105 protein-coding genes, 1 tRNA gene and 1 pseudogene (2 of these 107 only partly in view) are annotated in these 115,343 nt (G+C 65.2%); 61 read left to right on the top strand and 46 right to left on the bottom strand.

Annotated features, from left to right (window positions below; translation table 11 throughout):
- From H9638_RS07780 to H9638_RS07765, 4 genes are all read left to right on the top strand, one after another.
- Positions 1-85: the final stretch of a hypothetical protein gene (locus H9638_RS07780; RefSeq protein WP_191746628.1), read on the top strand. Its footprint begins 764 nt before the window's first position; the window shows 85 of its 849 coding nt (coding positions 765-849); the start codon falls outside the window, past its left edge; it ends in the stop codon at positions 83-85.
- Positions 86-209: 124 nt separating this feature from the next.
- Positions 210-467 (top strand): type B 50S ribosomal protein L31, encoded by a 258-nt coding sequence (locus H9638_RS07775; RefSeq protein ID WP_066297878.1) that lies wholly within the window; start codon positions 210-212, stop codon positions 465-467.
- 124 nt (positions 468-591) lie between these two features.
- A complete protein-coding gene (locus H9638_RS07770; RefSeq protein WP_191746627.1) occupies positions 592-1,662 on the top strand; it encodes a lipoate--protein ligase family protein in 1,071 nt (356 codons plus the stop codon).
- 43 nt (positions 1,663-1,705) lie between these two features.
- Positions 1,706-2,038 (top strand): cupin domain-containing protein, encoded by a 333-nt coding sequence (locus H9638_RS07765; RefSeq protein WP_191746626.1) that lies wholly within the window; start codon positions 1,706-1,708, stop codon positions 2,036-2,038.
- A gap of 3 nt (positions 2,039-2,041) precedes the next feature.
- On the opposite strand, the gene pepN is transcribed toward H9638_RS07765, so the two are convergent.
- The 3 genes from pepN to H9638_RS07750 all read right to left on the bottom strand — a co-directional run bounded on the left by pepN (position 2,042) and on the right by H9638_RS07750 (position 7,406).
- On the bottom strand, positions 2,042-4,654 hold the full coding sequence (pepN, locus tag H9638_RS07760; protein WP_191746625.1) for an aminopeptidase N: 2,613 nt from the start codon (positions 4,652-4,654) through the stop codon (positions 2,042-2,044).
- Between the two features lie 4 nt (positions 4,655-4,658).
- Positions 4,659-6,314 (bottom strand): hypothetical protein, encoded by a 1,656-nt coding sequence (locus H9638_RS07755; RefSeq protein WP_191746624.1) that lies wholly within the window; start codon positions 6,312-6,314, stop codon positions 4,659-4,661.
- 87 nt (positions 6,315-6,401) lie between these two features.
- Positions 6,402-7,406 (bottom strand): YeiH family protein, encoded by a 1,005-nt coding sequence (locus H9638_RS07750; protein ID WP_191746623.1) that lies wholly within the window; start codon positions 7,404-7,406, stop codon positions 6,402-6,404.
- A gap of 220 nt (positions 7,407-7,626) precedes the next feature.
- Here H9638_RS07750 and H9638_RS07745 point away from each other — a divergent pair, with 220 nt between their 5' ends.
- Entirely contained in the window at positions 7,627-10,332 is a 2,706-nt protein-coding gene (locus H9638_RS07745; protein WP_404799652.1) for a cation-translocating P-type ATPase, read from the top strand.
- On the opposite strand, the gene H9638_RS07740 is transcribed toward H9638_RS07745, so the two are convergent.
- A complete protein-coding gene (locus H9638_RS07740; RefSeq protein WP_191746621.1) occupies positions 10,304-11,743 on the bottom strand; it encodes an SDR family oxidoreductase in 1,440 nt (479 codons plus the stop codon). The two genes, H9638_RS07745 and H9638_RS07740, sit on opposite strands and share 29 nt — an antisense overlap.
- Positions 11,744-11,861: 118 nt before the next feature.
- Positions 11,862-13,106 carry a glucose-1-phosphate adenylyltransferase gene (glgC, locus tag H9638_RS07735; protein WP_191746620.1) on the bottom strand — a complete coding sequence of 415 codons (1,245 nt, stop codon included), beginning with the start codon at positions 13,104-13,106 and terminating at the stop codon, positions 11,862-11,864.
- A gap of 112 nt (positions 13,107-13,218) precedes the next feature.
- Here glgC and glgA point away from each other — a divergent pair, with 112 nt between their 5' ends.
- On the top strand, positions 13,219-14,415 hold the full coding sequence (glgA, locus tag H9638_RS07730) for a glycogen synthase (protein ID WP_191746619.1): 1,197 nt from the start codon (positions 13,219-13,221) through the stop codon (positions 14,413-14,415).
- Positions 14,416-14,521: 106 nt separating this feature from the next.
- Here the strand turns inward: glgA and H9638_RS07725 are convergent, their stop codons facing one another.
- Both H9638_RS07725 and H9638_RS07720 read right to left on the bottom strand, forming a co-directional pair.
- Positions 14,522-16,618: an acyl-CoA dehydrogenase family protein gene (locus H9638_RS07725; RefSeq protein ID WP_191746618.1), complete on the bottom strand. Its 2,097-nt coding sequence runs from the start codon at positions 16,616-16,618 to the stop codon at positions 14,522-14,524.
- Between the two features lie 9 nt (positions 16,619-16,627).
- On the bottom strand, positions 16,628-17,386 hold the full coding sequence (locus tag H9638_RS07720) for a TetR/AcrR family transcriptional regulator (RefSeq protein WP_191746617.1): 759 nt from the start codon (positions 17,384-17,386) through the stop codon (positions 16,628-16,630).
- Between the two features lie 72 nt (positions 17,387-17,458).
- On the opposite strand from H9638_RS07720, the gene H9638_RS07715 reads away from it, so the two are divergent.
- From H9638_RS07715 to H9638_RS07700, 4 genes are read left to right on the top strand one after another with little or no spacing between them, the layout of a single operon-like run.
- Positions 17,459-18,790 (top strand): acetyl-CoA C-acetyltransferase, encoded by a 1,332-nt coding sequence (locus H9638_RS07715; RefSeq protein WP_191746616.1) that lies wholly within the window; start codon positions 17,459-17,461, stop codon positions 18,788-18,790.
- A gap of 2 nt (positions 18,791-18,792) precedes the next feature.
- Entirely contained in the window at positions 18,793-20,133 is a 1,341-nt protein-coding gene (locus tag H9638_RS07710; protein ID WP_191746615.1) for a 3-oxoacyl-ACP reductase, read from the top strand.
- The gene (locus H9638_RS07705; RefSeq protein ID WP_191746614.1) at positions 20,130-21,050 is read left to right on the top strand and encodes a MaoC family dehydratase; all 921 of its coding nucleotides are present in this window, start codon (positions 20,130-20,132) and stop codon (positions 21,048-21,050) included. The genes H9638_RS07710 and H9638_RS07705 overlap by 4 nt, the downstream gene beginning before the upstream one ends.
- Positions 21,051-21,068: 18 nt before the next feature.
- Complete coding sequence (locus tag H9638_RS07700) at positions 21,069-22,301, top strand: kynureninase (protein ID WP_191746613.1); 1,233 nt, start codon at positions 21,069-21,071, stop codon at positions 22,299-22,301.
- 10 nt (positions 22,302-22,311) lie between these two features.
- Here the strand turns inward: H9638_RS07700 and H9638_RS07695 are convergent, their stop codons facing one another.
- The 4 genes from H9638_RS07695 to H9638_RS07680 all read right to left on the bottom strand — a co-directional run bounded on the left by H9638_RS07695 (position 22,312) and on the right by H9638_RS07680 (position 25,835).
- Positions 22,312-22,722 carry a universal stress protein gene (locus H9638_RS07695; protein ID WP_191746612.1) on the bottom strand — a complete coding sequence of 137 codons (411 nt, stop codon included), beginning with the start codon at positions 22,720-22,722 and terminating at the stop codon, positions 22,312-22,314.
- Entirely contained in the window at positions 22,715-24,190 is a 1,476-nt protein-coding gene (locus tag H9638_RS07690; protein ID WP_225217144.1) for an APC family permease, read from the bottom strand. Before H9638_RS07690 ends, H9638_RS07695 begins: the two co-directional genes overlap by 8 nt.
- Before the next feature lie 73 nt (positions 24,191-24,263).
- On the bottom strand, positions 24,264-25,592 hold the full coding sequence (locus H9638_RS07685) for a hemolysin family protein (protein ID WP_191746611.1): 1,329 nt from the start codon (positions 25,590-25,592) through the stop codon (positions 24,264-24,266).
- A 159-nt stretch (positions 25,593-25,751) separates the two neighbouring features.
- Positions 25,752-25,835: transfer RNA gene (locus H9638_RS07680), tRNA-Leu, on the bottom strand.
- A gap of 196 nt (positions 25,836-26,031) precedes the next feature.
- Between H9638_RS07680 and H9638_RS07675 the strand changes: the two genes are divergently transcribed.
- Both H9638_RS07675 and H9638_RS07670 read left to right on the top strand, forming a co-directional pair.
- The gene (locus H9638_RS07675; RefSeq protein ID WP_191746610.1) at positions 26,032-27,333 is read left to right on the top strand and encodes a M20/M25/M40 family metallo-hydrolase; all 1,302 of its coding nucleotides are present in this window, start codon (positions 26,032-26,034) and stop codon (positions 27,331-27,333) included.
- A 68-nt stretch (positions 27,334-27,401) separates the two neighbouring features.
- Positions 27,402-28,550: an acyl-CoA dehydrogenase family protein gene (locus H9638_RS07670; RefSeq protein WP_191746609.1), complete on the top strand. Its 1,149-nt coding sequence runs from the start codon at positions 27,402-27,404 to the stop codon at positions 28,548-28,550.
- 77 nt (positions 28,551-28,627) lie between these two features.
- Here the strand turns inward: H9638_RS07670 and H9638_RS07665 are convergent, their stop codons facing one another.
- On the bottom strand, positions 28,628-28,861 hold the full coding sequence (locus tag H9638_RS07665) for a DUF5703 family protein (RefSeq protein WP_191746608.1): 234 nt from the start codon (positions 28,859-28,861) through the stop codon (positions 28,628-28,630).
- Between the two features lie 41 nt (positions 28,862-28,902).
- On the opposite strand from H9638_RS07665, the pseudogene H9638_RS07660 reads away from it, so the two are divergent.
- The 3 genes and pseudogenes from H9638_RS07660 to mshC all read left to right on the top strand — a co-directional run.
- Positions 28,903-29,145 (top strand): annotated as a pseudogene (locus H9638_RS07660) (hypothetical protein); the annotation flags it as partial.
- 172 nt (positions 29,146-29,317) lie between these two features.
- Positions 29,318-30,142 (top strand): undecaprenyl-diphosphate phosphatase, encoded by an 825-nt coding sequence (locus tag H9638_RS07655; protein WP_191746607.1) that lies wholly within the window; start codon positions 29,318-29,320, stop codon positions 30,140-30,142.
- A 59-nt stretch (positions 30,143-30,201) separates the two neighbouring features.
- Entirely contained in the window at positions 30,202-31,494 is a 1,293-nt protein-coding gene (gene mshC / locus H9638_RS07650; RefSeq protein WP_191746606.1) for a cysteine--1-D-myo-inosityl 2-amino-2-deoxy-alpha-D-glucopyranoside ligase, read from the top strand.
- Positions 31,495-31,554: 60 nt separating this feature from the next.
- Here mshC and H9638_RS07645 read toward each other — a convergent pair whose 3' ends face one another.
- Positions 31,555-32,436: a PAC2 family protein gene (locus H9638_RS07645; RefSeq protein ID WP_318241816.1), complete on the bottom strand. Its 882-nt coding sequence runs from the start codon at positions 32,434-32,436 to the stop codon at positions 31,555-31,557.
- Between the two features lie 103 nt (positions 32,437-32,539).
- On the opposite strand from H9638_RS07645, the gene H9638_RS07640 reads away from it, so the two are divergent.
- From H9638_RS07640 to H9638_RS07555, 18 genes are all read left to right on the top strand, one after another.
- Positions 32,540-33,292 (top strand): HAD family hydrolase, encoded by a 753-nt coding sequence (locus tag H9638_RS07640; RefSeq protein WP_191746605.1) that lies wholly within the window; start codon positions 32,540-32,542, stop codon positions 33,290-33,292.
- The gene (locus H9638_RS07635; protein WP_191746604.1) at positions 33,289-34,455 is read left to right on the top strand and encodes a site-2 protease family protein; all 1,167 of its coding nucleotides are present in this window, start codon (positions 33,289-33,291) and stop codon (positions 34,453-34,455) included. The genes H9638_RS07640 and H9638_RS07635 overlap by 4 nt, the downstream gene beginning before the upstream one ends.
- Positions 34,456-34,533: 78 nt before the next feature.
- Entirely contained in the window at positions 34,534-35,583 is a 1,050-nt protein-coding gene (locus tag H9638_RS07630; protein WP_191746603.1) for a tRNA (adenine-N1)-methyltransferase, read from the top strand.
- A 113-nt stretch (positions 35,584-35,696) separates the two neighbouring features.
- Positions 35,697-37,460 carry a proteasome ATPase gene (gene arc / locus H9638_RS07625; protein WP_191746602.1) on the top strand — a complete coding sequence of 588 codons (1,764 nt, stop codon included), beginning with the start codon at positions 35,697-35,699 and terminating at the stop codon, positions 37,458-37,460.
- Between the two features lie 14 nt (positions 37,461-37,474).
- The gene (gene dop / locus H9638_RS07620; protein ID WP_191746839.1) at positions 37,475-39,067 is read left to right on the top strand and encodes a depupylase/deamidase Dop; all 1,593 of its coding nucleotides are present in this window, start codon (positions 37,475-37,477) and stop codon (positions 39,065-39,067) included.
- Positions 39,068-39,106: 39 nt separating this feature from the next.
- On the top strand, positions 39,107-39,316 hold the full coding sequence (locus H9638_RS07615) for a ubiquitin-like protein Pup (RefSeq protein WP_066297801.1): 210 nt from the start codon (positions 39,107-39,109) through the stop codon (positions 39,314-39,316).
- Between the two features lie 3 nt (positions 39,317-39,319).
- Complete coding sequence (gene prcB, locus H9638_RS07610) at positions 39,320-40,144, top strand: proteasome subunit beta (protein ID WP_191746601.1); 825 nt, start codon at positions 39,320-39,322, stop codon at positions 40,142-40,144.
- A 3-nt stretch (positions 40,145-40,147) separates the two neighbouring features.
- Positions 40,148-40,909 (top strand): proteasome subunit alpha, encoded by a 762-nt coding sequence (prcA, locus tag H9638_RS07605; RefSeq protein ID WP_191746600.1) that lies wholly within the window; start codon positions 40,148-40,150, stop codon positions 40,907-40,909.
- On the top strand, positions 40,909-42,270 hold the full coding sequence (gene pafA / locus H9638_RS07600) for a Pup--protein ligase (protein WP_191746599.1): 1,362 nt from the start codon (positions 40,909-40,911) through the stop codon (positions 42,268-42,270). The genes prcA and pafA overlap by 1 nt, the downstream gene beginning before the upstream one ends.
- 135 nt (positions 42,271-42,405) lie before the next feature.
- Positions 42,406-43,287, top strand: coding sequence for an FKBP-type peptidyl-prolyl cis-trans isomerase (locus tag H9638_RS07595; protein WP_191746598.1), 882 nt, complete (start codon positions 42,406-42,408; stop codon positions 43,285-43,287).
- A 65-nt stretch (positions 43,288-43,352) separates the two neighbouring features.
- Positions 43,353-43,748 (top strand): FKBP-type peptidyl-prolyl cis-trans isomerase, encoded by a 396-nt coding sequence (locus tag H9638_RS07590; RefSeq protein ID WP_191746597.1) that lies wholly within the window; start codon positions 43,353-43,355, stop codon positions 43,746-43,748.
- Between the two features lie 98 nt (positions 43,749-43,846).
- Positions 43,847-45,844 (top strand): helix-turn-helix transcriptional regulator, encoded by a 1,998-nt coding sequence (locus H9638_RS07585; RefSeq protein WP_191746596.1) that lies wholly within the window; start codon positions 43,847-43,849, stop codon positions 45,842-45,844.
- 74 nt (positions 45,845-45,918) lie between these two features.
- Positions 45,919-46,257: a hypothetical protein gene (locus H9638_RS07580; RefSeq protein WP_191746595.1), complete on the top strand. Its 339-nt coding sequence runs from the start codon at positions 45,919-45,921 to the stop codon at positions 46,255-46,257.
- 32 nt (positions 46,258-46,289) lie between these two features.
- Entirely contained in the window at positions 46,290-46,589 is a 300-nt protein-coding gene (gene tatA / locus H9638_RS07575) for a Sec-independent protein translocase subunit TatA (protein ID WP_191746594.1), read from the top strand.
- A 47-nt stretch (positions 46,590-46,636) separates the two neighbouring features.
- Positions 46,637-47,422 carry a twin-arginine translocase subunit TatC gene (tatC, locus tag H9638_RS07570; protein ID WP_191746593.1) on the top strand — a complete coding sequence of 262 codons (786 nt, stop codon included), beginning with the start codon at positions 46,637-46,639 and terminating at the stop codon, positions 47,420-47,422.
- Positions 47,423-47,510: 88 nt separating this feature from the next.
- Positions 47,511-50,360 (top strand): DEAD/DEAH box helicase, encoded by a 2,850-nt coding sequence (locus H9638_RS07565; RefSeq protein ID WP_191746592.1) that lies wholly within the window; start codon positions 47,511-47,513, stop codon positions 50,358-50,360.
- Between the two features lie 115 nt (positions 50,361-50,475).
- Positions 50,476-52,116 (top strand): amidohydrolase, encoded by a 1,641-nt coding sequence (locus H9638_RS07560; protein WP_225217143.1) that lies wholly within the window; start codon positions 50,476-50,478, stop codon positions 52,114-52,116.
- Positions 52,117-52,568: 452 nt separating this feature from the next.
- Positions 52,569-53,297 (top strand): polyprenol monophosphomannose synthase, encoded by a 729-nt coding sequence (locus H9638_RS07555; protein WP_191746591.1) that lies wholly within the window; start codon positions 52,569-52,571, stop codon positions 53,295-53,297.
- 108 nt (positions 53,298-53,405) lie between these two features.
- On the opposite strand, the gene H9638_RS07550 is transcribed toward H9638_RS07555, so the two are convergent.
- From H9638_RS07550 to H9638_RS07535, 4 genes are all read right to left on the bottom strand, one after another.
- Positions 53,406-53,753 (bottom strand): RNA polymerase-binding protein RbpA, encoded by a 348-nt coding sequence (locus H9638_RS07550; protein ID WP_191746590.1) that lies wholly within the window; start codon positions 53,751-53,753, stop codon positions 53,406-53,408.
- A 231-nt stretch (positions 53,754-53,984) separates the two neighbouring features.
- Positions 53,985-54,995: an SPFH domain-containing protein gene (locus H9638_RS07545; protein WP_191746589.1), complete on the bottom strand. Its 1,011-nt coding sequence runs from the start codon at positions 54,993-54,995 to the stop codon at positions 53,985-53,987.
- Between the two features lie 112 nt (positions 54,996-55,107).
- On the bottom strand, positions 55,108-55,626 hold the full coding sequence (locus tag H9638_RS07540) for an NfeD family protein (RefSeq protein WP_225217142.1): 519 nt from the start codon (positions 55,624-55,626) through the stop codon (positions 55,108-55,110).
- A gap of 138 nt (positions 55,627-55,764) precedes the next feature.
- Entirely contained in the window at positions 55,765-56,652 is an 888-nt protein-coding gene (locus tag H9638_RS07535) for a putative RNA methyltransferase (RefSeq protein WP_191746588.1), read from the bottom strand.
- Positions 56,653-56,737: 85 nt separating this feature from the next.
- Between H9638_RS07535 and H9638_RS07530 the strand changes: the two genes are divergently transcribed.
- Positions 56,738-58,819, top strand: a complete 2,082-nt coding sequence (locus H9638_RS07530) for a S9 family peptidase (RefSeq protein ID WP_191746587.1) — start codon at positions 56,738-56,740, stop codon at positions 58,817-58,819.
- Positions 58,820-58,863: 44 nt separating this feature from the next.
- Here H9638_RS07530 and H9638_RS07525 read toward each other — a convergent pair whose 3' ends face one another.
- Both H9638_RS07525 and H9638_RS07520 read right to left on the bottom strand, forming a co-directional pair.
- Entirely contained in the window at positions 58,864-59,505 is a 642-nt protein-coding gene (locus H9638_RS07525; RefSeq protein WP_404799644.1) for a peptide deformylase, read from the bottom strand.
- Between the two features lie 150 nt (positions 59,506-59,655).
- The gene (locus H9638_RS07520) at positions 59,656-59,958 is read right to left on the bottom strand and encodes a DUF4193 domain-containing protein (protein ID WP_191746586.1); all 303 of its coding nucleotides are present in this window, start codon (positions 59,956-59,958) and stop codon (positions 59,656-59,658) included.
- A gap of 739 nt (positions 59,959-60,697) precedes the next feature.
- On the opposite strand from H9638_RS07520, the gene H9638_RS07515 reads away from it, so the two are divergent.
- From H9638_RS07515 to H9638_RS07475, 9 genes are all read left to right on the top strand, one after another.
- Entirely contained in the window at positions 60,698-61,345 is a 648-nt protein-coding gene (locus H9638_RS07515) for a SatD family protein (RefSeq protein WP_191746585.1), read from the top strand.
- Positions 61,342-62,196, top strand: coding sequence for a hypothetical protein (locus tag H9638_RS07510; protein WP_191746584.1), 855 nt, complete (start codon positions 61,342-61,344; stop codon positions 62,194-62,196). Before H9638_RS07515 ends, H9638_RS07510 begins: the two co-directional genes overlap by 4 nt.
- A gap of 191 nt (positions 62,197-62,387) precedes the next feature.
- The gene (locus tag H9638_RS07505; RefSeq protein ID WP_191746583.1) at positions 62,388-63,563 is read left to right on the top strand and encodes an ROK family transcriptional regulator; all 1,176 of its coding nucleotides are present in this window, start codon (positions 62,388-62,390) and stop codon (positions 63,561-63,563) included.
- 57 nt (positions 63,564-63,620) lie between these two features.
- Complete coding sequence (locus H9638_RS07500) at positions 63,621-64,976, top strand: extracellular solute-binding protein (protein ID WP_191746582.1); 1,356 nt, start codon at positions 63,621-63,623, stop codon at positions 64,974-64,976.
- Positions 64,977-65,206: 230 nt separating this feature from the next.
- On the top strand, positions 65,207-66,043 hold the full coding sequence (locus H9638_RS07495; protein ID WP_225217141.1) for a carbohydrate ABC transporter permease: 837 nt from the start codon (positions 65,207-65,209) through the stop codon (positions 66,041-66,043).
- Positions 66,040-66,906: a carbohydrate ABC transporter permease gene (locus tag H9638_RS07490; protein WP_191746581.1), complete on the top strand. Its 867-nt coding sequence runs from the start codon at positions 66,040-66,042 to the stop codon at positions 66,904-66,906. The genes H9638_RS07495 and H9638_RS07490 overlap by 4 nt, the downstream gene beginning before the upstream one ends.
- A complete protein-coding gene (locus tag H9638_RS07485) occupies positions 66,903-68,417 on the top strand; it encodes a glycoside hydrolase family 3 protein (protein WP_191746580.1) in 1,515 nt (504 codons plus the stop codon). Before H9638_RS07490 ends, H9638_RS07485 begins: the two co-directional genes overlap by 4 nt.
- On the top strand, positions 68,414-69,355 hold the full coding sequence (locus H9638_RS07480) for an ROK family protein (RefSeq protein ID WP_191746579.1): 942 nt from the start codon (positions 68,414-68,416) through the stop codon (positions 69,353-69,355). Before H9638_RS07485 ends, H9638_RS07480 begins: the two co-directional genes overlap by 4 nt.
- Before the next feature lie 82 nt (positions 69,356-69,437).
- Entirely contained in the window at positions 69,438-70,226 is a 789-nt protein-coding gene (locus H9638_RS07475) for an SDR family oxidoreductase (protein ID WP_191746578.1), read from the top strand.
- Between the two features lie 111 nt (positions 70,227-70,337).
- Here H9638_RS07475 and H9638_RS07470 read toward each other — a convergent pair whose 3' ends face one another.
- On the bottom strand, positions 70,338-71,393 hold the full coding sequence (locus tag H9638_RS07470; protein WP_191746577.1) for an alpha/beta hydrolase: 1,056 nt from the start codon (positions 71,391-71,393) through the stop codon (positions 70,338-70,340).
- Positions 71,394-71,646: 253 nt separating this feature from the next.
- On the opposite strand from H9638_RS07470, the gene H9638_RS07465 reads away from it, so the two are divergent.
- Positions 71,647-71,994, top strand: coding sequence for a UBP-type zinc finger domain-containing protein (locus H9638_RS07465; protein ID WP_191746576.1), 348 nt, complete (start codon positions 71,647-71,649; stop codon positions 71,992-71,994).
- Here H9638_RS07465 and H9638_RS07460 read toward each other — a convergent pair.
- Positions 71,969-73,096: a lysylphosphatidylglycerol synthase transmembrane domain-containing protein gene (locus tag H9638_RS07460; protein WP_191746575.1), complete on the bottom strand. Its 1,128-nt coding sequence runs from the start codon at positions 73,094-73,096 to the stop codon at positions 71,969-71,971. The two genes, H9638_RS07465 and H9638_RS07460, sit on opposite strands and share 26 nt — an antisense overlap.
- Before the next feature lie 185 nt (positions 73,097-73,281).
- On the opposite strand from H9638_RS07460, the gene H9638_RS07455 reads away from it, so the two are divergent.
- Genes H9638_RS07455 through H9638_RS07445 form a run of 3 tightly spaced genes read left to right on the top strand, consistent with a single transcriptional unit; the run spans position 73,282 to position 74,628 of the window.
- Complete coding sequence (locus H9638_RS07455; RefSeq protein ID WP_191746574.1) at positions 73,282-73,875, top strand: TetR/AcrR family transcriptional regulator; 594 nt, start codon at positions 73,282-73,284, stop codon at positions 73,873-73,875.
- Between the two features lie 27 nt (positions 73,876-73,902).
- Entirely contained in the window at positions 73,903-74,310 is a 408-nt protein-coding gene (locus H9638_RS07450; protein ID WP_191746573.1) for a DUF3054 domain-containing protein, read from the top strand.
- Between the two features lie 36 nt (positions 74,311-74,346).
- Positions 74,347-74,628 carry an Lrp/AsnC family transcriptional regulator gene (locus H9638_RS07445; protein ID WP_191746572.1) on the top strand — a complete coding sequence of 94 codons (282 nt, stop codon included), beginning with the start codon at positions 74,347-74,349 and terminating at the stop codon, positions 74,626-74,628.
- Between the two features lie 162 nt (positions 74,629-74,790).
- Here H9638_RS07445 and trpD read toward each other — a convergent pair whose 3' ends face one another.
- Positions 74,791-75,837, bottom strand: a complete 1,047-nt coding sequence (trpD, locus tag H9638_RS07440; RefSeq protein WP_191746571.1) for an anthranilate phosphoribosyltransferase — start codon at positions 75,835-75,837, stop codon at positions 74,791-74,793.
- Between the two features lie 159 nt (positions 75,838-75,996).
- On the opposite strand from trpD, the gene ctaE reads away from it, so the two are divergent.
- The 4 genes from ctaE (at position 75,997) to qcrB (ending at position 80,308) form a co-directional block, all read left to right on the top strand.
- On the top strand, positions 75,997-76,635 hold the full coding sequence (gene ctaE / locus H9638_RS07435) for an aa3-type cytochrome oxidase subunit III (protein ID WP_191746570.1): 639 nt from the start codon (positions 75,997-75,999) through the stop codon (positions 76,633-76,635).
- Between the two features lie 79 nt (positions 76,636-76,714).
- Positions 76,715-77,500: a cytochrome bc1 complex diheme cytochrome c subunit gene (gene qcrC / locus H9638_RS07430; RefSeq protein WP_191746569.1), complete on the top strand. Its 786-nt coding sequence runs from the start codon at positions 76,715-76,717 to the stop codon at positions 77,498-77,500.
- Between the two features lie 85 nt (positions 77,501-77,585).
- Positions 77,586-78,611 (top strand): cytochrome bc1 complex Rieske iron-sulfur subunit, encoded by a 1,026-nt coding sequence (gene qcrA, locus H9638_RS07425; RefSeq protein WP_066297703.1) that lies wholly within the window; start codon positions 77,586-77,588, stop codon positions 78,609-78,611.
- A 2-nt stretch (positions 78,612-78,613) separates the two neighbouring features.
- Complete coding sequence (gene qcrB / locus H9638_RS07420) at positions 78,614-80,308, top strand: cytochrome bc1 complex cytochrome b subunit (RefSeq protein ID WP_191746568.1); 1,695 nt, start codon at positions 78,614-78,616, stop codon at positions 80,306-80,308.
- 93 nt (positions 80,309-80,401) lie between these two features.
- On the opposite strand, the gene H9638_RS07415 is transcribed toward qcrB, so the two are convergent.
- From H9638_RS07415 to H9638_RS07385, 7 genes are all read right to left on the bottom strand, one after another.
- On the bottom strand, positions 80,402-80,959 hold the full coding sequence (locus H9638_RS07415; RefSeq protein WP_191746567.1) for a hypothetical protein: 558 nt from the start codon (positions 80,957-80,959) through the stop codon (positions 80,402-80,404).
- Between the two features lie 22 nt (positions 80,960-80,981).
- Positions 80,982-81,776 carry a GntR family transcriptional regulator gene (locus tag H9638_RS07410; protein WP_318241828.1) on the bottom strand — a complete coding sequence of 265 codons (795 nt, stop codon included), beginning with the start codon at positions 81,774-81,776 and terminating at the stop codon, positions 80,982-80,984.
- A gap of 208 nt (positions 81,777-81,984) precedes the next feature.
- Complete coding sequence (locus tag H9638_RS07405) at positions 81,985-82,386, bottom strand: cytochrome c oxidase subunit 4 (RefSeq protein ID WP_191746566.1); 402 nt, start codon at positions 82,384-82,386, stop codon at positions 81,985-81,987.
- Entirely contained in the window at positions 82,383-84,110 is a 1,728-nt protein-coding gene (gene ctaD / locus H9638_RS07400; protein ID WP_191746565.1) for an aa3-type cytochrome oxidase subunit I, read from the bottom strand. Before ctaD ends, H9638_RS07405 begins: the two co-directional genes overlap by 4 nt.
- 18 nt (positions 84,111-84,128) lie before the next feature.
- Positions 84,129-84,974, bottom strand: coding sequence for an aa3-type cytochrome oxidase subunit II (ctaC, locus tag H9638_RS07395; RefSeq protein WP_191746564.1), 846 nt, complete (start codon positions 84,972-84,974; stop codon positions 84,129-84,131).
- Positions 84,975-85,157: 183 nt separating this feature from the next.
- A complete protein-coding gene (locus H9638_RS07390) occupies positions 85,158-85,550 on the bottom strand; it encodes a HesB/IscA family protein (RefSeq protein ID WP_191746563.1) in 393 nt (130 codons plus the stop codon).
- 145 nt (positions 85,551-85,695) lie between these two features.
- On the bottom strand, positions 85,696-87,102 hold the full coding sequence (locus H9638_RS07385) for a dipeptidase (protein WP_191746562.1): 1,407 nt from the start codon (positions 87,100-87,102) through the stop codon (positions 85,696-85,698).
- Positions 87,103-87,236: 134 nt separating this feature from the next.
- Here H9638_RS07385 and H9638_RS07380 point away from each other — a divergent pair, with 134 nt between their 5' ends.
- A complete protein-coding gene (locus tag H9638_RS07380) occupies positions 87,237-87,845 on the top strand; it encodes a DUF3043 domain-containing protein (RefSeq protein ID WP_191746561.1) in 609 nt (202 codons plus the stop codon).
- Between the two features lie 133 nt (positions 87,846-87,978).
- Here the strand turns inward: H9638_RS07380 and H9638_RS07375 are convergent, their stop codons facing one another.
- Positions 87,979-89,055, bottom strand: a complete 1,077-nt coding sequence (locus H9638_RS07375; protein ID WP_191746560.1) for a quinone-dependent dihydroorotate dehydrogenase — start codon at positions 89,053-89,055, stop codon at positions 87,979-87,981.
- A 91-nt stretch (positions 89,056-89,146) separates the two neighbouring features.
- Here H9638_RS07375 and H9638_RS07370 point away from each other — a divergent pair, with 91 nt between their 5' ends.
- Complete coding sequence (locus H9638_RS07370) at positions 89,147-90,190, top strand: alpha/beta hydrolase (protein ID WP_191746559.1); 1,044 nt, start codon at positions 89,147-89,149, stop codon at positions 90,188-90,190.
- A gap of 27 nt (positions 90,191-90,217) precedes the next feature.
- On the opposite strand, the gene H9638_RS07365 is transcribed toward H9638_RS07370, so the two are convergent.
- From H9638_RS07365 to H9638_RS07330, 8 genes are all read right to left on the bottom strand, one after another.
- Complete coding sequence (locus H9638_RS07365; RefSeq protein ID WP_225217138.1) at positions 90,218-91,018, bottom strand: isoprenyl transferase; 801 nt, start codon at positions 91,016-91,018, stop codon at positions 90,218-90,220.
- 2 nt (positions 91,019-91,020) lie between these two features.
- Complete coding sequence (gene recO / locus H9638_RS07360) at positions 91,021-91,773, bottom strand: DNA repair protein RecO (protein ID WP_191746558.1); 753 nt, start codon at positions 91,771-91,773, stop codon at positions 91,021-91,023.
- A 72-nt stretch (positions 91,774-91,845) separates the two neighbouring features.
- Positions 91,846-93,603: a 2-isopropylmalate synthase gene (gene leuA, locus H9638_RS07355; protein ID WP_191746557.1), complete on the bottom strand. Its 1,758-nt coding sequence runs from the start codon at positions 93,601-93,603 to the stop codon at positions 91,846-91,848.
- A gap of 178 nt (positions 93,604-93,781) precedes the next feature.
- The gene (locus tag H9638_RS07350) at positions 93,782-95,302 is read right to left on the bottom strand and encodes an LCP family protein (protein ID WP_191746556.1); all 1,521 of its coding nucleotides are present in this window, start codon (positions 95,300-95,302) and stop codon (positions 93,782-93,784) included.
- A gap of 111 nt (positions 95,303-95,413) precedes the next feature.
- Positions 95,414-96,343 (bottom strand): GTPase Era, encoded by a 930-nt coding sequence (gene era, locus H9638_RS07345; protein WP_191746555.1) that lies wholly within the window; start codon positions 96,341-96,343, stop codon positions 95,414-95,416.
- Positions 96,336-97,646, bottom strand: coding sequence for a hemolysin family protein (locus H9638_RS07340; protein ID WP_404799651.1), 1,311 nt, complete (start codon positions 97,644-97,646; stop codon positions 96,336-96,338). Before H9638_RS07340 ends, era begins: the two co-directional genes overlap by 8 nt.
- A gap of 20 nt (positions 97,647-97,666) precedes the next feature.
- Complete coding sequence (ybeY, locus tag H9638_RS07335; protein WP_191746553.1) at positions 97,667-98,140, bottom strand: rRNA maturation RNase YbeY; 474 nt, start codon at positions 98,138-98,140, stop codon at positions 97,667-97,669.
- Positions 98,137-99,174: a PhoH family protein gene (locus tag H9638_RS07330; RefSeq protein ID WP_225217137.1), complete on the bottom strand. Its 1,038-nt coding sequence runs from the start codon at positions 99,172-99,174 to the stop codon at positions 98,137-98,139. The genes ybeY and H9638_RS07330 overlap by 4 nt, the downstream gene beginning before the upstream one ends.
- A 421-nt stretch (positions 99,175-99,595) precedes the next feature.
- On the opposite strand from H9638_RS07330, the gene H9638_RS07325 reads away from it, so the two are divergent.
- On the top strand, positions 99,596-100,483 hold the full coding sequence (locus tag H9638_RS07325) for a GerMN domain-containing protein (protein WP_191746551.1): 888 nt from the start codon (positions 99,596-99,598) through the stop codon (positions 100,481-100,483).
- A 61-nt stretch (positions 100,484-100,544) separates the two neighbouring features.
- On the opposite strand, the gene H9638_RS07320 is transcribed toward H9638_RS07325, so the two are convergent.
- The 3 genes from H9638_RS07320 to hrcA all read right to left on the bottom strand — a co-directional run bounded on the left by H9638_RS07320 (position 100,545) and on the right by hrcA (position 103,594).
- Positions 100,545-101,330 (bottom strand): 16S rRNA (uracil(1498)-N(3))-methyltransferase, encoded by a 786-nt coding sequence (locus H9638_RS07320; RefSeq protein ID WP_191746550.1) that lies wholly within the window; start codon positions 101,328-101,330, stop codon positions 100,545-100,547.
- 16 nt (positions 101,331-101,346) lie between these two features.
- Positions 101,347-102,480 carry a molecular chaperone DnaJ gene (gene dnaJ, locus H9638_RS07315; RefSeq protein WP_191746549.1) on the bottom strand — a complete coding sequence of 378 codons (1,134 nt, stop codon included), beginning with the start codon at positions 102,478-102,480 and terminating at the stop codon, positions 101,347-101,349.
- Positions 102,481-102,580: 100 nt separating this feature from the next.
- Positions 102,581-103,594 carry a heat-inducible transcriptional repressor HrcA gene (hrcA, locus tag H9638_RS07310; RefSeq protein ID WP_191746548.1) on the bottom strand — a complete coding sequence of 338 codons (1,014 nt, stop codon included), beginning with the start codon at positions 103,592-103,594 and terminating at the stop codon, positions 102,581-102,583.
- Between the two features lie 200 nt (positions 103,595-103,794).
- Here hrcA and H9638_RS07305 point away from each other — a divergent pair, with 200 nt between their 5' ends.
- Positions 103,795-104,637 carry a DUF3097 domain-containing protein gene (locus H9638_RS07305; RefSeq protein ID WP_191746547.1) on the top strand — a complete coding sequence of 281 codons (843 nt, stop codon included), beginning with the start codon at positions 103,795-103,797 and terminating at the stop codon, positions 104,635-104,637.
- Between the two features lie 164 nt (positions 104,638-104,801).
- A complete protein-coding gene (locus H9638_RS07300; RefSeq protein WP_066297640.1) occupies positions 104,802-105,230 on the top strand; it encodes a DUF4870 domain-containing protein in 429 nt (142 codons plus the stop codon).
- 66 nt (positions 105,231-105,296) lie between these two features.
- Here H9638_RS07300 and hemW read toward each other — a convergent pair whose 3' ends face one another.
- Both hemW and lepA read right to left on the bottom strand, forming a co-directional pair.
- On the bottom strand, positions 105,297-106,526 hold the full coding sequence (gene hemW / locus H9638_RS07295) for a radical SAM family heme chaperone HemW (protein ID WP_191746546.1): 1,230 nt from the start codon (positions 106,524-106,526) through the stop codon (positions 105,297-105,299).
- A complete protein-coding gene (gene lepA / locus H9638_RS07290; protein WP_066297636.1) occupies positions 106,523-108,376 on the bottom strand; it encodes a translation elongation factor 4 in 1,854 nt (617 codons plus the stop codon). Before lepA ends, hemW begins: the two co-directional genes overlap by 4 nt.
- 220 nt (positions 108,377-108,596) lie before the next feature.
- On the opposite strand from lepA, the gene H9638_RS07285 reads away from it, so the two are divergent.
- The 4 genes from H9638_RS07285 to H9638_RS07270 all read left to right on the top strand — a co-directional run bounded on the left by H9638_RS07285 (position 108,597) and on the right by H9638_RS07270 (position 111,320).
- Positions 108,597-109,169 carry a type II toxin-antitoxin system PemK/MazF family toxin gene (locus H9638_RS07285; protein ID WP_191746545.1) on the top strand — a complete coding sequence of 191 codons (573 nt, stop codon included), beginning with the start codon at positions 108,597-108,599 and terminating at the stop codon, positions 109,167-109,169.
- 192 nt (positions 109,170-109,361) lie between these two features.
- Positions 109,362-109,622, top strand: a complete 261-nt coding sequence (gene rpsT / locus H9638_RS07280) for a 30S ribosomal protein S20 (RefSeq protein ID WP_066297624.1) — start codon at positions 109,362-109,364, stop codon at positions 109,620-109,622.
- A 117-nt stretch (positions 109,623-109,739) separates the two neighbouring features.
- Positions 109,740-110,723: a Rossmann-fold NAD(P)-binding domain-containing protein gene (locus tag H9638_RS07275; protein ID WP_191746544.1), complete on the top strand. Its 984-nt coding sequence runs from the start codon at positions 109,740-109,742 to the stop codon at positions 110,721-110,723.
- 207 nt (positions 110,724-110,930) lie between these two features.
- Positions 110,931-111,320, top strand: coding sequence for a hypothetical protein (locus tag H9638_RS07270; RefSeq protein WP_191746543.1), 390 nt, complete (start codon positions 110,931-110,933; stop codon positions 111,318-111,320).
- 40 nt (positions 111,321-111,360) lie between these two features.
- Here the strand turns inward: H9638_RS07270 and H9638_RS07265 are convergent, their stop codons facing one another.
- Together H9638_RS07265 and holA are read right to left on the bottom strand one after the other, a co-directional pair.
- Complete coding sequence (locus tag H9638_RS07265; RefSeq protein WP_191746542.1) at positions 111,361-112,020, bottom strand: pentapeptide repeat-containing protein; 660 nt, start codon at positions 112,018-112,020, stop codon at positions 111,361-111,363.
- Between the two features lie 39 nt (positions 112,021-112,059).
- Positions 112,060-113,079 carry a DNA polymerase III subunit delta gene (gene holA, locus H9638_RS07260; protein ID WP_318241815.1) on the bottom strand — a complete coding sequence of 340 codons (1,020 nt, stop codon included), beginning with the start codon at positions 113,077-113,079 and terminating at the stop codon, positions 112,060-112,062.
- A 181-nt stretch (positions 113,080-113,260) separates the two neighbouring features.
- Between holA and H9638_RS07255 the strand changes: the two genes are divergently transcribed.
- A complete protein-coding gene (locus H9638_RS07255; protein WP_225217135.1) occupies positions 113,261-114,217 on the top strand; it encodes a DMT family transporter in 957 nt (318 codons plus the stop codon).
- Positions 114,218-114,268: 51 nt separating this feature from the next.
- Here H9638_RS07255 and H9638_RS07250 read toward each other — a convergent pair whose 3' ends face one another.
- A protein-coding gene (locus tag H9638_RS07250) for a ComEC/Rec2 family competence protein (protein WP_191746540.1) crosses the window boundary here: on the bottom strand, positions 114,269-115,343 show its 3' end. The gene runs 1,355 nt beyond the window's last position; only the last 1,075 of its 2,430 coding nucleotides appear in the window; its start codon lies off the right edge, out of view — the gene reads right to left on this strand; its stop codon occupies positions 114,269-114,271.

Here is a 115,343-nt window from a genome sequence, read left to right as displayed (position 1 = left end):
CCCGCTGCTCATCGAATACACCGGCACGACCCGCGGAATCCACTCCTCGGTCCGGGCATCCGTAACCGGCTGGCGGAGTGGTTAACAGCCGCAGGCCCGTTTACGGTAGGATTGAGTGTTGGCCAACAGGCCATCAGAGCTTGTGAAGTCTTAAGTTTTTGACACCCATCGTGCCTGGCAAAATCCAGTCACCTAAAGAAGGTATTACTGTGAAGTCTGATATCCACCCCAAGTACGCCCCGGTAGTCTTCCGCGACCTCGCGTCTGACACCGCTTTCCTGACCAACTCCACGGCCTCCTCCTCCAAGACCATCGAGTGGGAAGACGGCAACACCTACCCGCTCATCGAGGTGGAAATCTCCTCCGCATCGCACCCGTTCTACACGGGCAAGCAGCGCATCATGGACTCCGCAGGCCGCGTCGAGCGCTTCAACGCACGCTTCAAGGGCTTCGGCGGCAAGAAGTAGCAGTTCACTTCTAAGGCATCAGCCTAAAATTGAAAGGTCCGTCCGGCATATTCCGGACGGGCCTTTCGTTTTCGTCAGCATCTTCCGCGAACCAGTCCGGATTGCATGTCCAAGAGGGGTCAGAATGAACGAAGAAAACGGCAGCCGCCACGGGGAATACAAGGTACCGGGCGGGAAACTCGTCGTCGTGGACCTTGAGGTACGCGATGGGGTCCTGGACTCCGTCTCCCTCAGCGGAGACTTCTTCCTGGAACCGGACGACGCCCTCGAAGAGATCAATGCAGCCCTCAACGGCCTGCCGGCGGACAGTACTGCTGAGCAGATCAGCACTGCCGTCCGCGCACGGCTGAGCCCGGATGCCGTCCTGTTCGGGTTCTCGCCGGAGGCAGTGGCAATCACCGTCCGCCGGGCACTGGCGAAGGCCACCAGCTGGGGTGACCATGAGTGGGAAATCATCCCTCCCACAGCGCTCCCCACTCACATGCACGTCGCCATGGACGAGGTCCTTGCCGAAGAGGTTGGAGCCGGACGGCGGAACCCGACCCTTCGTTTCTGGGAATGGGAAGCACCGTCCGTAGTGATCGGCTCCTTCCAGTCGCTGCGCAATGAAGTGGATCCCGACGGCGCGGAGCGCCACGGCGTGACCGTCGTCCGGCGCATCAGCGGCGGGGGCGCCATGTTCATGGAACACGGCAACGCCATCACCTACTCCCTCTACATCCCGCAGTCCCTCGTGGACGGACTCAGCTTCGCTGACTCGTACCCGTTCCTGGACGCCTGGGTGATGGAATCCCTTGAACGCCTCGGCATCAAGGCCTGGTATCAGCCGCTCAATGACATTGCCACCGACCAGGGGAAGATCGGCGGGGCAGCACAGAAACGGCTCAGCTCCGGGGGCATGCTGCACCACGTCACCATGTCCTATGACATCGATGCCGACAAAATGGTTGACGTCCTGCGCATCGGCAAGGAGAAGCTTTCCGACAAGGGCACCCGGAGCGCCAAGAAGCGCGTCGATCCGCTGCGCCGGCAGACGGGCCTCAGCCGCGAAGAGATCATCGCGACGATGATGCAGACGTTCGCCGAACGCTACGGCGCCAAGCAGACGGAGATCACGGATTCGGAGATGGAATTGGCGCGGCGGAAAGTCGCCGATAAGTTCGGCACTTCGGAGTGGATCAACCGCGTGCCGTAGGCACGTCTACCGCCTGCCGGAACCGGCCCATAGACTTCGCTGCATGGAAAAGAAGTCGCTGACGGCGCTGGTCAGGAACCATTTGGAAACGGCCCGGCAAGCTTCCTCCGGGCGTAGCTCCGTCACGGTGTACGGGGGACACGAACACATCCTGCGCCAGACGGTCATCGCTTTGGCGTCGGGTTTTGTCCTGGATGAACATGACAATCCGGGCGAGGCCACCGTGATGGTCCTCAAGGGCCGCGTGAGCCTCAGCTCGGAGGGAACCTCCTGGGAGGGATCTGCCGGCGACCTGCTGATCGTGCCGCAGGCCCGGCACTCCGTCACCGCACTGGAGGACTCCGCGTTCCTGCTCAGTGTCGCAAAACGGCCGTAACCCCTAGCGCGCGGCCGCCTGCGCGCGAAGCGACCTCAACAGGTGGTCCTGCTGTTCAAGGACAATCCTGCGCAGTGCCGCAGGCGCCTGGGGATTCGTCTCGAGCCATTGCTGGCCCAGTTCCACCACGGGGTGGTCGGCCGGGACCATATGCGGGGGAAGGTCCTGTGCCGCCGGATAGAGGCCGGCCACCACCCGTGAGGCCAGTTCAATGCTGCGGCTGCTCCACACCCCGGTCAGCGATGCGAAGTAATCACCAATGTAGGGATCCAAAAGGTCGTGTCCGCCAATGCAGAATCCTTCGATGGTGGCCGACAGGAGTTCGTTGGACAGCTCGTTCGAATGAACTGCTGCCTCCCAGGCAGCTGCCTTGACGGCGGGGTCGGGCACCGCCGCGGCCGCCACCGTGTAACCCACCCGTCCGGCTGCCGTGTTGTCCTTGGCGAGTTCGGCCTTGAGTTCCTCCGCCCCGGCTGCCCCTGTCCCGGCCAGGGCCTGCCAGAGCTTCCAGCGCAGATCGGCGTCAACAGCGAGGCCGGGGAAGGCAACCCCGCCGGAAAGCAGGCCGCGGAGCATTTTGTCATGACTGGAGCTGCGCCGGCCGAGCGCCGCAGCAGCCCGTGCCCAGATGAGCTGCAGGTCGCTTCCTCCGGCTGCCTCCGCAAGCTGGGCGGCAACGGCCGTGAACAGTTGTTCGCGCAGCTGAGCACGGATTTCCTGCGGCGCATACCGTTCCACTGCGAAGCGTGCGTTTTCCAGGAGTGCCTGCAGGACCCCTGCTCCGGTTTCCGTGGGAGCGGTGCGGACGACCAGCCGGACGTAATCGTGGGCAGAGAGCACGCCGTCGCGCACGTTGTTCCATAGCGCTGAAAGGCAGATGGCGCGGGCCAGGGGATCACGGAGCCGGGGCAGGTTATCCAGCAGGTTCGCAAGGGACACCGGGTCAAACCTGATCTTGGCATAGGTGAGGTCACCGTCGTTCGGCAGCAGGAGGGCAGGACGCTTCCGCCCCACCAGTTCGGGGACCGGTGTTCGCCGGCCCTCGACATCAACCTCAACGCAGCCGGAACGTTCCAGCCATCCCTCGGCGGTGAGGTCGTACAGGCCCAGCTGCAGGCGGTGAGGGCGCGGAACCTGTTCGCCGCTGACCGGATCAGGAGCGTCCTGGCGAATCGTGACAGCCCTGAACGTGCCGTCCCCGGCGGTCTCGGCGTCCACTTCCAATACCGGAACACCGGCCGTCTGGAGCCACAGCTGCGCCCAGTGCCCCATGTCCCTCCCTGATGCCTCGGCCAGGACGTCCAGCAGGTCGGTGAGCGTCGTGTTGCCGTAGGCATGCCGGGCAAAGTAGGCCCGCGAGGCTTCGATAAACGGCTCAAATCCTACGTAGGCGACCAGCTGCTTCAGGACGGAGGCGCCCTTGGCGTAGGTGATGCCGTCAAAGTTCTGCTTGGCAGCTTCGAGATCCGGAATGTCCGCCACGATCGGGTGGGTGGTGGGCAGCTGGTCCTGGACGTAGGCCCAGGCCTTCCGCCGGTTGGCGAAACTGACCCAGGAGTTCGTCCAGTCCGTTGCCTCGTCGACCGCCAGGGCACCCATGTAATCGGCGAATGACTCCTTCAGCCACAGGTCATCCCACCAGCGCATCGTTACCAGGTCGCCGAACCACATGTGTGCCATCTCGTGCAGGATGGTGTTGGCCCGGGCCTCGTACTGTGCCTCGGTTGCCTTGGTCCGGAAGACATAGGCCTCCGTGAAGGTCACCAGGCCCGGGTTTTCCATGGCGCCCAGGTTGTATTCGGGCACAAACGCCTGGTCGTACTTGCCGAAGGGATAGGGGTAGTTGAAGAGCCGGTGGAAGTAGTCCAGGCCCCGCTTGGTCGTGTCGAAAATACTGTCCGGATCGAAGAATTCAGCCAGTGACGCCCTGCAGTAGGCTCCCAGCGGGATTACCAGTTCAGTTCCGTTCGCCAGCTGTGTCGACCAGCTGTCAGCAGCCTTGAAGTACGGGCCGGCCAGCACGGTGGTGATGTAGGTGGAGATCCGTTGGGTGGGGGAGAAATCCCAGCGGCTGAGCGTTCCGTCCTCCAGCGGTGTGCGGGCGGCTTCCACGCCGTTGGAGGCAACCTCCCAGCCCGACGGCGCGCTCACGTGGAAGGTAAAGGAAGCCTTCAGGTCCGGCTGCTCGAAGTTCGCGAAAACCCGGCGGGCGTCCGCCGGCTCGTACTGCGTGTACAGGTAAGTCTGCCCGTCTGCCGGGTCGGTGAAACGGTGCAGCCCTTCACCGCTGCGGCTGTACAGGGCTGTGCCCTGAATCGTCACAGTGTTCGCCCCGGCCAGGAGGTTATGCAGTTCAATCCGGGAACCGTCTACTGTCTCCGCCGGATCGAAGGCCATTCCATTCACGACGACGGCGTCCACCCCACCGTGGATGAAGTCCAGGAACGTGGAGGCACCGGCCTCGCTGCAGGAGAAGTGGATGGTGGTGCGGGACCGGAACCCGGCCGCGGCTGGATCGGCGGCGTTGCCCAGGTCCAGGTCGACGTCATAGGAATCAACGCTCAGCAGGCGGGAACGTGCAGCGGCTTCTTCGCGGCTCAGGTTTTGGTTCGACACCCGTTCATTCAACCACCTTGGCCCCATCTTCCACAGGTTGCCTCCCACGGCGTGTGGCGCCCCACCTTCCGGTCAGCACCGGCAGGCACTGCAGCGAGACCGCTCCCAGCACGATGAAATAGGGGACGTAGAGGTACAGGAACCGTGCCCTGCCCTCCGAGAACATCAGGAACAGCAGCAGACCCAGCAGGCTGATGCGGGCCATGACCGGGCCCAGCGCGGCCAGGCGGGGATCCCGCAGGAACACTGCACCGCCGCACAGAGCCAGGAGCAGGAACCAGGTTCCTTGCCAGAGGGAGAGTGAGAATCCGAAACCCGGCCGGCCCGGACCGTAAAAATCCTGGATGCTCCGGCTTAGCCCGTCATCGGCGAGAAACTGGTCCGCCGTCATCCCTCCTTCGCCCCAGCCAAAGAAGGAACCGTCGCCAGTGATCCACCGCAGTTTCGCGTTCAGGAACCCCGCGTAGCCCGCAGGGCCCATGGCCTCCACACGTTCCCGGTACGCCTGGAGGCCCGCGTCAAAACGCTCCTGCGGATCCTCAATCGAGAGCGTCCCGAGGCGGTCCGGTTCATTGTAGGCGCCGTAGTAGTCTCCGTTCGGGCCCGGATACTGCTGGGCTCCCACCTTCAGGAAGTGTGTCGGCGGAATGGCAGGCTCCCGGGAGGCAGGATCCCCGTTGACCACGCTGGACCGCTCCCACGCCTGGACCGCGCCATGCATCCCTGCGAAAGAGCCCCCTGCCACGGCCATGGCGAGCAGCACGGAGAGCGCATCCTGCCGCCACCGGCCCCGGCGGATCGAAAAAAGCCCCACCAGCGCGGCGGCCGCCAGGCAGATCAGGACCGTGGGTTTAATGCCGTACCCCACGGCCGCTGCGGCCCCGGCGGCCGCCCAGAGGAGCATCCGCGCCGGCCAGCGGCACCGTCCAGCAGCGGCCAGCAGGCAGAAAATGAGAATCGGGAACAGCAGCCCCACCGTATCGGAGTAAAAAACCGGCAGCCACGGCGAAAAGAGAATCAGGATGATCGAGGGCACCAGCGTCAGCCGGGCAGTCTGCCGGCCGCCCAGCAGGGCGGCCGCGGCGTACGTCAGCAGCATGCCGCAGAAGAGGACTGCCGCGTTGAGGTAGGCCACCGACTGGCGCAGGTCCGTGACACCCAAAGCCTGCGCCGTCTCCATGAATTTGCTCAGCAGGAGCATCAGCAGCAGGTTGTTGGGGTTGATCTGGAAGTAGCTGACGTCCACGTTGCCCGGCGCCCCGTCCGCCAGTGCCAGCGCAGAGTAGAACACCGGAGCGGCATCCCAGTCAGGTGGCAGCCGGACAGCATCCGCTGCCCTGGCCTGGCAGGAGAAAAGAACGGACCAGCCCAGAACCGACAGCAGCACCCGCAGCCACCGCAGTCCTGCAAGCCCGGCGTCCATCCTGGCCAGCAGCCAGGGGAATGCCACGGTGAGTCCCAGCACCCCCGCGCCGCCAAGCACGGCTGCCCACGTCTCATACCGGGAGATGCCGAAGGATGGCAGGACCAGGTTTGAGCACAGCAGCCACAGGATCACGGCACACCAGGCCAGCCCGGCGATCCTGGGCAGCAGACCGGCTTTCCTGGGAACCGTTTCAGGACCGGCAGGGAGGGGCGTTCGAGCGTGGACCGCCGTCATACTGTCCCCTTGCCGCCGTTGGGCGCTGATCACCCGGCTCACCGTGAGCCAGATCGTAGCTGCGGCGGAAACCGGCAGACAAGGGTGTCAGCCCGCCGGAACCAGCAGGAGAGCCAGCAGGAGCGCTGCACCGACGATGATCAGCCAGGACACCAGTGAGGCCGCAACGGCTGGTCCACCGGTCCGCAGAAGGCTGCGGACATTCACTGACGCCCCGAGTCCGAAGAGCGCGGCCGCAAACAGGAGGTCCTGCACGGCGGCTGCCGCTCCGAGGACGTCCGCCGGGAGGATCCCAGTGGTCCGCAGCAGCACAGCGGCCAGGAAACCCGCCACAAACAGCGGGATGAGCGGGGGAAGCTTCCCCTCATGGCCGGAGCGGCGGCGGTGGTGGAGTCCGGCCAGAGCACTGACCGGCGCCAGCATGAGCACCCGGACCAGTTTTACGACGACGGCCAGGGCCAGGGCCGCCGTTCCGGCGGTCTGCGCGGTTGCCACCACCTGCCCCACATCGTGGACGGCGGCGCCTGCCAGGAACCCGAATACTTCGGGTGCAAGACCAAGCAGGGAGGACAGCAGCGGAAGTACTCCGATAGCAAGGGTTCCGAACATGGTGACCACGGCCACCGGAACCGCCGTCTGCGCCTGGCGGACCTGCCGGGCAGCGGCCACGGCACCGATTGCGGAGACTCCGCAGATAGAGAAACCTGCGGCTATCAGCACGGGCTCCTCGCCCGGCAGCCGGAATGCCCGGCACACCAGGTAGGTCATCCCGAAGGAAAAGCCCACGAGCGCGGCGAGCAGCAGCACGGTGAGCCAGCCCAGTCCGGCGATGTCCACCAGGGAAACCTTCAGGCCCAGCAGCACGATCCCCAGGCGCAGGAACTTTTTCGCGGCCAGGGCCAGTCCGGGTTTCCAGGCGCCGGTGACCTGAGCCGCCGTTCCGGGCAGGTTCCCCGCCAGCAGGCCCAGGACAACGGCTGCAGTGAGGACCGGGAAGCCGGGCAGCAGCCGGTGCAGTGCAAGACAGGCCAGCACGGCAACTGCTGAGGCGGCCAGCCCGGGAAGGGTCCTGGCGGCGGAGAGTGAGGGCATTGCTCCACAATCCCTGACCCGGGGCCGGGCAACCAACTCTGCGTCCGCCCATTACCGGCCCGATGACCCGTTGCTAGACTGGCCGGACCATCCGACAAGGCCAGCACAGGGGCAGCCCATGCAGCATGGCAGTAACCCGGATTCCGGGCGGTCCGGCGCGGACGCCGGGTCACCCAAAACATCCCCAGCGCTACAGGAACAGATCCCGCCGCCCTGGACCGTGTCCGGTCCGGCTGCCGCCGCGGCCCTGGGAACCAGCCCGGAAACCGGGTTGAGTGAACAACAGGTCACCGAACGCCTGTCCCGGTACGGCCCGAACCAGCTCGCCGGTGCGCCTGCCGTACCGGCCTGGCGGAAGATCCTGGCCCTGCTGTCCGACAGGTTGATCCTGGTTCTCCTGGCCGCGGCGGTCCTGAGCGCCGTCGTTTCCCGCGACCTCGAGACGCCGATTGTGATCCTGGCTGTCGTCATCCTCAACACCATCCTCAACTATGTCCAGGAACGCCGGGCGGAGAACAGCCTTGAAGCGCTGCGCCGCACCGATGTCGGATCGGCGCGGGTCCGCCGCGGCGGCACAGCCGTCACGGTCCCGCGCACCAGCCTCGTGCCCGGCGACATCGTCCTGCTGGAAGCCGGGGATGCCGTACCGGCAGACGGCCGGTTGCTTGATGCGGTGCGGCTGCAGGCCGCTGAAGCCGCCCTCACCGGTGAATCCCAGCCGGTGAATAAGGACGCGGCCGCCATCGCGCCGGAGGACGTTCCCGTCGCCGACAGGCACGGCATGCTGTACATGGGCACCGACATCAGCCGGGGGCGGGCCGTTATGGTGGTGACCGGCACGGGCATGGACACCCAGATGGGCCGGATCGCCCACCTCCTTGGCAGTACGGCTGAAGAGAAGACCTCCCTCCAGCGCAGCATCGACCAGCTGGCGGCCCTGCTGACCTGGATCGCCCTGGGCGTCGTGGCGGTGGTCTTCCTCCTCGGTCTGCTCCGCGGTGAGGACCTGAATACCCTGCTGCTGACTTCGGTCTCGCTGGCCGTCGCCACGATCCCGGAGGGCCTCACCGCCGTCGTCGCCTTCACTCTGGCGATGGGTGCCTCCCGGCTGGCGGCCCGCGGTGCCATCATCAAACAGCTTTCCGCAGTGGAAACACTCGGCGGAACGTCTCAAATCTGCACGGATAAAACCGGCACGCTGACGCTGAATGAAATGACCGCACGGCAGATCATCACCGCCAACGGGCGGCAGTTCCGGGTCACCGGGACCGGCTACGGGATCGAGGGCAGGATCCTGAGCCCGGATGGCCTTCCGGTTCCCGCGCTTACCGAGGCCTACCTGGTGATGGTCCTGTGCAACGATGCCTCGGTGACGGACGGAGTGCTCACCGGAGATCCTACGGAGGGCGCCCTGGTGGTGCTGGCGGAAAAGGGCGGCATCGATCCCTCCGGCGCTCGTGCCGAGCATCCGCGGGTTGCGGAAATACCGTTTGACTCCGAATACAAGTACATGGCCACGTTCAACGACAACGTCAACAGCCCCGGTGCCGTTTACTGCAACGTGAAAGGCGCGCCGGGCGTTGTGCTGGATCTGTGCTCATCGATGTCAGTTCCCGATGGCGTGCAGCCAATGTCCGCCGAAGACCGCGAACGGCTGCTGGCCGGTGTCACAGCCCTGGCGGATCAGGGCCTGCGCACCCTTGCCGTCGCTGGGCGCCCGCTGAACGCACCGCTTCCCGGCACTCAGGACGGCCTGAAGGAAGCTGCCACAGACCTGGTGCTGTTCGCCGTCGTCGGCATCATGGACCCGCCCCGGGCCGAGGCCCGCGACGCCATCGCCGTGGCCCACGCCGCAGGCATCAACGTGCACATGATCACCGGCGATCACCTCGTGACCGCTTCGGCGATCGCCAAGGACCTGGGTATCCGGGGGAGGGCAGTGGCCGGAGCCGATCTGGACCGGTTCAGTGAGCAGGAACTCCGGGAGCGGGCACCGGAGTACGGGGTGCTGGCACGGGTCTCACCGGAGCATAAACTCCGGGTCGTCGAGGCCCTGCAGGCCAACGGTGACGTGGTAGCCATGACGGGCGACGGCGTGAACGACGCGCCCGCCCTCAAGCGCGCGGACATTGGCATCGCCATGGGCATCACCGGGACCGATGTGTCCAAGGGTGCTGCACGGATGATCCTGACAGATGACAACTTCGCCACGATCGTCGCCGCAGTCGAAGAGGGACGCGGAATTTACGCGAACATCCTCAAGTTCGTCCGCTTCCAGCTCACGACTGCGTGGGGTTTCGTACTGATTTTCCTGGCCGCTGCCACCTTTGGCTTCGCCGGGGGAGCACCGTTTACGGCGATCCAGATCCTGTGGGTCAACATCATCATGGACGGGCCGCCGGCCCTGGCGCTCGGGGTGGACTCCACGGACCCGAAGGTGATGCAGCAGCCGCCGAGGAAACCCCGGGAGCCGCTGCTGACCGGCCAGCGGCTGGCCAGCCTCCTGGTCTCGGGCCTGGTGATGGCCGCGGGGACCTGCTGGGTGCTGCTGAGCGCACCGGCGCTTTTCCCGGACAGTGCGGCGGCGAGCACCAACTTCGCCACCACCATGGCGTTCACCACCTTCGTTTTCTACCAGGTTTTCAACCTGCTCAACGTCCGCAGTGAAACGTCCTCACTCTTCTCCCTGCAGACGTTTACGAACCGCACCATCTGGCTGGCCTTGGGCGCCGTCGTCGTTCTGCAGTTCCTGGTGGTCCAGCTCGGCGTGTTCGAGTCGCTTTTCGATACGGTTCCGCTCACAGCCGACCAGTGGCTGCTCTGCATCGGCGTGGCAGCGACCATCGTGCTGGTCTCCGAGCTCAGCAAAGCCATCGCCGCGGTGCGCCGGCGGCGGTCTACCAGGGAGAGGGCCGGTAATCCTTGAGGAAGACCCCGTGCAGGTCCTCTCCGGCTTCGCCCATGACGATCGGATCGTAAACGCGGGCCGCTCCGTCCACCAGGTCCAGCGGCGCATGGAAACCTTCCTCGGCGAGCCGCACCTTGGTCGGGTGGGGACGTTCATCCGTGATCCAGCCGGTGTCGACGGCGGTCATGAGGATCCCGTCGGTCTCGAGCATCTCGCCGGCACTGGTGCGGGTGAGCATGTTCAGCGAGGCTTTCGCCATGTTGGTGTGCGGGTGGCCGGGGCCTTTGTAGCGGCGGGCGAACTGGCCCTCCATCGCGGAGACGTTCACAATGTACTTCCGCCGTGCCGGTGAAGCTGCCATGGACGGACGCAGCCGGTTCACCAGCAGGAACGGCGCCGTGACGTTGCACAGCTGCACCTCCAGCATTTCCAGCGGTTCCACCTGGTCCACCACCTGGGTCCAGCTGTTGATGGGTGCCGTGTCCGGAACCAGGCCGCCGCCGTCGATCGCGGTTCCCGCCTCGAGCCTGGCCAGGGAGGATGATCCGGCGGTCAAAGCGAGTGAGGTCACGGCGTCCCCTGCCAGCACCGGGTGCTCGGCCACGGATCCGGCCAGCGCCGTGGGGTGGGCGTTGTACGTGTTGCCGAAGGTGACGAGTTCCGGCATCGGCCGGCCGGCCGGCAGCTCTTCGAGCTCGGCATCCATCAGCGGCTGATAGGCGTTGGAAGTGCGGCGGACGGTCTGCGCGGCGTTATTGATCAGGATGTCGAGCGGACCCTCAGCCGCCACGGCGTCGGCCAGCGAAATCACCTGGGCCGGATCACGCAGGTCGATTCCCACGATTTTGAGCCGGTGCAGCCACTCCGCGGAATCCTCCATGGCCGCGAAGCGGCGGGCAGCGTCCTTGGGGAACCGTGTGGTGACGGTGGTGTGCGCACCGTCACGCAGCAGCCGCAGGGCGATGTACATGCCGATTTTGGCGCGCCCGCCGGTTAGCAGTGCCCGCTTGCCCGTCAGGTCCGTGCGTGCATCCCGTTTGCTGTGGCTGAAGGCGGCGCACTCCGGGCAAAGCTGGTGATAGAACGCGTCGACAAGGGTGTAGGGCTGCTTGCAGATGTAGCAGTTGCGCGGCTTGAGCAGGGTACCGGCGGAGGGACCGTGGGCGGCGCTGGTGAGCTGGGCACCGCGGGTCTCATCATCGATCCGGTCCGGCGCGCCGGTGGCCGTGCGGGCGACGACGGCGCGGTCTGCTTCCGCGACCGCTTCCCGTTTGGTGACCTTGCGGTGTTTCTTGACGGCTTTGAACATCTTCGCCGTGGCCCGGCGGACGGCCACATGGTCCGGGTGCTCTTCATCAAGGACGTGGATCTGGGACAGGACCCGAAGACAGGCGTCGAGGTCTTCAGGGCTCAGGTCAGTGCTGCTCATGGAGTCGTTTCTGCGGTGTGGGTCCGCCGGCGGTGTACACGGCGGAGGCAATCTGGTGCCCTTTGACTCTACCGCGAACCCGGGCAGGGCCCGGTATCGGCCAACCCAGCTGCCGGTGCTAGCCGGTCCGCACCGACTGCCCTTTACTCACCACCGTAAGTCCCGACGCCGTGACCGTGAACCCGCGGGCAAGGTCCAGTTCCCGGTCGACGCCGATAGTGGCCCCCGGCGGCACCTGGACGAACTTGTCGATGATGGCCCGGCGGACAATGGACCGTTCGCCCACGTGTACGCCGTCCATGATGACGCTGTCGCTGACCGTGGACAGGGCGTCGACGTAGACGTCGTGGGCCAGCACCGAACCGCTGACGCTGCCGCCGGAGATCACTGCGCCGTTGGACACAATCGAGTCCATGGCAGTACCCGGCTCGTCATCGGCCCCGCGGACAAACTTCGCGGGTGGGGAAATGCTCTGGCGGGTATAGATGGGCCACTGCAGGTTGTAGAGGTTGAAGGCCGGCAACGGGGAGATCAGGTCCATGTGGGCGTCGTAGTAGGAATCCAGTGTCCCGACGTCCCGCCAGTACCGGTGGTCGCGGCCGGTGGCGCCCGGGATGACGTTCTCGGTGAAGTCGTACACCGCCGCTTCGCCGCGCTCCACGAAGTAGGGAATGATGTCCCCGCCCATGTCGTGCTTGGTGATCAGCCGCTCTGCGTCGACGCGCAGGGCTTCAACCAGCGCGTCAGTGGTAAACACGTAGTTGCCCATCGAGGCGAGGAAGCTGTCCGGGTCATCCGGCAGGCCGGGGGTGGTGGACGGCTTTTCCACAAAGGCGGCAATCCGTCCCGGAACCGCTGGACTGGTCTCGATGACACCGAACTGATCGGCCATCGACAGCGGCTGCCGCACCGCCGCGACGCTGCACGGCGCCCCGGATTCAATGTGGGCCTCCACCATCTGGGAGAAGTCCATCCGGTAGACGTGGTCTGCACCGATGACGACGACGATGTCCGGCCGCGCGTCGTCGATCAGGTTCATCGACTGGTAGAGCGCATTCGCGCTGCCCAGGAACCAGCTCTTGCCCACCCGCTGCTGGGCGGGGACGGACGCGACGTAGTTCTGCAGCTGGGTCGACAGCCGCCAGGTTTCGGAAATATGCCGGTCCAGGCTGTGGGACTTGTACTGGGTCAGCACCACGATCTGCAGGTAACCGGAATTAACCAGGTTGGACAGGGCGAAATCGATCAGCCGGTACTTGCCGGCAAACGGCACCGCGGGTTTGGCCCGGTCGGCAGTGAGCGGCATCAGCCGCTTCCCCTCGCCGCCGGCGAGGACGACGGCCAGGACTTTCTTGGGTGCCATTGTGCATACTCCTGACTTTTCCCGCAGGGAAAATGTTGAGCGATGACCGGACAGATAAGCGTGCTGCCCATCACACTAGATCAAGGAAGGGGCGTGCACTACGTTGGTCAGGGTGCGAATAGATATCGTTTCCAAGGAATTCCCGCCCGAGATCTACGGCGGTGCCGGTGTGCATGTCGCAGAGTTGAGCCGGGTACTGGCCAGCCGGGTTGACCTGCGCGTTCACTGCTTCGGAGCGCCCCGGGAGGCTGATTTCCACGGCGCGCAGGTGCAGGCCTACGGCGTGCCGGGTGAACTGTCCCGGGCCAATCCGGCGGTTCAGACCCTCGGCACCGACCTGGACATGCTTCAGGGCCTTGCCGGTGCCGACCTGATTCATTCGCACACGTGGTACGCGAACCTGGCCGGACACCTGGGATCCCTGCTTTACGGCGTGCCCCACGTGCTGAGCGCCCACAGCCTGGAACCGCTCCGGCCCTGGAAAGCCGAGCAGCTGGGCGGTGGCTACGCCCTTTCCTCCTGGGTCGAAAAAACGGCGTACGACGCCGCCTCCGCCATCATCGCCGTCTCCGAGGGAATGCGCAGGGACATCCTGCGCGCCTACCCCGAAGTCACCCCCGGCAAGGTCCGGGTGGTCCACAACGGCATCGACACCGTCGCCTGGCATCCTGACGAAGACCCGGACGCCGTCCGGGCGCTTGGCATCAGTCCGGATGCGCCGAGCGTGGTGTTCGTGGGCCGGAACACCCGCCAGAAGGGTGTTCCGTTCCTGCTGCGCGCAGCTGCGCTCCTGCCTCCCGAGGTCCAGGTGGTCCTGTGTCTGGGGGCGGCAGACACTCCTGAGCTGGCCGCAGAGACAGCGGTCCTGATCGAGGAACTGGCACAAACGCGGAGCGGAGTGGTCGTTATCGAACGAATGCTCCCGCGGGCAGAGCTTCTCAAGGTCCTCAGCACCGCCACCGTTTTCGCCTGCCCCTCAATTTACGAGCCGCTCGGCATCGTGAACCTGGAGGCGATGGCCTGCGGCACCGCCGTGGTGGCCAGCGCCACCGGCGGCATCCCGGAGGTTGTCGACGACGGCGTGACCGGACTTCTGGTCCCGCTGGAACAGATGGGTGACGGCACCGGCACGCCGCTGCACCCCGAAGTATTCGTGCGGGACTTCGCTGCGGCCCTGACCGCCGTCGTCACCGATCCGCTGCGTGCCAGGGAGATGGGGGAGGCCGGGCGGCGGCGCGCGGCAAAGGAGTTCTCCTGGGATGCGATCGCCGAGGCCACGCTCGACGTTTACCGGTCAGTGCTGCCGTAACAGGTCCGGACACGGCCTGGCCTCAGACAGTAAACGCCGATGCCCGCCTGGAGATCCAGGCGGGCATCGGCGTTTGCCCGGCAGCGGCGGTTACCGCCCAGAGGTGTCAGCCCTTGGACCTGGCAGCCTGCTTTTTCCGCTGGATGAGCGTCTTTTCCTCGATCGGTGCGGCACCGCTGGCGCGCAGCAGCCGCTGGTATTCCATTGACTCATCCTGGCGCGTCTTTTCGGCGCCCGTGGCGATGGCCGCGCGCAGGTGCTCCGGACCATAGCCAAAGGCATCCACCAGGTCCAGGGCGTGCGGCCGCAGCTTCGCGAGCAGCCGGTTGATGTACTCACCCAGGGTGCGGGCGCGCTGGGAGGACAGCCGGCCGTGCATCAGGTACCAGGCCAGGTTTTTTTCGAGCAGTCCCAGGCCAAACAGGTCGCGCAGCCAGGTGAGCACCTGGCGCGTTCCGGCGTCGTCAATGCTGTCCAGGCCCCGGGTGAACGCTTCCCACTGCAGCAGCTCGGCGTGCGCGCGGGCCGCTTCGATCAGGTCATGCTGGTTCTGGTTGAATACAGCAGCACCCTCTGCCTTGGGCAGCTTGCGTGCTTCGCGCAGGTTCGCTGCCACTTCGGCCACCATCGTTGCTACCCGGTCTGCCAGCAGGTCGTGCTGCGTCTTCGGATCCCGCAGTGCAATCGCTGACTTCTTTTCCGAGCCGGTATCCGCGACGGTCTGGACAATTTGGCGCAGCCCCGAACGGTTGAAGGTGCGCTCGGTTGCCTGCCCCACCACGTAACGGGCCAGCACGCCGAAGTCCGCTCCCTGGAAGTCCTTGGCGTAGTCGGCCAGCAGGCGCTTGGCGACCAGCTGGAGCAGGACGGTGTTGTCACCTTCAAACGTGACGTAGATATCCAGGTCGGACCGCAGGGCGGTCAGCCGGTTTTCGGCGAGGAACCCGGCGCCGCCGGTCGCTTCGCGGCACTCCTGGAGCGTGTCCAGCGCGTGCCAGGTGGAAAGGGACTTCAGCGCAGCGGCGAGGGTTTCCAGGTCCTGGCGGTTCTCGTCCGTGTCGTCGGCGCCGGAGAAAACGTCGTCGAACTTGGCGAGCAGCTCATCGTGGGCAAACGACGCCGCGTAGGTGGTGGCCACCAGTGGCAGCAGCCGGCGCTGGTGCTGCTGGTAGTCCATCAGGACTTCTTCGACCGTGTCCGAGGCACCGTTGAACTGGCGGCGCTCAGTGGCGTACTGGACGGCGATCTTAAGGCCGAGCTTGGAGGCGGCCACGGCTGCCCCGTCAAGGGAAACGCGGCCCTGGACCAGGGTGCCGATCATCGTGAAGAAGCGGCGGCCCGGGCTCTCGATGGTCGAGGTGTAGGTACCGTCCGCGGCAACGTCGCCGTAGCGGTTGAGCAGGTTGGTCCGGGGGATCCGGACGTTGTCGAAGTGCAGGCGGCCGTTGTCGATGCCGTTCAGGCCGCCCTTGACGCCGTCATCCTCGCCGCCGACTCCCGGAAGGAAGCCGTTTTCGCCGCGAAGCTCCACGTAGAAGGCGTGCACCCCATGGTCCACGCCCTTGGTGATCAGGTGCGCGAAGACCACGGCTGCCTTGCCGTTGACCGCGGCGTTGCCGATGTAGTCCTTCCACGCAGCCCGGAAGGGTGTGTTGATGATGAATTCTTCCGTGCCGGCATCATATTCGGCAGTGGTGGCAATGCTGGAGACGTCTGAGCCGTGGCCGGTCTCGGTCATCGCAAAGCAGCCGGGGATGTCCAGGTTCATAATCCCCGGAAGCCACTTCTCGTGGTGTTCACGGGTTCCCAGGTGAAGGACAGCGGAGCCGAAGAGACCCCACTGGACACCGGCCTTGATCTGCAGGGAAGGGTCAGCCGTCACCAGCTCCTCAAAGCCCGCGATGTTGCCGCCGTGGTTGTCCTGGCCGCCGACGTAGGCCGGGAACGCCCGGTGGACAGCTTTGGAGTCCACCAGGACCTTCAACTGTTCCATCACGCGGAGCCGGTGCTCGGTGTGGGTCAGGCCGGCAGGTGTGTGCAGGGCCTCGTTGCCCGCCAGCTGGCGGGCCTGCAGCCGGATGTCGTGCCACTTACCCAGGAGCGCACGGCCCAGGACCTCCACATTCACGGTGGCCGAATCGTCATCGCTGATGATGGTGCTGGCCGGAAGCTGGCGCTGTGGGGTGGAGACTGATTGCGTCATTGCATGTCCTTACTTGTCGGCGCCGGCCGCGGCGGAGTTTTTCCGGGTGCGGTCGTGCGGAGGGGCTGATGAAGAAGCGGAGGCGGCTGCGGGTTGGGGGCTGTCCCATCCAATGCCGTCGAACAGCCAGGCCGTCAGCTGGTCGGTCATTTCAGCTTCAGTGGGGCGGGCCGGTCCGGGAGGCGTGGCCAGCCACCGCTCACCGGCGGCCCTGACCATGCCAAGGGCCGCCGTCGGCCAGAAGCCGGCGGCCGCCTGGGTCACCGCATCTGACTCGTGGCCTTCGAGGTAGAACCTCACGGCGTGGTCCATCATGGCGCTGATGTTGGCGAAGAAGTCCGACAGTGCTGCCGCGACACCGGGCTCGTTCGTCCCTGCGGCGTCACCGGCCGGACCGCCGGTGACGAAGGCGTACACGGCGGGAGAGGTCTCTGCCATCTGCAGATAGGCGGAAACCATGGCGCGCAGACCGGACCGCGGAGAATCGGCACTGCGTGCCGCAGACAGGATCTTGTCCTGCATCTGGCTGATGACCACCTCGCCCATGGCCTGCTGAAGGCCGGATTTATCACCGAAGTAGCGGTAGTACACGGATTTGGAAGTGCCTGAGGCGGCGGCAATCTCCTCCATCGACGCCTGCGCACCGATGGTGTGCACGGCGCGGCGGGCGGCTTTGATCAGAGTGCCCCGGCGTTCAGCCCGGTGGGCCTCCCACCGGATGGACCGGCCATCCGGAGCGGGTGTGGTTTGTTTCACTGCGCTGTTCACGATACTCAGCGTATCAGGTACGCTGAGTTACAGTAACTCCCGTCACACAACGACCCACAAGGAGATCGACGAATGGCTGCTCAACCCACGTCCGCGCCCCGCCCGGCACAGCCCGCAGGTCCCGCCGTACGGAATGCCGTGGTGATTGGCGGCAACCGCATCCCGTTTGCCCGGTCCGGCGGAGCGTACGCGCACAGCTCCAATCAGGACATGCTGACCGCCGCGCTGGATGGGCTCGTGGCCCGGTTTGGCCTCCAGGACGAACGGATCGGCGCCGTATCTGCCGGGGCCGTCCTGAAGCACTCGCGGGACTTCAACCTGACCCGGGAAGCTGTCCTGGGCTCGGCGCTGTCCCCCGAGACTCCGGCATACGACGTCCAGCAGGCCTGTGCCACCGGACTGGAAACCGTTGTCTCCCTGGCCAACAAGATCAAGCTCGGCCAGCTGGAGTCCGGGATCGCCGGCGGCGTCGACTCCGCCTCCGATGCGCCCATTGCCGTCAGCGAAGGGCTGCGCCGCGCACTGCTGGACCTCTCCCGGGCCCGGACCACCAAACAGAAGATAGCGGCTGTCGCGACGATCCGGCCCAAAGACCTGGCTCCGAACGCACCCAACACCGGAGAACCCCGGACAGGTCTGTCCATGGGGGAGCATCAGGCGCTCACTACGGCACAGTGGAAGATCACCCGCGAAAGCCAGGACGAGCTGGCCTACAACAGCCACCGGAACCTGGCGGCCGCCTATGACCGCGGGTTCTTCGACGACCTCATCACCCCCTACCGCGGACTGTCCCGGGACTCCAACCTTCGCGCCGATACCTCGCTGGAGAAGCTGGCCTCACTCAAGCCCGTCTTCGGCCGCGCGCTCGGCGATGAAGCGACCATGACCGCAGGCAACTCGACGCCGCTCACCGACGGCGCTTCCGTGGTGCTGCTTGGTTCTGAGGACTATGCCCGGGAGCATGACCTTCCCATGCTCGCCAATATCGTCGACGCCGAAGCCGGCGCCGTCGATTTCGTTCACGGACGCGACGGGCTCCTGATGGCCCCGGCCTTCGCCGTGCCGCGCCTCCTGGCCCGGAACAACCTCAGCTTCGACGACTTCGACTTCTTCGAAATCCACGAGGCCTTCGCCGGAACGGTGCTCAGCACCCTCGCGGCGTGGGAGGACGACGAATTCTGCCGCACCCGGCTGGGCTTGGAAGGACCCCTGGGCAGCATTGACCGGAGCAGGCTGAACGTTAACGGCTCTTCCCTGGCGGCAGGCCACCCGTTTGCGGCGACCGGCGGCCGGATTGTTGCCAGCCTGGCGAAGATGCTGCATGAAAAGGGAACCGGGCGCGGGCTGATTTCGATCTGCGCCGCCGGCGGCCAGGGCCTCGTGGCCATCCTGGAGGCCCGCTGATCATGACCGATGCCTACCTCAACCTCGTCAATTCCGGTTTCACCAAGGAAATCGCCAAGAAGCTGGGTCTTCCCCGTCCGGCCGTGCTCCGTCGCTTTGACCCAGCCAAACCACTGGTTCCGGGCCCCGTTTTGGTGCTGGGAAAGGGTGAATCCGCGGACACCCTGGCCTCCACGCTGCTTTCCTGGCAGCAGGATGTGCGCCGCCATGCCACGCCCAAAGAGCGTCTGGGCGCCATCCTGATGGTCCTGGACGAAGCGCTGACACCGGAAGACCTTTCCGCCGTCGCTCTCGACGCCGGAGCCAGCCTTCGCGACCTGGCCCCGGGCGGGCGGATCATCACCGTCTCCCGTCCTGCCGCCGAAGCCCAGGATCCGGCCGCCGCGGCAGCCAGGCAGGGCATCGACGGCACCCTCCGTTCCCTGGCACATGAACTGCGCGGAGGTGCCACCGCCAACGGCATTGTGCTGGCCAACGGCACGGACGCCACCGCGCCGTCCGTGGCCGCCGCTCTGCACTTCCTGCTCTCCGGCCGCAGCGCGTATGTCAACGGCCAGTTCATCACCATCGGTTCTGCGGCCGGTGAACTGCCCGCGGACTGGACGGCTTCGCTGGCGGGGAAAACCGCCGTCGTCACCGGTGCCGCCCGCGGGATCGGCGCCTCCATTGCCCGGGTCCTGCACCGCGAAGGCGCCAACGTGATCGTGGTTGACGTTCCGGCGGCGGGTGAGCAGCTCGCTGCCGTTGCCAACGAAGTCCGGGGAACCGCCCTGCAGGTCGATATCACCCGGGACGACGCCGCCGACCGGATCCTGGCGCACGCGGCGGAACGCTACGGGCACCTGGACATCGTGATCCACAACGCCGGCATCACGCGCGACAAGCTGCTGGCCAACATGGATTCATCCCGATGGGACTCGGTGCTGGCAGTCAACCTCTCCTCCCAGCTCAGAATGAACGCAGCCTTCCTGGCGTCGGAGACCTTCAGCCGCAGCGGCCGGATTGTCTCCCTTGCCTCAACCAGCGGTATAGCGGGGAACCGCGGCCAGACCAACTACGCCGCTTCGAAGGCCGGGATTATCGGCATGGTGCGGGCCACCGCACCGCTGCTGGCGCCCCGCGGCGGATCGATCAACGCGGTGGCACCGGGCTTTATCGAAACGGACATGACTGCGCGGATGCCTGCCCTGACCCGGCAGGTCGCCCGCCGCCTTTCCAGCCTGCAGCAGGGCGGACTTCCCCTGGATGTCGCCGAAACCATCGCCTTCCTGGCTTCCGATGCGGCCGCCGGCATCAACGGCACTGTCCTGCGGGTCTGCGGCCAGAATATGGTGGGCGCATGAGCGTTCAGGAACTGGAGGAAATCCCGGCCCTCGGGCGGCTGTATCTCGCCGCCGTGGGCAACGCGGCACGCAGCCGGCTTTCACCGCCGTCGCCGGCAGAGGAGCTTCCCACGGCACGCCACTCTGTGCCGCAGGCACGGGTTGACCTGGCGAAACTGACGGACTTCCAGCGGCTGGTCATGCACAGCGCGCAGGACACCCTCCCTTCCGGATATGTCCACACCTTTGCGTTCCCGGTGGCCATGAGCGTGATGGCCCGGGAGGATTTTCCGCTGCCGCTGCTCGGAATGGTGCATCTGCGCAATGAGGTCCAGCACCTGCGGCCGATCCATTACACGGAACCGCTGTCCGTGACGGCCTGGGCGGAAAACCTGGCCGGCCACCGTGCCGGAACCCAGGTTGAGCTGGTCGCCGAAGTCCGTTCCGGCGCGGAACTGGTCTGGACCGGAAGGTCGGTGTACCTCGCGAAGGGAGTTTTCCTTCCCCGTCTTGACCGTCCGGCCCGCGGAGCGGAACGTGCCGACTTCACTCCGCCGCTGCCCACGGCGCAGTGGCGGCTCGGCGCGGATGCCGGGCGGAACTATGCCAGGGTCTCCGGAGACTTCAACCCGATCCACCTCAGCAGCCTCTCCGCGAAAGCGCTGGGCATGAAGCGCTCGATCGCCCACGGGATGTACCTCGCCTCCCGGGTGGTCGCGGAGGCGGGGCCCGCGGTGCAGGAACCGTTCGAATGGAAGATTGAGTTCGAGTCTCCGGTATTCCTCCCCGCAACGGTCAGCCTGCGGATTTCCGACGCCGGATCACCGGGGGAGCGAGGGGAAACCACGTTCACCGGCTGGAATCAGCGCACCCGCCGCCGGCATTTCCACGGATCCGCCCGTCCGCTGGGTGCGGCCGGGGGACCGGCCGGCACCTAGGCTGCTAGGGTTCGGGCCATGACGGGCTCTCTCCTTTCCAACCGCGCCAAGGAACTCGACGCCGCCGATCCGCTGGCTGATCTGCGGGAGGAGTTCATCGGGCACAATGACCCCGGAGTCAGTGCCTATCTGGACGGCAACTCACTCGGCCGGCCGCTGGCGGCAACGCTGGACCGGATGACGGAGTTCATCTCCGACGCGTGGGGCGGGCGGCTGATCCGCGGCTGGGACGAGGGCTGGCTGGGTCTGCCCAAAGCGATCGGAGACCAGCTGGGAGCCAGCGTCCTGGGCGCGGCTCCGGGCCAGTGCATCGTGGCGGATTCAACCACGGTCCTGCTCTACAAGCTGGCCCGCGCCGCCGTTGCCGCCGGGAGCGGCCGCACGGAAATCGTACTGGACCGGGACAACTTTCCCACCGACAGATACGTTATGGACGGTATCGCCCGTGAGTGCGGGCTGACGCTGCACTGGGTGGAAGCCGCTTACGACGGCGGCGTGACACCCGCCGCGGTGGCCGCAGCCGTCGGGCCGCAGACCGCCCTGGTCGTGCTGAGCCATGTCGCCTACCGCTCCGGCTTTATCGCCGATGTGCCGGCCATCACCGCATTGGTCCACGCGGCCGGCGGACGGGTGCTGTGGGACCTTTGCCATTCCGCCGGTTCGGTTCCGGCCGAGCTTGATGCCTGGAACGTGGACTACGCCGCAGGCTGCAGCTACAAGTATCTCAACGGCGGTCCGGGCGCGCCCGCCTGGGCCTACGTCGCCCGGCGGCACCAGCAGCACTTTGCCCAGCCCATCCAGGGATGGCTGGGCGCCGGTGATCCGTTCGCCATGGAAGCTGGCTTTGTGCCGGCCGCCGGTATTGCCCGGGTGGTCTCCGGAACGCCTCCGATCCTGGGCATGCTCGCCATGCAGGATATGGCGGATCTCATCTCCCGGGTCGGGATCCAGGCCGTTCGGGCAAAGTCCGTTGCCCTGACGTCCTTCGCCGTTGAAGCAGTGGATGAGGTGCTGGCCGGGCACGGTGTCGTCCTCGCCTCACCGCGGGACCCGGAGAACAGGGGGAGCCACATTACGATCGACCATCCGGCATTCAGGGACATAACCGCACGGCTGTGGCAGCGCGGCATCATCCCGGACTACCGCAATCCGAACGGCATCCGGCTGGGCCTTTCACCACTCTCGACGTCCTTCTCGGAGACATGGACAGGTATCGAGGCAATCGCGGAGGAACTGGAGCGGCAGGGCTAGTTCCAGAGAGTCACTGCCCGGCTTTGACACTGAGAACCGGACAGTCGGCTTCGAGCAGCACCCGCTGGGCCGTGCTTCCAAGGATCAGCTTGCCGACCGGGGTCCGGTGCCGGATGCCAACAACGATCAGCCGGCCGGAATACCGTTCCGCTGCAGCGAGAATCTCATCAGCGGGATCGTAGTCTCCCTCCGGGTGCGCAATCTCGAATGGCTGGCCGTCGGCCTGCAGCTGGGCCGCGATCGCGTCCAGATCGTCGGCCGCGTCTTCGCCGTGGGCATGCCCGTGCCCCAGCCCGCGCCCCGTGGTGCGGACATTCACTATCACCAGCAGATCCCGCGCCACGGCAGCTTCCGCGCGTGCATGCGCCAGCGCCGCCTCGCCTTCGGGGCCGGGCACGTAGCCCACGACGATGCTAGCCATGGAGTTCCTCCGGGTCTGTGAAGCGCGTGCGCTTGGCTTTGACCGCGCGGTTCCAGAGCCAGGTAAAGAACCACAGCACGACGCCGGCGGCGAGCAGGATCCCGGCAATCCGGTATTCGATGGGGTCCTGAGCCCAGGGCCCCACGAGGAAGGCGCAGCTCAGGGCCCCGAAGTACGGAGTGATCCCGGGGGAGCGGAAGGTCTTCCGCGGCGGGTGGCTTCCCCCGCCCCCATCGGGCTGCGGATCGGGCGGGTGCCGGCGCAGGACGATGCAGGCAATGTTGACCACCGTGAAGACACACAGCAGCAGCAGGGCGGTGGTCCCTCCGAGGGCGGAGACTGTCTGGGGTCCCATCACGTTGGTGACCAGAATGATCAGGCCCACTGCGATCGCCGTGGTGAAGAGGATGGCGGCCCACGGTGTGCGGCGGCCCGAAAGAACCAGGGCCAGGGGCCGGGGAAGGACCTCCTGGCGGGCCATCCCGTAGAGCAGGCGGCTTGCCATGAGCATGTTGATCAGCGCCGTGTTCGCTACCGCGAAAATGGACAGGAACGGGTAGACGACGTCGATCGGAAAACCGGGTGCGCCGGTCTGAACAACCTCCAGCAGTGGCGTCTGGCTCGCTGACAGCTGCCCCACCGGCACCACGGCTACGGCAGCGATGGACACCAGCACGTAGATGAGGACGGTGATGCCGAGTCCGCTGAGCATGACTTTAGGGAAAATCCGTGCGGGATCGCGGGTTTCCTCTGCCATGTTGACTGAATCTTCAAAGCCGACCATGGAAAAGAACGCCAGGGACGTGGCTGCCGTCAGGGCCAGAAAGACCGATTTGCCCTCTGCCGTCTCGAAGACCATCACGCGGGAGAAGTCCACATTGCCCTGCCCCATGGCCCAGAAACCTATGCCGATCACGATCAGCAGGCCGGTGAGTTCCACGATGGTCAGGAAGACGTTGAACTTGATGCTCTCTCCGACGCCGCGCAGGTTGACCACGGCGAGGAGCAGGACAAAGCTCACGGCCACCGCAGTAACCCCGAACTGCCCCCAGCCGAGGTTGAAGCCGACCAGGAAATTCTCCGCCAGGAACTTCGATGCGGTGGAGGCCGAGGTGATGCCCGAACACAGCACGGCAAACGTCACCAGGAACGTCACGAAGTGGATGCCGAATGCCTTGTGTGTGTACAGGGCGGCGCCGGCGGCCTGGGGGTATTTGGTCACCAGTTCCAGATAGGACAGCGCCGTAACCGTTGCGACGATGAAGGCGATCAGGATAGGCGCCCAGGCGGCGCCGCCGATCTCTCCGGCAATCTGCCCGGTGAGGGCATAAACACCCGTGCCGAGAACATCCCCGATGATGAACAGCAGCAGAAGCTTGCTCCCCATGACCCGTTTCAGGGCGGGGCCGGTGCTGCCTTGCGGCGCGCTTCCGGCTGCTGTTTCCTCGCCGGGGCTGGGAAGACTCATGCCCGGTATTCTCCGCCCAGCGCCAAGGAGCCTGCAATGCACACCCGGGCTTTCCTCCGGCGAAGCTGCTGATTCACTCTTTCGTCCTCCTGCCGGTGCTTCGGTCAGACGCCGGCGGGGCCGGAATCACGCGCACAGCACGGATGCGATGGTGCTCGACATCGAGCACCCGCAGCCGGCCGCCGGGCGCGGACACGGTGTCTCCGGGCACAGCCATCCGTCCCAGCCGGTCAAGGATGTAGCCGGCCACGGTCTCATATTGTCCCTCGGGCAGCTCCATGCCGGTGAGGCGGGCGAACTCCTGAAGGATCAGTCCGCCGTCGACCATCAGTTCTCCCTCCACCATCAAATGCCTGTCCTCCGGATCCCGGCCGGTGTCATATTCGTCGTAGATCTCCCCGACCAGCTCCTCCACCAGGTCCTCAAGCGTCACGATCCCGTCGGTGCCGCCGTATTCGTCCACAACGACGGCGATGTGGCTGTTTTCGCGCCGCATCCGCGAAAGCGTGGGCAGCACCGTGGCGGTGCCGGGCAGGAAAAGGATCGGCCGGACGATGCCGCCCACCCTGACGTCAGCGGCAGACTCCGGGCTCCGGCCGAGGAGGTCACGAACATGGACGAAACCGAGGACGTCGTCAGTGGACTCACCTGTCACCGGGTACCGGGAATAGGGCAGTGCCTGCACCCTGCGGCCGGCTTCTGCCAGGGTGAGTGAGGCTGGCAGGAACTCCACCAGGGGACGCGGGCGCATGACTTCCTGCAGCAGGCGCTGGCCTGCACCGAAAACATCCGCCAGGATGCTGCGGCTTTCATCCGCGAGCACCGGGCTGGCCTTCACCATTTCCAGCAGTTCCTGCTGCGAGACAGGCAGGTTCTTGAGGTTGGGGTCTGCCCCAAGCAGCCGTACCACGGCGTTGGTTGAGGCGGAAAGCAGGCGGATCACCGGGCGCATCAGAGTGGCGAAACCGGCCAGGGGAGGGGATAGGACGCGGGTAAAAGCTTCGGCGTTCTGCATTGCCAGCCGTTTGGGGACAAGCTCGGAGAACACAAGCGACAGGTAGGCGACCACCAGCGTCATGGCGATGAATGCCGTGCTCTGCGCTGCGGCCGGGTTCAGTCCCCAGCTCTCAAGGACCGGCGCGAGCGCCGGTGCAAGTGCGGAGGCGCCGTAGGCTGCGGAGAAAAATCCGGAAAGGGTGACGCCGATTTGGATGGCGGAGAGGAACAGATTGGGGTTCCGGGCCAGCTGTGCTGTCTTGGCTCCCCGCTTTCCGGAGCTCTCGATCCGCAGGATCTGCCCTTCACGCAGGGACACGAGCGCCATTTCAGCTCCGGCGAACACTCCGCCCAGCAGCACAAAGAAGAGCACCAGGATAACGTTCAGGAGCCCGCTGCCGTCCATGATGTGAGCGTACCCGCTGGTTCTGCGGCCGTGACAGGGGGGCCGCCCGGGACGCCTTTGAGACTAAGGACACACTGGCACCCGAAACCTTGGAAGCAAAAAATCCTCCCGGTTTCCATAAGGAATCCGGGAGGATCTTTGCCGTGGTTATCTCCACTGTGCGCGGAGGGGGACTTGAACCCCCACCCTCAATAAGAGGACTAGCACCTCAAGCTAGCGCGTCTGCCATTCCGCCACCCGCGCTTAGGTGTCTTCCGAAGGCCGGTTTTTATTCCGTTTCTTCGTTTGCAACGGGAAAAACTCTAACACGGTTTTGCCGTGAAGGACGAATCGGCACATTTCGGCCGCGCGTCAGATGTCACTGGGCTAAGAATGCCGGGCACGCTGAGCCGGCAAGTGGCTAGGCTGGCCCTAAACCCGTGACCAAGGAGAGAGCTGCATGACTATTCGCGCCGAAGACGAAGTCACCCGCATCTGCCAGGACCTGATTCGAATTGACACCTCGAACTACGGCGACGGCACCGGCCCAGGCGAACGTGCGGCCGCCGAATACACTGCCGGCCTTATCGCCGAGGCCGGCCTCGAAGCGGACCTCTTCGAATCCGCGCCGGGCCGCGCCTCCGTGGTGACCCGGATGGAAGGCAGCGATTCGTCCCTGCCTGCCCTTGTAGTCCACGGCCATCTGGACGTTGTCCCGGCACAGAAGCAGGACTGGACCGTTGACCCCTTCAGCGGGGAAGAACGCGATGGACTGATCTGGGGCCGGGGAGCGGTTGACATGAAGGACATGGACGCCATGATCCTGTCCGTGATGCGGGAGATGTCCAGCACCGGCACCCGGCCGCGGCGTGACATCATTTTCGCTTTCTTCGCCGATGAAGAGGCCGGCGGCAGCTACGGCGCCGGCTGGGCCGTCGAGAACCGGCCGGAGCTTTTCGAAGGTGCCACTGAGGCCATATCCGAGGTTGGTGGATTCTCCGCCACCATCGGGGGGCGCCGGACCTACCTCCTGCAGACCGCGGAGAAGGGTATTTCCTGGCTTCGCCTGCGGGCCCACGGCCGGGCCGGCCACGGCTCGCAGATCAATACCGACAATGCGGTGACCCGGCTGGCCGGGGCTGTGTCCCGTATCGGTGGGCATCAGTGGCCCATCGAGCTCACTGACACCACCCGGGCCTTCCTGGACGGCGTTACGGAACTCACCGGGGTGGAATTCGATCCGAACAACCCGGAGAAACTCCTCGCGGAGCTCGGGACGGTGGCCCGGTTTGTCGGAGCCACGCTCCAGAACACCGCCAACCCGACCCTGCTCTCCGCCGGCTACAAGCACAACGTGATCCCGGGAACGGCGGAGGCCCTCATCGACGCCCGGACGCTTCCCGGCCAGGAGGAACACCTGCTTGAGGTGATCCGCGGCCTGGCAGGCGACGGCATCGACGTCAGCTACGAACACCGCGACGTTTCCCTGGAGGTGCCGTTCACCGGAAATCTGGTGGACAGCATGGTGGCTGCACTGCAGGCCGAAGACCCAGGGGCTCCGGTACTGCCCTATACCCTTTCCGGCGGGACGGATAACAAGTCGCTGAGCCGGCTGGGCATCACCGGCTACGGCTTTGCCCCGCTCCGCCTGCCGGAGGACCTGGACTTCACCGGAATGTTCCACGGCGTGGACGAACGGGTTCCGGTGGATTCCCTGAAGTTCGGCACCCGGGTACTTTCCCGCCTGCTGCACCGATACTAAAGAGAACTCCTTCCCGCCGGAATCCTGCCCAACCACAAGACCCCGAACCGAAAAAGGAACACAACCCCATGCCTGCCGGAGATATTCTCACCCCCGAACTTCTGGAACGGCTGCGCAGCCGGGCACCGGAGTACGACCGACGCAATGAGTTTTTTGCCGAGGACCTCGAAGACCTCCGCCGCGTCGGTTACCTGGCTTTGTTCTCGACCCCGGCACAGGGCGGAGCCGGGCTCGGCCTTCCGGAAGTGGCCGCCTGCCAGCGGCTGCTGGCCTCCGCTGCGCCGGCGACCGCCCTGGCCATCAACATGCACCTGGTCTGGTGCGGGGTGGCGCACCTGCTGTCACTGCGGGGCGACGATTCCCTTTCGTTCATCCTCGAGGAAGCGGCCCGTGGGGAAGTCTTCGCCTTCGGCATCTCCGAACCGGGAAACAGTGCCGTGCTGTTCGATTCCAATACGCAGGCAGAACCGCGCGGCGGCGGCTACGCCTTTACCGGCCGCAAGATCTTCACCAGCCTGTCTCCGGCCTGGACCCGGCTTGGCATTTTCGGCAAGGACAGCACCGATCCGGACGAACCGCGGCTCGTGTTTGGTTTCGCGGACCGGGGCACCGAAGGGATCACCACGCTGGATGACTGGGACACCATGGGCATGCGGGCTTCCCAGTCCTGCTCCACGGTGTTGGAGGGGGCCGTTGTTCCGGCAGAACGGATAGTCCGGCATACCCCGGTGGGGCCGCACGCGGATCAGTTCGTCTTCGGCATCTTCAGCCTCTTTGAAACGCTGCTCTCCGCGGTCTACACCGGGATCGGAGACCGGGCGGTCACCCTCGCGGCAGAAGCCGCAGCCTTCCGGAAGCCCGGCGGTGTTCCGGCGGCCCAGGACCCGCACACCAGGTGGCGGATCGCTGACGCGGCCATCCGGATGGACGGAGCCGCACTGGAGCTGGAAGCAGTCGCCCGTGACCTGGAAGCCGGAGCGGACCACGGCGGGTTCTGGTTCGCCCGACTGTCAGGACTCAAGCTGCGCACAACCGATACGGTCCGCGGCGTCGTTGAAACCGCCATGAAAGTGGCGGGCGGCAGGAGCTATTTCCGCGGCCAGGAACTTGAACGGCTGTACCGCGACGTCCTCGCCGGCATGTTCCATCCCTCAAGCGAGGATTCGGCCCACAACACCATGGCCACCGCACTGCTGGGACCCGCGGATACGGAGTAGGCCGCCCGGGGACCGCGCTGGGAAGGGCGCTCCGGGTTTTGAACCGGGGCTCAGCGGGGAGGGCTGACGGAGCAGGGCTAGAACGTGCGTTCGACCCGCATGATTTTCCGGCGCAGCCAGTAGCGGTGGTGGCCGCCGCGGTAGATGCGGGTCCGTTCCAGTTCCCACTTGCCATACTCAGCGTGGTCAGTGAGTGCCCTCCGGACTTCAGGGAGGGACTCAGAGGGTCCTACGGAGAGGACCAGGTACTCATAGCCTTTGGCGGGACCGGCTTTGAAGGACCGGTCCGGTCTAAGAATTTGTTCTCGCATTTGCATCCCATTTTGCCTGCTTTACCGATAACGTCTAGTCCATGAGCATAGATCCGCGCGTTGCGCTCCAGTCCCTGGTCGCTGCCTTCGAAGAGCACCTGGCTGCCGCTGCTGCCCGCCGCGGAGAGAAGGATCCTGCTGTCGAAGGGGCCTATCTGGCCATAGCCGACGCGTTCGAGGTGTACGAGGAAGTCCTTTACGACGCCTATGGCGAAGTGACGCCGCTGGAGATCTACGACGACGAAGACGGCGACGAGGACCTGCTCGACGACGATGAAGAGATGCTCCGCAGGTCCGGCTTCGGTGACCCTTCGCGTTTCGGCGCGGATGAAGGGACCGAAGAAATCTCAACCGGGTCCCTCGACCAGGATGATTACCGCCGGCAGTCAGGCAGCGACCGGTAGCACGCGCCCCCGCCTGGCAGGTCCGGGCGGCGCTGTGCCCTAGAGTCGTAGGGTGAATTGGTTTGAAGCGATATTCCTTGGTTTCCTTCAGGGCCTGACCGAGTTCCTGCCCATTTCTTCCAGCGCGCATCTGCGGATTGCCGGCGAGCTGCTTCCCGGCGCCCAGGATCCCGGCGCCGCGTTCACCGCTATTACCCAGCTTGGGACAGAGACTGCTGTCGCGGTGTATTTCTGGAAGGACATCGTCCGGATCGTCAAGGCATGGTTCGGGTCGCTGGCCGGCCGGGTGCCGCGCTCTGATCCGGACGCACGCATGGGCTGGCTGATCATCGTTGGCACCATCCCGATCGTTGTGCTTGGGCTGCTGTTCCAGGACCAGATTGAGAGCACTTTCCGCAGCCTCTGGATCGTGGCGACCATGCTGATCGTGTTCGGCATTTTTCTGGCGATCGCCGACATCATCGGGAAGCAGCAGCGGACCCTGGACCAGCTCACCTACAAGCACGGCATCCTTTACGGCTTCGCCCAGGCACTGGCGCTCATCCCAGGCGTCTCACGCTCCGGCGGCACCATTACGGCGGGCCTGCTCATGGGCTACACCCGTGAAGCGGCGGCCCGGTACGCTTTCCTGCTGGCTATTCCCGCGGTGTTCGGCAGCGGCCTTTACCAGCTGGCCAAATCGTGGGGAGAGACGGGCCCCTATGGCGGGGCGGAGACCGCACTCGCTACCGTGGTGGCCTTCGTCGTCGGCTTCATCATTATCGGCTGGTTCCTGCGCTACGTTTCCACCCGCAGCTACCAGTTGTTCGTCTGGTACCGGATCGGCCTGGGCGTGGCCATTTACATCGCACTTGGCTTCGGGGTGCTGCAGGCCTGAGTGCGCACCGGCCCGGACACAGAACGTGAACCGCTATCGGAGTCAGTAGAGTTGAACCTGTGATCGCTTGGAAATCCCGCCCCCTGCCAGTACTGCCCGGAAAGTCTCCAGGCCTCGTCCTCTTCGATTCGGCGCTGCGAAGGGCAGTGCCCGTCCGCCCGGACGGTGAAGCCGGTCTCTATGTTTGCGGGATCACCCCGTACGACGCGACCCACATGGGCCATGCGGCGACGTACGTCGCGTTTGATCTGCTGAACCGGCAGTGGCGGGACGCTGGACACACAGTCAACTATGTCCAGAACGTCACTGACATCGACGATCCGCTTTTGGAGCGTGCTGCCGCGACCGGGGTTGACTGGACCGTCCTCGCCAAGGAGCAGACCCAGCTCTTCCGCGAAGACATGGAAGCGCTGAACGTCATTGCTCCGCAAAGCTACATTGGCGCCGTTGAGTCCATCGAATGGATCGTGCCCGTGGTTGAGGCACTGCTCGAGAAGGGGATCGCGTACCGCGTGCCCGGGACCGGCGCCGAGCCCGACGGAGACGTTTACTTTTCCGTCGATGCCGCACAGGAACTGGAAAAGCAGGGACCCGACGCATGGTGGCCGGGCCAGGTATCCGGCCTCACAGCCGAGCAGATGCTGCCCGTCTTCGCAGAACGCGGCGGCGACCCCAGCCGTCCGGGGAAGCGGAATCCACTCGATGCGCTGCTGTGGCGGGCCGCGCGGCCCGGTGAACCCCTTTGGCCCGGCGGAGAGCTTGGCGACGGGCGTCCAGGCTGGCACATTGAGTGTGCGGTCATTGCCCGCCGGTTCCTTCCCGCTCCCTTTACGGTTCAGGCCGGGGGATCAGACCTGATGTTCCCGCACCACGAAATGAGCGCGGCACATGCCTACGCCTGCTCGGGTGAGCCACTGGCAAAGCACTACGCCCACGCCGGCATGGTGGGCCTGGACGGCGAAAAGATGAGCAAGTCCCTGGGCAACCTCGTTCTGGTGTCCCGCCTGCGGGCGGAAGGGGTGGAACCGGCAGCGGTCCGCATCACCCTTGCCGGCCACCACTACCGGTCAGACTGGTTCTGGACGGCCGAGGACCTGGGCCGTGCCGAGGACCGGCTGCGGCGTTACCGCAGGGCCTTGCCGCTGACCGGGGAGCAGGCTGCCATGGAGCTGCTGCAGAGTTTCCGCATGGCCCTGGCCGATGACCTCAATGCTCCGGCCGCCCTGGCTGCCGCCGATGCATGGGCTGCGGCGCTCCTCGACGAGCCGAAGGCGGCAGCAGCCGGCTCCACGGCCGGAGCAGAACTGGTTGAAGCAGCTTTCGATGCCCTCCTGGGCATCCGCCTGCGCTAGGCGCATCCGGGACAGCACAGTGACCGCGGAATCCGTCCGCGGTCACTGTGCTGTCCCGGGCTAGTCCCGGCGCCGCCGCTTAAGGTAGCGCTCAAACTCCCGTGCAATCGATTCGCCGGTTGCTTCGGGCAGCTCAGCCGTATCCTTGGCTTCCTCCAGCTGCCGCACGTAGGCCGCTATTTCCGGGTCCTCCGTGGCAAGTTCATCCACTCCGCGTTCCCATGCCTCGGCTTCCTCCGTCAGGACGGCGGTGTCGATCGGGGTCTGCAGCAGCTCTTCCAAACGGTGCAGCAAAGCAAGCTGCGCCTTGGGCGACGGCGGCTGCCCCACATAGTGCGGCACCGCCGCCCAGAGCGACAACGTGGGAATGTCGGCCAAATTGGCCACTTCCGCCAGGACACCCACAATTCCGATGGGCCCCTCATACTGCGAGGACTCAACGCCGAGGTGTTCCCTCAGGTCTTCTTCCTCACAGGTGGCAGTCACCGGAATGGGGCGGGTATGCGGAACATCGGCCAGCAGCGCCCCGGTGAGCACTATGCAGTCCACGTCGAGTTCCTTGGCCAGCCCAATGACCTCAGCCGTGTAGGCGCGCCATTTGTAGGACGGTTCAACACCGGAAACCAGGATCAGGTCCAGGTTGGTTCCCGGGACCTCTGCCCGGGATATCCGTGTGGTGGGCCACTTGATCCTGCGCTTGCCTGCCGCGTTCCGCTCGATCGCAGGGCGGGTGAACTGGAAATCGTAGTATTCGTCGGCGTCGATCCCGGCGATCTTTTCGCTGTCCCAGTACAGGGAGAGGAAGTTCAGGGCGTCACTGGCGGCCTCTCCGGCGTCGTTCCAGCCTTCGAAGGCAGCCAGCATCACGGTGACCCGCTCTCCGGAGCCGCCGCCAAAGAAATCCTGCAGGCCAGCGGCTGGGGTCTTATCGGTATAACTCACAGATTCACCATATGCTCCCGGCACCGCAGTGTCAGTCCCGCCCGCAGTCCGGGCAGCCCGGCCGGGACAAGGAACCCTGTCCGGAGCCACGTAGACTTGCGGTATGTCCCTCCCAGGAAGTTTCCTCCCGTCCGGCGGCCCCGATAGCCAGCTTCAGGCGGTTTTTTGGGATATGGACGGCACGATCGTCGATACGGAACCCTATTGGATCCAGGCGGAAAAAGACCTTGTTGCCTCGCACGGCGGCACCTGGACTGATGAAGAAGCCCTGGAACTGGTGGGGCAGGCCCTTACTTTTTCTGCCCGCCGGCTGCAGCAGGCCGGCGTTGACTTGAGCGTTGACACCATCATTTCCACCCTGACGGACCAGGTGGCGCGGCAGGTCCGGACCCATGTTCCCTGGCGCCCCGGCGCACGCGAGCTGCTCGGGGAACTCGCAGCCTCAGGCATTCCCTGCGCAATGGTCACCATGTCCACCGCGGTCCTGGCCCGGGCCATCGCCTCCCATTTGCCGGAGCGGACGTTCCGGATCCTGGTCACCGGCGACATGGTTGAACGCGGGAAACCGCATCCGGAGCCGTACCAGCTGGCCTTCACAGAGCTGGCGCAGTCAGTTCCCGGACTGTCGAAGTCCCGCTGCATCGCCATCGAGGATTCCTACCCGGGCTATACATCCGCCCGGGCTGCCGGGCTGACTGCCCTGGCCGTCCCGCATTTCGTCCCCCTGCCGCCGGACGCGGACAGGATCGAATGGACCACGCTTGCCGGACGCAGCATCAGCGACCTGCAGGCATTGACGGCGCCCGGCACCGGAGCACCGGAATCCGGCAGCCATGAGTCAGGAGCCCAAAAGTGACGCAGGGCCCGGACAGCGCGGCGGCGGAGGAGGGACGCAGCGAAGGCATACCCCTGGGAAAGATCGGGGGAGTGCCGGTCACCCTGGCCTGGTCCTGGTTTGTCATTGCCGCAGCGATAGTCCTGCTTTTCGGACCCCAGGTGGCCCAGGCCCTCCCGCAGCTCGGCAGCCCCGGCGCGTACGCCGTCGCCCTGGGCTATGCGCTGCTCCTGCTGCTCTCAGTCCTGGCCCATGAGCTGGCCCATGCCCTCACCGCCCGGGCCTGGAAATGGCCCACGCCGAGAATCGTCCTGACGCTGTGGGGCGGGCACACCCAGTTTGGTGATGTGAACGCGACGCCGGGCAGATCCCTGGTGGTTGCCCTGGCCGGACCGGCCGCGAACTTCCTCCTGGCCCTGGCCGGGCGGCTGGTCCTGCCGTTCTTCGAACCCGGCACCGTGGGCTGGCTCCTGACGGACATCTTTGTGTGGGCCAACGTGCTGGTTGCCATCTTCAATGTCCTCCCCGGCCTGCCCCTGGATGGCGGACGCATCGTGGAGTCCGCTGTCTGGAAGGCCACCGGGGTCCAGGAGAAGGGCACGATCGCCGCCGGCTGGGCCGGGCGGATTATCGCCGCCGCACTGGTGGCCGTCGTCTTTATCCCCCCGTATCTGCGGGGCCAGACGCCCGGCCTGAGCCTGGTGATCATCACCGCCCTGGTCTCAGGCTTCCTGTGGATGGGTGCCTCAGCTTCCATCAGTAACGCCCGCCTGCGGCTGCGGCTGCCGGAACTTTCGGCCGGCAGCCTGATGGAACCGGCCTTCCAGGTGCCTTCGGGGACGCCGGTGTCCGAAGCCCGGCGCTTCGCAGCTGACGGCGCTTCCGGTGCACTTGTGGTGACAGGGCCCACCGGCCGGCCGGAAGCCGTGGTGGATCCCGGCGCGATGGGCTCCGTGCCCGTGCACCTGGCCGCCCAGACCCCGGTCAACGCCGTGGCCCGCGCGCTGGCACCAGGCGCCTATGTTCCTGATGCCGCCACGGGGCAGGAACTCATCCAGTACCTATCGCAGCTGACCGGCAGCGAGTATGCCGTTATCAACCGCGAAGGCACGGTGGTCGGCCTGCTGCGGCAAGCCGCCGTCGTCGCCGCTGTCACCGGCCGCCGGCCGAAAACCGGCAGCTAACCAGCCCAGCCACCAGCGGGCCAGCAGCCCTGGCCCCGCATCCGACCTGAACCGCCTGAAACCGAAGGACAGCCACATATGAACAACCCGGGTACACCCTCTGCTCCCGCTGCCCACGGCGCGGACATGCGCCGTGGCCCCCTGCGGCCCGGGGAGCGCGTCCAGCTCACCGATGAAAAGGGACGCCGGAACACGATCACGCTCACGGAAGGCGGCGCCTTCCACACCCACCGCGGCTACCTTCCGCACGAGAGCATCATCGGGGTCTCCGAAGGCACCATTGTCACGAACACCACCGGCCACCAGTACCAGGTGCTGCGTCCCCTGCTCTCGGACTTCGTGCTCTCCATGCCGCGCGGCGCAGCCGTGGTCTATCCGAAGGACGCCGGCCAGATTGTCACCATGGCAGACATCTTCCCGGGCGCCCGCGTCGTCGAAGCCGGCGTCGGATCCGGAGCGCTCAGCATCTCCCTGCTCAGGGCGGTTGGCGACAACGGCTCGCTGCACTCCTACGAGCGCCGCGAGGAATTCGCTGACATCGCCCGCGGGAACGTGGAAACCTTCTTCGGCGGCCCGCACCCCGCCTGGGAGATCACCCTCGGTGACTTCCAGGACCAGGTGGTGAAGAACCAGGAACCCGGCAGCGTGGACCGCGTGGTCCTGGACATGCTTGCCCCCTGGGAATGCACCGACGCGGTAGCGACCGTCCTGGCCCCGGGCGGCGTCTGGATCTCCTACGTCGCGACAGTCACCCAGCTTTCGCGCACAGCGGAAGCCATCCGCGCTGACGGCAGGTTCACCGAGCCCGAGGGCTGGGAATCCATGGTCCGCGGCTGGCACCTGGAGGGACTGGCCGTGCGCCCGGACCACCGGATGGTGGCCCACACCGGGTTCCTGCTCTCAGCCCGCCGGCTCGCCGAGGGTGCCACGGGGCTGGTAGCCAAGCGCCGCGCCTCCAAAACGGACTTCAGCCAGGAAGACCTCAATGCCTGGACCCCGGCAGCCGTCGGCGAGCGGCAGGTCTCCGACAAGAAGCTCCGCCGGGCCGCGAAGGATGCCAGTTCAACCGTCCAGCGCGGTGCCCTGGCCAAGGCCGAACGCTTCCAGGAAGATCACGGCACGGAGTAGCCCCGCCATAGCCGTAAAGCTGGAAAACACAAGACTCCGGGCACGGTGCATTGCGTGCGCCACTGCGTTATCGTCAGACGAAGAGACCCTGGAGCGATGAAGGCGGTCGGACAATGGTTGAAGCGGAAAATACCAGCGGAGCCGGGGTTGAAGGTATGCGTACCGATTCCCCTTACGGAACAGCGGCCAGTGCCGAGTCCCGGCAGCTCAACATCCTGCGGGATAAGCTGCGGAACGTGGACCGGCAGCTCGCGGCGCTGACGCATAACAATGCACGGCTGGTGGCAATGCTGGAAACCGCCAAGGCGGAAATCATCCGGTTGAAGGACGCGCTGGAGAAGGAGGGCGCCACACCCTTCAGCTTCGGCACGGTGATTGCGGTCAATGAACGGCAGGAGCCCGAGCCCGGAGTAAGCACCACGGCCACGGTCCAGGAAAGCGTGGACATCATCCAGTCCGGGCGCAAGCTCCGGGTGGCGGTGAGCCCGCTCCTGGACCTGGGGCAGATTGTCCCCGGCCAGGAAGTCCTGCTGAACGAATCCCTGACGGTGGTGGCCGGGCTCGGTTTCGAGAAGGCCGGCGAACTCTTTACGGTGCAGGAACTTCTGGAAGGGGACCGCGCGCTGGTCGTGGGCCGGGCTGACGACGAGCGCGTGGTCCGGCTCAATGGCCCGCTGATCGAGGAAAAGATCCGGGTCGGCGACGCCCTGACCGTGGATACCAGGATCGGTTACGCCCTGGAGAAGATCCCGCGCAGCGAAGTCGAGAACCTGGTCCTGGAGGAAGTTCCGGATATTTCGTATTCGGATATCGGCGGGCTGGGTCCTCAGATCGAGGCGATCCGCGACGCCGTCGAACTGCCCTTTATGCATCCGGACCTGTACCGCGAACACGGGCTGAAGGCCCCCAAGGGCCTTCTGCTCTACGGCCCTCCCGGCTGCGGCAAGACCCTGATCGCCAAGGCCGTTGCGCATTCCCTGGCAGCCCGGGTGATGGAACAGACGGGCTCCCTCGGGACCCGCAGCTACTTCCTGAACATCAAGGGACCCGAGCTGCTGGACAAGTACGTCGGCGAAACGGAACGCCATATCCGGCTCATTTTTGCCCGCGCCCGGGAGAAGGCGTCCGACGGCAGCCCGGTGGTGGTGTTCTTCGATGAGATGGATTCACTTTTCCGGACCCGCGGAACCGGCGTCTCCTCCGACGTCGAGACCACCATTGTTCCGCAGCTGCTCAGCGAGATCGACGGCGTGGAGAAGCTGGAGAACGTGATCGTCATCGGTGCCTCCAACCGCGAGGACATGATCGATCCGGCCATCCTGCGCCCCGGCCGGCTGGACGTGAAGATCAAGATCATGCGGCCCGACTCCGAAGGTGCAGGGGAGATCTTCGCGAAGTACCTCACACCGGACCTTCCGCTGCACCGTGACGACCTCGCCGAACATGGTTACGATCCGGTCGCCACCGTCGGCGAGATGATCCGGAGGACGGTCGAAAAGATGTACGCCGAGGACAAGTCCAACGAGTACCTGGAAGTGACCTACGCCAACGGGGACACGGAAATGCTCTACTTCAAGGACTTCAACTCCGGAGCCGTGATCCAGAACGTCGTGGACCGCGCCAAGAAGTACGCCATCAAGGACTTCCTGACGCTGCGCCAGCGCGGACTGCGGATCGAGCACCTGATGCGCGCCGTCGTAGACGAGTTCCGCGAGCACGAAGACATGCCCAACACCACCAATCCCGATGACTGGGCACGCATCTCCGGCAAGAAGGGCGAACGCATCACCTATATCCGGACGATCATCCAGGGCAAGGCCGGCCAGGAGCCCGGCCGGACCATTGAAACGACGGCCAATCCGGGACAGTATCTGTGACGGTCCGCAGGGTGATGGGGACGGAGACCGAGTACGGCGTACTCGCTCCGGCCCTGCCGAACGCCAACGCCACCGTGCTCTCCAGCCAGATCGTCAACGCCTACGCCGCCACGGTGCGCACCGGGATGGGCAACCTCACCGGTACCCGCTGGGACTACACGGACGAGGCGCCCCTGAACGATGCCCGCGGGTACACGGTTCCGCGGACCGCCGCCGACCCGTCCCAGCTCACCGACGCACCCCCGGTGATGGATGCCGAACAGATCGCCATGGAAGGCGGGGGACCGTCTGCCCTGTACGGCGACACCGAGGACAACGCGGTGCTGATGAACATGGTCCTGGGCAACGGAGCGCGCCTCTACGTCGATCATGCCCACCCGGAGTATTCCTCGCCCGAGGTGACCAACCCCAGGGACGCTGTCCTGTGGGACAAGGCGGGCGACGCCGTCGTGCTCGCAGCGATGCGCCACATCGCGGCGACGCCTGGCTTCGCGCCGGTCCACCTGTACAAAAACAACACCGATAACAAGGGCGTTTCCTACGGCGCCCATGAGAACTATCTGGTCCCGCGCAGTGTGCCCTTCACCCGCCTGGTCGCCGGGCTGCTGCCGTTCTTTGTCTCCCGCCAGGTGATCTGCGGCTCCGGCCGCGTGGGGATAGGAACCAGCAATCAGCGGCAGGGTTACCAGCTGAGCCAGCGCGCCGACTTCTTCGAAACCGAGGTGGGCCTGGAAACCACCATCCGCCGGCCCATCATCAATACCCGGGACGAGCCGCACGCCGTCGCTGAGAAGTACCGGCGGCTGCACGTGATCATCGGCGACGCCAACCTCAGCGAAGTATCGGCCTTTTTGAAAATGGGCACGGCTTCGGCCGTCCTCTCCATGATCGAGGATGGAACGGCTCCGGTGCTGGAACTGCGCGATCCCATCGGCGCGCTCCAGGCCATCAGCCATGACCCGTCCCTGGGCCAGCTGGTCGAGCTCAAGGACGGCCGGATGGTCACCGGGCTGGACCTGCAGGAGATCTATCTTGAGGCCGCTGCCGACCACGCGCGGGGACGCGGGGGTGCGGACGCCGCCACCGAGGATCTCCTGACCCGCTGGACGTCCGTGGTGGGAACGCTGAAACGGGATCCGATGGCCGCCGCCGCCCAGGTTGACTGGGTAGCCAAACTCAAGCTTCTGCAGGCCTACCGGGACCGTGACGGGCTGGCGTGGAATGACGCCCGCCTGAACCTGATCGACCTGCAGTACTCGGATATGCGTCCGGAAAAAGGGCTGTACTACCGGCTGGCGGCACGCGGCCAGATGGAACGCATCCTCACGGATTCGGAAATTGCCGCGGCCGTGAGCCACCCGCCCGAAGATACCCGCGCCTATTTCCGGGGACGGTGCGTAACCCGGTTCCCGGACGAGGTGATCGGTGCGAGCTGGGACTCGATCATCTTCGAGCTGCCGTCCCGGCGCCGGCTGCAGCGGGTGCCCACGCGTGAACCGCTGCGCGGAACCAAGGAGCTCACCGGCAAACTCTTTGAGGATTCCGCAGATGCAGAGGATTTTGTGACCCGACTCCTGACCGGTCCGGAACCTACCGTGGCACCATAGGACGTAGGACACATCGGCTCAGCAAGAAAGGGCACCAGCATGGCAACCCAGGATCGCAGGAACACCGGATCACGTCCGCAGGAGGTCGAAGAAACCGACGAGGTTACTCCGCCCCCAGCCGCAGAACCCACCGAGCAGTCCACAGCTCAAACCGAGGGGGTGGACGATCTCCTGGATGAGATCGACGGTGTGCTGGAAAACAACGCTGAGGAATTCGTAAGGGGTTTCATCCAGAAGGGTGGTCAGTAGCGGATGACGCACACAGATCCTGCCCGGGCCGTGGCCGCCGCTGCGGGCTCGTCCTTTACCGAGCACCTCAGCCGCCACCACCCCGAGCTGCTGCCCTCGGCACGCAGCCTCGGAACGGCTCCAGCAGGATCGGCCGCCGCGGCCGCGCCGCAGGCCACCACCATCGTCTCCCTCACTTATGCCGGCGGCGTCCTTGTAGCCGGGGACCGGCGCGCGACCATGGGCAACATGATCGCCAGCCGCCATATCCGCAAGGTTTTCCCGGCGGACACCTACTCAGTCCTCGGCATCGCCGGAACGGCCGGCCTTGCCCTGGACATGATCCGGCTGTTCCAGGTGGAGCTTGAGCACTACGAGAAAATCGAAGGCACGGCGATGAGTCTGGACGGCAAGTCCAACCGGCTCGCGGCCATGGTGCGGCAAAACCTTCCGCTGGCGCTCCAGGGACTCGCCGTCATCCCGCTGTTCGCCGGTTATGACACGGAGAAGCATGTGGGCCGCCTGTTCTCCTTCGACGTCACCGGGGGCCGGTACGAAGAGTACGAACATCACAGTGTCGGTTCCGGCTCGGTTTTCGCCCGCGGTGCGCTGAAGAAGCTGTGGCGTCCCGGGCTGGACGAGGACGAAGCAGTCCGCGTAGCCGTTGAGTCCCTGTACGACGCGGCCGACGACGATTCGGCCACGGGCGGGCCGGACCTGGTCCGCCAGCTGTGGCCGGTGGTCTACGTGGTCAACTCCGCCGGAATGCGGGAAATCCCAGAGCGTGAACTGCACCAGCTCGCCCTGGAACTCGTGGAGCGCCGTACCGCCGCCGGACTGGAGGCATAGGAGATGACGCAGCAGTTCTACGTATCCCCTGAACAGCTCATGAAGGACCGGGCAGATTTTGCCCGGAAAGGAATCGCCCGCGGCCGGTCCGTCGTCGTCCTGACCTGCCGCGACGGTATTGCCCTGGTGGCAGAGAACCCCTCGCCGTCGCTGTACAAACTTGGGGAAATCTACGACCGCATCGGCTTCGCCGCAGTGGGCAAATACAACGAGTTCGAAAGCCTGCGCCAGGCCGGGGTGCGTTACGCCGATGTCCGCGGTTATTCCTACGCCCGGGAGGACGTCTCAGCCAGGGGACTGGCGAGCGTCTACGCCCAGAGCCTCGGTTCGGTGTTCACCACCGAGGGCAAGCCCTTCGAAGTGGAGCTGGCCGTCGCCGAAGTCGGCGCCGAACCGTTCAACGACCACCTGTACCGGCTGACGTTTGACGGTTCCATCGCAGATGAGAGCAACTACGTGGTCATGGGCGGCCAGGCCGACATCGTCAACGATTCACTCGCCCGTTCCTGGTCACCGGACACATCGTTCAGCGAGGCAATCCTGGTGGCGGTCAGGGCCCTCTCGTCGACCCGGCAGGCTCCGGAAGCGTCCTCCAACGGTGAACCTGCCGGCGCGGACCAGAGCACCGAGCTCCTCGGGGCTGGCCTGCTGGAGGTAGCCGTGCTGGACCGCGATCCGCAGTCCGCCCGGGGAAGCGTCCGCGCTTTCCGCCGAATCGGCACCGTGGAGCTGGACCGTTTCCTGGCCAGCGCGGAGGGAGACTGATGGACCGCAGGATCTTCGGGATCGAAACAGAATTCGGGATCGCCTATTCCGGGCCCGATTCGCGCCCGCTCTCCCCGGAGGAGGTGGCACGGTACCTCTTCCGCAAGGTCGTGAGCTGGGGAAGGTCCTCCAACGTGTTCCTCACGAACGGCTCCCGCCTGTACCTGGACGTTGGATCGCATCCGGAATACGCCACCGCGGAATGCGATGACCTGGCCCAGCTCATCGCCCATGACCGGGCCGGGGAACTCATCCTGGAAGACCTGGTGGATGAGGCAGAAGAGCGGCTGAAGGCAGAGGGCTTCAACGGCAGCGTCTACCTGTTCAAAAACAATACCGACTCGGCCGGCAACTCCTACGGCAGCCATGAGAACTATCTGATTCCCCGCCGGCTGGAATTCTCCCGGCTGGCAGACATTCTGATTCCCTTCCTGGTCACCCGGCAGCTGCTGGTCGGCGCGGGCAAGGTCCTGCGCACCCAGTCCGGTGCCCTGTATGCCTTCTCACAGCGTGCAGACCACATCTGGGAAGGTGTCTCCTCCGCCACCACGCGTTCCCGGCCCATCATCAATACCCGCGACGAACCGCACGCGGATGCCGAACACTACCGGCGGCTCCACGTGATCGCAGGCGACTCCAACATGTCTGAGACCACGTCCATGCTGAAGGTCGGATCCGTGGACCTGATGCTGCGGATGATTGAAGCCGGTGTGATCATGCGCGACCTGCGGCTGGAGAATCCGATCCGCAGCATCCGGGAAATCTCCCACGACCTCACGGGATCCGCGCCCCTGAAGCTTGCCAACGGCTCCACCATGACTGCCCTTGAACTCCAGCACATCTACCTGGAGCGGGTGCAGGATTTCGTTGTGGCCAACGGCTCACACAACCGGCATGTCCCGCGGGTCCTCGACCTGTGGGAACGCACCCTGAACGCGGTGGAGTCGGGGGATACCTCCGGAATCGATACCGAAATCGACTGGGCCATCAAGAAGAAGCTCGTGGACCGTTACGCAGAGCGCGCCGGCCTGGACATAGGCTCTCCCCGCCTCGCCCAGATCGACCTCACGTACCATGACATCTCGCGCCGGCGTGGTCTCTTCTACCTCCTGCAGTCCCGGGGAGAGACCGCCCGGGTGGTTGATGACCGGGAGGTCAAGGAGGCGGTCGACGTTCCGCCGCAGAGCACCCGTGCCAAGCTGAGGGGTGACTTCGTCCGGCGGGCCAAAGCCGCCAACCGGGACTTCACCGTGGACTGGGTCCATCTCAAACTGAACGACAGGGCCCAGCAGACTGTGCTGTGCAAAGACCCCTTTGCTGCCGTCGATGAGCGGGTCGAAGCTTTGCTGTCCACCTTGTAGGCTGCCAGGGGCCCCTGATCTAGGCTCCTTTCAGGTCCACGCGTTAGGGTGGGTCTTGCTGCCCTGGGGCTGGCGGGGCTTCCGGCCGTGCTGACCCCGGCGGCCGTGTCATTGCCCACCACTGAAAGAAGTACGGTGCGAAAAGTACTAGCTCTGCTCCTGCCCGCCCTTTTGCTGCTCACCGCCTGTTCCGGCAGCAGCAGTTCCGAGCCGCTGTCCTCCGTGAAGGTCAGTTCCAACGGTGAGAACACGGTCCCGACCGTCGAGTTCGACGCACCGCTGAGCGTCGATGAGCCCACCCTGGTGCGGGTGAACGACGGCGACGGCGAAGAACTCACGGAGGGGCAGACTGCTTCTGTCCGCCTCGTGGTGCTCGATCCGGAAAGCGGAGAAGCCGGCCAGGAGACGTACACCGCTGAAACAGCCGAAGATATTGCCGTGGACGAGACCCTGAAGCAGGGCAACGAGCAGATGTACAGCGCACTGGTCGGTGCGCCCATCGGCTCCGACTTCGCTTACTACGTGCCTGCCAACGAGACTTCCGGGAGCGCTGCACAGTTCATCGTCTTCACCCTCTCCGGAGCCCGTGACGTCCCCACCCGCGCCTGGGGCACCGACGTCGCACCCGTGGACGGCCTGCCGACGGTGACCCTCGCCGAGGACGGCAAGCCGACCATCACCATTCCCGAAGGGGAAGCTCCCACGGAACTGGTGGCCCAGGAACTCAAGACCGGCGACGGCGCCGTTGTGGAAGCCGACGACACCGTGACTGTGCAGTACCACGGCGTGAAGTACTCCGACGGAACCGTCTTTGACTCCAGCTGGGAGCGCGGAAGCTCCACCTCCTTCGGCCTGGACCAGGTGATCTCCGCTTGGACCGACGGGCTGGCCGGCAAGAAGGTCGGATCCCAGGTTCTGATTGTTGCGCCCCCTGCCACTGCCTACGGTGCCTCCGAGGGCAACGAGCTCCAGAACGAAACCCTGGTGTTCGTGGTCGACATCCTCGAAGCCAAGTAGGGCCACGCCAAGCAGCCGGTTAGATCCGGATAAGATGGCAGGCAGTCCCACAACGAAGGAGCAACATGTCATTCGGAAAGCGCGAATACGACCGCCAGAAGCCGGAAATTGATTTCCCGGAGCACGACGCTCCGACCGAACTCGTCATCGAAGACATTGTTGTCGGTGACGGGGCGGAAGCGAAGCCCGGAGACACGGTCTCCACCCACTACGTCGGTGTGGCGTTCTCCACCGGAGAAGAATTCGACGCTTCCTGGAACCGCGGTGCGCCGCTGGACTTCAAGGTCGGAATTGGCCAGGTCATCGAAGGCTGGGACCAGGGCCTGCTGGGCATGAAGGTCGGCGGACGCCGCCGCCTCGAGATTCCCGCGCACCTTGCTTACGGTGACCGCGGCGCTGGTTCTGCGATTGCTCCGGGCGAGTCCCTGATTTTCGTGGTTGACCTGCTCGGCGTCCGGTAGGACGTTCTCCCGCCGCTGCGAAGGGCGGACAGCCAGCCGTTTGTGCTGGCTGTCCGCCCTTTGCGCGTTTGCCCGCAGACGGGCGGTAGATTAGCCGTGTGAGCCCGCAACCTGCCGAGAAGCGAACCGAACGCCTGCTGAACCTTGTCATCGCCCTGCTCTCCAGCCGGCGTGGCTTTACCAAGCACGAGCTCTTCGACGAGATCGAGCTCTATTCGGAGGCAGCCACCCCGGAGGCCCGGGAAAAACTCTTCGACCGGGACAAGGCATTCCTGCGCGAACAGGGCATCCCGGTGGAGTCCTACAGCGATGACCAGCTCTACGAACAGGACAACTCCGCGCAGCGCTACCGTATCCGTAGCGAAGAGTACCGGCTGCCCGAGGTAGCCTTCACCGCCGCTGAGTCCGCCGTGCTGGCCCTGGCCGCCCAAATGTGGGAGCAGGCCGCACTCGGGTCAGCCGCTGCACGGGCCCTGCGAAAACTCCGTGCCCGCGGTGTGATCGCGGAGGACGCCGCGGCCAGCCCTGTGCAGCCCGGCATCCGCACCTCGGATCCCAATTTCACGGCAGTTTTCCGGGCAGCCTCCGACCGGCTGCCGATTAGCTTCGGCTACCGCGATTCCGGGGGAGCGGAAAGCACGCGGCGCCTGCAACCCTGGGGAATGGGCTCGCGCTACGGCCGCTGGTACGTTGTGGGCTGGGATCTGGACCGCCAGGCAGAACGGTTTTTCCGGCTTTCCCGCATGACCACCCCGGTCAAAACGGGTAAGGCGGCATTCACTGTCCCAGCCGGCTTCGACATTCACACGTCCCTGGCGTCACTGGATACCGTCTTCGCCCCGCAGACCGCTGTTGTTGACGTCAGTGCCGGAGCCGGGGCGGAACTCCGCCTTCGCGTCTCCGGTCCCGGTACTGCACCGGCCGGCCTTCCCGAACCAGCGGCCGGACGGGACCGTCTGTGCTTCTCAGTCACCGACCTCGACGCCCTGGCCGCGGACACCGCCGCCCTGGGACCCGCGGCGGAGGCCATCCATCCCGCGGACCTGCGCAGCGCGGTCCGCAGTGCGCTGGCCCGCGCGCTGGCAGCACAGGATCTGCCGGTCCCCGACCACCGCGCACCGGCTGCGCCCCGGACGCGGTCAACGAAGGTTTCCGGTGCGCAGGAACACCTGAGCCGCCTCTTGGACCTTGTCCCTTACATCCTGGCCAACCAGGGAGCGGACATGGACGAAACAGCCCGGAAGTTCGGCATCAGCCGGGACCAGCTGGCAGCGGACCTGAATCTGCTGTTCGTCAGCGGTCCCCGCTACTATCCCAATGGGCTGATGGACGTTAACTTCGAGACCGGCGAGATCTTCATCGACAACGCTGACAACCTCTCTGAGCCGGTGCGCCTGGCCATGGACGAAGCGGCAGCCCTGATTGTGGGACTCGATACGCTCGCCGCCTTGCCGGGCATCGCTCCTCCGGACGCAATTTCCAGTGCCCACGCGAAGCTCAGCGAGGCGGCTGGAACCGCCGGTGCCGCCGGGACCACCCTCGCGGCCACCCTGGTTCCCGCGGGTGCGGCTCCGTCAGTCCTGGAAGAACTGCGCCGCAGCGTCGGACGCAGGCGCCTGGCGATCCGCTACGTGGTTCCCAGCCGGGACGAAGTCTCTGAGCGCATCATTGATCCGCGCCGCATCTTTTCCGAGAACGACACGTGGTACCTGGATGCCTGGTGCCACAAGGCCGGGGCAACCCGCTTCTTCCGGGTGGACCGGATTGTGAGCTGGCAGGACGCTGGACCGTTCCCGGAGGGCGTGCCGGAACCGGATCAGCACTTCCCCGCGAGTCTCTTCACCCCCGGGGACAGCGATGAATCCGTCACAATCCGCCTTGAACCCGAAGCGGGGTGGGTGGCAGATGCCTACCACGCCGAACTGCGCAGCGCCCTGCCCGGCGGTGGACAGGCGGTAGTCCTGCGGACACCCTCAACCGGCTGGATTCCCGGTTTCATCGCACGTCTGGGCGGTGCAGGGGCTGTGACGCAACCCCCGGAGCTGCGGGCAGAAACCACCGCCTGGCTAAAGGCAGCCCTGGAGAACTACGAATGAACAGCCGGTGAAACCCCGTCTCCGCCAAGCTGAACCGGCACCGCAGCCTTGCTTACCTCATCTATGCTGGAACCATGCCTTGGTGGTCGTGGATATTGATATGGGTTGCCCTCACAGCGGTGGCCCTGCTCTTCTATGCCCTGATCGGCTACCGGATCTTCCGCCAGTTCATGGCAGTGCTCCGCGAAGTCCAGGCTGCCGGATCCCGGCTGTCCTTTCCCCCCGCCGCAGTCCCGGCAGCCCCGGAGGATGCAGGCACCCGCGGGCCGGCCATCTTCGAAGACCCGGAGGCAGCACGCCGCCGGTATGAAGACGGCAAGGCAGCGCGCAAGGACGCCCGGCGCGAACGCCGGGTGGAACGCCGGCGCCTGCGGGGACAACCGCGCGCGTGGCGCGATATCCCCGGGCTCTGACATAAAATGACCTCAAACGAAAGGACACCGGCATGCGCTTAGAAGGCTGGCACATTGTCATCATCATTGTTATTGCGATCCTGCTTTTTGGTGCGCCCAAGCTGCCCGGGCTCGCCCGCAGCGTCGGACAGTCCCTCCGGATTTTCAAGTCCGAGGTACGTCAGATGAAGGACGAGAATCCGTCCGGCAACGCCGACGGGGAACCCGTCGAGGGCCGGGTCGTGAACAACCCGGCGCAGGCTTCGCCCACCCGGAACCACGGCCCCGAGACCGGACAGACCCCGCCGTCAGGGACCAGTTCCGGCACCGGTAATCCGCCCACCAACCCGTAGTGGCAGTGGCGCTGACACGAGGGCGCAAATCCAACCCTGAAGGGCGGATGGCCCTCAAGGATCATTTGAGGGAATTCCGCAACCGGCTCTTCAAGGCGGCCATCGCCGTCATTCTGGGCACTGTAGGCGGATTTTTCCTCTACATGCCCGTCTTCAACGAACTGACCCGTCCGGTTCAGGAGCTGTCGGAGCAGGAAGGCCGCCTCGCCACAATCAACTTCGACGGCGTGGCTACCTCCTTCGACCAGATGATCCAGGTCTCGGTCTTTATCGGCCTGCTGGTTTCCAGCCCTTTTTGGCTCTACCAGCTCTGGGCTTTCATCACGCCCGGCTTGAAGACCAAGGAACGGCGCGCCGCGCTGGGTTTCCTCGCGGCCGCCGTGCCGCTCTTCCTCGCCGGAGTCTGGCTTGCGTGGCTGATTCTGCCCAACGCCGTCGGAGTCCTCACCGACTTCACGCCTGAAGGCGCCGCGAACGTTATCACGGCCTCTGTCTACCTGGCCTTCGTCCTGCGGCTGCTGCTGGCTTTCGGCATTGCGTTCCTGATCCCGGTGGTCATGGTGGGCCTGAACCTGCTGGGGCTCCTGTCCGGCAAGACCATCCTGAAGTACTGGCGGATCACGGTATTCATCATCTGCCTGTTCGCCGCCATGGCAGCACCTGGTGGAGATGCGCTGAGCATGTTCTACCTCGCAGCTCCGCTGCTGGTGCTCTTCGCGGTGGCCGTCGGGCTGTGCTTCCTCAACGACAAACGGCGGGCCCGGCGGAATGCCGCGAGGGAAGCCGCCGTGGAGGCGCAGGCGGACAAGGCCTCAACCCTCGAGGATTTGTAGCCCTGGCTCCTGGCTCCCGCCCGCGGCCGGACAGGAGCCAGGATCAGGCGAGGCAGTCCATCGACTCCACAGCGTCTAGGCTGGATATATGACTTCCCCGTCTGAGCGGTACCTTGCCGCCAAAGAACGAACCGGCCACGCGCGGACCCGACTGGGAGTCTTTGAACAGTCCCTCGGGTTCGACCTCGATCCCTTCCAGCTGGAAGCCTGCCGCTCCGTGGAAGCGGGCCGCGGTGTCCTGGTCGCCGCACCTACCGGTGCCGGCAAGACCGTTGTCGGTGAGTTCGCCGTCTACATGGCCCTGGAGCGCGGCCTCAAAGCGTTCTACACCACACCCATCAAAGCCCTCAGCAACCAGAAGTTCGTGGAGCTCTCCGCCTCCTACGGTTCGGAAAACGTGGGGCTGCTGACGGGGGATACCAGCATCAACCCGGACGCCCCGGTGGTGGTAATGACCACCGAAGTCCTGCGGAACATGCTGTATTCAAACTCTGAAACCCTGGATGACCTCGGTTACGTGGTGATGGATGAGGTCCACTATCTGGCGGACCGGTTCCGCGGAGCGGTCTGGGAAGAAGTCATCATCCACCTGCGCTCAGACGTGCAGCTGGTTTCCCTCAGCGCCACAGTCTCCAACGCCGAGGAGTTCGGCGCCTGGCTGGACACCGTCCGGGGCGACACCGACGTGGTGGTCACCGAACACCGGCCGGTGCCGCTCTGGCAGCACGTAATGGTGGGCCGCGAAATCCTCGACCTCTTCGCCACCGACGTCTCCTTCGACGAAGCGGCCGAGGAATCTGACGGATCCGCCGGGATCAAGGACCGGTTCAAGGTCAATCCCGAGCTGCAGGAACTTGCCCGCGCCGAGTCCCGCCTGAACCAGCGCGGCCGGTGGGGCGGCGGGCGCCCCGGCTCCGGCGGCCGCAATCAGTCACGGAGCCGCGGCGGGGCACCCGCGGGCGGACCCCTGACCCGCACGCCGCGGGCATCCCGTCCGCAGGTGATCGCCCAGCTCGACAAACGCGGGCTGCTGCCCGCCATCACCTTCATCTTCTCCCGCAACGGATGCGACGCCGCGGTCCGGCAGTGCGTCGACGCCGGCCTGACGCTGACCAGCGAGTCAGAGCGCAGTGTCATCGCCCGGATGGTGGACGAAGCCAGCCAGGACATTCCCGAGGACGATCTGGAGGTGCTCGGGTTCTGGACCTGGCGTGAGGGCCTGATCCGGGGTTTCGCCGCCCACCACGCCGGCATGCTGCCCACCTTCAAGGAAGTGGTGGAAAAGCTGTTCGCTGCCGGACTGGTCCGTGCCGTGTTCGCCACCGAAACCCTCGCACTTGGTGTAAACATGCCCGCCCGTTCCGTGGTGCTGGAGAAGCTGGACAAGTTCAACGGCGAAGCCCACGTGGATGTGACGGCAGGGGAGTACACCCAGCTGACCGGCCGCGCCGGCCGGCGCGGCATCGACGTCGAAGGCCATGCCGTGGTCCTGTGGCAGCCGGGGACCGATCCGGCTGCAGTTGCTGGACTGGCGTCACGGCGGACCTACCCGCTGAACTCCTCCTTCCGGCCGACCTACAACATGAGTATCAACCTCATTGCCCAGTTCGGGCGCAGCCGTGCCCGGGAGATCCTGGAATCCTCCTTCGCCCAGTTCCAGGCCGACCGCTCTGTCGTGGGCCTGGCCCGCCAGGTCCGCTCGCGCGAAGAGTCACTGGCGGGATATGAAAAAGCCATGACGTGCCACCTCGGCGACTTCAGCGAATACGCCGCGCTCCGCCGCCAGCTGTCCGACCTGGAACACACTGCCTCCCGGTCCAAGGCACGCAACCGGCGCAGTGCCGCCGCCGCGTCGCTGGAGACGCTGCGTCCCGGGGACATCGTTGACGTCCCCGGAGGCCGCAGCCCCGGTTATGCCGTGGTGCTCAGCACCGACACCAACGGCCGCGAACCCGCCCCGTCCATCCTGACCGAGGACAAACAGATCCGCCGCCTGTTTGTGCAGGACCTGGATGGCCCCGTGAACGTTGTCTCCCAGATCCGCATCCCCAAATCCTTCAACGCCCGCACTCCCAAGGACCGCCGGGACCTCACGTCCTCCCTGCGCAACGCGCTCCGCGAGCACCGCCCGCCCCGGCCTGCCGGCGGGCGCGGCGCGTCGCTGCATACGGCCGGCAGCGAGGCCCAGGAGCAGGCCATCGCCGACCTCCGGCGTCGCCTGCGGGCCCATCCCTGCCATGGCTGCAGCGACCGGGAGGACCACGCCCGCTGGGCTGAGCGCTGGTGGAAGCTGCGGCGCGAGACCGACAACCTCTCTGCCCAGATCCGGGGACGCACCAACACCATCGCCAAAACGTTCGACCGGGTGAGCAGCGTCCTGTCCCACTACGGCTACGTCGCCGCAGATGCCGACGGCGTTCCCCGGGTTACCCCGGCAGGAACCAAGCTGCGCCGGATCTATGGCGAAAAGGACCTGCTGACAGCCCTCGGACTGGAACGCGGCGCCTTTGACGACGTCGACGCCGTTGAGCTTGCCTGCCTTGCCACCGCGCTGGTCTACCAGCCCAAGCGGGAGGAACGGGGTCTCCGCCCGCGGATGCCGAGCGCAGTGCTGGACGGCGCCGTCGACATCCTCATCCGCCAGTGGTCCGAGCTCACGGACATCGAGGAGGCAGAGAAGCTGCCGCTGACCGGTGAGCCAGAGCTCGGGCTTGTCTGGCCGATGTACAAATGGGTCAACGGCAAGCACCTCCAGGTGGCCCTCAACGGCACAGAGCTGGCGGCCGGAGATTTCGTCCGCTGGTCCAAGCAGGTCATTGACCTGATCGACCAGCTGGCGAAGGTGCCGGATATTCCTGATGCACTCCGCCGGCGCTGCCGTGAGGCCATCGAGCTGATCCGACGCGGCGTCGTCGCGTACTCCGCTGTCAGTGAATGATCTGCCGTCAGTGAATAGCCCAACCGGCGCATAATCCCGCCAGCAGCTGCTGGCCTTTTCCGGCTCCGTCCATGAGGGCGGTTCCAACTGCACGAATTGAAGAACAGGTGAGTCCTTGAACACCACGGCCCCGGCTAAAAGCCTGACCCTTTACCGCAACGGTTCTGTCTACAGCGCCGCCGATCCCTTCGCGACCGCCATGCTGGTGGACGGTGACACCATCGCCTGGGTGGGCTCGGAACACGCTGCCACCTCCATCCAGGACTCCACCATGCGCGTGGTGGACCTGCAGGGCGCACTGGCCGCACCGGGGTTCGTGGATTCCCACGTCCACCTGACGGAAGCCGGCCTTGCCGAATCCTCACTGGATCTCTCCGGGGCACGGTCACTCGCGGAACTGCTCGACGCCGTCGCTGCCGCAGCCCGCGCCACATCCGGCCTGATCACCGGGCACGGCTGGGACGAGACAGGCTGGCCGGAGGGCCGGGTGCCGACCGCTGCGGAGCTGGACGCCGCGTCCGGACAGCGCCGCGTCTATCTGGCCCGTGCTGACGTGCATTGTGCGGTGGTCTCCGCGACGCTGGCAGCGGAGCTCCAACTGGCCGGGATGGACGGCTGGGACAACGGTTTTGTGATCCGGGCCGCCCACGACGCCGCCCGCACCGTCTCCCGGAACCTGAGCCTCTCCGAACGGGCCAGGTACCAGCGGGCAGCCCTGGACCGGGCTGCCTCCCGCGGAATCGTTGCCGTGGCGGAAATGGCAGCACCGCACATCGTCCCGCCGGAGGACCTGCGGCAGCTGCTGGGCCTGGAAGGCAGCCTCGGAGCGGGGCCGGTGCCACAGGTGCTTCCCTACTGGGGGCAGCTGGTGCGCAGTGAAACTGAGCTCTCCGAGGTGACCGATATGTTCGGCGGCCGCCTGCTTGGACTGGGCGGGGACCTGAACATCGACGGCTCCATTGGCGCCAGAACCGCAGCGCTGCGCGAACCGTACACGGATGCTCCCGAGACTTCCGGCAGCCTGTACCTCAGCGTTGACGAGGCAGGACGCCACATCGAACTCGCCACCCGGGCCGGCCTCCAGGCCGGTTTCCATGTGATCGGTGACGCCGGCCTGGATGCCGCCATCAGTGCCCTGAGGTTCGCAGCCGACGCAGTGGGGGAGTCTGCCGTACGAGCCGCGCACCACCGCTTGGAGCATGTGGAGCTCAGTGACGATGCAGCCATCGCCGACCTGGTCCGCTTCGGTGTCACGGCCAGCATGCAGCCTGTTTTTGACGCCATGTGGGGCGGCCCCGGCCAGATGTATTCCCAGCGGCTTGGCTCCCGCGGCGGCGGAATGAACCGGTTCGCCTCGCTGCTCTCGGCGGGCGTCCCGGTAGTCTTCGGCTCCGACGCTCCCGTCACTCCGCTGGACCCCTGGCGCGCGGTACAGGCCGCAGTCATGCATTCAACTGCGCAGGAGCGGATCTCTGCCCGGGCGGCTTTCATCGCCCACACCCGGGCCGGATGGCGTGCCGCGGGGACTGGGAACCCGATGCTTGGCCAGCTGGCACCGGGCACCCCGGCATCTTTCGCCGTGTGGGAGGCTGACGAGCTGATGGTCCAGACCCCCGATGCCTCCGTGGCTTCCTGGAGCACGGATCCGCGGGCCGGAACGCCTCTGCTGCCCGCCCTGGATACGGATAATCTGCCCCGCTGCCTGCAGACGGTTCACCACGGGGCTGAACTCTACCGCGCGCCGGATTTCAGTTAGGGACCCGAAAAATATTTTCCCTGGGCGAGAAGCCCAATTGTGCCTCTGACCTGCAGAAACGCAGTTTTACCTAGTCAGCGGCGTGTTGACACTTCCCGCTCAGCACGTAGTCTAGGGGGACCGCAGACCGAACCGGCCCAGGCCGGCGTCGGGCTGCCGCGGCCCGAGCACGCGTGCGTGGGGGGTTGATGGGCCTTCCGCCCATTTTGGTGCGGGGTCATCAGTTGCAACACACTGGGGTGGGTTCAACCGTCAGTAGAAAACAGGTCCGGGATTCCCGGAACTGGCCCGAAGACGGCGGAGCCCGCCCCTTTGCCTGCCCGCTCCTGGCCCGTTCCGGAGGCCGGAACCCCCGCCCGCACGGGGTCCCATATACTGGTTATTCTGCCGCCCATGCGGCAGCCCTCCGAGCCGCGAGCAGCGCGGCTCGTGTTCGTTGAAAGGCCCTTTGCGTGCGCGTTCTGACCATCATCCCCACTTACAACGAGATCGAGTCGCTGCCCAAGACCCTCCAGCGGCTGCGGGCGGCCGTCCCCGACTCCGATGTACTGATTGCGGACGACAACAGCCCGGACGGCACCGGGGACTACGCGGACGAGCAGGCGGCACGCGATCCCCGGGTCCACGTCCTGCACCGCAAGGGCAAGGAAGGCCTGGGTGCGGCCTACATCGCCGGATTCCGGTGGGGTCTGGAGAACGGCTACGACATCCTGGTGGAAATGGACGCGGACGGCTCCCATAAGCCGGAGCAGCTGCCGCTCCTGCTGGAAGCTTCCAAGGCCGGAGCTGACCTGGTCATTGGGTCCCGGTGGGTTCCGGGCGGCTCGGTCGTCAACTGGCCGCTGCACCGCAAACTGCTCTCCCGCGCCGGAAGCACCTACTCCCGGCTGATGCTGGGAATCCGCACCCGGGACATTACTGCCGGCTACCGTGCCTTCCGCAGAAGCACGCTGGAACGGCTGGATCTGGCAGCTGTCGAATCCGTCGGCTACGGCTTCCAGGTCGACATGACTTTCCGGGTCGCGCGTCTGGGCATGACCATTGTGGAAGTGCCCATCACCTTCGTAGAACGCGAGTTCGGCGCGTCCAAGATGAGCGGGAACATCGTTTTCGAGGCCATCGCGAACGTTACCAAGTGGGGTCTGTCCGCCCGGTGGCAGAAGCTGACCGGCCGCGGTTAACGGACATGAAAAAGGGCCGGCTGCCATTTCTGGCAGCCGGCCCTTTTTCCGTCCATCCGGTCCTACCGCGCCGCAGTCCCTGTCCGGAGACCGGGTCCGGCGCCGTGGCTAGGAAGCGGTACGCTCGCCCCGGCGCTCCCGCAGCTTGTCCAGACGGTCCTGGAGGATAACTTCGAGTTCTTCAATGCTGCGGCGTTCGAGCAGCATGTCCCAGTGGGTGCGGACAGGCTTGTCGTTGCTTGTGTCCGGCTTCTCGCCGTCCACCAGCAGTGCTTCCTTCCCGGTCTTGGATACCCAGACCGGAGGAACCTCCGCTTCCGCGGCGAAGGTCACGAACACGCGTTCGCCGTCTTCGCAGCGGTACTCGACACGCTGGCGGGGAGCCGGCTCCACACCGGATTCCGTCTCCATGCTCTGCGCACCCAGACGCATACCCCGCAGGCTACGATCGCTCATTTTCTCTCCCTAAATCAGTTTCGAAGGACCCGTGAAGATCCATCCATAGTGCCCGCTGCGCGTGAACACAGCTGCTAAAGTCTCTTGCCGCACATTCAGGCCCGTCAGGTACAACGCCTTCGCCGCAGATCCTGTTCCCGGCACAGCGGATCAACCGCCCGAACCCGGCAAACAGTCAATTATACCGGGACCACGCATCATCCGTGACCGCTGCAGGCTGCAGTACCGAACCTAAGAGGCGGGCGCTTCACCTTGGCGCTGGTGTCCGTCCACGGGAGAAACAGCTCCGGTGGCGCGGGCGTCAGCCTCTGCGCCTCCCGCCGGCGCGGCCGGTGTGCGTTCCGCGCCGCCTCTGGTGTCCGGCAGGAAGTCGCCGAGCGCGGAACCCACCCCGCGAAGTGCCTCGCCGAGCTCGCTCGGAATGATCCAGACCTTGTTGGAACTGCCTTCTGCCAGCTTCGGCAGGGTCTGGAGGTACTGATAAGCGAGGAGCTTCTGGTCCGGGTTGCCCTTGTGAATGGCATCGAAGACTTTCTGGATCGCCTGGGATTCGCCGTCGGCGCGCAGGATCGCTGCCTTGGCATCACCTTCGGCAGCCAGGATGGCCGCCTGCCGGCGGCCTTCCGCGGTGAGGATCTGTGACTGCTTGGTGCCCTCGGCCGTCAGGATGGTGGCGCGGCGTTCACGCTCGGCGCGCATCTGCTTCTCCATAGAATCCTGGATGGACAGGGGCGGCTCAATTGCCTTCAGTTCCACCCGCGAGACACGGATGCCCCAGCGGCCGGTGGCCTCGTCGAGGACACCGCGGAGCTGGCCGTTGATCCGGTCGCGGGAGGTGAGCGCCTCTTCGAGGTTCAACCCACCGACGACGTTGCGCAGCGTGGTGGTGGTGAGCTGCTCTACTGCGTGGATGTAATTGGCGATCTCATAGGTCGCCGCACGGGCATCGGTCACCTGGAAGTAGACCACCGTATCGATGGACACCACCAGGCTGTCCTCGGTAATAACCTGCTGCGGAGGGAAGGAGACCACCTGCTCGCGCAGGTCCAGCAGCGGCAGCAGCCGGTCCACAAAGGGTATGAGGATGTTCAGGCCCGGATTCAGGGTGCGCAGGTATTTACCGAGGCGTTCGACAACTCCGGCGCGCGCCTGCGGAATGATCCGGATGGACTTCACCAGGACGACCAGGACAAAGATGACCAGGACGGCCAGGATAATCAGCAGAACGATGGTGTTGTTCATATTCCCCCTTGCATTGCGGCCGGATCCTCAGAGGTCCTGCCTGATATTTGCCTCCGGTCGAAACCGGCGGCCTGCGTCCGGCAGGCTGCACCTTCCGGACAGGTTAGGTTTGTCAGCGTCCGGTCAGCCCGTCGTCCTGGCCAAAGGGGCCGGCGGCTTCGGAGCCGCCCGCGGGACGCAGGGGCTCCACGACTGCCGTGGCCCCCTCGATCCTCGTTACCGAGACCTGTTCACCCGCCGGCAGGAGTGAGCCGTCGCCCGACCGGGCCGTCCACGTATCCCCGCCGATCTTGACGGTTCCGGTGCGGGAACCGACGGGTTCCAGCGTCACAGCAGCCTCGCCGATGAGGCGGTCGATGTTGGAGCGCTGGTCGCGGGTGCCCATATTCAGGTGTTTGAGGGCGACCGGGCGGACCAGGACAATCATGAGCAGTGCCACGACAGAGAAAACGACCACTTGAAGGAACAGGGGTGCGGACAGGATTGCCGCAAGCATGGCGGCCAGGGCGCCTGCCGAGAGCATGGCGAAGAAGAGATCCAGGGTGAGGGTCTCTATGGCAGCGAGGCCGAGGAAAAGAACCAGCCAGACCACCCAGCCGTAAGCCACGAGCCATTCGTACACTTCTTGCATGATGCTTCCCTCCGGCTCCACCCATTCCCGTGCCGGGAGTTGCTGGCCGACCGGCTGCGGGCGGAGGAGTATATGCAGGCTTTTGGCTTATTGTGCCTGATCTTGGGCACATTACCTAGGCGGCCCGGCAACGGCGCGTCAGTTGCTGGGGCCGGTGTCATCCCTCGTCAACTGCGCACCGCCGGACTCCACGGCCCGGAAACGCTGGAGCGCGAAAGCCGCGCTGACGTTCCAGGGGAACGCTGCACCATCGAGCGCCGCCTCCAAGGCGGCCGGATCGAGGTGGTGGGCGGAAGGACCCATCAGCGCCGCATTGCGCACATCGGTCCGTGAGAGGGCCATGCTGTATTCCACGTGCTGACTGCCGTCCGGTGCGAAGCCGTCACCGAGGGAACCGGCAACCCGCTCCTCTTTTTCCGGCCCGATGCCGAGCAGTCCGCCCAGCGACCTGATTTCGCTCAGGTGCCCGGGCAGGGGAGTGACGACGACGAGGATCCCCCCGGGGCGCAGCACGCGGCGGAACTCGGCCGGGTTCCGCGGAGCAAAAATGTTGAGCACGGCGTCCGCTGCGCCGTCGGCAAGCGGAAGCCGGCGCCAGACGTCCCACACCAGCGCGTACCCGCGGGGCAGAGCCTTGGCGGCCCGGCGAAGGGCGAACTTCGAAATGTCCAGCGCAACCGTGGCTGATGCATCCACGGCGTGCGCGGTTTCAGCGAGGTAATAGCCGGTTCCGGCCCCGGCATCGACGAGCACCGGGCTGGGTCCAGCCGCCTCCGCCATGGCAGCCACCCCTTGCGCCAGCGGACGGTAGTGCCCGGCTGTCAGGAAGTCCGCCCGGGCCTGCACCATCCCGGCGCTGTCTGCCTGAAACTTGGTTCCCGCCCCGGTCAGGAGGTTGAAGTACCCCTGGCGTGCCGCGTCGAACCGGTGCCCGGAAGGGCAGCCCAGCTGACGCCGCTCCCGGTGGGGAAGTAGTGCCTCCTGACAAACAGGGCAGGTCAGCAGGGCGTTGTTTGCGGAGGGCATAACCCAATCCTAGGCCGCGGACTCCTCCCCGCGCGCTCCGGTGCCGGCTCCGAAGCACCATGGGCAGCTTGCTAAGCTCGGAACCGTGAAACCAAGTGACCTGGATCTCCTGAACTCCGTCTCCGAACCGGCAATCCACCCTGACGGAAGCCGCGCCGTCGTCTCCGTCCAGCGGCCTGACTTCTCCGCAGATGCCTATGTGGGGCAGCTGTGGAACGTCAGCCTGGCCGGCGGGGAACCGCAGCGGATATCCCGCGGTTTCAACGACGCTGCGCCGCGCTTTTCCCCCGACGGAACGGTCCTAGCCTTCCTGCGGTCCGATCCGGGCGGCCGTCCGCAGCTCTTCGCCATGCCGGCGGGAGGCGGCGAGCCGCTGCAGCTGACCGATCGGCGGCTCGGCGTCTCCTGGTTCCGGTTTTCGCCCGACTCGGCCCGGATCGTCTTCTCCTCCCGGGACCCGGAGCACGGCCGCTACGGCACGGTCGACGGCGTTCCCCCGGGCTCGGAGGACCCCCGGCTCATCACCACCTTCAATTATCGGATGAACGGTGCCGGGTACTCGCGGGACAAACGCGTACAGGCGTTCGTGCTGACCCTGCCGGATCTCACCGATGAGCCCTTCATCAAACCGGCTGGCCGGGCCGCGGCAGCCGACGGCGCTCCCGGCACCAGCGGCCGAACTGGTCTTCCCGAGGTGCTCCAGCTGACCGACTGCGACGCAGATGCCCTGAACCCGGTGTTCACAGCCGACGGCACGCACGTGTTGTTCAGCGCAGCCCTGCACGCGGAGGCTGACACCGATCTGGTGACGGATGTGTACGCCATTCCGGCCGGCGGCGGAGCCGGGCCCCGGCGCCTGAGCAACCTCGGCACGGGTACACGGCTTTCCGTATCCGATCCGGTTCAGAGCCTGGACGGAAAGTGGCTCTTCTATCTGGGCCAGGACCTGGCGGAAACCGGCCGTGACTTCGTGGCCCGCAACACCGCCCTCTACGCCGCACCTGTCCTGGACCCGGCGTCCCCGGTCCGGCTGACAGATCCCTCTACGGTGGACCTGGCCGGCGGCGGAATTGTTCCGGACGGCGCTGATGCCGCCCTGGTCCTGAACCTCAGCCGGGGCAGCAGCGAACTCCTGCGGGTGAATGCCCGCGGCGCGGTCAGCACGCTGGTCTCAGGGCCCCGGGTGGTCACCGGCGCCGCAGCGGCGGATTCGGGCACCGTCGTCGTGACCTTCACGGATCCAAGCACGGCCGGCGACGTTGCCGCCCTTGATCCCGCGGCACCCGGAAATCTTCGGAAGCTGACCGATTTCTCCGCCGCGCTGCGCAGCCGGACAACGGTGCGGCCGCCGCAGGAGGAAACCCACCTCTCCGCGGACGGCTATCCGGTCCACGGCTGGGTGGTGCTTCCGGAGGGCGAAGGCCCGCATCCGGTGCTGCTCAATATCCACGGTGGCCCGTTCTCCCAGTACGGTTGGGGGCTCTTTGACGAGGCCCAGGTTTATGCCGCTGCCGGCTATGCCGTGGTGATGTGCAATCCACGCGGGTCCTCCGGTTACGGCCAGGAGCACGGCCGCGCCATCAAGGAGGCCATGGGCACCCTCGACCTGCAGGATGTGCTGGGCTTCCTGGAGGGTGTGCTTGCGTCGCACCCGGAACTTAATGCCGGGCGCCTGGGCGTGATGGGCGGGTCCTACGGCGGCTACCTGACCGCCTGGACCATCGCCCAGGACCACCGGTTCACCGCCGCGATTGTCGAGCGCGGATTCCTGGACCCGCTCTCCTTCATTGGCTCCTCGGACATTGGCTGGTTCTTCTCCGAGGCCTACACCGGAGCAGATCCGGAGCGGGTGCTGGCACAGAGTCCGTTCGCACAGGTTGACAAGGTCAAGACCCCGGCGCTGGTCATCCACTCCGAAGAGGACCTGCGGTGTCCCGTGGAGCAGGCGCAGCGGTATTACACGGCTTTGAAACTCCGGAATGTTCCCACTGGACTGTTGCTGTTTCCGGGGGAGAACCACGAGCTTTCCCGGACCGGGACTCCCTGGCACCGCCGCCAGCGTTTCGAACACATTCTGGCGTGGTGGGCGCGCTGGCTGCCCACCGCAGCGAACAGCACGGAAGAGTCAACGGCCGACGACGGCGAACCGGCCACGGCGGGCGTCTAGCCAGAGCCGTTCCCGGCGCCTCCCGCAGCCCGGTGCGTGCTGGGCTAGAAGCCCAGGACGCGCCGGGCTTCGCTGATTCCCGGCGCCGCCCAGCGCGCATACTCGGCATTGGAACACAGGGACCGTGTAAGGACCTTGTCCACATAGACAATGCCGTTGAGGTGGTCGGTCTCGTGCTGGACGATCCTGGCCGGCCACCCGTGGAACTCGCGCCGGCGGGCGGTGCCGGCTTCGTCGTCGTAATCCAGCCCGACGGAACGGTGGCGGACCACCACGCCCTGGTACCCCTCGAAGGAAAGGCATCCCTCGTAGAACGAGGCCGTACGGTCATCCAGTGGCTCGTAGCGGGGGTTCACGATGGTGAAGAACGGAAGGGGAGTACGCTCCCGGATTTCGGCTGACTCCGGGTCCGGAACGAACCCGTCTTCCAGCACTGCAAGCCGCAGCGGGATACCGATCTGCGGGGCCGCCAGCCCCACTCCGGGCGCGTCGTGCATAATCCGCCGCATCAGTTCCACCAGGGCGGCGAGCTCATCCGTCTCCAGCTGGCCGTCGAAGGGGACGGCCGGGCGGCGGAGCGCCGGGTGTCCCAATTGGACGATGGGAACTAGTTCCTGCTCCAGCATGGGCAGGACAAGGCTGCGGATGGCGGCAGCAGATTCGGCTGGGCCGGGTTCAAAGATCACGGATCCATCCTAATGGCCGCCGGGTTTCCTGCTGCTGGACTTCTTCGGACGCAGTACCCCAGGGGAGACTGGCCCAAAGCGGACCGGAAAAAACAGGCCCGGGCATTTCTGCCCGGGCCTGTTTTGTGCACTGTGTGCGGGGGAGTGCCGCTAGCCTTCGCAGTCCACGCAGTACTTATCGCCGTTCTTCTCCCGTGCCACCTGCGAACGGTGACGGACGAGGAAGCAGGACATGCAGGTGAATTCGTCAGCCTGGGCCGGAACGACCTTGATCAGCAGTTCTTCACCGGAAAGGTCAGCGCCCGGCAGGTCGAAGCCATCGATGGCGTCAGACTCTTCGACATCGATAACCGCCGTCATCGCTCCGCCGCGCTGCTGGGCTTTCAGTCCCTCCAGCGAGTCGGTGGGCTGGTCTTCTTCCTTGACGCGCGGGGCATCGTAATCGGTAGCCATTTGTAGTGCTTATCTCCTGAATTTGTGGGGGGTTCGAGCGTAGATCATATAGGTGAAGCTGCCGATCACACCAAACGGCGACTCTCTGTGAGCCATATTCGTCCGAATAAGGCCTGCCTGTGACCAAGCTGCCTGCCGGGTGCGTCCGGCGGTGCCGCCGGACGGCTTGCCGGGGAGCTGGCCACGGTGTCGTTCCGCGGTACGACTCTCTCCAGCCGCAGGTCAACGCCCGGTATAACGGCCCGGCACACCGAAATGTTCCCGCAGGGGATGGTGTGCATTATGTAAAGCTGCAAACCGCACCCAACCTGCGGCGGGGGACGTTATGTCAACTCAAATCGATAGGGAGCGCAGTCTCGGGCGAGAGCAAAAACACGTGAGGTCCTCACGCGGATTCCGCCGCCTGGAAACGGTCTGCCAGGCAGTGCTGTCCGGCAGAGGGTGGCTGGAGTGTTCCCAGGCTTTACTGACAGGCGTCCGGAGAGCGAAAACCAGAGCTGCGGAAAGGTTGGTACAAACGGCAGCCGGGGGTGGCCTGAGCCACTTTCAGGCAGCATTCCGTTGCGCCGATAATCTACATTATGTCAACTAACATTCTGGAAGCCTCCCCTGAGTGACTGCGGGGGCTCCATGTAACAGTGTCCGCCGCTCTCGCCGGGCGCTGCACACCGGAAGGTTTCATCAGAAACTTGCGCAGAAACGCTTATATTTGTGCCCAAATAAGCTATATGCTTATGCGATGCCGGACTCCGTGATCGCACTCATCGTCGACATTGTGAAATCGCGCGAACTCAGCGACCGGGTCGGCGCGCAGCGCTCCATCCGCGAGGCGTTCGGGCAGGCGCACGGCGCCCGGCCGATATACCGCCCGCTCTGGCCCACCGTCGGCGACGAGTTCCAAGCCGTATTCCACACCCTGGGTGATGCCCTGCTGACAACCACGCTGGTACGCCTCCTTCTTCCGGAGGGTGTGGACTGCAGATTTGGACTGGGACGAGGAATCACGTCTGACGTCGACGAACAGGCTCCGGGAGCTATTCAGGACGGGCCAGCGTGGTGGAATGCCCGGGAAGCCATTGAAGAAACGCATCGCCGCGAGCATGGCGCGGACCCCTATCTGCGGTCCTGGTTCGCTTCGGATGATGCTGGAGCCGCCGGTGAGGTGTCGCTGGTCAACGGTTTTCTGCTGCTCCGGGACGCGTCAATCAGTTCGATGCGTCCGCGCGACCGCCGCATAACTGCCGGTGTCCTGCTCGGGGTGTCCCAAACGGAACTTGCGCGGCGGGAGAAGATTACCCAGTCGGCTGTTTCGCAGAGCCTGCGGCGCTCGGGTGCATCGGCGCTTCTGGCGGCGCATCAGGAACTGGCAAAGGGCATGCTGCGGTGATCGGCTCAACCCTTTTGCTGATGGTCGGCCTGGTGGATATCGCCGGCGGGCTGCGCCTTGGCCGCACCTTGCCCGGCAGGCTGCTGTTCCTCGCTGCCGTGTCGGTGCTGGTCATGACCGGGCTTGGCATCCCCTTCCTTGCCGCAGCGGCCTGTGGAGCCCTTGCCTTTGGCTGGACACTCAGCATGCCTGCACCAAAACCGACGGAAGGCCGGCTGGACGGCCCCTCCCCCGCCGTCCCCCGGCTCTGGCCTGTCATCGTGCTGTTTGTCCTGGTTTTCGGAATCACCGCTTTTGACCGGACGGCCCAGTCGGCATCAGGTTTCCTCCTGGATGCCTACTCCCTCACGGCCCTGGAATCTGCGTCGTCCGTCTCCGTGGAAACCGTCGTAGCCGCTGCTGCTGTTGCCGTCTTCCTGACCAGAAGCGCAAACATCGTCGCCCTTGCCGCACTGGGCCGCGCCCACCAGGACGACACCCGCCCTGGGAATAGCGGGAGAGGTGAAGCGAGCCCTGCGGCAACACAACAGCCCAACGTCTGGGAGTTGGTTATCCGCAGCAGGCAGGTGGCCAGCGTCCGCGCCGGCGAAAAACCTGCCCGTGGTCCAGCTCTCAAGGGCGGCCGTCTCATTGGTCCGATCGAACGCCTGCTCATTGTCGTCCTGGCTTTCGCCGGAGCACCACAGATCATTGCCGCACTCGCAGCCGCGAAGGGCGTTGTGCGGTTCCCGGAAATTGCAGAAGACCGGGGAACGGGCTCCAAAGCGGAGGAATTCCTCGTGGGCAGTCTTGCCAGCTGGACACTGTCGGCCCTCGCCGTGCTCTACCTGGCTCTCGTCCACAACGGCTAATAGTCAGCTTTGTATTAGCTCTAAGCTAATGGTTGGCGCGCCTATCCACCCACGTAGCGCCCGTTTCCCCGCTGAATGTGCACGGAGGGACTCCCAGGGTCACAGCACCCCACCCTCTCCCGTCACGCTGAATCAGAATCTCCTGCCGGAAACCCTTGTCAGGAGTTTGTTTGTAAACCATACTTTCAAACATGTTGCTCCCAGAATTCCCGGCCGGCTCCCCCGCGGCACCTACGCGCTCACGGCTCACCCGGCCCGGGTTCCAGCCAGAGTCCAGGGCACTGCCAGGTCATGCGCGGAGCCACAACCTGGCACTGGTGCTCCAAACCCTCTACCGGGACGGGGAACTCAGCCGCGCTGACCTTGCCCGGGAACTTGGTTTCACCCGGGTGACTGCTTCGGATCTCGTCGCGGAACTCATCGCCAACGGGTATGTCGTCGAACGCGGACACCGTGAGGAAGCCCGGCCCGGGAAACCGGCGATGCTGGTGGACATCAATCGAAGCGGGCTGCAGATTGTCAGCCTCGACCTCGCCGAGCACTCGGTATTCCGGGGCGCGCTCCTGGATCTGGACGGCAACGTACTTAAACGCTGCGAGGTCCATCGGGCCGCCGGCCCGGGGGAAGGCACCCTCGAAGAAACCATTTCGCTTCTTAGCCAGACCCTTCAGCTGGCTACCGCACCCGTTCTGGGAGTCGGGGTCGGTTCCCCGGGAGTTGTCGACGCCGACGGAGTCGTCCAGTCCGCACCGAACCTGGGCTGGTTCGGCGTTGACCTGCGGGCAGTTCTCTCCGGCGTTTCCGGCCTGCCGGTCACGGTGGGCAACGATGCGAACGCGGCGGTGCTGGCTGAAAGCGCTGTTTCCAACTCCTCGAATGACCTGATGCTGATCAAAATTGGCCACGGTGTCGGTTCAGGGCTGGTGGTCGGCGGCCGGCCGCTGCTGGGCAGCCGTTTCGCAGCCGGAGAGATCGGGCACGTCACCGTTGGCACCGACGGCGGAGCCCGCTGTGTCTGTGGGAAGACGGGCTGCCTCGAAACATGGCTGTCCGTCCCGAACCTGGAAACCGCACTCTCCGGCAAAGACGGCGCGCAGCGCCAGACAGTCCTGGCCGCAGCGGGCCAACGGCTGGGCATTGCCCTTGCGCCGATAGTCGGAGCGCTGAACCTCTCCGAGGTTGTCCTCAACGGGCCACCCCACCTTGTTGACGGCCCGCTGCTCGACGCGGCCGCACAAACACTCCAGGAGCGGACGCTGGCCGAATTCACCAGCGGCGTCAGTTTCCGGAGATCCACCCAAGGCCAGGACATCGTCCTGCGCGGAGCCGCAGTGATGGTCCTTTCAGCGCAACTTGGAGTTGCCTGACCCGGGCCCCGCAACGAACGCATGCCCGGTATTTCAATGACGAAAGGGAAGCTTCACATGAAAAGAACCTACAAGGCTCTGGCACTCGCCACGGCATCCGCGCTGATGCTCTCGGCGTGCAGCTCGGGAGCCGCAGAAACCGACTCGAACGACGCCGCCGCTGACAGCAGCCAGGAAATCACGCTGTGGCTGGCGGGCGGCGACACCAACGATGAACTCCGTGAGTACTTGAAGACAACCTTCAAGGAAGAAACAGGAGCCACGCTGGTCATTGAGGAACAATCCTGGGGTGACGTCGTCACCAAGCTCACGACCTCCCTGCCCGACGCGAACAACACTCCCGACGTCGTCGAACTGGGCAACACCCAGTCCCCCACCTTTACCAACGTCGGCGCGTTCGCCGATATCTCGGACATGTACGACGAGCTCGGCGGAGACGACCTGCTTCAGTCATTCGTCGAGGTCGGAGCGGTGGAAGGCGCCAACTACACCCTGCCTTACTACTTCGGCTCCCGCTATATGTTCCAGCGGAAGGACCTGTGGAGCGAAGCCGGAATAGAGCAGCCTAAAACCCTGGACGAATTCAATGCGGCTGTCCAGGCACTGGCCGCCGCCAACCCCCGCGGAATCGACAACTTCTCCGGCTTCTTCCTGGGCGGCCAGGACTGGCGCAACGGCATCTCCTGGGTCTTCGCCAACGGCGGCGAGCTGGCACGCAAGGACGGCGACCAGTGGGTGTCCGCTCTCGCTGACCCCAACACCATCACCGGCCTGACGCAGCTGCAGGAAATCTACCGGAACGCGTCGAAGGCACCCGCCGATGCCAAGGACGTCACCCCCTGGCTCTACATCAATGACGCCGATGAGATCCTCGACGACGATGGGAATCCCACCGGCAGCACTTCCCTTGCCGCTGCCACCATCATGGCTCCGGGGTGGGCCAACGGTTCCATCGGCGATCTGGGAACCGGCGAAGACGGCAAGCCTGCCCGCATTTGGAACGATGAAAAATTCGGCGCCTTTGCACTTCCCGGCAATGACGGCAAGCCCGCTCCGGTCTTCGCCGGCGGCTCGAACATCGGAATTTCCGCAGCATCAAAGAACCAGGACCTGTCAAAGGATCTCCTGCGGATCATCTTCTCCGAGGAATACCAGACGATGCTCGGTGGTGCGGGACTCGGCCCCGCCAACCAGAACTACATGTCCAGCCTCGGCGACGATCAGTTCGCCAAGATTGCGGTGGAGGCGGCATCGAATTCCAAGCTAACCCCCGCGGCCCCGGGCTGGGCGGCAGTGGAAGGCGCATCGATTCTCGAAGAGTTCTTCGGCAAGATCGCCGCCACAGACGACCTCAAGTCCCTGGCCGAGGAGTACGACGCGAAAATCACTCCCATGCTGAACGCCAAGGGCTGACAAGAGTTCAGTGTGCGGTGCCGGGCTGTAGCCTGGCACCGCACACCCTTTCTGTCGAACCCGGCTCAAACTCAGAAGGAGGCAGGTTTGTGACGGCTGTCCATACCCCGCCTGTTGCCAGATCGAATGCTGCAGCTGGACCTGATGCAGGTCCCGGGCGGCGCTCCCGCCGCAGGATCCGCCGTGGCTGGTCCGCGCCGTATATTCTCCTGATCCCGGCGGTTCTTGTCTTGGCCGCAGCATTGGGATACCCCCTGACCTGGCAGGTCATCACCTCTCTGCAGGAGTTCGGCCTGGCCCAGCAGTTCGGCCAACCGCCGGAATTCGTTGGTCTGCAGAACTACATCCAGCTCTTGACTGACAGCTATACCTGGGCCGTTGTTGCCCGTTCACTCATCTTCTGTCTGGTCTGTGCCGGCGCCACCATGGCGGTCGGCATAGCGCTGGCCCTGCTGATGAAACGGGTCACCAAAGTTATTCGGAACATTCTGCAGATCGCTTTGCTGCTGGCCTGGGCCATGCCCGTCGTCGCTGCCATGACGGTTTGGATCTGGCTCTTTGACTGGCGGCGCAGCATCGTGAACTGGCTCCTCACCCAGGCCGGGCTGGACTTCCAGGGCTACAACTGGCTGGCCGCTCCCCTCACCTTCTACCTGGTCGCGGCCATCATCGTGATCTGGATGAGCGTGCCGTTCGTTGCCTTCAGCGTCTACGCCGGCCTGACCCAGGTCTCAGACGAGGTAGTGGAAGCAGCTCAGCTGGACGGGGCCACCGGCTGGCAGCGGCTTATCCACATCATGCTCCCCATGATCCGGCCGGTCCTGGCCATCGTCATGCTCCTGCAGGTCATTTGGGACCTCAGGGTTTTTACGCAGATCAGAATCCTCCAGGACGTGGGATCCGTTCCCAGCGAAACCAATCTCCTGGGCACCTACATCCATCAATTGGGAACCGGATCAGGAGATTTCGGCATGTCCAGCGCAGTCTCAATTTTCATGCTGGTGCTGACACTCAGCATCAGCTGGTTCTACGTTCGCAGAATGATTCGAGAGGACGGTGCAGCATGAGCGTGCTCCCCGGAACCCGCCGCCGCCGGCCACCGGCAATCGCATCGTGGCTCTGGGGCACGGTAGCGGTGTTCGCAGCTGCGTGCTGGGCCTTCCCCGTCTACTGGATGCTCAACTCCGCATTCCTTCCGAACGTGACCCTGCAGTCCGCCACCCCGACATTCACCCCGTTTGGCGGCTCCTTGGACAACTTTTTGGCGGTGACCGCCTCCGGGACTTTCTTCTCAGCCCTCGGGATCAGCCTGGCCGTCACCTCCATCACCGTGGTTTGCTGCCTGCTTTTCGCGTTCTTTGGCGCCTTAGCCATCAGCCGGTTCCGGTTCTGCGGCAGGAAGGGCTTTGTCCTGGCACTGCTGCTGGTCCAGATGCTCCCGGCGGAAGGGCTCTTCATTGCGCAGTACAAGATGATGGCAACTGCGGACCTGCTTAATTCGGTGATCGGAATCAGCGTCCTCTACATCGCCGCTGTTGTTCCATTCACCATCTGGATGCTTCGGGGCTTCGTCACCGGTATTCCGGTGGAGCTTGAGGAAGCCGCGATGGTGGATGGACTAACCCGGACCCAGGCGTTCCTCCGGATCACCTTCCCCCTGCTGGCTCCTGGCCTTATTGCCTCGGGCGTGTATGCGTTCCTGCAGGCCTGGAACGAGTTCACGGTGGCCCTTGTGGTGATGACCAGCGATTCGTCCAAGACCATCCCGCTCTGGCTCCGGGGGTTCCTGCAGTCCAGTGCGAGCCGGGAGACGGATTGGGGCCAGGTCATGGCGGCGTCCACACTGGTTGCCGTCCCGGTAATCATTTTCTTCCTGCTTGTCCAGGGCAGGATGAGCAGCGGTTTGGTCGGAGGAGCGGTTAAAGGATGAGCGCCACCGCGAACCTCCAAGCCCTGGAACCCCGGAACATCCGCGCCCTGGTGGCCGGTTCCCTGCTTCCCGGTTTTGCCGGGTCCCGGCTGCCGGACTGGGTTGCCGGGGAACTCAAGTCAGGACTTGCCGGAGTCTGTCTCTTCGGCAGCAATATCGAATCGGGCACCCAGCTTCAGGAACTTACCAGCGCGATCCGCCGCGCGAACCCCGCTGCGGTCATCGCCATCGATGAAGAGGGCGGGGACGTCACGCGGCTTCATTACAACACCGGATCGCCGCACCCCGGCAACGCGGTCCTCGGCCGCCTGGACGACCCCGGCATGACGTTTGCCTCGGCGGCCGCGATAGGCAATGAACTCCGCCGCGCCGGCTGCACCCTGGATCTGGCACCGTCGGTGGACATCAATTCCAACCCCGGCAATCCTGTCATTGGGGTTCGCAGCTTCGGGGACAACGCGCCGCTGGCCGCCAGCCATGCAGCGGCCTGGGTACAGGGACTGCAATCCACCGGCGTCGCCGCCTGTGCCAAGCACTTTCCAGGCCATGGAGACACTGCCCAGGACTCGCACCTGATGCTCCCAACCGTCGAGGCAACACCGGGTGTTCTGGCTGAACGTGAGCTGGAACCGTTCAAAGCCGCCATCGCAGCCGGAACCGCGTCCATCATGACGTCCCACATTCTGGTGCCTGCCCTGGACCCGGACAATCCCGCCACGTTCTCTACGGCAATTCTCCAGGGTCTGCTGCGGGAACAGCTCGGCTTCACCGGTGTCATCGTCACCGATGCCCTGGACATGAAGGGAGCCAGCGGCGGTATCGGCATCCCCGCAGCTGCGGTCCGCGCCCTGGCAGCCGGGTGCGATCTGCTGTGCCTGGGCTCGGATACGGGCGAAGCTCAGTTCAACGCCGTGATCACCGCAGTTGCTGAGGCCCTGCGCTCGGGGGAACTTCCGCTCCGGCGGGTTGAAGAAGCCAGAACCAGGTCCGCCGGGCTTTTGAACCTCCTCCCCCGGGATATCCGGCCCGCTGAAGAACTGTCCGGACACCCTTCCGGGTTACCGGTGAACCCTGCCCGGGCCGCTGCCGCGTTCCGCCTGAATACCCGGGCACGGAAGTGGCTGCGCAGCAGTGCACACCCCTTCGAGCTTCACCAGCTTTCCAGCACCGCCAACCAGGCCGTGGGCAGCGTCCCGTGGGGTCCCGCGTCGCTTGAACCGGACTGGAATCCGGCAATTGCCGTGCGGATCGTTGATCCCGGCCACCGGTTGCCGGCCCATCGAGCCGGCACCCGGATAGCTCTGGTAGGGCGGAATCTCCACCTGCATCGGCAGAGCATGGAGCTGATCAGCAACCTGCGCCGGCAGGACGTGGACCTGATCGTCGTTGAGATGGGGTGGCCCTCCGCCGACCCGGGTATTGCTGATGCCTGCACCTTCGGCGCTTCCCGTCTCGTGAGTACAGCGCTGATGCAGCTGCTCACGGGCAGGCTTCCGCAGGGGGTGGAATGAGACTCGGAATAGATATCGGCGGTACCAAGACCGAAGCCGTAGCAATGGCCGGGGGTGAAATCCTGCACCGGTTCACCGTGCCCACCGGCCATGGCGCAGAAGCGGTGGTGCGATCCGTCATGGACGCCGCCGAAAAGGTGCGCGCCTCGTGTGGTCAACCGTTTGATGCCTTCGCTTCGATCGGCGCGGGCATCCCCGGGCATGTTGATCATCACACCGGCACAGTCTCGCATGCAGTAAACCTCGGATTCGAGGAACTGGACCTCGGAGCGCTGCTGGCCGCCCGCATGGGCGCCGTCGTGCACATCGACAACGATGTAAACGCTGCCGCCCTGGGGGCGCACAGATGGGTGGGGATCGCCACCGGGCAGAGCACTGACCTCCTGGCCTACCTCAACCTCGGAACCGGTCTGGCGGCCGGCCTGGTGCGGGATGGCACAATCTGGCGTGGAAGCAACGGAGTGGCCGGCGAAATTGGGCATATCCCGGTTCGTCCCAACGGCGTGCTCTGCGCCTGCGGACAGCGGGGATGCCTCGAAACACTCGCATCCGGTTCGGCAGTTGCCCGCACGTGGCCCGTGTCCCTCCCCGCCCATGCACTCCTTTCCGCGGCAGGACGCGACCCCGCAGCAGCCCGGGCACTCGACGATCTCTACGAGGGCGCTGCCGCCGCCGTCCGGATACTGGCCCTCACCACAGGCGTCCGAACGGTGGTTGTGGGCGGTGGGCTGACCGCCCTGGGGACTCCGCTCCTGACGGGTATACGGCGGAGCCTGGACAAAACCGCCTCAGAGTCCAGATTTATCGCATCCCTCGAGTTACCGCGTCACGTCCAGCTGCTGCCGCGCAGCTTTCCCGCCGCCGCCGTTGGCGCGGCACTCATCGGCTCCACCCGCATCCCGGCCGCCGCGGACCTGCCGCTGGCTGCTTCCGGGTAGCACCTGATCATGGACCCGCGCACCACGGCAACAGCCACAAACCCCCCGTATACCACAGCCGGGGCGGGAGTAGGCTCGAAGTATGACAACACGTACTTATATCGTCACAGGGTCCGCTTCCGGCATCGGGTCAGCCACCGCTGAACTGCTCAGGGAACGCGGCCACAAAGTCATCGGCGTCGATCTGCGCAACGCAGACGTTGAGGCGGACCTCAGCACTCCCGAAGGACGGCAGACCGCCGCCGACCGGGCAGTGGAGGCCGCCGGCGGCTCGGTTGACGCCGTTATTGCCTGCGCCGGTATCTCCGCGCCCATCCCCCTGACCGTGTCCGTGAACTTCTTTGGCGTCACCGAGTTCCTGGACCGGCTGGCTCCCGTGCTGGCCCGCAGCGAGGCGCCGCGCGCCGTCGTCGTCAGCTCCATGGCCTCCCTGCAGCCGAACTCCCCCGAACTCGTGGATGCCATGCTCGCCGGCGACGAAGCCATGGCGCGGCAGATCGGCCAGAAGCTGGCTGACCAGGGCCCCCAGATCGGCTACCTGAACTATCCCTCCAGCAAGCGCGCCCTCAGCCGCTGGGTACGCCGGGAATCCATCGGTGAACGGTATGCCGGCAACGGGATTCCGCTCAACGCCGTCGCACCGGGCACCGTCCTCACCGCGATGACCCGTGAACTGCTGGCTGCGCCGGAAGGCGCCAAGATGGTGGATGAAAACGTCCCCATGCCCCTGAACGGGCACTCGGAACCGGTGGTAATCGCCCGCCTGCTCGCCTGGCTGGCCAGCGAAGAGAACACCCACCTTGCCGGACAGACGATCTACTGCGACGGCGGCGCTGATGCCTCCCTGCGCGGCGACGACATCTGGTCCTAGATACAACGCTGCGGCGGCCGCATCTCCACGGGAGTGCGGCCGCCGCAGCGTTTAAGCACTCCCGGAACCGGTGCTGTGTCCCGTCGGCAGACACGAGGACAATTCGCAGGCCTACGCCGCGGCCTCCAGCTCGGAGCGTACCGGGACCGATTGCCCTCCCGTCACGGTATCCAGGAACCTCAGGGTGTCCGCCAGCACCATGCGGGAATCCTTGAGCTCCAGCTTGAACTGATACTCGTGTCCCAGAGACGGCTTGTGGTCCTTCGGCCAGAACCGGCGGACCACCTGCACACCCAGCTCCTCCAGCCTGTCTGCCAGCGGCTTGGACTGCTGCTCGGTAAGGTAGTCGGCGTTGCCGCCGGAGATAAACGTCGGCGGAAAATCCGGATTCACGTGGTCCAGGATGGACATGTGCTCCGCGGCAGGGGTGCGTGCCCAGTCCTTCTTGCCGGTATATGCCCACAACGCGGTCCGGAATCCCCAGCCCACGGCGCCTTTCAGCCGTGCCATCGCTTTGAGATCGTAGACTCCGCAGAACAGCAGTGTTCCGAGCAGATGCTCCCGCGCGGCGGCTGGAACGACGCCGGTACGCCGGGCATACTCCGGGTCAGTAATCATCAGCGCCAGCTGCGCCGCCAGCTGCGCTCCCGCCGAGTCCCCGGCCAGCACTATCCGGTCGGGATCGATGCCGTAATCCGACGCATGTTCGCGCAGGTAGGCCAGCGCGCTGTTCAGCTCGGTCACGGCCTGGGGATAGTTCGCCTCCGGGGATATTGAGTAACCGGCGCCCACCACCGCGTACCCATGCGCGGCCAGGATCTGCAGATAGGGGGCCACATTCTCCTTGGAACCTGAAATCCAGGCGCCCCCATGCACCCAGACAACAACGGGAAGCGGACCGCCGCCGGCATTCTCGGGCAGGAAAACATCAAGGGTGGGACGTTTGGATCTGCCGAGATAGGGCAGGCCGCGGTGGGCCCTGACTCCCCCGGCCCGAACGTGCCTGCGCAGGGTGCTCAGCCGGACCCTTCCCCCGCTGGAAAACACCCCGCGGATGAAGAAAGCCGACGGTCGTGGGTCTTTGTGGATAACAGCTGCGGCAAGCGTGCCGGCTGCGGCCACAGCTCCGGCCATGAACCCCGCTGCCGCGAAAGGCAGGTTCCTCATATTTTCAGGGTAGGACGCGGCGGAAGTCACCCTGCGGGCTCTCCCGCGGCCCCGGGCGGGAGGCAGCGGCTCCGGGTGGGGAGGTTCACGGACCGATGTGCCGCAGCAGACAACTTCCTGGCGCTGCAGGACGGTGCGGGCAGTTTTATCCCGGCACCCTTCAGCGCCCGGCGCAGAGTCGATAGCGTGGGGACAAGTCACCGCGCCGCCTTCCACGGCTGCGGCTGCGTCTGATATCCCTGAGGAGCCACAGATGGAATCCATTCAAGGCATCAATCCGGCTGTGCCGCCCAGCGGACCCGGCTGCGCCGAGTGCCTGGGGCAGGACGGCTGGTGGTTCCACCTGCGCCGGTGTGCCGAGTGCGGGCACGTGGGCTGCTGCGATTCGAGCCCCTCGCAGCATGCGTCGGCGCATGAACGGGCAACAGGGCATCCGGTGGTCCGCAGTTTCGAACCCGGTGAGGACTGGTTCTACAGCTATCCGGAGCAGGCCATGTTCGAGGGCCCGGACCTCGCCCCGCCGCAGGCACACCCTGACAGCCAGCCGGTGCCCGGTCCAGCCGGGCGTGTACCGCCTAACTGGATGAGCCTGCTGCACTAGCTGTACCGGCATCACCAGATGGATCCGCTCCGTTGGGTGTACCGGCTGCCCTGGGTGCACCGGCCGCCCGGCGTCCCTGCGGGGACGTCCGGCGCAGCGGCCCCATCCGCAGCCACAGCCACGCCAGGCCGCCAGCCGGTATCGGGAGCCAAAAGTTGAAGATCCGCCAGGACAGCACACCCAGGACGGCGGCAGAATTCGGGGCGCCGAATCCCACCAGGACAGGCACCAGGACCCCTTCGACCAGCCCAAGCCCGCCGGGAGTCAACGGTGCCAGGGCCACCAGGTTGCCCAGCGCATAGGCGATCAGCAGTTCCCCCGGTGCGAGCACATGCCCAAAGGCGGCCACAAAGGTCCACAGGCACGCGGCGTCGAAACCCCAGTAGCTGACGGCCAGCACCAATGCCCGGGCCAGCCGCCCCGGGTCCTGGCGGAACATCGCTGTCTCCGCCGCCATGGTCCGGACGAAATTCTCCGCCGAGTCCGGCTTGACCACCTTGACCCAGCCGGCAACCCGGCGCGCCGCCCGCACTGCTCCGGTCAGGCGGCGGTCCAGGACAGAGAGCACCAGTCCGCTCACCGCCAGCAGGAGCAGGACGACGACGCCGGCAGTGACGAAATACCGGTTCACCCGAACCTCGCCCAGTGCGCTCAGCATCCCAACGGCAAAAAGTGCGCCGAGCACCAGGTTCGCGCCTACCACCTGAACCATCGCGGCACTCAGTGCATCCTGGGGCCGTACACCTGCCCGCGTCAGGAGGCTGTACCGCACGGCCGCTGAGGTGGTGCCCCCTCCGGGCACGACGTGGTTTACCGCCAGGTCGCTGAGGTCTATCCGCAGCAGGGTGAAGTAGCGCGGGCGCCGCGATCCGGGCAGCACCACCCGGGTCAGGGCGCTGTAGGCGCACAGGGACAGGATTTCCAGGCCGGCAGCCGCACCGAGGAGCACCGGTGAGAGTCCCGTCAGCGCCCGGAACACATTGTCCGAACCCACAAGCTGCGGCAGGACCACATACTCGACGATCAGCAGCAGCACGACGGCGCCAGCCAGCCAGCGCGCTGTCCTGGAGCCGCGCAGACGGAGCCAGATTTCGCGCAGCACGGTCATTCCTCAAGCACAGCAGAGCCCGCGCCTGCGTGCCAGATTACGCCAGGGAAACCCATGGGCATGGCGTTGCTACAGTTATGGTTACCCACGATCACGATGTCCTCCATCACTGCGACAGGGTTGTTGAGATGGTGGACGGCCGGCTGGCCTGCTAGAGAATGCAAGAACAGGAGGGCCCGTTGCCCCGCATCACTGCCCCGACGGTCGCCGAGCACCGGGCGGCACAGCAAAGGGCACTCCTGGACGCCGCCAGGACCCTCCTCGCCAAAACGGGTGAGGCCCCCAGCATGGCCGAAGTTGCCGCACTGGCGGGCCTCGCCCGCCCCAGCGCCTACCAGTACTACAAGTCCCGCACCGACCTGCTGAACGCCCTGGTGCTCGATGTCTTTCCGCGCTGGGCGCGGCGGGTGGAAGATGCCATGGCCGCCGAGGAACAGCCGGCCGACAGGATCCTCGCCTATGTGCTGACCAACATTGCCCTGGTGGCCGAGGGTGAGCATGCAGTCGGCAGCGCCCTCGCCGCCGTGGCGCCGAGCGAGGAACTGGATGCCCAAAGCAACCGGATGCACCAGCAGCTCCTCGATCCCCTGGTCAGCACGCTTGAGGAAATGGGTGCCGCCGATGCCGCCAGCACCGCCGCACTCATTAACGCAATAGTCCACACCGGGACCCGCCTGCTCGAAGCCGGCATCCCGCACGAACAGGTGCGCGCACGCGTTTACGAACTGCTGGGTCCCTACGTCCAGGCCCATGGCGGACATCCAAAGCACTAAGCACTAAGCACTAAGGACATCAGCCCTGTGAAGACCCCGCTCTCCCGTTTCTGGCCCGCGTTCCTGGCCGCCGACGTCGTACTCATCATTACCTTCGCCGCACTCGGCCGGGACACGCATGCCCACGGGCTGGACCCGGCCGGCGTGCTGCTCACGGCCTCACCGTTCATCGCCGCCTGCCTGGGCGGCTGGCTCGCGCTGCGTGCCTGGCGCCGTCCGGCGGCGCTGTGGCCCACCGGCGTCTGTCTTTGGCTGGTGACAGCGGGCGCCGGACTAGCCATCCGAAGCCTTGCCGGAGGCGGAACCGCCCTGAGCTTCCAGCTGGTGACTTTCGGCGTGCTGGCAGCCTTCCTCCTGCTTCCCCGCGCGGTCTGCTCCGCCGTTACGCGCGGGCGCGCCCGCCGGGATTCCACTAGGCTCAAGGACAGGGCCTGACACTCCGCGCCCTGCAGCACCTTCGAAAGGCAATCCATGATCACCGCTTTCGTCCTCATTCAGACCGATTCCGCCCGGATCCCCGAATGCGCCGAGGAAATCTCCGAAATCGAGGGCATCAGCGAGGTCTACTCCGTCACGGGTGAGTGGGACCTCATCGCCGTCGCGCGCGTCCGCCGCCACGAGGACCTTGCCGACACGATCGCCAACCGGCTTTCAAAGGTCTCCGGCGTGATCGGCACCACTACCCAGATCGCCTTCCGGGCTTACTCCAAACACGACCTTGACGCCGCTTTTTCACTCGGGTTCGACAGCTAGTTAGGCTGGCAAAACAGATAGTTCGCCAGCCTAACGCAGCACCAGCTACAACGTTTGGATAACGAACTTTGCTGTGATCCACGCCAAAACGGGCACAAAAAAGAGGCAGGCCACCGTGGCCTGCCTCTTTTTTCGGCATCTGGAACGCCGGAGTCCGCAGGACTACTGCGTAACCTCCACCCACCGGTCCAGCGCAGCCCGCGCCTGTCCGCTGTCCACTGACTCCTCAGCACGCCGCAGGGCTGCACTGAGGCGCTCCGGCAGCGTGCCGTGGGCGGAAGTATCCAGGGCCACCAGCGCGGCCGCCGCGTTCAGCAGCACCGCGTCCCGTACCGGACCCTTGTCTCCGGCGAGGACGCTTAGTACGACGGCGGCGTTGGCCGCGGCGTTGCCCCCGCGCAGATCGTCCAGCGTAGCCCTGCTGATCCCGATATCCAGGGGATCCACCACGGAGCGCTCCACGGTGCCGTTACGCACCTCCCAGACAGTGGAGGGACCCGTCGTCGTCAGTTCATCCAGGCCGTCTCCGCCGCGGAACACCAGCGCCCGGACACCCCGGGCTGCCAGCACTCCGGCGATAAGCGGCGCAAGGCGCTCGTCGGCAACGCCAATCGCGGATGCGGACGGGCGCGAAGGATTGGTCAGCGGTCCCATGAAGTTAAAGGCGGTGGGTACGCCCATGTCGCGCCGGGCGACGGCAGCGAAGCGCATCGACGGGTGGAACACCTGGGCGAAGCAGAACGTGATTCCCGCCTCCACGGCGGCTTCCGCAACGCGCTCCACCGGTAGATCCAGGCGGACACCCAGGGCTTCAATGACATCGGCGGAACCGGAGGACGACGACGCCGCGCGGTTGCCATGCTTAACCACCTTGGCCCCGGCGCCGGCACACACGAGGGCAGCCATCGACGAAATGTTCACGGTGTTGTGGCGGTCTCCGCCGGTTCCAACGATGTCCAGTGTTTCGCCGGGAATGGAGATGGGCCGGGCGTTCTCCAGCATCGCCTCGACCAGGCCGGTGAGCTCTTCAACACTTTCGCCCTTGGCCCGCAGGGACACCAGGAACCCGGCGATCTGGGCGTCCGTCGCCTCTCCGGCCATGATCGTGTTCATGGCCCACCAGGTCTGTTCGGTACTCAGGTCCTCTCCCGCAATGAGAGCGTTGATCAGCGTCGGCCAGGTGTGCTTGGAACTCGGAAACGTACTCACACAACCTAGGTTATCTACGAATTGTAGAAAATGCTGATTTGTTTCCGGAGCGTCAGTTCCGCGCCGTTATTGGGAAGCGGGCGGTTTGGGAACGAATCGGACTCGCCGTTCGTGCCGTTCTGTTGGTGAAGTGGGGAGTTTTGCGGCCATAATGTCTATGTGACAACAGCGACCCATGCCCCCAGTACCCCGGCTCACCCCACGCTGAACCGCCCCAATATGGTCTCCGTAGGGACCGTGGTGTGGCTCTCGAGCGAGCTCATGTTCTTTGCTGCGCTGTTTGCGATGTACTTCACTCTCCGCTCCACCTCGGGCGAGATGTGGGAGATCGAAACAGCCAAGCTGAACGTGCCCTTCGCCTTCGTGAACACGGTGATCCTTGTTTCCAGCTCCTTTAGCTGCCAGTTCGGTGTCTTTGCCGCCGAGCGGCTCCAGCCGCGCCGTACCGGCGGCTTCTTCCAGATCGCACGTTGGGGAATGGTCGAGTGGTTCTTCCTGACCTTCCTCCTCGGAGCAATCTTCGTTGCCGTACAGGCATACGAGTACGCCGAGCTTGTGTCCCACGGCATCTCGCTCTCCTCGAACGCGTACGGATCCTCCTTCTACATCACCACCGGCTTCCACGGCCTGCACGTGGCCGGCGGCCTGATCGCCTTCCTGTTCATCATCGGACGTGCCTACGCCGCCAAGCGGTTCGGCCACTTCGAGGCAACCTCGGCGATCGTGACGTCCTACTACTGGCACTTCGTTGACGTGGTCTGGATTGCCCTCTTCGTCATCATCTACTTCCTCAAGTAGCCCGCCAGCTGGGCATCACCACACCAAGATCCAAAGTGGCACGAGCAACCAAAAGACCACACAAGTTAGGAACCACTAAGTGAAGGCACTATCGCAAAGGCGACGTCACCCCTTGGCAGCAGTAGTACTGCTGCTGCTGGGCCTCATCGTTACCGGTGGCATCTATGCAGCCGCCAGCGGAGCGAACGAGGCACAGGCCGCCACTACCTACACTGCCGATGATGTGCAGCAGGGCGAGAAGCTTTTCATTGCCAACTGCGCAACCTGCCACGGCATGGAGTCCACCGGAACCGAGAACGGACCCTCCCTTGTAGGCGTCGGTGCGGCATCGGTCGACTTCCAGGTCGGCACCGGCCGTATGCCGATGGCTATGCAGGGCCCGCAGGCCCAGCAGAAGCCGGCGCAGTTCAACGAGGACCAGACCGCGCAGCTGGCTGCTTATGTAGCCTCCCTCGGCGCAGGTCCCTCCGTTCCTGAAGAGCAGTACCTGGAGACCACCGGCGACGCAGCTGCCGGCGGCGAGCTGTTCCGGGTCAACTGCGCCATGTGCCACAACGCAGCAGGCGCCGGCGGCGCCCTGACCCGCGGCAAGTTCGCCCCTGCCCTTGAAGGCGTCAGCGAAGAGCACATCTACGAGGCCATGGTCACCGGCCCGCAGAACATGCCCGTCTTCTCCGATGCCAACATCTCCCCCGAGGAGAAGCAGGACATCATCACCTTCCTGAAGACCGTCGAAGCCAACGGCTCTCCCGGTGGCGCCGAACTCGGTTCACTCGGTCCGGTTTCCGAAGGCCTGTTCATCTGGACGGCCGGACTTGGCCTGATCATTGCTTTCACCATCTGGTTGACCTCCCGGTCTTCCTAACCATCGCCGCGCTCACCCCACGGGGTGACATCACAGTTACACATAGGTCTACTAATGCAGTTTCAAGAGAAGGATGAGGGGGATCATGGGCGACCATAGTCACGGCAGTCCGAACACCTCGGGCACCGTTGCTACGGCTGGCCAGGGCGTAGAAGGGGAATTCCAGAATCCTGGACTTCCCCCGCACCGTCCTCGCCTGGCCGACACGGATCCCCGGGCAGAGAAGCGCGCCGAAAAGCAGGTGGCGATTCTCTTCGCCATCTCGGTCATCGGAACGCTGCTCTTTTTCTACGCGTATTTCTTTATCCGGCTGGACGAGACCATCGGCACCCTGCGGGTGCAGAACCTCTTCCTCGGTCTCGGCACCGCATTCGCGATGCTTGGCATCGGCGTCGGTATCGTGCATTGGGCCAAGACCCTCATGCCGGACCACGAAGTCATTGAGGAACGCCACGAGGTCCGTCCGGAGGAAGACCGCGTTGTCGCCGAAAAGATGATCGGCGACATCATCGAGGAGACCGGGATCAAGCGCCGCCCGCTCATCCGCAACACCCTCCTGGGTGCGGTGGCACTGGCACCGCTTCCCGCCATCGCAATGTTCCGCGACCTGGGTCCGCTTCCGGGCGACGTCCTGCGTCACACCATGTGGGACAACGGCGTGCGCCTGACCCGCGATCCGAGCGGCACCCCGATCAAGGCATCGGATGTCACCCTTGGTTCCGCGTTCCACGTGATCCCCGAAGGCCTGAACGACGCCGAGCACAAGCTGGAGGAGAAGGCCAAGGCTGTTGTCCTGCTGATGCGCCTGGATCCTTCCAAGCTCAACCCCTCCCCCGGCCGTGAAGACTGGTCGGTGGACGGCATTGTCGCCTACTCGAAGATCTGCACGCACGTTGGCTGCCCGGTTGCCCTGTACGAGCAGCACACGCACCACCTGCTTTGCCCGTGCCACCAGTCCACGTTCGACCTGACGCAGGAATGCGCGGTCATCTTCGGACCGGCCGTCCGGCCGCTGCCTCAGCTGCCGATCGCCGTTGACGATGAGGGCTACCTCATCGCGACCAGCGACTTCACCGAACCCGTTGGACCGAGCTACTGGGAGCGTGGCTGATCATGACTGCTACCTCTGCAACCAGCACGTACGAGCCGAAGACGAAGCTCGGACGTATCACCAACTTCGTGGATTCCCGCGTCAGCGGATCCATGATGGTCAAGGAGTTCGGCCGCAAGGTCTTTCCTGACCACTGGTCCTTTATGTTCGGCGAAGTGGCGCTCTACACCTTCGTCATCCTGCTTCTCTCCGGAACGTTCCTGACGTTCTTCTTCGATCCGTCGATGGCGGAAACCCACTACAACGGCAGTTATGTGCCGCTCAAGGGTGTGGAGATGTCCGTGGCGTACGCCTCGTCGCTGGACATTTCCTTCGATATCCGCGGCGGCCTCTTCATGCGCCAGGTACACCACTGGTCGGCCCTGCTGTTCGTGGCATCGGTCTCCGTCCACATGCTGCGCGTGTTCTTCACCGGCGCGTTCCGCAAGCCCCGTGAGCTCAACTGGGTTGTCGGCGGCGTACTGCTGATCCTGGCCCTCGCTGCCGGCTTCACCGGTTACTCCCTGCCGGATGATCTGCTGTCCGGCAACGGCCTGCGCATCATTGACGGCGTCATCAAGGCAGTCCCCGTCGTTGGCACCTACATCAGCTTCTTCCTCTTCGGCGGAGAGTTCCCCGGTACTGCTGTGATCGGCCGCCTGTATGTGCTGCACATCCTGCTGGTTCCGGCGCTCATCCTGCTGATGATTGCCATCCACCTGTTTATGGTCGTTATCCACAAGCACACCCAGTGGCGCGGCCCGGGACGCACCAACAACAACGTTGTCGGCTTCCCTGTCGGACCTGTCTACGCAGCCAAGGCCGGTGGATTCTTCTTCATCGTCTTCGGCATCGTGGCGTTCATCTCCGCGGTGTTTACGGTCAACCCGATCTGGAACTATGGTCCCTACGACCCCTCCCCCGTTTCGGCAGGCACCCAGCCTGACTGGTACATCGGCTGGGTCGACGGTGCACTGCGCCTGATGCCGGGCTGGCTGTTCGGCTTCCCGTTCGAATGGAACATTCCGTTCCCCTGGGGCGTCAACACGCTGTCCCTGAACGTGCTCCTGCCGGCGCTGGTTCCTGCGGGCATCGTCTTCACGCTGCTCTTCACGTGGCCGTGGATCGAAGCCTGGGTCACCAAGGACAAGCGAATCCACAACCTGCTTGACCGTCCGCGCAACGCGCCGACCCGCACCGCCATCGGCGTTGCCGGCGTTATCTTCTACTGCGTTATGTGGGCTGCTGCCAGCTCCGACCTCGTCGCCACGCACTTCCATGTGTCGCTGAACGATGTCACCTACTGGCTGCGCTTCCTGTTCTTCTTCGGCCCGATCATCGGCTTCATCGTGACCCGCCGCATCGCCCTGGCGCTGCAGCGCAAGGACCGCGAAATCGTCCTGCACGGCGTGGAAAGCGGACGCATTGTCCGCCTTCCGCACGGTGAGTACATCGAGGTCCACGAACCGGTCGACGAGTTCAAGCGCTACAAGCTGGTTGCTTTCGACTCGCCCCAGGTCCTGCCGGCCCAGCCGGATGCCAAGGGCAAGGTGAGCCGCTCGGAGAAGCGCCGCGGCGCCGTCTCCCGGTTCTTCTTCGAGGACCGTGTCGCTCCGGTGACGCCGGCTGAACTTGAAGCCGCACACCATCACGAAGCGCCTGCCGAAGTTGAGGCAAGCGAAGAGGACCAGGCTTCCGCTTCCATCGAGAAGCACTAGCCTTTCCCCACAAAAAGCTCCCGGCCAGCATTGCTGGCCGGGAGCTTTTTTGCGTCCGGGATTCCACAGCGGCTGCGCACAGCTGTGAAAGGCCTAAAGCTCGAAGGGCTCCCGGGACGGCAGAGGATGCTTCCGCTCGGGGTGGTCCAAACCGTCGTACGGGGCAGCCCCGATGCTCAGTTTCGTGAAATCCAGCCGGGATTCCCGGATGACCACCTGGATGCCCCTCACCGCCAGCTTGACGTCCGGAACCAGGCACAGGATGTTCAGCTTGTAGGGACCGAAGGCGGTTTCCTCCACCGATCCGAGGCCCCGCCAGGAGAAGTAAGTCCCGATGGCGGTCGCCGCCTTATGTTCGAGGTACCGGTCCCGTTCGGTGCCCTCACGGGACTTCAGCCGGTACTGGGCGATCACCCAGTGCTGTTCCTCTTCCGGGATCTCGGCATAGCCCTCGGCTGCCGCCGCTTCGCCAAATTTCGCCAGCAGGGCCGCGGCGGCATCGGCGTCAACGTCTTCGCGGACAGCTACTGTGCCTTCGTGCCCCACCCTCCCCTTCGTCGTCATGAACGATCCGTCCTCGGGCTCGTAGACGGCTTCCTTGAACAACATCCCGCGGGGCGGGTCCTGCTTGTACATCCTCAGGATCTCCATTCGGCGATCCCTCCATTCTTTGTCAGGTCGCCTGGTGGCGTCCGGGGTGGTAACTGCGCGGTGTCCGGATGCCGGGGCGCTGGAGAGGCACCCAGAGCTTGTACCGGTCGGCACGGTAATAGGAAACGGAATAGTCCACCATGGAGCGTGATACGTACGCATGGCGCTGGATCTTCAGCAGCGGGGCGCCAAGCTCAACGTTGAGCAGGCGGGCAATGGAGGCTGAGGCGGCGGTTGCTTCAATGGTGTCCTCACCCCATTCAATGACCATCCCGTACCGCTCGCTGAGTACCCGGTAGAGCGAGGTGGGCGGCTCTTCGTCGAGCATGCCCGGCACCTGCCACGCAGGGATGAAATTTTCGTCGACGCTCATGGGCTCGCCGTCGGCGAGCAGCTGGCGGCGGAAACGCACCACGGGCTGTCCCGGGTCGATCTGCAGCTCCCGTGCCACCAGATGCGAGGCTGGGACTTGTTCAAAGGTCAGTACGCGCGCGTCAGGAACCATACCGCGGCGGTGCATTTCCTCGCTGTAGGACGTCAGTTTGATCTGCAGGTCGAGCTTTGGCCGTGCCACGAACGTGCCCACGCCCACAACGCGTTCCAGGACCTCGTCTGCAACGAGTGCATCGATGGCCTGGCGGATGGTCATCCGGGCCACACCGAAGTGGCTGGAAAGTTCCCTTTCCGACGGCAGGGCTGCCCCTGCCGGTGCATGCTGGTCCACGAAGCGGCGGAGAATGCTCTCCAGCTGTCGGTGTTTTGGGACGCCGGAGGCGGCGTCAATGGATTCGGGAAAGTCCCGCAGGGCCCTCGCAATCACAAGAGGACCTGGGCAGGGGCGGACACGGCAAACATTCGGAGGGAACCCCCTGTAGAGGATAATGCGGCACTGTCTTTAGGATACCGCCAGGCAGGAACCCCTCAGCGCATCCGGTGCCCCGGTCAAAACGCGGCCGGCGAAGCAAAAAGGGAGGATCCGCAGTGCGGATCCTCCCCTTAGCTGAAGCTAACCAGCGGCAGACGCCCTAGTGGGCGTGGCTCCCGCGGCTGTACTCGAAAACCCAGCCGATGAGGGCAATGACGGCAAGGCCTGCACCGATGTAGAAGACCCACCAGCCGACTGCCAGGCCGAGGAAACCGGCTGCGCAGGCGGTAGCCAGGACCAGGGGCCACCAGCTCCACGGGCTGAAGAAGCCCTGCTCGCCGGAGCCTTCGTGGATTTCCGCATCCAGCCGGTCCTCCGGCCGCATGCCGATCCGGCGTGCGGTGAAGGCCAGGTAGTAGCCCACCATCAGGGACATGCCGGCCGTCAGGAAGAGCGCCAGGAAACCAACCGGTTCCATCCACTCCACGAGGTAGCCGTACACGACGCCTACCAGGAGGAAGAACGGAGCCATCAGCAGGAAGAGCTTGGACTCGATTTTCACTTTGCGGCCTCCTGGCGGTCAGCGGAACCGTAGACCTTGCCCGGCGCGGACTCGTTCGTCACGGTCTGCTGAAGTTCCGGGTGGTGCAGGTCCAGTGCCGGACGCTCCGAACGGATACGCGGCAGTGACGTGAAGTTGTGACGCGGCGGCGGGCAGGACGTAGCCCACTCGAGCGAGGCGCCGAAGCCCCAGGGATCATCAACTTCGACCTTCTTGCCATGGCGCCAGGTGATGTACACGTTCCAGAAGAACGGAATCAGCGAGGCACCCAGGACGAAGGAGGCGATGGTGGAGAACTGGTTCATAGCGGTGAAGTTGTCTTCCACCAGGTAGTCCGCGTAACGGCGCGGCATGCCGATGACACCCAGCCAGTGCTGGATCATGAACGTGCCGTGGAAGCCCAGGAACAGCAGCCAGAAGTGGATCTTGCCGAGGCGTTCGTTGAGCATCTTGCCGGTCCACTTCGGCCACCAGAAGTAGAAGCCGGCGAACATCGCGAAGACGACGGTTCCGAAGACAACGTAGTGGAAGTGGGCGACCACGAAGTACGTATCCGAGACGTGGAAGTCCAGCGGCGGGGAGGAGAGGATGATGCCGGTCAGTCCACCGAACAGGAAGGTGATCAGGAAGCCGATGCTCCAGAGCATGGGAGTCTCGAACGTAATCGATCCCCGCCACATCGTGCCGATCCAGTTGAAGAACTTCACACCTGTTGGTACCGCAATCAGCATCGTCATGAAGGCGAAGAACGGAAGCAGGACGCCGCCGGTGACGTACATGTGGTGTGCCCACACGGTCACGGACAGAGCTGCGATGGCAATGGTGGCGTATACCAGGCCCTTGTAGCCGAAGATCGGCTTGCGGCTGAAGACCGGGAAGATCTCCGAAACGATACCGAAGAACGGCAGCGCGATGATGTACACCTCAGGGTGCCCGAAGAACCAGAACAGGTGCTGCCAGAGGATGGCACCGCCGTTCTCCGGATCAAATATATGAGCACCGAAACGGCGGTCAGCGCCGAGGGCGAACAGTGCGGCCGCCAGCGGCGGGAAGGCCATCAGGATCAGGATGGCCGTGACCAGGGTGTTCCAGGTGAAGATCGGCATCCGCCACATGGTCATGCCCGGGGCACGCATGCAGATGATCGTGGTGATGAAGTTGACGCCGCCCAGGATGGTGCCGAAGCCGGAGAGCGCGAGGCCGAAGACCCAGAGGTCACCGCCCACACCTGGCGAGAACGTTGTATTCGACAACGGTGCGTAGGCAAACCAGCCGAAGGACGCTGCGCCCTGCGGGGTGATGAAGCCGGAGACTGCGATGACGCTGCCAAAGAGGAAGAACCAGAAGGCAAGGGCATTGAGCCGCGGGAACGCGACGTCGGGTGCACCGATCTGCAACGGCATGATGACGTTGGCGAACCCGGCGAACAGCGGGGTGGCGAACATCAGCAGCATCACCGTGCCGTGCATGGTGAACAGCTGGTTGTACTGCTCCTTGGTCTGCAGGATCTGCATACCGGGTTCAAACAGCTCGGCACGGATGACCAGGGCCATCACGCCGCCGAGGCAGAAGAAAATGAATGAGGCGATCAGGTACATGTACCCGATGGTCTTGTGGTCAGTGGAGGTGATCCAGTTGACGACGATGCGTCCCTTGGAGACCGGCACAACGCGCGGGGTGACCTGCGTGCGTGATTCCTCCGAAGTGTATTCCAGGGTAGTCATTGCTTTCCTCCTACCTCCTTACTTCGTCGGATTCAGGTTGGTGTTGCGGTCGTACTCCGCACCCAGCTGGCCATCATTGAGGGTGGCCAGGTAGGCCTCGTACTCGGCCTCGGAAACAACCTTCACGTTGAAGAGCATCTCGGAGTGGTACTCGCCGCAGAGCTCAGCGCACTTTCCTTCGAAGGTGCCTTCCTGCTGCGGGGTAAGAGTGATGTAGTTGGTGCGGCCCGGGATCATGTCCTTCTTCTGCAGGAACGCGGGGACCCAGAAGGAGTGGATGACGTCGCGGGCGTTCAGCTGCAGTTCAACCGACTTGTTCACCGGCAGGTACAGGGTCGGCATCTCTGATTCGGCCTTCTCCTGGCCGTCGAGGTTGACCTGGACTCCGCTGTAGTACTTGTCTTCGTTGACATAGTTGAAGTCCCAAGACCACTGCTTACCGCGGACATCGACGACGACGTCCGGGTTGTCATCGCGGGCCTCAAGTGCCCGGATGTCCTGGTCGGTGAAGAAGAACAGCACCAGGACCATGAACAGCGGGATGGCCGTGTAGAAGATTTCCAGCGGGAGGTTGTAGCTCAGCTGGCGGGGGTAGCCCGTCTCACCCTTGCGGCGCCGGTAAGCGATGATGCACCAGAGGAGCAGGCCCCAGGTGAGGATACCAACGGCCAGAGCTGCGATCCATGAATTGACCCAGAGGTCCATGATGCGGCCGGTGTGGTTGGTCGTGTCGTGTTCCGTGGGCAACCAGCCCCTTTGGACATCCGACGAACATCCCGATAAAAACAACGCGCCGGCCGACGTTACGGCTGAGATCTTTAAGATCCTGGCGCGTCGGCTGCTGGTTCGGTCCTGCGAACTCACAGACGGCCCTTCCTCTTGTTACGTGCAAGTGCGGCACAGCGGACATAAAAAAACCCCCAGCTGCGCACGATCAGTTTTACTACTACGTGTAGAGCTTACCCCGGACGCGGTGCTGTCCAGTGACAGACGGCACCGCGTGCCGGGCAGAATACCCTCTATTACGGTCCGGGGACCGTGCTGGGCCTAGTGGAAGGAGTCTCCACAGGCACAGGAGCCACCGGCGTTGGGATTGTCGATGGTGAAGCCCTGCTTGGAAATGGTGTCCTCGAAATCAATGGAGGCCCCGGACAGGTACGGCACGCTCATCTTGTCGACAATGACTTCGACACCGTCGAAATCGCGTACTGCATCCCCGTCCAGCACCCGCTCATCGAAGTAGAGCTGGTAGATCAGGCCCGAGCAGCCGCCCGGCTGTACGGCCACACGCAGGCGAAGGTCAGTGCGGCCCTCCTGCTCCAGGAGGGAACGAACTTTGCCGGCTGCCACGTCGGACAGCGCTACGTCATGGATCGGCAGTTCTGCTTCCGCTTCCGTCCCGCTCAGGCCGGCGGCATTCTCACTCGTGGAAGTACTCATTGCTTCTCTCTTTCCGTCCGGGCACCCGGCCTGCCGGCAGTAACGTCCGAATGTCGATCATTCGTGGGCCGTCATTCTTGAAACTGCGGGACCGGGAGCCAGTTCACTCCATGGTACGTCGGGGTACCCCCGGTCCCGTAACCGTCTAGGGGGTTTCCTGTATTCCCAGGCGCGCCAAGAGGAGCGCCTCCGCGAGGATGGCGTTCTCGAAGTCCGCGAGGTTCAGGGATTCATTGGCCGAGTGCGCGCGGGAGTCCGGATCTTCAACCCCGGTTATCAGGATCTGCGCTGCCGGAAAGACCTCAACAAGGTCAGCGATGAACGGGATGGACCCTCCGACGCCCATTTCCACGGGGGCAGTGCCCCACGCTGTTTCCAGCGCCCAGAGCGCGGTCTGCGCAGCAGGGGCAGAGGTGTCAGTGGCGAAAGCGTTGCCGCTCTCCCCCGGCGTGAAGATCACTTCGGCCCCAAACGGCCGGTGCGCCTCGAGATGCCTGGCCATGGCATCCATGGCTGCCGCCGGGTCCTGTCCCGGAGCCAGCCGGACGCTGAACTTCGCCTTCGCGGCCGGCTGGATCGTGTTGGAGGCCATCGCCACGGACGGCACATCGATACCGATGATCGAAAGGGCAGGCTTGGTCCACAGGCGCGAGGCGATGGTGCCGCTGCCCGCCAGCCGCACCGAGTCCAGGACCGAGGAGTCTTCACGGAAATCCCGCTCCGGGTAGTCCACCCCGGAGTCATCGAAACCGGTGAGGCCGTCGATTGCCAGGTTGCCCTGGTCATCATGGAAGGTGCTGATCAGCCTGGCCAGCAGGGTCGGAGCATCCAGCACCGGCCCCCCAAACATGCCGGAGTGGACCGCGTGGCCAAGGACACGCACTTCGAATGTACCGTCCACCAGTCCGCGCAGGCTGGTGGTCAGGGCAGGGGTGCCGACCTTCCAGTTCCCTGAATCCGCGACGACGATCACATCCGCCTGCAGCAGGTCCCGGTGTGTTTCGAGGAAGTTCCGGAAGGTGGGCGACCCCGCTTCCTCCTCCCCCTCGATGAAGAAGGTGATCCCCACGCCTGAATCAGCGCCAAGGACATCGTCGAGGGCACGGAGCGCGCCCACGTGCACCAGGATCCCGGCTTTGTCGTCCGCGGCGCCGCGTCCGTACAGCCGGCCGTTGCGTTCCGTTGCGGTGAACGGCTCGGTCTCCCACAGCTCCGGGTCGCCGGGCGGCTGTACGTCATGGTGCGCGTAGAGCAGGACCGTCGGCTTGCCCTCCTGGGCAGGGCGGCGGGCAACGACGGCGGGGCCGCCGGGCTTTCCGTCCTGCTCCCCCCGAAGGATCTGCACGTCGCGGAGTCCGGCGCCGCGGAGCAGTTCCGCCACGGCCTCAGCGGAATGGTCCAGGTGCACCGGATCGAAGGAATCCCAGGCGATGCCGGGGATGGCCACAAGGCTGGTCAGGTCTTCCAGGGTGCGGGGGAAGGCTGCCGCTACGCTGGCGCGCAGCGCCGCTTCGTCCGGCAGGGCGCTGGAGGATTCGGGTGTAGAAGTCATAGGGCAAACCCTACAACCGAGCCTGCTGCTCCCCCATGTCCGGGCTGATCAGGGGCGGGCAGCTCCCGTTCCAGGCGTGAACCGCGCCGCGTGCGCACACCCGCACGCGGCGCGGTTCAGGGTATCCTTGATGAGTGTTCGGACGAAAGAAAGAAGCGCCCACCGCGCAGGAAACTGTGGACCTGGCAGCCTCGGCCCAAGCGGAAGAGGCGCGGAGAGCTGCTTCCCCGTCTGCTGGCAAGGGAGCTCCCACACCGCGCCGCAAGGACCAGGTGGCAGCCCGGCAGCGCCCGCTGGTGCCCAATGACCGCAAGGCGGCACGCGATTCGAACCGTGCTGCCATGCGCGAAGAGCGCCTGAAGACCCGCGCGGCTCTCGACACCGGTGACGAGCGCTACCTGCCGCTGCGTGACAAGGGGCCGAACCGCAGGTTCGTCCGCGACGTCGTGGATGCCCGCTGGAATGTTGGCGAGTTCGTGATGATCGCCGCCGCCGTCTTCGTGGTGGCCAGCTTCATCCAGAACCTCGCAGTTCAGAGCTTTATCCTGATGGCTTTCTGGGTCCTGATTCTCCTCGTCATTGCTGACAGCATCCGGATCCGGTTCGTCCTGCGGCGCCGGCTCACGGAGAAATTCGGTTCCCCGAACCAGGGCGATGTCTGGTATGGCGTCTCCCGGGCACTGCAGCTGCGCCGCTTCCGCCTGCCGAAGCCGCAGGTACGCCGCGGCGACAAAATCTCCTAACACCTGATCCCTGTCCGGCGGCAACGGAGCGCCGGCATTTCAATAAAGCCCCAAAAGGGAGGGACCGCACCGCGGTCCCTCCCTTTTATCTGCCTGCTCAAAGCCCGGACGGTGTTGCCGCCGACGGCAGTGGTTAGCTCTTTCCCTGCCGCAGCCGGCGCAGCTGCCGGTTGATCCTGGCGGCCCAGAACGGCCCCTCATAGAGGAAGGCGGTGTAGCCCTGGACCAGGTTCGCCCCGGCGTCGAGGCGCTGCTGCACGTCGTTTCCGGATTCCACGCCGCCAACGGAAATGATGACCGGCCCCTCCCCCAGTGCGGCACGCAGGCGGCGGAGCACCTGCAGCGACCGTTCCTTCAGGGGGGCGCCGCTGAGCCCGCCCACACCGGCGGCGATGACGGTTTCCGGGTCCGTGACCAGGCCGTCGCGCCGCACAGTGGTATTGGTGGCGACCACACCGTCGAGCTTCAGGTCCAGGGCCAGCCGCGCGACGTCGTCAATATCTTCATCCGTAAGGTCCGGGGCGATCTTGACCAGCAGCGGAACGTGCCGGCCGGCAGCTTCGTCTGCAGTCCGGCCCACGCTGGACAGCAGGGGCCGCAGCGAATCGATGTTCTGCAGCTGGCGAAGGCCGGGGGTGTTGGGGGAACTGACGTTCACCACCAGATAGTCCGCGTCAGCGGCAAGCAGCCTGGTACTGGCGAGATAGTCCTCAACGGCATCGGCGAGATCCACCTTCTTGGTCTTGCCAATGTTGACCCCCACGATGGGCCGGCTGCGGCCCCAGCGCCGGTGCAGTCCGTCCACAGCCTTCCGGATCCGGGGGGCCACCGCAGCAGCGCCGTCGTTGTTGAAGCCCATCCGGTTGATCACCGCACGGTCCTCGACCAGGCGGAACAAACGGGGCTTGGCGTTGCCCGGCTGGGCCTGCGCCGTGACGGTGCCAATCTCCACATGGCCAAACCCAAGGTTGCTCAGCGCCACAATGGCAGCGCCTTCCTTGTCGAAGCCGGCGGCGACGCCGAAGGGTGAGGGGAAGGACAGGCCAAGTGCTTCGGTGGCAAGTTCCGGGGCGGGCCGCATGAGTGCCCGCATAACCGGTGCCGCCGGTGTGCAGGCCGCTGCACGGATCATTTGGTAGCCGAATTTGTGGGCTTTTTCTGGGTCCATGCCGGAGAAGACAATCCGGAAGAACGTGGGGTAGACGCGCATGGTTTAATGCTTCCATTCCGCGTCCCCGGGACCAAATCCGTGGCCGCCCGGCACCCGCCGATGACGCTGTGCCGTGCAGTAACCTCGGTGTATGGGGCAAAACTGGCAACCTGACAGACTCGGCGACGGCTACCGTTACCTCACACTCGACCTCGGCGAAGACGACGAAGGACCGGTTGTGGCCACCCTGGTCTCCTATACCGCCGAACCCCCTCCCCCGCCGTCGTTCATGGGCAGGCTCCGGTCCGCGCTCTCCCGGACTCCGGCCCCGGTGGTACCGGAGCCTGTTCACGCCGTCATTTATATCCACGGCTGGACGGACTATTTCTTCCAGACCGAACTGGCCACTTTCTGGGCTGACCGCGGCGTGGTGTTCTATGCCCTGGACCTGCGTAAATATGGGCGCAGCCTGCGCCCGGGCCAGTCGGAGGGCTTCATTACGGACCTGGCTGACTACGACGCCGATATTGAAGCGGCGCTGGCAGCGGCAGCGGAGGATATCCGTACGGTCCGCGGCGGGGATACGCCGGTGCGGATATCCTTAATGGCTCATTCCACCGGAGGCCTGGTGGCGTCGCTGTGGGCCCACCGGAACCCGGGCCGGATCGAAACACTCATCCTGAACAGTCCGTGGCTGGAGCTGCGGGGCTCGTCCCTGGCGCGGAATGCCGCCGCCGGCATTTTGGAGCCGCTGGCCAGGACCCGGCCGAAGACCAGGCTCAAGATCCCGGAGCTGGACTTTTACTGGCGGAGCGTCAGCGCCGAGGCTGACGGCGAATGGGAGCTCCACCCGGAATGGAAACCACGGGGAAGCTGGCCGGTCCGGGCCGGATGGGTCACCGCGGTGCTGGCAGGCCATGCCCAGGTGGCCCGCGGGCTCGACATCACGGCCCCGATCCTGCTGATGGCCTCCGCCCGGTCCACCATCGGGGCAACCTGGAATGAGTCGATGATGACTTCGGACAGTGTCCTTGACGTCACCCTGATGGTCCAGCGGGGTCTGTTACTGGGACCCGGCGTTACGGTACTGCGCTTTGACGGAGCGCTGCATGACATCCTGCTATCCGCCAAGCCGGTCCGCCGGCGGGTCTACAGCCAGCTGGACCGGTGGTCCTCCGCGTACCTGCTGAACTGACAGTTCTGGTGGCACCGGCTGCGCGGGCTAGGCTCCGGCGGCGGACTGGTCCACCGCACCCCCGTAGCGGCGGTCCCGGCGGGCATAGATTTCAACTGCTTCCCAGAGGGTTCGGCGGTCAACATCCGGCCAGAGTGTATCCATGAAGACCATTTCCGCGTAGGCGGATTGCCAGAGCATGAAGTTGGAGAGCCGCTGCTCGCCGGAGGTGCGGAGGAACAGATCCACGTCGGGCAGGTCGGGTTCGTCAAGGTAGCGCTGGATTGTCTTCTCGGTAATGCTGCCGGGGCGCAGCTTGCCGTTCTTCACATCCTCGGCGATCGCGCTGACCGCGTCCGTAATTTCCGCCCGGCCACCATAGTTGACGCACATGTTCAGGGTGCAGGTGGTGTTGTCCTTGGTTTGTTCCTCGGCGATCTCAAGCTCGCGGACCACGGTCTGCCAGAGCCGGGGACGCCGTCCGGACCAGCGGATCCGCACACCCCACTCATCGAGCTGGTCCCGCTGGCGCCGGAGCACGTCGCGGCTGAAACCCATGAGGAAGCGGACTTCTTCCGGGGAACGCTTCCAGTTTTCCGTGGAGAAGGCGTAGACGGAGACATGCCTGATCCCGATCTCGACTGCCCCGGCCATCACATCGAGCAGTGCAGCTTCCCCGGCACGGTGCCCTTCGGTGCGCGGGAGTCCGCGCTGGTTGGCCCAGCGTCCGTTGCCGTCCATCACAATAGCCACGTGCGCCGGCACAAGATCCTTGGGCACCGGCGGCGGCACGGCACCTGACGGGTGCGGCCAGGGCGCGCTGACCGGGGTGGTTCGGGAGGAGAACAAAGCTATACACGCTCCACATGTTGAAGGGATCTAATGACTCGTTCCAGATGCCACTGCAGGTAGCTGGCCACCAGGCCGGCTGATTCCCGCCGCGGCTGGGGACCGGTTGCGTCCGCCGTTTCCCAGTCGCCGGTGAGCAGCGCGGCGAGCAGCAGCATCGTTTCCGCCGACGGCGAGGCCGAACCCGGTGGACGGCAGGACGGACACACCGCCCCGCCCAGCGGCGCCGAAAACGCGCTGTGCGGTCCGGGTGCATTGCAGCGGGCGCAGTCCGTGAAGGTGGGGGCCCAGCCTGCCGTGGCCAGCGCCCGGAGGAGATAGGAATCGAGGATCAGCTCGGGCGCATGCGCGGACCGGCTAAGCGCCGCCAGCGCACCGATCACCAGGTGGTAGTGGGCATTGGCTGATTCCCCGTCGACGTCGGTCAGGCGCTCGGCAGTTTCCGCGATGGCGGCGGCAGCGGTGTAGCTGGCATAGTCAGCGGCGATGCCCGCCCCGTAGGCGCCTTTCGTCTGTACCTGAGTCACAATATCCAGGGTTCGTCCATGGCTGAGCTGCAGGTCAACAACCATGAAGGGCTCCAGCCGGGCACCGAATTTGCTGGAGGTCCGGCGCACGCCTTTGGCCACGGCACGCACCTGGCCGTGATTGCGGGTCAGTAGGATCACGATCCGGTCTGCTTCGCCGAGCTTATGGGTGCGCAGGACAACACCCTCGTCGCGGTACGTCCGCGACGCGAAAGACTTAGTGGCCACGGTTCCATTTTCCCATGAACGGCAGCGCCCGGCCGCGGAGGCAGCCGGGCGAGCCGTTTTGGTACGGAACCGTCAGTGCTCCTGGCCGGGAGCGCCGTCCCGGATGGCCCGGTTGACGGCGGAGATCACGGCTTTCAGCGCCGAGAGCGTGGTATTGGAGTCGATCCCCACACCCCACAGGACGCGTTCGCCGACGGCGAGTTCCACATAGGCAGCGGCCATGGCGTTCCCGCTGGCGGACAGGGCATGCTCGGTGTAGTCCAGCAGCCGGACGTCCACCCCGTCCTGGCCCAGGATGCCCAGCAGGGCGTCGATGGGGCCGGTTCCCGAAGCGACCCGGCGCTGCTGTACCCCGCCGGCCCGCAGGCTGGCGGTCAGCAGGAAGTCGCCGTTCTCCGAGGTGTCCGCCGTGACGGAGGTCAGCGCGTAGTGGCCCCAAGGCTCCCCGCCGGAATCCGGGGTGGTGGGCAGGTATTCGTCCTGGAAAACCTTCCAGAGTTCGGCGCCGGTGACCTCGCCGCCCACAGTATCCGTGCGGCGCTGGATCACGCCGGAGAATTCGATCTGTGCCCGGCGCGGCAGATCCAGGTTGTGCTCGCTCTTGAGCAGGTAGGCAACGCCGCCCTTGCCGGACTGCGAGTTGACCCGGATGACCGCTTCGTAGCTGCGGCCGATGTCCTTCGGATCGATCGGCAGGTAGGGGACGCCCCATTCCAGGTCGTCCACGGACTTCCCTGCAGCGGCAGCTTCCTTCTCCATGGACTCGAAGCCCTTCTTGATGGCGTCCTGGTGCGAACCGGAGAAGGCGGTGAAGACCAGGTCGCCGCCGTAGGGCGACCGCTCCGGGACAGGAAGCTGGTTGCAGTATTCGACCGTGCGCCGGATCTCGTCCATGTTGGAGAAGTCGATCTCCGGGTCGATTCCCTGGCCGAACAGGTTCATGCCCAGGGTCACCAGGTCCACGTTGCCGGTGCGCTCACCGTTGCCAAACAGGCAGCCCTCAATCCGGTCTGCTCCGGCCAGGTAGCCCAGCTCCGCTGCGGCGACGCCCGTCCCGCGGTCGTTGTGCGGGTGCAGGGAGAGGATGATCGAATCCCGGTTCGCCAGGTTACGGTGCATCCATTCGATGGAGTCCGCGTACACGTTGGGGGTCGCCATTTCCACGGTGGCCGGCAGGTTCAGGATCATCTGGCGGTCCGGGGACGCTTCGAGGACATCAGCCACAGCGTTGGAGATCCGCAGCGCGAAGTCCAGTTCCGTGCCGGTGTAGGACTCCGGCGAGTATTCGTACGTGACGTCGACGCCGCGCAGCTGCTCCTCGTATTTTTTGCACAGGCGCGCTCCGGTCAGGGCGATGTCCACGATTCCGTCCTGGTCGGTGTTGAACACCACCTTGCGCTGGAGGACGGACGTTGAGTTGTACAGGTGCACGATTGCACGGTCCGCGCCCTCGAGCGCCTCATAGGTCCGCTCGATCAGGTGTTCGCGTGACTGGGTCAGCACCTGGATGGTCACATCGTCGGGGATGCGGTCGCCTTCGATCAGCTGGCGGACAAAGTCGAAGTCCAGCTGCGAGGCCGAGGGGAATCCAACTTCGATCTCCTTGTAGCCCATGTTGACCAGCAGGTCGAACATTTTATGCTTGCGCTCGGGCGTCATGGGATCAATGAGGGCCTGGTTACCGTCACGAAGGTCCACGGCACACCAGCGGGGGGCTTTCGTGATGACCTTGTCCGGCCAGGTGCGGTCGGGCAGCTCGACGCTGATCTGGTCCTGGAACGGGACGTACTTATGGACCGGCATTCCGGAGGGCTGCTGTGCGTTACGCATAATGTCTGGGTGGCCTTTTCTTTGAGAGCTTCAGAAATGGTGGCCGGGCAACACAAACTCCGCAGCGAGGGTTCGGCCTAATCAGTGGATTGTGAGGCCTCGCCGCGGCAGCTAAGAAGGAGGTTCTCTGCGCGCACCTGCTCAGACTAGCACGCAGGTTACGGGCTGCCGGAAAGCGTTAGTAACCGAAGGCCGACTGGCACGTAACCTGCGCTGCGGTCTGCCCCGTCAGGCTGCCCAGGTCACCGGAATCCTTCATGGTGTTGCCGGTCCGGAAGTCGGCGCCCACCTGCACGACGACGCCGCTCACGGCAGCGCTGGCACTCACCTGCGAGGAGGGAATGTTAAGCGCTTCAGCAACCTGCTGCGCCATGGTGTCGTAGCCGGGGGTGAAGAAGACCTGAGTTCCCGGTGTGGTGGACTGGGAGAGTCCGCCTGCGATGGCCTGCGTGAACCCCTCACTGAGGAGGTAGCGCGCAAGTTCGGCGTCCCGTCCGCTGGCCTCTGAGCTGATGCCGTCAAGGAACGTCACCGGAATGGCGGCAGGATCCACGGCAGGCTCAGTGGCCTGGGGTGTTTCCGTGCCTTCGGTGGCTTCTGCCGCCGGCGCAACGGGTTCTTCCTCCCCCGTCACCGGCTGGTCCGAAACCAGCGTGTCGAACAGGGGCTGGGCTGCTGCCTCGTCGAGCACCAGCCGGTTGGGATCCAGCTCATACGGCGCCACCGGAACCGTCACGAATGCCACGCTGCCCAGGTCAACGTCCTTGAGCCGGCCCGCCAAAGCGATCAGCGTCGGAATGTCCGTGAGCCCCTCGTCCACGGTCAGGTTCCTGGTTACGGTCTCTGCGATGGAGTAGAGCCGCGGCAGGTTATTCAGCGTGCCTTCGCCCTGGACCTTGCGGAACATGGAGGCGAGGAAGCTCTGCTGGGCCGCGATCCGGCCTTCGTCACCGCCGTTGCCGAAACCGTGCCGGGTGCGCAGGAAGGCCAGCGCCTGATCGCCCTGGATGCTGGAGACACCTGCGGGGATATTTAGGCCGGAGAGCGGATCGTCGATGGGCTGGTTGACGCAGACCTCCACGCCGCCGAGGGTATTGGACAGCTCTTCGACGGCGTTGAAGTCGGCCATCATGAAGTGGTCGATGTTCAGCCCCGTGACCTCGTTGATCGCTGCCACCGTGCAGCCGGGGCCGCCGTTGCCCAGCGCTCCGTTGAGCTGCCCAAGGTCCATCGCCTGGTACTGCATTCCGGATTCCGGGTCGGTGCAGGCCGGCAGCGGAACCAGGAGGTCACGCGGGAAGCTGACGACCGTGACGTGGGACCTGTCCGCCGCCATGTTGACGAGCATCATCACGTCGGAGTTGTTGGAGTCCTGGCCGTCCCGGTTATCCGTGCCCAGCACCAGGATCTGCATGGAGTCCTTGTTGGAGTCTGCCGGGAATTCGTCCTGGTCCTGGCCGATGTTCAGCGGTTTGGTTTCAAAGTTGCTCTGCAGGCGCATCAGCTGCACCCCGGCAAAAACCAATCCGGAGACCAGCGTCAGGGAGAGCAGGACGGCCAGTCCCGCAAGCACCGGGTGCCCTCCCCTGGCCGCGCCGTTGCCGAGATGGCGGCTGCCGGGGACAGCGGTGCCGCGGCGGCCTGCCCGTGTGGCTGACCCGGAGGGACCAGGACCTGTTGCGGCACGGCGTGATGGCATGGCCGGTCCTTCCCATGAGTCAGTGAAAATCGAGCAGGCGAAAATGGATGTACAAAGTGTACGGGTTGCTCCTGTGAAGAAGCTTGGGGTGCGCTGGCGGTGGCCCGGGTGCTAGAAGCCCAGTTTTACCAGCTGCTTGGGGTCACGCTGCCAGTCCTTGGCGATTTTGACATGCAGGTCCAGGTAAACCCGGGTGCCCAGCAGTGCCTCAATGCCTCGGCGGGCGTTGGTTCCCACCTCGCGCAGGCGCGCTCCGCCCCGGCCAATAATAATCGCTTTCTGCGAAGACCGTTCAACATAGAGGTTCACCCGCACGTCGAGCAGCGGATTGTCCTCGCTGCGGCCTTCGCGGGGCACAATCTCATCCACGACCACGGCCAGGGAATGCGGAAGCTCGTCTCGCACGCCTTCCAGGGCAGCCTCCCGGACCAGTTCGGCGACCATCACGGCTTCCGGCTCATCAGTGAGCTCACCGTCAGGGTAAAGCGGCGGCGAGGCCGGCATGTGGGAGGCCAGAACATCGGCGACCGTATCAACCTGGAAACCGTCCGCAGCTGAAACCGGTACGACGTCGGCCCAACCGGTTTCGCCAAGGACTTCCGTACCCAGCGCGGTCACGGACATCAGCTGCTTGGCCAGTGCGGCGCGGTCCACCAGATCCGTCTTGGTGACCAGCGCGATCACGGGCTTGCGCCTTAGTGCTGCGAGCTGGTTTGCGATGTAGCGGTCGCCGGGGCCAACGGCCTCGTTGGCAGGCAGGCAGAATCCAATCGCGTCGACTTCGGCGAGGGTGTCGGCAACAAGGTCGTTGAGCCGCTGGCCCAGCAGGGTACGCGGACGGTGCAGCCCCGGGGTGTCGACCAGGATCAGCTGGGAGTCCTCCCGGTGGACGATCCCGCGGATGGTGTGCCGGGTGGTCTGCGGCTTGGCGGAGGTGATGGCCACTTTCTGGCCTACCAGGGCGTTGGTCAGGGTGGACTTGCCGGCGTTGGGCCGGCCCACCAGGGACACAAATCCGGCGCGGAACGTGGGCTCAGTCATTTCGGGGTACCAATTCTGTTGATTTCGTACGGCGGCGGGATTCGGCGTCGTCGTGGGTGTCGGTTTCATCGCCTGTGGCTTGTTTCCAGGCCAGTACGTGGGAAACCCGGTTGCGGCGGCCTTCGAGCCGCTCGGCGTGGAGGACGATTCCTTCGACAACCACTTCGCTGCCGACAATCGGAACGCGGCCCAGTGCTTTGGCCAGCAGACCGCCGACTGTGTCGACCTCGTCGTCCTCGAGGGTGGTGTCGAACAATTCGCCGAGGTCATCGATGCCGGCTTTGGAGCTGATCCGGTAGCGGCCCCCGCCCAGGTCTTCTATCTCGGGGCGTTCGGAGTCGTATTCGTCAACGATTTCGCCCACGATTTCCTCAATGAGGTCCTCCAGGGTGACCAGTCCCGCGGTTCCGCCATATTCGTCAATCACGATCGCAAGATGCGTTGATTCACGCTGCAGTTCCTGCAGCAGCTCATCGACGGCCTTGGATTCGGGCACGTAGCGGACCGGACGGCAGAGGCCATCCACCGTCTGGGTGGCTGCATCCGCTGCCCGGCCGTGCAGCTGTGCCGCGACGTCCTTGAGATAAAGAATGCCGCGGATCTGGTCGGCGCTGTCCCGGATGACCGGCACGCGGGAGTACCCCGAGCGCAGGAACAGGGACATGGCCTGACCCAGGGTGGAACCCGATTCCAGGCAGACCATGTCGGTGCGCGGGACCATAACAGAGCGCACCTTGGTGTCCCCCAGCTCGAACACTGAGTGGATCAGCTCTGCCTCGGTGTTTTCGATCATGTCCGCTTCGGAGGCCCGGTCCAGCAGTTCCCGGAACTCCTCCTCGGTAAAGAACGCGGCGTCCACGCCGTGGCTGCCCGGCGCGACGGCGGAGCCGACCTTTACCAGCCAGCCCGGGATGGGCCCCAGGACGGTGCGCAGGACACTGACCAGCCCGGCGGTGAGGACCACGACGCCGGTGACGTGTTTCCGGCCGATCTGCCGGGGTGAGACACCGACGAGCACGAAGCCCACGGCGGCCATCGTCACAGTCGCCAGCAGGCCGGCCAGCCAGAGGTTCTGGACCAGCAGCTGGAAGGCCATGGCCACGGACACTGCCATGGCCATCTCGAACCACACCCGCCAGAACCGGAGGGCGTGCATGTGCGCCACAGGGTGCTGCAGGATCCTTTTCAGCGGTTTTCCCGCCCGGCCGTTAAGCAGCCCCTCGGCTTCGTGGCGGGGCAGGTAGCCGTAGGCAGCCTCAGCGGCAGTGAGTAATCCGGCCAGGACCATAAAGGCCAAGGCCATGACTACCAGAATGCCTATGCTCAACTGCGCGTCTCCTTCGGGGCATCCTTGCCCAGGAAGTCGGAGAGCAGGTGACGCTGGAGGCCGAACATTTCGGCTTCCTCCTCCGGCTCGGCGTGGTCGTAGCCGAGCAGATGGAGGACTCCGTGGGTGGTCAGCAGGAGCAGTTCCTCTTCCATGCTGTGGCCGGCGGTTTCCGCCTGCTGGGCTGCGACCTGCGGGCAGAGCACGATGTCACCCAGGACACCGGCCGGTGTCGGCCGGCCCGGAGACCCGGGACGCAGTTCGTCCATCGGGAAGGACAGAACGTCTGTCGGCCCGGGGAGGTCCATCCACTCGATGTGGAGCTTCTCGATCGCGTCTTCGTCCACCAGGATGATGGACAGCTCAGCTTCGGGATGGACGTACAGCGCATCCAGCAGGAAGCGGCCCAGCCGGGCCAGGGCTTCCTCATCCGCGGGCAGAGCGGATTCGTTGTTTACTTCAATGCTCATCGTTTGTTCTCCTGGCCGGCACCGCGTGAAGCGGTGCGGGTACGGCGCTGCTCATCCCATTCTCCGTAGGCAGTCACGATGTCGCTGACCAGCCGGTGCCTGACGACGTCGGTCGCCGTCAGTTCGGAGAACTGCACGTCTTCGATGCCGTCCAGGATTTCATGGACAATGCGCAGGCCTGAGACGGTGCTGCCGGGCAGATCGACCTGGGTGACATCGCCGGTGACCACCATTTTGGAGCCGAAGCCCAGGCGGGTCAGGAACATCTTCATTTGTTCCGGGGTCGTATTCTGTGCCTCGTCCAAAATGATGAAGGCGTCGTTGAGGGTGCGTCCGCGCATATACGCCAGCGGTGCGACCTCAATGGTGCCGGCGGCCATCAGCCGGGGAATGGACTCTGGATCCATCATGTCGTGCAGGGCGTCGTAGAGCGGGCGCAGGTACGGGTCGATCTTGTCGTTGAGGGTGCCGGGCAGGAAGCCGAGCCGCTCCCCTGCTTCGACGGCGGGCCGGGTCAGGATGATCCGGTTCACTTCCTTCTGCTGCAGCGCCTGCACAGCCTTGGCCATGGCCAGGTAGGTCTTGCCGGTGCCGGCCGGGCCGATCCCGAAGACCACAGTGTTCCTGTCGATTGCGTCGACGTAGTTCTTCTGGTTCAGGGTCTTCGGCCGGATGGTGCGTCCCCTGGTGGAGAGGATGTTCTGTGTCAGCACGTCAGCCGGACGCTCGGCGCTCTGATCGCGGAGCATCGTGATGAGCTGTTCCAGGATCTGGGGGGTCACCCGGGTCTGGTGGCGTGCCAGCACACGCACCTCGCTGATAAGCCGGACAGTCCGGTCAACCGCCGCTGCGGGGCCCGTGACGGAGAGTTCGTTTCCGCGGACGTGCAGGTTCACCTCGGGGAAAGCAGCCTCAATGATTTTCAGTGCTTCATCGTTGGCGCCCAGCGACTGGACCATCTGTTCCGTTGAATCGAAGACGATTTTCTGCTGGTCTTCGCGGATAGTGCCGATTCCTGCTGAAGATTCGGTCATATATACGGCCCCTCGGCCTCTCATCGCCCCTTTTAGGAAGTTGGGTTGCAGTCCGGGTGGGCAAGGGCCTGACCGGCCTTACACACACCCTGGTTAATGTTACTTGATGTCCAAGGGGCTGTGCCTCCGGCATGCCTACCAGAAGCAGGCAGCCGCCGCACGGCCAGCTGGTGTTCGTGACCTCTGTTACACCCATTGTCTCGGCTTGGCATCGGCTGGGTCTCAATCGGGTTTCAGTCCCGTCGCAGAACAGTTAAGCCCCCGGTTTGCGGCCAGGCGGTATGCCAAGCTGGATTGCGTGCTGCCGGTTCCCGCCCCGGCAGAACCCCCACCACAGACGCGGTCTCCGGGCCGCAGCAAAGACAGAGGAAGGCAGGGACCGTTCATCTCACCGCACCGCAATTTCGGTCCCGGCCGCCGCATGTCCCTGTTGCTCCTGGCAGCAGCCGCGCCCCTGATGCTGGGCAGCTGCGGCGTCGTCGCCGAGCTTCCCACCACCAGCATGCCGAATTCCTTCAGCGGAAGCGCCAGCGCGGAGGGACGCCCCATGGCGGTCTCCGCTCCGGCGGAAGCCACCGCGTCCAAAGTGGTGATGCCGGTTTACTGGCTCGGGCTCAACGAATCTGACGTGCAGCTTTACCGTGAGTTCCTGCCCTCGGACAATCTGGGTGACCCGATCGGTGAAGCCGTCAGGGCGATGACCGTCGAAACCCCGCGGGATGGCGACTACTTCACTCCCTGGCATCCGGCGTCGAACGTGACTGCATCGATTTCCAGCAAGAATGTCATCACGGTGGACATCACTTCCGATGCATTCAAAGCGTCCCTGGATGCCGGCATGGCGCACCGTGCTGTCCAGCAGCTGGTCTACACGGCCACCGCGGCCGCCGCCAACGCCGGGCTGACAACCGCCGGGTTCAGCGCGAGCGTTGTGGTCCTGGTGGACGGAAAGGCCGGCTACCAGGCGTTCGGGCACGAGAGCCTGGAACAGCCACTGGTGCGCGATGCTTCCCTGCCCGCTCCCATCTGGATCATCACCCCCCAGGAGGGCGAGGCCACCGAGACCTCGCTGACCATCTCCGGGTCTGCGGTAGTCCGCGACGAGCAGCTTTCGTGGAGCGTGGAGCCGATTACCAACGGACGCCCGGAAACCACCCCGGTTGCCTCGGGCACCATCCGCCTGGACGCATCCGCCGGAGAGACAGCCCTGTTTGACGTTCCGGTCAAGCTGGAGCCCGGTGAATACAGCCTGCGGGTCTTCCACGGCGAGGGTGCGAACGAGGATTCTAAGCGGATTACCGTCTACTGACCGGCGACGGCCAGGACCGGTTGCAGATCAGGACCGGTTGCCGATCAGGGCCAGCGGCAGATCAGGACCAGCGGCCGAGCAGGTGGTTCAGCAGAACCAGGGCCGCCGGTCCGGCGCTCGAGGAACGCAGGACGTGCGGGCCAAGCCGGACCGCTGTGGCACCGGATGCACGCAGCGCGCCGAGCTCGGCGGGGCTGATCCCGCCCTCAGGACCAACAATCACCGCGATGGACAGCCGCTGGTCCGCATCAACTGATCCGGTGGCTTGATCCCGCCGGATGGAATCGATGACCTGGGCGAACGGCGCGTCGGCCTCCTCGTGGAGAACCAGCACCAGGTCCACTCCGGCGAGCTTCCCGAGCAGGGCCTTGCTGTCGGTGACTTCCAGGACCTTGGGCAGGCGCGACCGCCGTGACTGCTTGGCGGCGGAGGTCACTACGGCCTGCCACTTCGCCCGGCCCTTGGCAGCTTTGTCCGCGCGCCAACGGACGATGCTGCGGTCCGACTGCCAGGGGATGACGGTATCCACCCCGAGCTCGGTGGCCGCCTCGATGGCCTGCTCGTCCCGGTCCCCCTTGGCCAGGGCCTGGACCAGGATCAGTTCCTGCCCGGCTGCCGGTTCGGTCTCGATGTCCCGGATATCCACTTCAAGCAGGGCCGCATCGGCGGATCGGACGGTGCCGCGGAGGCGGAGGCCGCCGCCGTCGACAATGTCGACGGCCTCCCCCGGGGCGAGGCGCTTGACCGCCACCGCATGCCTGGCCTCCGGCCCGGTCAGCGCGAAAACGCCGCCCGGAACGGCCGCTGCGACCTGTTCCGGATCACCGAAAAAGATCGGGTTCGTCATTGCTTCGTCACCGGTATTAGTGGTTGCCCAGGCGGTCGCGGAGCTTGGCGAAAACGCCCGTGCTGCTGCCGCTGCCGACCCGGCCCTCGGCGAACTCCTCACCGCGCAGGCTGGCGAGCTGACGCAGGAGCTCTTCCTGCTCGGCGTCGAGCTTCTGCGGCGTTTCGACCTGGATGTGGACCATCAGGTCCCCCCGGCCATAACCGCGCAGGTGCGTGACACCCAGGCCCTTGAGCGTGGTGATCTCTCCGGACTGGGTACCGGCCTTGATGCTGATCTCCCGTGCGCCGTCGAAGGTGTCCATGCTGATGACGGTGCCCAGGGCAGCCGCCGTCATCGGGACAGTCAGTGTGGCGTGCAGGTCGTCGCCGTCGCGGACGAACACGGGGTCCGCGTTGACGCGGATCTCCACGTACAGGTCGCCCTGGGGACCGCCGGCAGTGCCGGCCTCGCCCTGGCCGCTGAGCTGGATGCGGGTGCCGGTGGCAACGCCGGCGGGGACCTTGATGGTCAGTGTGCGGCGGCTGCGGATCCGGCCTTCGCCGGCGCATTCGTGGCAGGGATCGGGGATGACGGTGCCGAAGCCCTGGCAGGAACCGCAGGGCGCGGTGGTCATGACCTGGCCGAGAATGGAGCGCACGGCCCGCTGGACCTGGCCGCTGCCATGGCAGATGTCGCAGGTGCGCGGCGAGGTGCCGGGCTGGCAGCAGGATCCGTCGCAGGTGGGGCAGACGACGGCGGTTTCGACGTCGATCTTCTTGTTGGTGCCGAAGACGGCATCCTTGAGGTCAATCCGGACGTTGATGAGGGCGTCCTGGCCGCGCCGGGTCCGGGATGCCGGTCCCCTGCCGCCGCCTGCGCCGCCAAAGAAGGTATCGAAAATGTCCTGGAACCCGAAGCCCTGGCCGCTGAAGCCGCCGCCATAACCGTTATCGGTCCCGTTTTCCTGCCCCGTTGTGTCGTAGACGCGCCGCTTCTGCGGATCGGAGAGGACTTCGTAGGCGTGGGTCACGGCCTTGAACTCGTCGCCCGCGCCGGGGGCGGTGTTTACGTCGGGGTGCAGCTTGCGGGCAAGCTTGCGGTAGGCCTTCTTGATTTCCTCGCCGGTGGCATCCCGGCTCACGCCGAGTACCTGGTAGTGATCACTCACTCGTGCACATCGCTTCCTGTATTGCGTGCCCCGCCTCGGGGGTAACTTGACTTACCGGCAGTGCCGCGGCAGCTGCCACTTCTATCCGGTCTTGAGATGCTCAGCTGTTCAGGACCCGTGAAAGGTAGCGGGCGACGGCGCGCACCGCAGACATGGTGTTGGGATAGTCCATCCGGGTGGGACCGAGGACTCCTACCATAGCGGACGCGTCCCGGCCATACCCAGTGGCGACCACGGATGCTTCCGAAAGTGAGCCGTAGGGATTTTCCGATCCAATCCGGACCGAGACACCCCTGGCGTCCTGCTCCATCTCCGAGAGCAGGCGCAGCATCACGACCTGCTCTTCGAGTGCTTCAAGGATGGGACCAATGGTCAGCGGGAAGTCGCCCGTGGAACGGGCCAGGTTGGCCGTTCCGGCCATGACCATCCGGTCTTCCCGGTTGATGCCGGCCAGCTGTTCCAGGCAGCGGCCGAGTGAACCGGCAACCCCCCGCAGCTGGACGGGCACGGTTGCGAGGGCGTCCGTGAGGTGGCTGGTAATCCGCGTGAGCGTGGTCCCGGCCAGTGCCTGCAGGAAGTGCTGGCGCAGTTCGTGAAGCGACGGTTCACTGACGGGAGAAGGAATGGTTGTCACCCGCTGCTCAACGCGTCCCGTGGTGGAGATCAGGACCACCAGCACCTGGGACGGAGCCAGCAGGACGAACTCAATGTGCCGCACCTTGGCATTTCCGAGGTGCGGGTACTGGACCACTGCCACCTGGTTGGTGAGCTGGGCCAGCAGCCGCACTGTCCGGTCCAGGATGTCGTCGATATCGTCAGCGCCTTCGAGCAGCGTCTGGATCGCCCGGCGCTCTGCAGCGGAAAGCGGCTTCACATCCGAAAGCTGGTCCACGAAGAGCCGGTAGCCCTTGTCCGTGGGAATCCGCCCCGCCGAGGTATGCGGCGCCACGATCAGTCCCTCTTCTTCAAGGACCGCCATGTCGTTGCGGATGGTCGCTGAGGAGACCCCCAGCTGGTGCCGTTCCACCAGTGCTTTGGAGCCAACGGGTTCACGGGAATGGACATAGTCTTCAACGATGGCCCGGAGCACCTCGAGCCGGCGCGGTTCGCTCACTGGTTTCCCTCCCTCGTTGTCTCCGGCAGATCTCTGCGCGTTTGCTGGTCAGCACTCGTTAGCACTAGTTAGCACTCGTTAGCACTCAGTGCCGTCAAGTGCTAAGTCTAATACCTTCCGGTTGCGTTGCTAGCATTGAACTTCGCGTGCCCGCAGCTTCGCCGGTGCCGCGCACCGCATCCAGGAATGAGGAAGATTCCGTGTCGAATTACCAGTGGGGGCCGCAGGATTTTACGGCACCCTCCCGCAAGGCACTGCGGCAGGTTGGCGCAGAAAAGGGCCTGGTGCTCGAGGACGTGCAGACCGGCTGGGTTGGTGCCGTGATCCGCACGGAAAAGTCCGGCGGGCTGCATTTGATGGTCCTGGAGGACGGCCGCGGCCGGACCAGATCCTTCGAACTGGGCTTCGGCTTCCTGCTGGAGGGCGAGCCCGTGGAAGTGGTTCCTGCCGTTAAGGCCTCAGCTCCGGCTCTCCGGCGGACCGCTTCGGGATCCGTTGCCGTCGCGAACCAGCGCGCCCGCACCGCCAGGGCCAGCCGGATTTGGGTGGAAGGCAAGCACGACGCCGAACTGGTGGAAAAGGTCTGGGGTGATGACCTGCGGGTCGAAGGAATCGTCGTCGAACCCCTCCACGGGGTGGACGACCTCGCCGCCGCCATCCGGGACTTCGCGCCCGGCCCCGGACGCCGGCTCGGCATCCTGGTGGACCACCTGGTGGCAGGCTCCAAGGAGTCGAGGATCGCGGCCGAAGCGATGGCAGTGCCGGGTGCGGCCGGGAACGTACTGATTGTGGGGCATCCCTATGTCGACGTCTGGCAGGCCATCAAGCCGCACGTGATCGGCCTCCAGGCCTGGCCCGTGGTGCCGCGGCACGAAGATTGGAAGACCGGCATCCTCAAGGGCCTCGGCTGGCCGCACCGTGACCACACAGACATCGCTTTGGGCTGGAAGAAACTGCTGGGCTCGGTCCGCACCTATGCGGACTTGGAACCGACCCTGCTGGGCCGGGTGGAGGAAGTCATCGATTTCCTCACCGTGCCCTGACCGCCCGCTGCGCCCGGCAGCGCTGCGGCTGCCCGCTCCGGGCATCTTCCGCCACGCGGACCCGCCGGTTCATGTCCACGCTGCCGGACCCAGTACCCTAGATGGAACAACAGGTACCCGTGGGTGCAGACCCAGCGTCATCTGAGAGTTTAAGGAATGCAACCGTGTCCAACACACGCCAGAACCATCCGCCACAACCGGAGAACCAGGGTTCACCGGCGCGCCCGGACTATCAGGGTGCCCCTGCCAACGCCCTTCCCCTGACCGCTTCCGAGGACCGGCAGTGGGCCACGATGGCCCACTTCGGCGGCATCCTCGGCTTTGTGCCCTCCCTCATCATCTACCTGGTGTTCAAGGACCGCGGGCCGTTCACCGCCCAGGAATCGAAGGAAGCGCTGAACTTCACGCTGCCTCCCACCCTGCTGGCGCTGCTGGCCTGGCTGCTGTCCTTCATCCCGGTGGTTGGCGGCATCTTCGCCGTTATCAACGCACTGCTCTGGATCACCGTTGCCGTGGCTTCGGTGATTGCCGGGATCGAATGCAACCGCGGCCGCCCGTACCGCTACCGTTTCAACCTGCGCCGGATCCGCTAGCCGCTCAACGGAAAAGCCCGCCATCACATGATGGCGGGCTTTTCCGTGTGCCAGACACTTGTTGTCCTAGGGCAGCAGCCTTCGCACCACGGCGTCGGCCAGGAGCCTGCCCTTGAGCGTGAGGACCACGGTGCCCGCGAAGGCTGCCCGCGGCTCGACAAGCCCGTCCGCGATCAGGCCGGCGATGGCCAGGCGTCCCTCCGGACGTAGGTGGTCCCGGGCAATGCCTTCGGCCAGCCGGGCACGCAGCATCACGTCTTCGAGGTAACGGGTGTCCGCGTCCAGGGTTTCGCGTCCGACGGCGGGAGACTCACCGGCGGCGATGCGGCCCGCGTACGCAGTGGGGTGCTTGGCGTTCCACCAGCGGATACCCCCGACGTGCGAGTGTGCGCCAGGACCGATTCCCCACCAGTCGTCGCTGCGCCAGTAGGCCATGTTGTGGCGGCATTCGTCCGCCGGGGTGCGTGCCCAGTTGCTGACCTCGTACCAGGTGAGACCGGCAGCCGAGAACAGTTCCTCCGCCAGCAGGTACTTGTCCGCGTGGTCGTCGTCATCGATCGGGGGCACTTCGCCGCGGCGGATGCGTGCCGCCAGCTTGGTGCCGTCTTCGATGATCAGCGCGTAGGCGGAGATGTGGTCGGGTTCGTAGCTGAGCGCTTCCTCGACCGAGTACTTCCAGTCCGCCAGGGACTCCCCCGGCGTGCCGTAGATCAGGTCCACGCTCACTTTCAGGCCGGCGTCGCGCGCCCACTTCACGGCCTGCGGTACGCGGGACGGTGTGTGCGTGCGGTCCAGGACCGCCAGTACGTGCGGAACGGCAGACTGCATACCGAAGGACACCCGGGTGAACCCCGCGTCAGCGAGCAGCTGCAGCGATTCCGGGGTCACGGAATCGGGATTGGCTTCGGTGGTCACCTCAGCGCCCGGGGCCAGCCCCCACTGTTCGACGGCGGTGCCCAGGATTGCGGCGAGGTCCTCCGCCGGAAGCAGAGTGGGTGTCCCGCCGCCGAAGAACACCGTCTCGATGGGGCGGTGCGGGACTCCGGAGGCTTCCAGCGCGCCGGCGGCGAACCGGACTTCCTGCTGCGCGGTCGCCGCATATTCAACCTGCGAGGCGCCGCCGCCCAGTTCCGTGGCGGTGTAGGTGTTGAAATCGCAGTAGCCGCAGCGGACGGCGCAGAACGGAATGTGGACGTAGAGGCCAAACCGGCGCCCGGCCGCCGCGGCGGCGGCCTGGGCCGGAAGGATCCCGTCCTTCGGAGCGGGATCTCCGAGGGGCAGTGCGCTGGGTGTCACTTTTTGGATTTGTCCTTGGACTCATCGGAGGACAGCGCGGCGACGAAGGCTTCCTGCGGCACTTCCACGCGGCCGACCATCTTCATGCGCTTCTTGCCTTCCTTCTGCTTTTCCAGCAGTTTGCGCTTACGGCTGATGTCGCCGCCGTAGCACTTAGCGAGGACATCCTTGCGGATGGCGCGGATGGATTCGCGGGCGATGATGCGGGAGCCGATAGCCGCCTGGATCGGCACCTCGAACTGCTGCCGTGGAATGAGTTCGCGGAGCTTGCCGGTCATCATCACTCCGTAGGAGTACGCCTTGTCCTTGTGGGTGATGGAGCTGAACGCGTCCACCTGTTCGCCCTGGAGCAGGATGTCCACCTTGACCAGGTCGGCAACCTGCTCGCCGTCGGCCTTCCAGTCCAGCGAGGCGTAGCCCCGGGTTTTGGACTTGAGGATGTCAAAGAAGTCGAAGACGATCTCGGCCAGCGGCAGGCGGTACCGGATTTCCACCCGGTCCTCGGAGAGGTAGTCCATGCCGCCCAGGACGCCGCGGCGGGTCTGGCACAGCTCCATGATGGCGCCGACGAATTCGTTCGGTGCCAGGATGGTGGCGGACACCATCGGCTCGCGGACTTCGGCGATCTTTCCGGTGGGGTATTCGCTGGGGTTGGTCACGGTGACGACCTTCTTGTCCTCCAGCGTTACCTCGTACTCCACGTTGGGGGCAGTCGAGATCAGGTCCAGGTTGTATTCGCGCTCGAGCCGTTCGCGGGTGATTTCCAGGTGCAGCAGGCCCAGGAAACCAACGCGGAAACCGAAGCCCAGTGCCGCGGAGGTCTCGGGTTCGTACACCAGGGCGGCGTCGTTGAGCATCAGCTTCTCCAGCGCGTCGCGCAGCACCGGGTAGTCGGCGCCGTCGATCGGGTACAGCCCGGAGAACACCATGGGCTTGGGATCGGCGTAGCCGGGCAGGGACTCGGATGCGGGTTTGGCCAGGTTGGTGACGGTGTCGCCCACCTTGGACAGCCGCACGTCCTTCACACCGGTGATGAGATAGCCAACCTCGCCGACGCCCAGCCCCTTGGACGGGGTGGGTTCGGGCGAGCTGACACCGATTTCGAGGAGTTCGTGGCTGGCCCGGGTGGACATCATCTGGATGCGTTCCCGCGGCGAGAGCTTGCCGTCCACCACACGGACATAGGTGACGACGCCGCGGTAGGTGTCATACACGGAGTCGAAGATCATGGCGCGGGCCGGAGCGTCGGGATCCCCCACCGGCGCCGGAATGTCGCGGACAATCTGGTCCAGCAGGGCCTCGACGCCCACACCGGTCTTGCCGGAGACCCGCAGGACGTCCGCGGGATCGCCGCCGATCAGCTTCGCCAGTTCCTCGGCGTACTTCTCCGGCTGCGCTGCCGGAAGGTCGATTTTGTTGAGGACCGGAATGATGGTGAGGTCGTTCTCCATCGCCAGGTAGAGGTTGGCCAGCGTCTGGGCCTCAATGCCCTGGGCTGCGTCAACCAGCAGCACCGCGCCTTCGCAGGCGGCCAGGGACCGTGAAACCTCGTAGGTGAAGTCCACGTGACCCGGGGTGTCGATCATGTTCAGGGCATAGGACTCGCCGTCGAGCTCCCACGGCATCCGCACGGCCTGCGACTTGATGGTGATTCCGCGCTCACGCTCGATATCCATCCGGTCCAGGTACTGGGCCTTCATGTTCCGGTGCTCGACGACGCCCGTCGACTGGAGCATGCGGTCGGCCAGGGTGGACTTGCCGTGGTCGATGTGGGCGATGATGCAGAAGTTTCTGATGATCGCCGGATCCGTCGCGGCAGGCACCGGTGAGAAGCGGGCCATGGGTGACACTGTGGCGGTTCCTTTGCTGTTTGCGCCGTGTCCGCTTCCGGGCCGTCAGCCGGCGGCTGTTGTGCTGTGGGCCGTTAGCTGTCCGGGCGGGTGTGGACCTGCGCGCAGGGGTTGGTGGAAAAGATGGGTTTTCTAAATTAACAGTCTCCCACGTTTACCCCGCCGGACCCGAACTCCGGCGGTCCCGGCAGGGCGTCGAAGCCCGCCCTAAGATGCATCTATGGCGTTTTCTTCCCGGAACCTGATCGGACTTGCCCGGACGGTGCTGCGTGCAGCCCGTTCCCTCTCCCCGGGACCGGCCGGGCCGTCCCGGCCAACTGGTCCTGCCCGCACCGGCCCCCGGACCTCTCCCCCGGCAGCACCGCTGCCTTCCGGCGCTTCCCGCGGAAGCCGGCACTACGCCGGTGACTACAGGGGCCCGGTCTCGCCGGTGTATGCCCCGCAGCCTGACGGCTCTCCGGATCCCGGCGAAGTGGTGTGGGCCTGGGTACCGTATGAGGAGGATCCAGCCCAAGGCAAGGACCGTCCGGTCCTGCTGATCGGCCGTTCCGGACGGAACCTGCTGGGGCTGATGCTCACCTCCCGGGACCGTAACAATGCCTTCGGTGCCGATCCGGACTATGTCGACATCGGCACCGGCGCCTGGGACAGCAAGGGACGGCCCAGTGAAGTAAAGCTGGACCGGGTCCTGCAGCTGGACCCCGGCTCGGTGCGGCGGGAGGGCGCCGTCGTTGGCCGTGCGGTCTTTGAGAAAGTGGCGGCACGCCTGGCCGCCCGTTCCGGCTGGGAATAGCGGCCACGGCTTCCGCGTGCCGCCGGATCACACATCCGGACCAAAGTTCTGCTAACATTTATTGCTGTGTGTCCGCGCAGGTCGACGGGCACTTCAGGCCGGGCGCCATTACGGTATCCCCACGCCGCTCAGTCAATGTCTGGTCTGAAATTCCCTCACCGACCAAGTCCGCAATACAAAGAGAGTTTATAAGTGGCCAATATTAAGTCCCAGAAGAAGCGCATCCTCACCAACGAGAAGGCGCGCCAGCGCAACAACTCGGTGAAGTCCGAGCTGAAGACGCTTATCCGCAACGTGGATACCGCTGTCACCTCAGCTGACAAGGATGCCGCTCAGGCAGCGCTGCAGGCTGCGACCCGCAAGCTGGACAAGGCTGTCAGCAAGGGCGTTATCCACAAGAACAACGCTGCTAACCGCAAGTCGGCCATCTCCAAGAAGGTCAACGCACTCTAAGCGTTGCGGCTTTAGTCTTACCCGGCATGGCCGGTCCTTCGGGACCGGCCATGCCGCTTTTAACGCGCTTTATCGGCTGCCTGCATCACGGTGCCGGCATGATGCTTTACTGGCACCATGCGCAGAGTACTCATTCTTGGCGGGACCGCCTGGCTTGGCCGCGAAATCGCCGGAGCGTTGCTGGACCGCGGCGATGCCGTCACCTGCCTGGCGCGGGGCGAGTCCGGCCAGGTGCCCGAAGGTGCCACCTTCATCCGAAGTGACCGGCTCCTCCCGGATGCCTATGCCGCCGTCGAGGGACAGCCCTGGGATGAAGTGATCGAACTGGGGTATGAGGCAACATTGGTCTCCGGCGCACTGGAGGCGGTCGGTCCGACGGCGGCGCACTGGACACTGATTTCCTCAGTCTCGGTTTATGCCGGCGACTCAACACCGGATGCGGACGAGTCCGCGGCCCTGGTCGAGTCGGTAGGCGCAGAGGATTACGCAGGAGCAAAAGCTGCCGCGGAACGCATGAGCTCGGATATTCTCGGCGATCGGCTGCTGATCGTCCGGCCTGGGCTGCTGGCGGGTCCGGGTGACATCAGCGACCGGTTTGGCTACTGGCCCGCCCGATTCGCCCTGGCCGGGAGCGGACCTGTTCTGGTGCCGGAGCTCGACGGGCGCTACGTCCAGGTCCTCGAGGCAGCTGACCTGGCATCCTGGCTGGTGGCCGCGGGCGCTGACGGACGGACCGGTGTGTTCAATGCCACCGGAGACAGCTATCCCCTCCGGGAAGTCCTGACCCGGGCCGCCGATGCTGCCGGTTTTGACGGTAAGCTGGTCAGTGCCCCGGAGAACTCGCTGCTGGGAAAGGACGTCCGCTACTGGGCCGGTCCCCGGTCGCTGCCCCTGTGGCTTCCCGCGGTGGACGCCGGATTTGCCCAGCGGAACAATGCCGCCTTCCACGCCGCCGGCGGCGAAGTGTCTGCCCTCGGCGACACCGTGGACCGGGTCCTGATGGATGAACGGGAGCGCGGGCTGGACCGGCCGCGCAGATCCGGACTCAGCCGGGAAGAGGAGCTTGAGCTGCTCGGGCTCCTCGCGGCTGAACAGCCCTGATCCTCGGGCCCGGAATGTCCGGGTGCGGGCCTCCGTACGGTGTGGCAGGATGCCTGCATGCCCGGTCTGACGATAGAGCCCCCGTCACATCATCGGCATTGTCCTGTCCGCCTGCCGAAAGGACTGGCGGCGGCGATACTCCTCGCAGCACTCCCGCTGTCTGCCTGCACGCCCGGCGGAGGGAACCCTATCCACCCAACCGTCCCTGTGCTCTCGAAGACATGTCCTGCACCCTCCGAGATTCTGGACTCCTCCGGCCTGGTCGAAGTGGTCGGCACCTCCGCTCAGGGGCTTACCCTGTTCGGAGAACTGCAGGACCCCGACCCTTTGTCGGCTTCTGGGGAGACCAAAAAGATCATTTGGCGGGTCACCGGCACGGGGGATCCGGTGATGACAGTGACCGGCCCGTCGGCGGAGGCCGACGCCCTGGATTGGGGACCACGGCTCCACTACGGCAGCAACTATGACCGTCCCGGAGAGGAGTACGGTTCCGGTGTGGTCTTCGACGCGCCAGGTTGCTGGACCGTCACCTTCACGCGGGCTGAGGGCTCAGCCAGCGTCCAGTTCCAGGTTCTTTCCGCCAAGGACGCTGGGTAGGACCCCGCCGGTTCGCTGCCCCAGCCCGTGCTTGGATTGTTTAGTCCCGGATGCTGATCCCGAGATGGCTTGCCAGCGCGCCGGAGAACTCACCCAGCTGGAGGGAGCTCAGCGTTGCCCCTCGGAGCGATCCGATTCCGGAGATCCCGCGGATGGACGCGCCGCGCAGGTCCACGTGTTCCAGGACGGCCTGATCGAGGAGCAGTGAGTCGATCCGGGTGTTGGAAAAGGATGCCCGGGTGAGCCTGGCTCCGCCGAGGTCCAGCTCACCAATAACGCAGTCGCTGAACGAAACGTCCCGGAGTGCCGATCCCCGCAGGTTGAGGAAGTCCAGCTTGCTGCCGTCAATGCTCACGGCATTCCACTCCGCCGAAAAGGCCTCGGCAGAGCCGATCCGTGACGCTCCGATCGAGACATCGCGGAGAACCAGTCCGGGTGCTGTGAGGACCGGAGCGTTGAGCCGCTCCACTTTCGTATCCAGGAAGCGTGCGTTGCGGAGACTGGCCTCGTGGGCGTCCGCACCGATCAGTTCGCATTCGCTGAAGGAGATTCCGTCCAGAAGCTGGCCGGTGAGATCGGCATCCGAGTAGCTCTCGCCGTCGTACTGTCCGTGGGCCCGCAGGCGTTCCGGGTCTCCCTGGACCAGGGCCGGGAGCGTGATGCCGCTGATCCGCGGAGGATGGAGAGTTTTCCGGGCCATGTCGTCCTGTCTGCTGATCTTCTTGTTCTCCGGGGCCGGTCAGCGGCCGGAAGCGGCCAGGGCGATCACGGTGACGGCGCGCTCAACGGCGTAGACCGGGTCCCGCCCGGCACCCTTGACCTGGGCATCGGCTTCGGCGAGGACCTGGACCGCTTTGACCAGGGACTCGGAGGAGAAACGCTGGGCGTCTCGGCGGGCCTGGTCAACCTGCCAGGGAGCCATGCCCAGGTCCTTGGCCAGGGACGCAGAGGATCCCCGGAGGTCAGCGACCCGTGCCACGGCCCGGACCTTCATTGCCAGCGCAGCCACCAGCGGTACCGGATCAACCCCGGTGGCCAGGGCGTGGCGCAGCATGGACAGGGCGGCACCGGCACGTCCGGCCAGCGCGGCGTCGGCCACCTTGAAGGCGGTGGCTTCCACCCGGCCGCCATAGTACTTCTCGACGGTTTCCTCGGTGATTGCCCCACTGGAATCGTTCATCAGCTGCTGGCAGGCAGCCGCCAGTTCGGACAGGCTTGAACCGACGGCGCTGACCAGCGCCCGGACGGCACCGCTGTCGATCCTGCGCTTCGCCGACCGGAATTCCTGGGTCACAAAGTCGATCTTGTCAGCGTCCTTCTTGAAGGGCTGGCAGTCCACCACCGGCGCCTTCGCCGCCTTCACCGCCTCAAGGAGTTTCTTGCCGCGGTTACCGCCGGAATGGTGCAGGACCAGCACCGTCTCGGGTGCCGGATCCCGGAGATAGGCCAGGGTGTCAAGAAGGAAGTCCTCGCTCATGTGAGCCAGGTTGGCCACCTCGATGAGCTTGGCTTCACCAAACAGCGATGGGCTGGCGATGAGCGTCAGCTCTCCGGCCGTATAGGCGGCGGCATCGATCCGGATGACTTCAGTGTCCGGCGCCGCGCTGCGGCTCTGCCTGCGGATGCTTTCCATAGCCCGCCCGGCAAGGTATTCCTCCGGCCCGGTCAGCAGCACCACGGGCGCCGGCTGCACCTCCCGCCAGGAGATCGTTCCGGCCGCCGGCTTCGCGGAAGACTTCTTAGGTACGGCCGGATTCACGGGTGTGCTGCTCCTGGGCTCGGGTTGGGATCGATCACTCCCAACATTGCCACGCGGCGCGCCTGGGGCCAACTCCCCCGGCGGTCGTTTCAGCCACATCCTGCCGGGGGACGCTGCTGCCGGCCAGGACACATCAGGACTGAAGTTGGCGCCCCCTCCCATGACCGGCGATGATTCTTCCATGACACCAGCGCCTCCCTCCGCCACCACCAGGGACAAGGCCGGCAGTGGGAGGCTCGTGTGGGCGGCCATCGCGGTGACCGTGGTTCTCTGGGCCTCAGCCTTCGTCGGTATCCGGGCTGCCGCCGCCGATTATTCCCCCGGTGCCCTGACCCTGGGCCGGATCGCCGTGGGAACCCTAACCCTGGCACTGATGCTTCCCGCAACCCGGGCGCTGGGCCGCAGGCGCTCCACGCCGCAGGCAGCGGCGCCGGGTACGCGTTTTCCGCGGGGCCGGCTCCTGGCGCTCATTCTTATTTGGGGCGTGGCCTGGTTCGGGGCCTACAACGTGGCGCTGAATGCTGCCGAGCAGCACATTGATGCCGGAACCGCCGCCCTACTGGTCAATCTGGCGCCGATGATCGTTGCCGTCCTTGCCGGTTTGTTCCTGGGTGAGGGTTTTCCGCGGCGGCTGATCACCGGGATGTTCATCGCGCTCATCGGCGTCCTGTTCATCGCGGTGTCGACGTCCACGGGAAAGTTCGATTCCCTTGGCGTGATCCTGGGGCTGGTGGCCGCCGTTCTCTACGGAAGCGCGGCGACACTGCAGAAAAGCCTCCTGCGGCAGGTGGATGCTCCCACCATGACCTGGATCGGCTGCCTCGCCGGAACGATCGCCTGCCTGCCGTTCACGCCGCAGCTGCTGCAGGCGCTTGGCAGTGCTCCGCTGTCCTCCACCCTCGCTGTCGTGTACCTGGGCATATTCCCGACGGCGATCGCCTTCACGACGTGGGGCTACGTTCTTTCCCGGTCCAGCGCCGGGCGCACCGCTGCGTCGACTTACGCCGTACCGGCCGTGGTTGTGCTGCTGTCCTGGCTGCTGCTGGGCGAAGTGCCGCCGGCCGCGGCATTGTTCGGCGGAGCCCTGGCCCTGGCCGGGGTGGCGGTCGCTACGCTCCGGTGGCGGCGGAGGTCCTGAGCAGCATCCTTTTGCTTGTTTCGGCGTGCCCACCGCCACCCTCCACTTCGGCTACCCACCGCCCAGCAGCCGTTCAACGATCAAGCGGTTACCGTCGGTCCGCAGGGTGAAGGTTCCCAGCAGATCAGTGCGGGCAACCTGCGCACCGGCCGCTTCCAGGGCATCCAAGGTGTCGAGGGACGGATGCCCGTAGGTGTTTTCGGCTCCCACCGAGATGAGCGCCAGCTTGGGCCGGACGGCAGCCGGCAGTGCTGCGCCGCCGTTGCGGGCGCCGTGATGTGCGACTTTCAGGACATCGATCCGCGTCTCCCGCAGTGCTGGCGTGGTCTGCAGCAGGCGGACCGCGGCGTCCGCTTCGATGTCTCCCGTAAAGAGAAAGGTCAGGCCCGCGGTCTGGAGCAGCAGCACAGCACTGGCATCGTTCTCGTTCGTGATCGTTCCCGGGAGCATTCCTGCGCCGTTCTGGTCACCGGCGCCGGCACCGGAGCCGGCGCCGGCCAGTGTGCCGCTGGCTGGTGGCCAGAGGACCTGCCACCGCACGGCTCCGCTTTCGCCGTGCATCCCGCGGAAAAGCCGCTGCGGCTCCAGGCCCAGACCAGCCGCCAGCCCGGCGATCTCCCGGGGCAGCTCCGTTTCTGCTGAGGAAAAGGCCAGGCCGTGAACGTGCCGGCCATCCCCCGCTGCATCAGCGCCGGCGTAGTGATCGGCGTGGACGTGGCTGATGACGAGGAGGTCCACGGTATCGATCCGGAGGTCATCAAGGCAGCTGTCCATCGCTTTGGGTTCGGGCCCGGCGTCGATGACGACCGCCGCGGCGGGACCGGTCCTGATCACCATTGCGTCGCCCTGCCCCACGTCGCAGGCCGCCGCAGCCCAGTCTCCGGCCGCGGGGGCCCGCGCACCGGGCCGCCACCAGAGGAACGCTGTCACGGCCAACAGCACAACGGCCCCGGCAGTCAGCCAGCGTCTGCTCCAGGTCCCGCGGCCAGTACGCACCGCCGGTTCACCGGCCGGGTCCCCCACCTGGCTCCTGCCGATCAGCAGGCTGCCTCCCACCACGGCTGCACTGGCTACGGCCATCAGTGCAGCCCCCACAGCCCCGGGCAGCCATGGCAGCAGCGCACCG

Origin of the sequence: Arthrobacter pullicola (assembly GCF_014836875.1) — a bacterium.
Lineage (GTDB): Bacteria > Actinomycetota > Actinomycetes > Actinomycetales > Micrococcaceae > Arthrobacter_B > Arthrobacter_B pullicola.
The sequence above is the reverse complement of the archived record's forward strand: the minus strand, read 5'-3'. Positions and strand labels throughout refer to the sequence as shown.

What these genes read in the sequence shown, in the direction of transcription:
- H9638_RS07375 (WP_191746560.1), bottom strand. Translation starts at nt 89,055, where the DNA reads ATGCGCGTCTACCCCACGTTCTTCCGGATTGTCTTCTCCGGCATGGAC.
- H9638_RS07415 (WP_191746567.1), bottom strand. Translation starts at nt 80,959, where the DNA reads ATGGAGATCCTGAGGATGTACAAGCAGGACCCGCCCCGCGGGATGTTG.
- H9638_RS07770 (WP_191746627.1), top strand. Translation starts at nt 592, where the DNA reads ATGAACGAAGAAAACGGCAGCCGCCACGGGGAATACAAGGTACCGGGC.
- H9638_RS07540 (WP_225217142.1), bottom strand. Translation starts at nt 55,626, where the DNA reads ATGCAAGAAGTGTACGAATGGCTCGTGGCTTACGGCTGGGTGGTCTGG.
- H9638_RS07445 (WP_191746572.1), top strand. Translation starts at nt 74,347, where the DNA reads ATGATCACCGCTTTCGTCCTCATTCAGACCGATTCCGCCCGGATCCCC.
- H9638_RS07275 (WP_191746544.1), top strand. Translation starts at nt 109,740, where the DNA reads ATGCGCAGAGTACTCATTCTTGGCGGGACCGCCTGGCTTGGCCGCGAA.
- H9638_RS07710 (WP_191746615.1), top strand. Translation starts at nt 18,793, where the DNA reads ATGACCGATGCCTACCTCAACCTCGTCAATTCCGGTTTCACCAAGGAA.
- H9638_RS07325 (WP_191746551.1), top strand. Translation starts at nt 99,596, where the DNA reads ATGTCCCTGTTGCTCCTGGCAGCAGCCGCGCCCCTGATGCTGGGCAGC.
- H9638_RS07740 (WP_191746621.1), bottom strand. Translation starts at nt 11,743, where the DNA reads ATGAGCAGCACTGACCTGAGCCCTGAAGACCTCGACGCCTGTCTTCGG.
- qcrA (WP_066297703.1), top strand. Translation starts at nt 77,586, where the DNA reads ATGGGCGACCATAGTCACGGCAGTCCGAACACCTCGGGCACCGTTGCT.
- prcB (WP_191746601.1), top strand. Translation starts at nt 39,320, where the DNA reads ATGACGCACACAGATCCTGCCCGGGCCGTGGCCGCCGCTGCGGGCTCG.
- H9638_RS07490 (WP_191746581.1), top strand. Translation starts at nt 66,040, where the DNA reads ATGAGCGTGCTCCCCGGAACCCGCCGCCGCCGGCCACCGGCAATCGCA.
- H9638_RS07465 (WP_191746576.1), top strand. Translation starts at nt 71,647, where the DNA reads ATGGAATCCATTCAAGGCATCAATCCGGCTGTGCCGCCCAGCGGACCC.
- arc (WP_191746602.1), top strand. Translation starts at nt 35,697, where the DNA reads ATGGTTGAAGCGGAAAATACCAGCGGAGCCGGGGTTGAAGGTATGCGT.
- H9638_RS07700 (WP_191746613.1), top strand. Translation starts at nt 21,069, where the DNA reads ATGACGGGCTCTCTCCTTTCCAACCGCGCCAAGGAACTCGACGCCGCC.
- H9638_RS07545 (WP_191746589.1), bottom strand. Translation starts at nt 54,995, where the DNA reads ATGAACAACACCATCGTTCTGCTGATTATCCTGGCCGTCCTGGTCATC.
- H9638_RS07580 (WP_191746595.1), top strand. Translation starts at nt 45,919, where the DNA reads ATGCCTTGGTGGTCGTGGATATTGATATGGGTTGCCCTCACAGCGGTG.
- H9638_RS07755 (WP_191746624.1), bottom strand. Translation starts at nt 6,314, where the DNA reads ATGACGGCGGTCCACGCTCGAACGCCCCTCCCTGCCGGTCCTGAAACG.
- H9638_RS07765 (WP_191746626.1), top strand. Translation starts at nt 1,706, where the DNA reads ATGGAAAAGAAGTCGCTGACGGCGCTGGTCAGGAACCATTTGGAAACG.
- H9638_RS07675 (WP_191746610.1), top strand. Translation starts at nt 26,032, where the DNA reads ATGACTATTCGCGCCGAAGACGAAGTCACCCGCATCTGCCAGGACCTG.
- leuA (WP_191746557.1), bottom strand. Translation starts at nt 93,603, where the DNA reads ATGCGTAACGCACAGCAGCCCTCCGGAATGCCGGTCCATAAGTACGTC.
- ybeY (WP_191746553.1), bottom strand. Translation starts at nt 98,140, where the DNA reads ATGAGCATTGAAGTAAACAACGAATCCGCTCTGCCCGCGGATGAGGAA.
- H9638_RS07520 (WP_191746586.1), bottom strand. Translation starts at nt 59,958, where the DNA reads ATGGCTACCGATTACGATGCCCCGCGCGTCAAGGAAGAAGACCAGCCC.
- pafA (WP_191746599.1), top strand. Translation starts at nt 40,909, where the DNA reads ATGGACCGCAGGATCTTCGGGATCGAAACAGAATTCGGGATCGCCTAT.
- H9638_RS07630 (WP_191746603.1), top strand. Translation starts at nt 34,534, where the DNA reads ATGAACAACCCGGGTACACCCTCTGCTCCCGCTGCCCACGGCGCGGAC.
- H9638_RS07385 (WP_191746562.1), bottom strand. Translation starts at nt 87,102, where the DNA reads ATGACTTCTACACCCGAATCCTCCAGCGCCCTGCCGGACGAAGCGGCG.
- H9638_RS07690 (WP_225217144.1), bottom strand. Translation starts at nt 24,190, where the DNA reads ATGAGTCTTCCCAGCCCCGGCGAGGAAACAGCAGCCGGAAGCGCGCCG.
- H9638_RS07330 (WP_225217137.1), bottom strand. Translation starts at nt 99,174, where the DNA reads ATGACCGAATCTTCAGCAGGAATCGGCACTATCCGCGAAGACCAGCAG.
- H9638_RS07670 (WP_191746609.1), top strand. Translation starts at nt 27,402, where the DNA reads ATGCCTGCCGGAGATATTCTCACCCCCGAACTTCTGGAACGGCTGCGC.
- H9638_RS07500 (WP_191746582.1), top strand. Translation starts at nt 63,621, where the DNA reads ATGAAAAGAACCTACAAGGCTCTGGCACTCGCCACGGCATCCGCGCTG.
- H9638_RS07665 (WP_191746608.1), bottom strand. Translation starts at nt 28,861, where the DNA reads ATGCGAGAACAAATTCTTAGACCGGACCGGTCCTTCAAAGCCGGTCCC.
- H9638_RS07615 (WP_066297801.1), top strand. Translation starts at nt 39,107, where the DNA reads ATGGCAACCCAGGATCGCAGGAACACCGGATCACGTCCGCAGGAGGTC.
- prcA (WP_191746600.1), top strand. Translation starts at nt 40,148, where the DNA reads ATGACGCAGCAGTTCTACGTATCCCCTGAACAGCTCATGAAGGACCGG.
- H9638_RS07485 (WP_191746580.1), top strand. Translation starts at nt 66,903, where the DNA reads ATGAGCGCCACCGCGAACCTCCAAGCCCTGGAACCCCGGAACATCCGC.
- tatC (WP_191746593.1), top strand. Translation starts at nt 46,637, where the DNA reads ATGGCCCTCAAGGATCATTTGAGGGAATTCCGCAACCGGCTCTTCAAG.
- H9638_RS07685 (WP_191746611.1), bottom strand. Translation starts at nt 25,592, where the DNA reads ATGGACGGCAGCGGGCTCCTGAACGTTATCCTGGTGCTCTTCTTTGTG.
- H9638_RS07725 (WP_191746618.1), bottom strand. Translation starts at nt 16,618, where the DNA reads ATGACGCAATCAGTCTCCACCCCACAGCGCCAGCTTCCGGCCAGCACC.
- H9638_RS07370 (WP_191746559.1), top strand. Translation starts at nt 89,147, where the DNA reads ATGGGGCAAAACTGGCAACCTGACAGACTCGGCGACGGCTACCGTTAC.
- H9638_RS07350 (WP_191746556.1), bottom strand. Translation starts at nt 95,302, where the DNA reads ATGCCATCACGCCGTGCCGCAACAGGTCCTGGTCCCTCCGGGTCAGCC.
- H9638_RS07340 (WP_404799651.1), bottom strand. Translation starts at nt 97,646, where the DNA reads ATGGCCTTGGCCTTTATGGTCCTGGCCGGATTACTCACTGCCGCTGAG.
- H9638_RS07695 (WP_191746612.1), bottom strand. Translation starts at nt 22,722, where the DNA reads ATGGCTAGCATCGTCGTGGGCTACGTGCCCGGCCCCGAAGGCGAGGCG.
- H9638_RS07475 (WP_191746578.1), top strand. Translation starts at nt 69,438, where the DNA reads ATGACAACACGTACTTATATCGTCACAGGGTCCGCTTCCGGCATCGGG.
- H9638_RS07515 (WP_191746585.1), top strand. Translation starts at nt 60,698, where the DNA reads ATGCCGGACTCCGTGATCGCACTCATCGTCGACATTGTGAAATCGCGC.
- H9638_RS07535 (WP_191746588.1), bottom strand. Translation starts at nt 56,652, where the DNA reads ATGCCCTCCGCAAACAACGCCCTGCTGACCTGCCCTGTTTGTCAGGAG.
- ctaD (WP_191746565.1), bottom strand. Translation starts at nt 84,110, where the DNA reads ATGACTACCCTGGAATACACTTCGGAGGAATCACGCACGCAGGTCACC.
- H9638_RS07480 (WP_191746579.1), top strand. Translation starts at nt 68,414, where the DNA reads ATGAGACTCGGAATAGATATCGGCGGTACCAAGACCGAAGCCGTAGCA.
- H9638_RS07255 (WP_225217135.1), top strand. Translation starts at nt 113,261, where the DNA reads ATGACACCAGCGCCTCCCTCCGCCACCACCAGGGACAAGGCCGGCAGT.
- H9638_RS07550 (WP_191746590.1), bottom strand. Translation starts at nt 53,753, where the DNA reads ATGAGCGATCGTAGCCTGCGGGGTATGCGTCTGGGTGCGCAGAGCATG.
- H9638_RS07565 (WP_191746592.1), top strand. Translation starts at nt 47,511, where the DNA reads ATGACTTCCCCGTCTGAGCGGTACCTTGCCGCCAAAGAACGAACCGGC.
- era (WP_191746555.1), bottom strand. Translation starts at nt 96,343, where the DNA reads ATGACTGAGCCCACGTTCCGCGCCGGATTTGTGTCCCTGGTGGGCCGG.
- H9638_RS07320 (WP_191746550.1), bottom strand. Translation starts at nt 101,330, where the DNA reads ATGACGAACCCGATCTTTTTCGGTGATCCGGAACAGGTCGCAGCGGCC.
- H9638_RS07750 (WP_191746623.1), bottom strand. Translation starts at nt 7,406, where the DNA reads ATGCCCTCACTCTCCGCCGCCAGGACCCTTCCCGGGCTGGCCGCCTCA.
- H9638_RS07640 (WP_191746605.1), top strand. Translation starts at nt 32,540, where the DNA reads ATGTCCCTCCCAGGAAGTTTCCTCCCGTCCGGCGGCCCCGATAGCCAG.
- H9638_RS07715 (WP_191746616.1), top strand. Translation starts at nt 17,459, where the DNA reads ATGGCTGCTCAACCCACGTCCGCGCCCCGCCCGGCACAGCCCGCAGGT.
- H9638_RS07705 (WP_191746614.1), top strand. Translation starts at nt 20,130, where the DNA reads ATGAGCGTTCAGGAACTGGAGGAAATCCCGGCCCTCGGGCGGCTGTAT.
- H9638_RS07590 (WP_191746597.1), top strand. Translation starts at nt 43,353, where the DNA reads ATGTCATTCGGAAAGCGCGAATACGACCGCCAGAAGCCGGAAATTGAT.
- tatA (WP_191746594.1), top strand. Translation starts at nt 46,290, where the DNA reads ATGCGCTTAGAAGGCTGGCACATTGTCATCATCATTGTTATTGCGATC.
- glgC (WP_191746620.1), bottom strand. Translation starts at nt 13,106, where the DNA reads ATGGCACCCAAGAAAGTCCTGGCCGTCGTCCTCGCCGGCGGCGAGGGG.
- dop (WP_191746839.1), top strand. Translation starts at nt 37,475, where the DNA reads ATGGGGACGGAGACCGAGTACGGCGTACTCGCTCCGGCCCTGCCGAAC.
- H9638_RS07505 (WP_191746583.1), top strand. Translation starts at nt 62,388, where the DNA reads ATGTTGCTCCCAGAATTCCCGGCCGGCTCCCCCGCGGCACCTACGCGC.
- H9638_RS07265 (WP_191746542.1), bottom strand. Translation starts at nt 112,020, where the DNA reads ATGGCCCGGAAAACTCTCCATCCTCCGCGGATCAGCGGCATCACGCTC.
- H9638_RS07470 (WP_191746577.1), bottom strand. Translation starts at nt 71,393, where the DNA reads ATGAGGAACCTGCCTTTCGCGGCAGCGGGGTTCATGGCCGGAGCTGTG.
- H9638_RS07390 (WP_191746563.1), bottom strand. Translation starts at nt 85,550, where the DNA reads ATGAGTACTTCCACGAGTGAGAATGCCGCCGGCCTGAGCGGGACGGAA.
- H9638_RS07285 (WP_191746545.1), top strand. Translation starts at nt 108,597, where the DNA reads ATGGCGTTTTCTTCCCGGAACCTGATCGGACTTGCCCGGACGGTGCTG.
- qcrB (WP_191746568.1), top strand. Translation starts at nt 78,614, where the DNA reads ATGACTGCTACCTCTGCAACCAGCACGTACGAGCCGAAGACGAAGCTC.